Origin of the sequence: Chitinimonas sp. JJ19, from assembly GCF_036961565.1 — a bacterium.
In the GTDB taxonomy this organism is placed as follows: domain Bacteria; phylum Pseudomonadota; class Gammaproteobacteria; order Burkholderiales; family Chitinimonadaceae; genus Chitinimonas.
Genome location: NZ_JBAMDD010000007.1, coordinates 1 through 114,608 on the forward strand (window position 1 = coordinate 1; position 114,608 = coordinate 114,608).

Sequence of the window (114,608 nt, forward strand, 5' to 3'; positions counted from 1 at the left end):
AGGGCGTTCGGCCGTGTGACGATCGAAATTTGCTATATAAGTTTAGTGCCCGTCTTTTCACTCTGCCGTAGCAGCCATTGCGCATGCTTGAGTCGATATTCCTGCAGCTCCTCGCTGTAGAAATCGAAGATGCAAGGATCGCACCCACTGCCGCAACAGGCTTCCGGCTCCGGCGCGATGGGTGGCAGTGGCTCAGGATCATCATCCTGGCGTGGTGGTGAGGTCTCAGTCATGTAACTTCTGCACTCCTTCAATCAGCCTGCCGGTACGCATCTGCTAGAATCGCCGGCATGACCTATCAAGTTCTCGCCCGCAAATGGCGACCCAAATCCTTTGCCACGCTGGTCGGCCAGGAGCATGTGGTCAAGGCCCTGAGCAATGCGCTGGAAAACCAGCGCCTGCATCACGCCTACCTGCTCACTGGCACCCGCGGTGTGGGCAAGACCACCATTGCCCGCATACTGGCCAAATCGCTTAACTGCGAAACCGGCATTACCGCCACGCCCTGTGGCAGTTGTGACGCCTGTCGGCAAATCGATGCAGGACGCTTTGTTGACCTGCTGGAGATCGATGCCGCGTCCAATACCGGCATAGATAATATCCGGGAGGTTCTGGACAACGCCCAGTATGCCCCCACGCAGGGCCGCTTCAAGGTCTACATCATCGATGAAGTGCACATGCTATCCAAGAGTGCCTTCAATGCCATGCTGAAGACACTGGAGGAACCGCCGGGGCACGTCAAGTTCATCCTGGCCACGACCGATCCGCAGAAGGTGCCAGTTACCGTCCTGTCCCGCTGTTTGCAGTTCTCGCTACGGCAGATGCTGCCACAGCAGGTCAGCAGCCACCTGCAGCATGTATTGGAAGCGGAGCCCATAAGCTATGAGCCCGGTGCACTGACCCTGCTGGGCCATGCCGCTGCCGGCTCCATGCGCGATGCCCTGTCGCTGCTGGATCAAGCCATCGCCTATGGCGGTGGCAAGGTCGAGGAAGCCGGCGTACGCGCCATGTTGGGTGCCGTGGACCAATCCTATCTACACGAGTTGCTGCAGCATCTGGCCGCGCAGGATGGCCCCGGCCTGATGGCCGCAGCCGAGCAACTGGCCACCCGTGGTGTGGGCAGTGATGCCGCACTGCAGGAGCTCGCCTCGCTATTGCACCAGCTCGCTGTACTGCTGGCCGTACCGGCCGCTATTCCAGCCGACCACCCTCAGCATGCGGCCCTCCACACTTTAAGCAGCTTGTTCACCCCTGAGGACATCCAGCTTTACTACCAGATCGCCTTGCAAGGCCGACGCGACCTGGGTCTCGCCCCCGATGAATTCGCCGGGCTGAGTATGACACTGCTGCGTATGTTGGCCTTTGCGCCTAGTAATAAAACTGTCGGCACTCGCCCTGCAAAACCCCAAGCGGTGGATACGCCGCAGGCAAGTGTCGCGTCCACGCAGACCTCTCCAGCCATGCAGCAGCAACCTGCAGCGGCACCCACGCCGGCAAACCCGCCAGTCAAGGTCGAAGCGCAAGTAGCCGCCACACCCGAACCTGCGCCTGCAGCGCTCAAACCCACTGCTACGGTTACCGACACACCGCCTTGGCAAGATGCCGCACCGGCAGACGAGCCGCCGCCACCCGCTCCTTTTCCCGACGAAGCAGTGGCCGCCCAGCCCCCCCAGTCCGCGACAGCTCCCATCAGCTTCGATGGCGACTGGGCCAGCCTGGTAACGCGCCTAACATTGGGTGGCAAGGCAGGCATGCTGGCACAGCATGCTCAGTTGGCAGAGTATGATGGCCTACGCTTCAAACTGATCGTACCGGATGAGCATAAGGTGGTCGCCGGTCCCGATTATCGCGAACGGCTGGAGCACACCTTAAGTCAGTACTTTGGCCAGCCAGCCCATATCAGCATCAGCGTAGGTGGTGGCAGTGAAGCGACTCCTGCAGCCATGCAGCAGCGCGAAAAGCAGGCCAGACTGGCTGAGGCAACCAGCGCTATCAACAGCGATCCCTTCGTGCAAACCATGATTGCCGATTTCGGCGCCATCGTTCTGCCCGATTCCATACAGCCGCGCTCGGATCCCCTCTAAGCGCGCCCTTTCACCCATACGTATCAAGGAGTAGCCAATGTTCAACAAAGGCGGCCTGGGCAATCTGATGAAGCAAGCCCAGCAAATGCAGGACAACATGAAAAAGGCCCAGGAAGAGCTGGCCAACGTCGAAGTCGAAGGCCAGTCTGGCGCCGGCATGGTCAAGATCGTGATGAACTGCCACCACCTGGTTCGTCGCATCAGCATCGACCAGAGCGTGATTGATGACGACAAGGAAATGCTGGAAGACCTGATCGCTGCGGCCTTCAACGACGCCCTGCGCAAAGCCGAGCAAACCTCGCAGGAAAAGATGGCAGGCTTTACCGCAGGCCTGAATCTGCCACCAGGCATGAAGCTGCCCTTCTAAGCATGCAGCAAGGACGCTATCAGCTGGCGTTCCGCACCTACCTACCGGCCAGCGCCAGCACGGTGCTGGCCGGTGTGCTCACGCCAGCAGGCGTCAACGCCGAACTGCACCCCTGGCTCAGTATGCGCTTCCCTGCACCGTTGCCAGCGCAGCTGCAAGCGTTGCCTTTGCATACCCGCCTGGGCCGATGCTGGCTACTGCTGTTCGGCTTGATCCCGGTGGATTACGACGACCTCAGTTTCAACGCCATCCATCACGATGGCTTTGAGGAAAACTCTGTGCTGCTCAGCCAGCGGCTATGGACGCATACCCGCCGTGTTACGCCCCTGCCCCAGGGCTGCGAGTTATCCGACGAATTGCGCTTTACCCCTCGCCTGCCCGGTACGGGTTGGCTGAGCCTTCTGATCATCCGTCAGTTGTTCAATTGGCGCCATCGACAGCTACGCAGGCTATACCGCCAATGAAAACCCCCTCCTCCCTCAATCAGCTGATTGACGCCCTTCGGGTATTGCCAGGCGTTGGCCCGAAATCTGCCCAGCGCATGGCCTACCACTTGTTGCAGCGAAATCAGGCGGGCGCAGCCGAGCTTGCCCATGCGCTGGCCGATGCTCTGACCAAGCTCAAGCACTGCCAGCACTGCAATACCTTTACCGAGCTCGACATCTGCGAGCTCTGCAGCGACCCAGCGCGGAATGAAGCCCAGCTATGTGTCGTCGAGATGCCAGCCGATCTGTTGCGTATGGAGCAGACACAGGTATTCCAAGGTCGCTATTTTGTCCTGATGGGACGGCTTTCGCCGCTAGATGGCGTGGGGCCCGGTGATATCTATTTTGAAAAGCTGCTGGCCCGCGCCCAGGATGGCAAGGTGGAGGAAGTCATCCTCTCCACCAACTTTACCGTCGAAGGCGAAGCTACCGCCCACTACCTATCGGAGTTTCTGCGGGCCCAGGGACTACGGGTCAGCCGCATCGCCCGCGGCCTGCCCTCGGGGGGTGAACTGGAGCATGTTGATAGCAGCACCTTGGCCCAGGCCTTACTGGAAAGACGCACGCTCTGATCAGTACATGCGCCATCACTTATCCACTGGTCATACCTATCGGGTAAACGCGGCACAACACAAGCGCCGCACCCAAAACCATCACAAGCCATTGATACATATGGACGAATTTACGGAAAATTCGATAACTGGCGTTTTTCTCATGCAAGTTCGGCTTGACAGTGCATATCAGGTGTTTTTACCCACAAAGTTATCCACAGCACCATCTGTTGAACGCAGCACCGCGAAACGAGTAAACTCGGCATCAATTTTTCCACTGACCGCCGCCGCCGAGCGATTTCAATGACCGCCTCCGTCAAGCCGGCCCCCCAACGCAGTATTGCGCCCTTCGAGATCAAGAGCGCCGCGCTCAACCTGATCGCCTTTGCCCCTAAAACAGCCAATCTGGCCGAGCTTGATGCCGCGCTGGAGAAAAAGCTTGCCGGGCGCAGCGATTTTTTTGGGGGTGATGCCGCTATCCTTGATCTGACTGACTGGCCCAGCACGGCCACCGCGCTGGATCTATCCGGTTTGGTCGCTCTGCTCCGTCGGGCTGGTTTGCAGCCTATCGCCGTCCGTGGCGGCGCCGCTGCCACCCTGAGCGAAGCCAGCAACGCAGGCTTGGTAGTCATGCCCGAGACCGCTGCGCGCGATCTGCCAACCGAACCGCGTGAAGCGCCCGCCACCGCGCCTGCACAGCAATCGCTGATCATAGACAAGCCAGTCCGTAGCGGGCAGCAAGTCTACGCCCGTGGCGGCGACTTGATCGTACTGGCCCTGGTCAGCCATGGCGCCGAGGTCATCGCCGATGGCAATGTCCATGTCTATGCCCCCCTGCGTGGCCGAGCCCTGGCCGGCGCACGGGGCAATAGCGAGGCTCGCATCTTCACTCATTGCATGGAAGCCGAGTTGCTCTCGGTAGCTGGCGTGTATCGCTCCTTGGACGAGCCGCTGCCACAAAGTATCAAGGGTCGTGCCGCGCAAGTCAGGCTCGACGGCAACAAACTGGTCATCGAAGCCTTGAAGCTGGACTGAAAACCTTACTCAAATTCACGGGAAACCTAACGTGGCAAAAATCATCGTCGTCACCTCCGGCAAGGGGGGAGTAGGTAAAACCACTACCAGTGCGAGCTTCGCCTCCGGCCTGGCGCTACGCGGCAAGAAAGTCGCCGTAATCGACTTTGACGTCGGCCTGCGCAACCTCGACCTCATCATGGGTTGCGAGCGTCGCGTGGTCTATGACTTCATCAATGTCATCCAAGGCGAAGCCTCGCTCAAGCAGGCACTGATCAAGGACAAGCACTGCGATAACCTGTTCGTACTGCCTGCATCGCAAACGCGTGACAAGGAAGCACTTACCCGCGAAGGCGTGGAAAAAGTGCTGAAGGAGATGGCCGCAGACGGCTTCGACTACATCATCTGCGACTCGCCCGCTGGTATCGAGACAGGTGCCTTGCTGGCCCTCTACTTTGCCGATGAAGCCCTGGTCGTCACCAACCCCGAAGTATCCTCGGTACGTGATTCCGATCGCATCCTGGGCATACTCGATGCGAAGTCACGCAAGGCAGAGGAAGGCCAGACACTCAAGGCACACCTGCTGATCACCCGCTACGCCCCCAAGCGTGTGGATGCCGGCGAAATGTTGTCGCTGGACGACATACAGCACCTGTTGCGCATACCCCTGATCGGCGTCATCCCGGAATCCGAGTCGGTGTTGCAAGCATCCAACAGTGGCACCCCCGCCGTACACCTTGAGGGCTCCGAGGTCGCCGAGGCCTATAAAGATGTTGTGGCCCGCTTTCTGGGTGAGGATAAACCCCTGCGCTTTATCGAAGCGCCCAAGCAAGGCTGGCTCAAGCGCCTGTTCGGAGGTTAATCCATGTCTTTCCTCGATTACCTGCTCGGTACCAAGAAGAAATCGGCCTCTGTGGCCCGCGAGCGGCTGCAGATCATCCTGGCGCACGAGCGCGCCGGGCGGGGTGGTCCAGACTATCTGCCAGCCTTGCAGCAAGAGTTGATAGCCGTCATTTCCAAGTATGTTTCGGTTGGCCAGGATGACATCAAGGTATCCTTGGAGCGTCAAGACGACTACGACGTTCTGGAGGTCAACATCGTCTTGCCGGAAGGTGCAAAACGCTGATCATGGTAAAGCCGGGTTCCAACCCGGCTTTTTGCTGCCATAATCGCCGCCAAGCCCGCCAACAGAGCTGGGCCTCATGATCCACCGCCATGACCGACAAGATAGAAGACAACCTACCGCCAGAGCGGCCCATACAACTCGACAAGTTCCTGAGCCAGCGCGATACCGAGCGCTGGTGCAAGCGCCTGTCCGCCGATTATCCAGCGGCCGATTACTGGCTATGCCACGAAGCCCGCATACTGCAAGGCTTCCAGCGTGACCAACGCCATGCAGCCCGCTTTGTTGCCGTCGATCTGGACCGACAAGCCCTGATCAGCGAGGCAAGCGGCCACCCGCTTACCCATTGGCTGGCCACCCCGGTGGGGGAGCTGGAACACCCCTTCCAGCGCTCCAGCGACTTGGTGCGACTGGTACTGGCAAGCCTGCGTGCCCTCTCCCACCTGAGCCGTGCCGGCCTCGTCCACGGCGGCTTACGGCCGGACCTGATCGTCCTGCATCAGAACGACAAGCATGAGATCGACTATGACAGCCTGACACTGATCGACTTCGGTGTAGCCCGCAGCGCCCAGCATCGCATTGAAAAACCTCTGTTCATCGATCTCGCCAGCCCGGACGCCGCCTATCTTGCCCCCACCATGCGCGATGCCATCCTGCGTGACTGGCAGACCTACGCCAAACTGGTGGGTGAAAGCGGCAAGTCCAGTTGGTACGAGCTATCGGAGTCGGCACGGCATCAATACGCCAGCGTGCTGATACCGGACCTCGCCATCAACACCCTGGATTGGCGTGTCGACCTGTACGCCCTGGGTCATTGGTTCAAGCAGATCTCGCTGCACCGCATCGACTACTACAAGGATGCGCATCAGGAAACGCTGCCGGCGCTGATCAAAAAGATGCAAAAGCCGGTATTGCAAGGTGGCTTCACCAGCCTGGATGCCTGTATCAAGGCCTTCGAGGCGCTGGAGGTCGACAAGCGCGCCCTGGCCATTGCCGAAGCACCGCAAACAGCCGGCGTGTTCACCATGCAGCCTACACCCGTGCTGCACCCCAGCACGGCCCAGCGCCCTGTGGCCGTACCGCTGCAGGACGATGAATTCTCCCCCAGCCCCATAGGCATGACGCGCCGTGACAGCCGGCCAGAAGCCCCCAGCGGTCGCGGCAAACTGCTGGGTATCGGTGTTGGCCTGATCATCGTGGCCGCCCTGGGTGCCGCCCTGCTCAGCTCCAAAGAGCAGCACGCCAGCTCCAATGAACCAGCACCCGCGCCAGCCGACACAGCACAAACTGCCAGCGTCGACGTAGCCCCACCCGTGCTGACCGACAATAGCGCCAACCCGCCCCAACTGGCCGATACCACGGCACTGGCAGGGCTAGCCTTGCCAGAACTGCAGCGTGCCGCCGAAGCAGGCGACCCTGCTGCGCAAACACAGCTGGGCCTGCGCTATCGCAAAGGCCAGGGAGTGGCAGCAGACAATATCAAAGCAGTAGAGTGGTATCGCAAGGCTGCCGAGCAACAACATGCCGATGCACAGGCCTATTTGGGCTTCATGTACATGACAGGACGCGGTGTCCGGAAGGATGACCTGGAGGCAGTACGCTATTCGCGCCTGGCGGCCGAGCAAGGCAACGCCACGGGCCAGTACAACCTCGCCCTGATGCACCTGGCTGGTCGCGGCGTACCGCTGGACAAGGTCGCCGCCTACCGCCTGTTAAAACAAGCTGCCCAGCAGGATGACGCCGCAAGGGCAAGGCTGGCCGATGTCCGGCAGCAGCTGACTGCGACACAACTGGCCGAGGCCGAGGCCAGTCCCTGAGCTAGTGCAAGGCGCGTAGTGGTACGGCAGCCGCCAGTGGCTCGCCCGACCACCGCGCTCTGGTGCGCCAGCCCCCCCACGAACCGGTTTGGCGCCACTCACCGCTTTACTGCGCTGTGGAACCAGCCCGTACTGCCTCCCCGCCAGCCAGGCCCCGTAGCAAAGGCTGGCTGGGCATACCAAGGAAGCGAAGTCAGGGTCGCCCTCACTGCACGACTCAATGCGACATCAGCACCGGCACCGTCATGGCCTCCAGCATGGTACGGCTTGCACCGCCCATCACCATTTCACGCAGGCGCGAGTGACCATAGAGTCCCATCACCAGCAGGTCGACCTGCCTGTCGGCGGCTACAGACAGCAAGACTTCACCGATATCGCGGCTGAATGCAGTGTCCTTCACCACCTCAACCTCCACGCCGTGGCGGGCAAGGTATAAGCCCACATCCGCACCCGGTAGCTGGCCGTGTACGCCTGGGTCCATGCTGGCATTGACGATCAGCACAGTCACCTTCTTGGCACGGCGCAACAAGGGTAAGGCATCGGTCAGGGCTCGGGTAGCCTCGCGGCTGCCATTCCAGGCCACCATGGCATGCTGGTCCAGGGTAGGGAAACTGCCAGCATGCGGCACCGCCAGTACGGGGCGGCCGCAAGCCATCGCCACATCCTGCAGCAGCGTGGGTGGCAAACCATCAGCTGGCGAGGCTGGATCATACTGCCCCATCACCACCAGATCCTGATACCGCGCATGCAGGCAGATGGCTTCAGCCGGCACGCCGATCTGCTGATGCCAGCTCGATTGATTGGGATGCTGCTGGGTCAGGCGCTCGAACAACTCCCGCGCCTGTATCGCCGCGCGCTCAATATCCTCATGTATGGCGTAATAGACCGAGCCTGCGCCGCCGCCGGGTTCCATCACATTGATATAGGGCGAAGGCGCCACAAACAGCCCCGTCAAATGGGCTTCGTGAGCTTGCGCTAGTTGCAGGGCAAAGCGTATGCGTGCAGCAGCATGTGGGCCACTGTCTACCTGGACCAGGATATTGCGATAGCTCATGGTGTGTTCCTCCTGTGGCATTCGAGATAAAAACCTTGCTCAAGTTCGTTTTTAAGCCTGTTTTGACCTGCCGCATTTGATTGGGATCAAGTGCAGCCTCAGAAAACTTAGTTTCCCAAGCAGCAGGAAGCAATCCACGCCAACTGCAATCCATGCTTGATGCACATCAAGGCCCGCGCCGTGCAACGTCACATACTAGGATGTGATCGGACATGGGCGGACAAAAGGAGGGGAAGCATGAGCATGCAGCTGCAATTTCTCGGCGGTACCGGCACGGTTACCGGCTCCAAATACCTGCTGGAAGCCGAGGGGATGCGCCTGCTGGTGGACTGCGGCCTGTTTCAAGGCTGGAAGCAACTGCGGCTGCGGAACTGGACCCAACTACCGGTCGATCCCGCCAGCATCGATGCCGTCATACTGACCCATGCCCACCTCGACCACAGCGGCTACCTGCCGCTATTGGTACGCGAAGGCTATCGCGGCCCGGTGTACTGCACTTCGGCCACGCGGGAGCTCTGTGAAGTGCTATTGCCCGATAGCGGTCGCCTGCAGGAGGAAGAAGCAGGCTATGCCAATCGCCACCATTCTTCCCGACATGATCCTGCCCTGCCGCTCTATGACGAATCGGACGCCCAGCGCTGCCTCAAGCAACTCCACCCCTGCCCCTACGGCAAGGATATTGCGCTCAACCCTAAGCTAAAACTGCATTTCCGGCCGGCCGGGCATATCCTGGGCGCCGCGACCGTCGAACTGACATCCAGCACGGGTCGCATTGTGTTCTCGGGAGACCTGGGCCGCCCCGCCGATCTGGTGATGAAGCCCCCAGCGACCGTCGGCCAGGCCGACTGGCTGCTAGTGGAATCCACCTACGGCAACCGCAGCCACGAGCAGGAAGACCCTCGCGTACAGCTGGGCGAAATCATTCGCCGCACCGTCGCTCAGGCTGGCGTGGTGTTGATCCCCACCTTTGCCGTGGGCCGCGCCCAGAATCTGATGTACCTGCTGCACCTGCTGCGCGAATCGGGCGAGATACCCCAGGTGCCGGTATTCCTGAACAGCCCCATGGCGGTCGATGCGACCGAGATTTTCCTCCGCCACCAGGGTGAACACCGGCTCACCCAGGCACAGTGCGCAGCCATGTGCCGCAACGTCACCGTGGTCTCCTCCCCTGAAGAATCCAAGGCGCTTAACCGACGTCACGGCCCCATGATCATCCTAGCGGCCAGCGGTATGGCGACCGGTGGCCGGGTACTGCACCATATCAAGGCCTTCGCACCCGATGCGCGCAACACCATCGTGTTTTCCGGCTTCCAGGCTGGCGGAACACGCGGCGCCGCCATGCTGGGCGGCGCCAGCCATGTCCGCATCTTTGGCGAGGACATCCCGATCCGAGCCAGTGTCGAAAACGTGCCCAACTTCTCGGCCCACGCCGATGCCGATGAAATACTGGCTTGGCTGCGAGGCTTTCTGACGCCCCCCAAGCAAACCTTCATCGTCCATGGCGAGCCGGATGCCGCCGATGCCCTGCGCAAGCGCATCGCGACTGAGCTGAACTGGAATGTCTGCGTCCCCGACTACCTGCAAAGCATCAAGCTCGAAGCATGATCAACCCGCTACCCCTACTTCGCTTTCGGCCGCTGGGTATCGACACTGCGCACGAATACGTGGTCTACATGAATGCCGGCTGTCATATCTGCCGCTCCGAAGGGTTTGCTGCGCAGGCCAGGCTGGTGGTCAGCGCCAATGGCCGCAGCATCATCGCCACGCTCAATACGGTCAAAGGTAACCTGCTGGGTATAGACGAAGCCTCACTGAGCCTATCGGCCCAACGAGCACTCCATCTGCACGATCACGATAATCTTGCCTTCTCCCATGTCCCGGTGCTGCAGTCCGAGAGTTATCTGCGTGCCAAGATTTACGGCCAGCGGCTGTCAGCAGCCGAACTCAGCGCCATCATCAACGATACTGTTGCGGGCCGTTTATCCGATCTGCACCTGGCAGCCTTCGTATCTGCTTGCGCGGGTGAGCGGCTGGACATCGATGAGACCGTTGCGCTTACCCGCGCCATGGTCGCTGCCGGCGCCACCCTGGATTGGGGCACCCATCCCATCGTCGACAAACACTGCGTTGGCGGCCTGCCAGGCAACCGTACCACCCCCATCGTGGTCGCCATCGTCTCGGCCTGCGGCCTGACCATGCCCAAGACATCGTCGCGCGCCATCACCTCGCCCGCCGGCACGGCCGATACCATGGAAGTATTGGCGCCCGTCAATCTGGACCTTGCCGGCATACGGCGGGTGGTTGGCAAAACAGGGGGCTGTGTAGTCTGGGGTGGCGCCATGCAGTTAAGCCCTGCCGACGATATCCTGATACAGGTGGAAAGACCGCTGGACCTCGACAGCGACGGCCAGTTGGTGGCCTCCATCCTCTCCAAGAAGCTCGCCGCCGGATCGGATCAGGTGCTGATCGATATCCCGGTCGGCCCTACTGCCAAGGTCAGGACGCTGGAGACGGCCACCCGGCTGCAGGCGCGATTGCTTGCGGTAGGCACGCAGCTAGGTATCCATGTACAGGTGATGATCACCGACGGCCGGCAGCCCATAGGCCGTGGTGTCGGCCCAGCCCTGGAAGCACGCGATGTGCTGCAGGTGCTGCAGAATGCCCCCCAGGCCCCTGCCGACTTGCGCGAGCGTGCCCTGCTGCTGGCCGCCAGGCTGCTGGATATGGGCGCCGCCGCCCTGCCGGGGCAAGGCATGGCGCTAGCCACGGCCACCCTGGATAACGGCAACGCCTGGCGGCAATTCCAGGCTATCTGCGAGGCCCAAGGCGGCATGCGGCAAGTCCCCCAGGCCCCCCTGACCCAGCCTGTGCTGGCCGTACAAGCCGGTCAGGTGCAAGACATAGACAGCCGTACCCTGGCCCGCATTGCCAAGCTGGCGGGTGCACCACAATCGAAAGCCGCAGGGCTGGATCTGCATGTCAGGCTGGGCGATACCGTCATGGCCGGCCAGCCACTCTTCACCATCCATGCCGAGGCCCCGGGTGAACTACGCTACGCCCAGGCCTACGCGGCCGACCAAACCAGCGTCATCACCCTGGACACCCGCCATGGTCAAGCCCAATCAAACTGATATCGTCCTGCTGACCTTGCCTGGCAACGAAGCCCAAGGCGAGACACTGGCAGCGCTGTTGGCCTGCCCCACGGCCCCTGTACTGCTGCATAGCTTCCCCGATGGCGAAACGCTGGTCACCGTACCCGAGGGCTTGCAGGATCGCTGCGTGATACTGGTATGCACGCTGGATCACCCCGACAGCAAGCTGGCCCCGCTGCTGTTCGCCGCCGATGCCGCTCGTGACCTGGGCGCCCGCAAGGTGGGCCTGGTTGCGCCATATCTGGCTTACATGCGGCAGGACATCCGCTTTGCCCCCGGCCAGGCCATCAGCTCGCGTACCTTCGCCAGCGTGCTGTCGCGGCATATCGATTTCCTGGCCACGGTCGACCCCCATCTGCATCGCAACCACGCCCTCGACCCGTTGTTCCAGCTACCCTGTGCCGCCGTGGCGGCTGCACCTGCCATCGCAGACTGGATTGCCCAGGCCGTCACCAAGCCCTTGCTGATCGGCCCCGATAGCGAAAGTGAACAGTGGATCGCAGCAGTCGCCCAACGGCTGGGGGCACCTTATCTGGTATTGGAGAAAACCCGCCGAGGCGATCGTGACGTCAGCGTCTCGGAAATCGATGCCGGCGCCTGGGCACAGCACACGCCCGTCCTGCTGGACGATATCCTCTCCACTGCCCGCACCATGATTGCGGCCGTGCAGCGCCTGCGCGAAGCCGGACTGGCCGCCCCCATCTGCATCGCCGTCCACCCCATACTCAGCGGCGATGCACTGCCAGCCCTCATGGCGGCAGGCGCCGCCAGGGTAGTCAGCTGCAACACCATCAGCCACAGTAGCAACGCCATTGATGTCATGCCGCTGATTGCAGCAGCACTCCCGCAGTATTGCCTGCCACAGGCCTGAACCCTCCGGCCTGCATGGCATAGGCTGCCGACATCACCTCAGCCACATCACCTAGGTGCAAGACCGGCCATGACTGGCCATATCAGTGTCACCAGCCTCATCTTGGTGCAAGGGTGGGGCATGCACAGCACACACCCATCAAACGAGAAAATACAAACCATTGATTTTGTTTAAATAAACTCAAATCCACCAGTCGGCATAAGCCTTGCTTTATATTCTTCCCACCCTGGAAGAAAGCCCATGAACAAAGCACTGCGGCTGGTACTGGTAGACGATACGGAGCGCGAGCTGGGTGCGCTGCGCGACGCATTGCTGGCTGCGGGCTTCGAGGTCATTGCCGAAGTCGACAGCGCCTTTGCCCTGGCCGATGTGGTAGCCAGACTGGAACCCGATGCAGTCATCGTCGATACCGACTCCCCCAGTCGCGATGTGCTGGAACATATCGCCGTCATGCACCAGGATGCCCCCCGGCCTATCGTCATGTTCACCGACGATGGTTCGGAGGCCCGCATCAAGGAGGCCATACGTGCAGGCGTGACGGCCTATGTGGTGGACGGGCTGTCACCGGCCCGACTGAGGCCGGTGCTGGACGTGGCCATTGCCCGCTTCGATGAAGAACGCAAACTGCGCAATGAGCTGGCCGATACCCGACAGCAATTGCTAGATCGCAAGATCATAGACCGTGCCAAGGGCCTCTTGATGAAACGCCGCAACATCGATGAGGATGCCGCCTACCAGCTGCTGCGCAAGACCGCCATGACCCGTGGGCAGAAGCTTGCCGAGGTCGCCAGGCAGTTGGTGGAAGCGACCGAACTGCTGGGTTAGCCTGTCGGTCGGGCAGCCTGGGCTGCGCGGTAGCCACCCAGGCTTACGGCGCGTACAGTATCTTCACGCTCGCATCGGCCTCGGCCCGGTCCAGATACCCCACCATATGGGGATTCGCCGCCAACAGGCGCTTGAGCTCGGCAGTACTGGCAACCTGCTGGGGTGCTACGCCCTTACCGGTGAAGTTCAGTCGTGCCCAATGGCTTTTCAGTTGTGCTTCACTCTTGTTCAGCACCTTGTCCAGAAAATCCTGCCGCACCGGCCCAGCCCCCAGCATCAACGGCACGATGACACCACCACCGGGGAACTCCTTCAAACGCAGGTAATAGATATCCTGCACCTGCTGCCGGCTAAACGACACGGCAGGGCTCTTGCTGCCAGCCACCAGCACCGGCTCTGCCTGGGCCGCCAGCACCCCTATGGCGCATAAGACGATGGAACCGAGATGACGATGCATGCGGGTCATGGTCGGCTCTCGCTCAGAAGATAAAGTCGAGGTTGGCGGTGTAGGTATTCACCTTGCCATCGAACTGGGACTGCGGCCCCATGCGAAACTCGACCTTGTTGCTGCTGCCCCAGAAGCGGTTCTTGATCTTGTATTGATCCCATTGCAGCTTGAGCGCCATATTGCTGCTGAAATCCCAGCGCAACCCCAGTGCCAGTTGATCGCGGTGGTACTGACCTGTCACATTGGTGGCATTGGCTGCAGCCAGCGCACTCAGCAGCGCCATTTGGCCCGGCGTTGCCTGCGGCGGCGGGGTTAGCCTCAGGTCAACCGGTTCGGCTATCGGCTTGAGACTGCCCAAAACAATATAAGGGGTAAAGTCGCCTATGCGCCTAGCACCCAGCAGATACCATCCGCCCGATCCGCTCAAGATCGCAGAATCAGATTTGCGGCTTACCCATTCCCCTTGCACGACATGAGTGTCATCGTCCCAGCTGAAACCCACACTGACCATCTTGTTGACTACATCCGTCAACTTGAAGCGCTCGCGATACACCTGGTTGCAATTGCTGCACAGGCCCAATTGCTGGGCATCACGCACCAGGCCCAGAAACTGGTCCACGCTATTGCCGGCAAAAGGCTTCAGCCCGCCCTTGGGCCGGGAATAACCCAAGCGCAGCAACAAGGGGCCGGATGTCCACTTGGCGGAGAGCCCGGCCTGCTTCGGCACTTCAATCTCGCCTAGCGAGACATCCACCCGGGTTTTGCCGAAATAGCCCTCTATACCCAGCACGCCCTCACCAAAGTGGCGCTCCCACTGCCCGGTTACGCCATCGTTGAAGGTAATGGAGTTATTGGAATAGACCTGTCCCGGTGGCTGCGCACTGATCTGCGCGTAGTAGAGGTCGTTGTAGTCCGACATCAGGAAAACCGGTGCCAACGCCCTACCGAGCTTGATATTGATCTCGCTGCTGGGCTCCCAGCCCAGATAAGCCCACTGCACCCTGGGCCGGTGGCTGCTGTTGACCTCCTTCTTCGAGATCAACTGAAAACCCGCGTTGAATGGTCCCGCCGGCCGTAGCTTGAGCTGCACGGCAAACAGGCTGTCGGCATCGAAGCGGGTCTCGTTGCGCGCCCCGGTGCTGGAGCGTATGTCAGAGCGCACGGTGGCATAGGGATCATCCGCGTGATAGACGCCCACGGTGCCAAAGCCATCAAGCTTCACCCAGTCGGGCAAGGCCTCCGCCCTAACCTGCATTGCCATTGCGTTGCATAGCGCAAGCGCTACCAGACCCCAGCGTCCCATCATGCCCTCTCTACCTTGCACCCCACAGACCAGGGGTGAGATATATGCGTCATACCTCGACGCCATCTATGTGGGATAGGTAAGGAGCGCCGGATAGGCAAGCCACATATTGCAACGGCCAAGGGTTTTGAGGCGGAATCTGGCAGACCCTACCTGGCAAGGCAAGGAACCCAGCGGGCCGACCCAACCGCTCGCGACACGGTGCGAGGTTAGGGAGCTGGCGCCTACAGCAGCACACGCACACCTTCACCGCGCATGGCCAATGAGCGTACCTCGGCCAGCTTGGCCAGTTGCATAACCAGGCTGAACACCGAACGGCTGCTTTCCAGTTCGATGCATACGTCCATATAGCCACGGCCCTTGGGCATTTCGGCGGCCACGCGGCGCACCGAGTAGCCACGGTGGCGCACCACGCGCAACACGCGCTCCAGTGCATCGCTATTGTTATCCAGGTTCAAGGTCAGTTGCTGTGCCATCTCGATTACTCCTGCTGGGACTGGGGATAGGGTCTGAAATGACGAAGCCCCCGATCTTTCGATTCGGGGGCTTCGTCTGGATTCTTTGTCGTTCGGGTTCTGGCTCAGCTTCCCGATCGCGCAAACACCAGCGCGCCCCACGATGTAATCATCATGGTGCGTTTCATGGTAGTGGTCAGCGCGTTAAGCACAGGGAACATGGGCTGTTGCAATGCAAAATGGATTCGACACCCCCACTCTAACTGCAGCCGCAAGCAGTGGCAAGCATCTTGTTTCGCCATCAAGGTAGGTGCCTCAACCGGATTGGTGCACCGCGCCAATCTGCCTGCTGCGTCATGGTGCATGGCGCAATCGGCGACACTGTGCCTTTACGCCCAACAGCCGAGTGGCAACACTTGGACAGCAAGCCAAGACACAAAAAATTACTGTTTTATATCATGCACATACACATTGAAAGTCGGGCGGCAACTGGCGACCGATACCCGCTGGCACACTTGCTGCATAGCAATAGGCGTTACCCGGTTCAATGTCGAACCGGATCACTCCAGATTCGTTGGGGAGTCTGACTGGGAGCCCAAGCTTGCATGCAAGCGGATAGCTCCGGGCCGCGCAGCCTTGCTGCCGGCCCAAGGACAACGGCGTCCTTTGACCGGTTTTACCGGTCGAGGCACGCCGTTTTTTTTGCGCCCGCGTTTTGACCAAGGAAGCAGCATGGACCAACCCGCAAACAACAGCACACCGTCCGCCAGCCGCCGCGATTTCATGAAGACACTCAGCCTCGCCGGTGCCGGCTCTATCCTCTCTGTCGTGCCGCCCCAGGTGCGCGCCGCAGCCAATAGCCAGACCGGTAAACCGGAGAAAACCGAAGTCAGGATAGGCTTCATACCGCTCACCGACTGCGCCTCCGTGGTCATGGCCGCCGTGCTGGGCTTCGACAAGAAATATGGCATCAAGATAATACCCAGCAAGGAAGCCAGTTGGGCCGGTGTGCGCGACAAGCTGGTGAACGGCGAACTGGACGCCGCCCATGTGCTGTACGGCCTGATCTATGGCGTACAACTGGGCATAGGCGGCCCCAGGAAGGACATGAATGTCCTGATGACGCTGAACAACAATGGCCAGGCCATTACCTTGTCCAACCAGCTCAAGGACAAGGGTGTGAAAGACGGCGCCAGCCTGGCGCGTCTGGTCAAGGCCGAACCCCGTGAATACACCTTTGCCCAGACCTTCCCCACGGGCACCCACGCCATGTGGCTGTACTACTGGCTGGCCAGCCAGGGCATAGACCCGCTCAAGGACGTCAAGACCATCGTAGTGCCACCACCGCAGATGGTAGCCAATATGCGAGTAGGCAATATGGACGGTTTCTGCGTGGGCGAACCCTGGAACAACCGGGCTCTGGCCGATGGCATAGGCTACACCGCCGCCACCACCCAGGACATCTGGACCGACCACCCTGAGAAGGTACTGGGGACCACCGCCGACTTCGTCACCCAGTACCCCAATACCGCCCGGGCACTGGTCATGGCAGTGCTCGATGCCTCACGCTGGATAGACACCATGGCCAATCGCCAGCGGGTTGCCGAGACCATAGCCGACAAGAGCTATGTCAACTGCCCGGTCGACATCATCGACCAGCGGCTGGAAGGCAAGTACGACAACGGCCTGGGGCGCAAGTGGCAGGATCCGAACTACATGAAGTTCTTCAACGACGGCAAGGTCAACTTCCCCTACCTGTCGGACGGCATGTGGTTCCTGACCCAGCATCGCCGCTGGGGCCTACTTAAGACCGACCCCGACTATCTGGCCGTGGCCAAAGCAGTCAACCGCATCGATGTCTACAGCGATGCCGCCCGGGCACTGGGCATCGCCGTTCCCAAGGAAGCCCTGCGCAGCACCAAGCTGATAGACGGCACCGTTTGGGACGGCAAGCACCCAGCCGCCTACGCCGCCAGTTTCAAGATTCGCGCCTGAGGAGCCCAGCATGCCGACCCAAGCACTGACCACCCCCCTTGCCGAAGACCCACCCAGGCGCAAGCCACGCCGGCCAGCGGCGCCACGGCTGCAAACCCTGGACGGCCTCCCCCCCGGCCCCAGCCGTTTCAATCGCAGCCTGCACTGGCTGGCCTTCCATGGCCTGCCACCCCTGCTGGGGCTGGCGCTGTTCATGCTGGGATGGCAGCTGCTGTCACTGCACAACGCCAGCCTGCCTGGCCCAGCCACTACCTGGGCAGCCGCAGCAGAGCTGTTCGCCGACCCCTTCTACGACAACGGCCCCAACGATCAAGGCATAGGCTGGAACATCCTGCATTCGCTGGCCCGCGTCGGCATCGGCTTCGGCCTTGCCGCACTGGTGGGGATACCCGCCGGCTTCATCATTGGTCGCTTTGCCTTTATCGGCCGCATGGCAGCCCCCATCATCAGCCTGCTCAGGCCAGTCTCACCGCTGGCTTGGCTACCCATAGGCCTGCTGGTGTTCAAGGCCGCCGGGCCGGCCTCCATCTGGGTCATCTTTATCTCCAGCATCTGGCCCATGGTGCTCAACACAGCAGCAGGCGTAGCTCAGATACCGCAGGACTACCTCAATGTCGCCCGCGTGCTCAAGCTGCCTGAGTCAAAGGTATTCACCCGCATCCTTTTCCCGGCCGTACTGCCACACATGATTACCGGCATACGCCTGGCCATAGGCGTGGCCTGGCTGGTCATCGTCGCCGCCGAAATGCTGACAGGCGGCGTCGGCCTGGGCTTTTGGGTATGGGATGAATGGAACAACCTCAATGTCGCCCACATCCTGATTGCCATCTTCGTGGTCGGCATCGTCGGCTTGCTGCTGGAGCAGGCCCTGGTGCTGCTCGCACGGCGATTCGAGTACTAAGACAACAAGAAGCAGGCATGGAGCAAGACTGGGCGGGAGCGCTGGCCGCGTCACCGGGACGGCCGGTTGGCGCTCCCCAACCCTGTGGGCCTGTTTGGTGCGGCTAACCCGTGGGCGCTCACCTAGTTGTATCCCCCGCACTCGCTGGCGCGCCTCATCAACTGAATGGGCCGCAGTTTTTCAACGGCCTGTTAAGTGCCCGACAGACCTTCCACCCAGAATCAGGAGCCACACATGGACAAATTCGTACAACTGCAAGATGTCAGCATGGCTTTCGATACCCGCCAGGGGCGCTTTGTGGCCCTGCGCAATGTCAATCTGGATATACGCGAAGGAGAGTTCCTTGCGCTGATAGGCCATTCAGGCTGCGGCAAATCCACCGTCCTCAATCTGGTCGCTGGCCTGCTGCAGCCCTCGGCCGGGGTGCTACTGTGCCATAACCGCGAAATCGCCGGCCCAGGCCCTGATCGCGGCGTGGTGTTCCAGAACCATTCGCTGCTGCCCTGGCTGAGCTGCTACGGCAACGTCTACCTGGCGGTGGAGCGGGTATTTGGCGGCAGGGAGAACCGCAGCACACTCAAGCAGCGCACCCACGACGCGCTGGCCATGGTCGGCCTTACCCATGCCACCCACAAACGCCCACACGAGATATCCGGCGGCATGAAGCAGCGCGTAGGCATCGCTCGGGCATTGGCCATGCAGCCCAAAGTGTTGCTGTTGGACGAGCCCTTCGGCGCCCTCGATGCCCTCACCCGCGCCCACCTGCAGGACGAACTGTTGCGCATCGTCGCCCAGACCCGCACCACCACCCTGATGGTGACGCATGATGTGGACGAAGCCGTCCTGCTGTCCGACCGCATCGTGATGATGACCAATGGCCCCGCTGCCACCGTGGGCGAAATACTCGCCATAGACCTGCCCCGCCCGCGCGAACGCCTGGCGCTGGCCAGCGACCCGGCTTATCACGCTGCCCGCAATGTCGTGATGGATTTTCTGTACCGGCGAGAGATACGGCAGGCCGCATAGTCGCCTGCATTGCTGGGCAGGCCACGGGCCAAGCCGACAAGCACGGCCCAACGCCCCCGCGCACCTGCATAGTGCATACCGCTTGCCGCACCGCACAAAATTCATGCGCCGCTCCGGCCACTCCAATCAAAAAACAACCCAAGCCATTGATTAATATAAAAACAAGGCAATGGCACGGCATTTGCTGATAGCGATCTGCCTGTAATAAGCAGCACCCATCGTTGCAACGGCGCAGCGGTGGACGGAGCCCCCAAGGCCCCAGAGGCAGACAACGGTTCAAGGTCGAACCTACAGATTTCGGACAAAGGCGTCCCCGCACCCTATCGGTCATGCAAGACCGATACGGCAGCGAGGACGCCTTTTTTGCGTTCTAGGCCCGCGTAGCGTTCGGGCACAGGGGAGTAGCAAATGGACAAAGGTTTCTGGAAAGCAGGCCATACGCCCACACTGGTATCGGCCTTCCTGTATTTCGATCTCAGCTTCATGGTCTGGGTGCTGTTGGGGCCACTGGCGGTCTATATCGCCCGCGATCTGGGCCTCAGCCCCTCGCAGAAGGGCCTGATGGTGGCGACGCCATTGCTGGCGGGCGCCTTGCTGCGGCTGCTGATGGGCGTGCTGGTCGATCACCTCAAGCCTCGCCTGGCTGGCGCCTTGGGCCAGGTGATCGTGATGGCTGCCCTGCTGGTGGCCTGGCTGGCCGGCGTGCACAGCTTTTCACAGGTCATGGTGCTGGGGGTGTTCCTGGGCGTGGCAGGCGCTTCCTTCGCAGTGGCGCTACCGCTGGCATCGCGCTGGTATCCACCGCACTACCAGGGTACGGCCATGGGCATAGCCGGCGCCGGCAACTCGGGTACGGCCATCGCCGCCCTGTTTGCCCCCAGCCTGGCCAAGGCCTTTGGCTGGAATGCCGTGTTTGGGCTGGTGCTGATTCCCCTGCTGCTGGTATTCGTGCTGTATCTCGCCATGGCCAAGGACAGCCCCAACTGCCCACCCGCCAAGAAGCTGTCCGAATATCTGGGCGTACTACGCGACCGTGATGCCTGGTGGTTCATGTTCTTCTATTGCGTCACATTCGGCGGCTTCTCTGGCCTGGCCTCCTCGCTCACCGTCTACTTCAACGACCAATACGGGCTGGAGCCGGTGCAGGCGGGTTTCTATACCGCCATGTGCGTGTTCGCCGGCTCGCTGATGCGCCCCATAGGCGGTACGGTCGCAGACAAGGTGGGCGGTATCCGTTCGCTGCTGGTGATGTATACCCTGGCCGCAGCCTGCCTCTACCTGGTGTCTCGCGATCTGCCACATGCCTGGATGGCGTTGATGGCGCTGGTGGCCGGCATGCTGTGGCTGGGCATGGGCAACGGTGCCGTGTTCCAGCTGGTGCCGCAGCGCTTCCGCAAGGAGATAGGCGTGATGACCGGCCTGGTGGGCATGGCTGGCGGCATAGGTGGCTTTCTGCTGGCAACGGGCCTGGGGTACTCCAAGCAGTTGACTGGCAGCTATTCGCTGGGCCTGAGCCTGTTTGCTGCGCTGGCCCTGTTTGCCTGGGTGGGCCTGCTGTCGGTCAAACAGCGTTGGCGCACCACCTGGGGTGCCGCCCATATCGCTGGCGCCAAGGTCTGACCCCATGCACGCCTTGCTTGATCTTGCCATCGGCACTGCCAGCCTGGCCGGCAAAAAACCGCGCAACGAGGATGCCCTTGCAGCGGTGGAACCGCCAGCCGACATGGTTGCCACCAAGGGCTGGCTGCTGGCGATAGCCGACGGCATCAGCCATTCGGCCGATGGCAAGCTGGCTGCACAGGCCACCGTGCGCGGCCTGGCTGCCGACTACTACGCCACGCCCGACACCTGGGAACCTGCCCATGCCATGGACCGCATCATCACCGCACAAAACCTGTGGTTGAACGGCCAGGCCCAGCGCGACAAACTAAGCCAGCCGCTGGCCACCACCCTGACGGCGCTGGTACTGCGCGGTCGCCGCTATACCCTGGCCCATGTCGGTGATTGCCGTGCCTACCGCTTGAATGCCGATGGCTTGGTGCAACTGAGTGCAGACCATACCTGGCAGCAGCCTGGCTACCAGCATGTGCTCAAGCGCGCCGTGGGTCTCGATCAACATGTGATGGTGGATTTTTGCGAGGGCGAACTGCAGGCCGGCGACCTGTTTGCCCTGGTGTGCGACGGCGTATGGGAAGCCTTGGGCGATGTCGCCCTGCACCGCCTGCTGGAACTGCACCATGAACCCCAGCGCGCCGCCGACGCGCTGCTGGCTGCCGCCCTGGCGGCCGGTAGCCAGGACAATGTAACGGCCGTCGTGGTGCGGGTCCAGGCCCTGCCGCAAGGCCAACTGCTGGACGAACTGGCCCAGGCCGCCACGCTGCCCATCCCGCCACGCCTGCGGCCGGACCAGTTCATCGCCGGCTTCCAGATAGAGCAATTGCTGGCCGAGAGCCGCGCCAGCCTGGTGTACCGCGCCCGAGATGAACGCGGGCAAAGGGTGGTCATCAAGACCCTGACCGAGCTGGCCGGCAAGGATAACGAACTGGCCCAGGGCCTGCTGACGGAGGGCTGGTTGCTCAGGCGTGCCGCCAGCCAACACCTGCCCGAAGTCATCGACACCACCGACAGCCCCTGGCTGATCCTGGCCATGCGCTGGTATCCCGGCGAAACCCTGGCGGCCCGGTTGGCCCGCAACGAACCCCTCAGCCCACAGGATGCCGTGCGGCTGGGCCTGGCCCTGAGCCGTGCCTTGGGGGCATTGCACCGGCTGGATATCGTCCATCGCGATATCAAGCCCGACAACCTGCACCTGGATCAAGAAGGCCGCTTGCGCCTGCTGGACCTGGGCGTGGCGCAATGCCCCGGCATCACCCCGACCGACAGTGCCACACCGGGCACACCCAGCTATATCGCCCCCGAGCAGTACAGCGGCCACACCGCCAGCCCGGCCAGCGATCTCTACGCCGCAGGCGTCACCTTGTACTACGCCCTCACACGCCGCTACCCCTATGGCGAGATCGAGCCGTTCCAGACACCCAGCTTTGGTGACCCTGTCCCGCCTAGCCGCTACCGGCCTGATCTGCCGCTATGGCTGGAGAGCGTGCTGCTCAAGCTGGTGGCGCGCGAACCGGCACACCGCTTCGAGACGGCAGAAGAGCTGAGGCTGGCACTGGAACTGGGCGAAGCCCGCCCCTTGCGCGTGGCACGGCGTAGCCCGCTGGCCAGCCGCTCACCCGGCCGGCTCTGGATGGCACTGGCGCTGTGCTCGCTGGGCTTCAATCTGCTGCTGTTGTTTGTCCTGCTGGTCGGCACGCCCGACTCCGCCCCCGGCATGCGCCAACAGGCCGCCGGTGCAACTGCCGCCCCTATCCCCTCATCCCCTATGGCAACACCACGGAGCTAAACCATGCAAAAGCTAAAACTCGTCATGATCGGCAATGGCATGGCCGGTGTACGGACCCTGGAAGAGCTGCTGGCACTCACCCCCAGCCGTTACGACATCACGGTCTTTGGCGAAGAGCCGCACCCCAACTACAACCGCATCCTGCTATCGCCCGTGCTGGCCGGCGAGCAGACCGTGCAGGACATCATACTCAACCCACTAGAATGGTATGCCGAACAAGGCATAACCCTGCATCTGGGCAAGAAGGTGGTGAAGATAGACCGCAAGAAACGGGTGGTCTATGCCGCCGACGGCACCGAGGCCGAGTACGACCGGCTACTGATGGCCACCGGCTCCAAGCCCTTTATCCTGCCCGTGCCGGGCAAGGATTTACCCGGCGTGATCAGCTACCGTGACATCCACGACACCGAGCAGATGCTGGCGGCCGCCCGGCAATACCGCCATGCCGTCGTGATAGGCGGTGGCCTGCTGGGGCTGGAAGCGGCCAATGGCCTGATGCTGCAAGGCATGAGCGTCACCGTGGTGCACCTGGGCGAATGGCTGCTGGAGCGCCAGCTCGACAAGGTGGCCGGACAGCTGCTGCAGCAATCGCTGGAGCAGCGCGGCCTGCGCTTTGCGCTGCAAGCCCAGACGGCTGCATTGCTGGCAGGCGAATCGGGCCGGGTAAGCGCCGTGCAGCTCAAGGATGGCACCGAACTGGCAGCCGATTTGGTGGTCATGGCCGTCGGCATACGCCCCAATACCGAACTGGCCGAATCCTGCGGCCTGTACTGCAACCGGGGCATCGTGGTGAACGACACCCTGCAGACCTTCGACCCACGCATCTACGCCGTCGGCGAATGCGTCAACCACCGTGGCATCGCCTATGGCCTGGTGGCGCCGCTATACGAGCAGGCGCGCGTCTGCGCCAACCATCTGGCGGGCTGGGGCTATGGCCGCTATGTAGGTTCGGTGCTGTCGACCAAGCTCAAGGTCACCGGTATCGACCTGTTCTCGGCCGGTGACTTCATGGGTGGCGACGGGCACGAGGAAATCACGCTGTCCGACCCGGTAGGCGGCGTCTACAAAAAGCTGGTACTCAAGGGCGACAAGCTGGTCGGCGCTTGCCTGTATGGCGACACCGCCGATGGCGCCTGGTACTTCCGGCTACTGAAGGATGAACAGCCCATAGGCGAGATACGCGACCACCTGATGTGGGGCGAGAACAATCTCGGCGACACCGGCCATGCCGGCGAGAACAAGGCGGCCGCCATGGCCGACGAAGCCGAAGTCTGTGGCTGCAATGGGGTCAGGAAGATCACCATCGTCAAAGCCATACGCGAGAAAGGCCTCACCACCCTGGACGAGGTCAAGAAGCACACCAAGGCCAGTGGCTCGTGCGGATCCTGCGCCGGCCTGTGCGAGCAGATACTGATGAACGTACTGGGTTCCAGCTTCGATGCCACCCCCAAGACCAAGACGGTATGCGGCTGTACCGACCGCAACCACCAGGAAGTGCGCGATGCCATCCGCGAGCACCATCTGGTCAGCATCCCACAGACTATGCAGTTCCTGGAGTGGCGTACACCCAATGGCTGCGCCACCTGCCGGCCAGCACTCAACTACTACCTGATCGCCACCTGGCCCGGCGAAGCCCGCGACGATCCGCAAAGCCGTTTCATCAACGAGCGGGCGCACGCCAATATCCAGAAGGACGGCACCTATTCGGTCGTGCCCCGGATGTGGGGCGGGGTCACCAATGCCAGCGAGCTGCGCCGCATTGCCGACGTCACCGACAAGTACCGCATCCCGCTGGTCAAGGTTACCGGCGGCCAGCGTATCGATCTGCTGGGGGTGAAGAAAGAAGACCTGGTCAATGTCTGGCGCGACCTGGACATGCCCTCGGGCCATGCCTACGGCAAGAGCCTGCGCACCGTCAAAACCTGCGTGGGCAGCGAGTTCTGCCGCTTCGGCACGCAGGATTCCACCCAGATGGGCATAGACCTGGAGCACGACCTGTTCGGTATGTGGAGCCCCCACAAGGTCAAGCTGGCCGTCAGCGGCTGCCCCCGCAACTGTGCTGAATCCGGCATCAAGGATGTCGGCGTGATAGGCGTGGATTCGGGTTGGGAGCTGTATGTGGGCGGCAACGGCGGCATCAAGACCGAGGTGGCTCAATTCTTCGCCAAGGTCGCCAGCCATGCCGAGGTACTGGAATACAGCGGCGCCTTCCTGCAGTTGTACCGCGAGGAGGCCTTCTACCTGGAACGCACGGTGCACTACCTGCACCGCGTGGGCCTGGAGCACACCAGGCAGCGCGTGGTGGCAGATGCCGACAACCGCAAGGCCTTGTATGCCCGGCTCAAGTACGCCCTGAGCTTTGAGCAGGATCCCTGGGCCGAGCGCATCCAGGGCGAGCAGAAGCACGAGTTCGAAGCCCTGCCGGCCTGAACCCCACCGGTTTGCCGTGGCAGCGGGCTCTGCCGCACCACGGCAAACCCAGCCAACCTCACAAGGAACAATCCCATGTCCCACTGGAAAATAGTCTGCCTGCTGACCGAAATCCCGCCACTGGGCGCCCGCGTGATTCAGCACCCGCAGGGCGATATCGCAGTATTCCGGAATGCCGATGACGAAGTCTTTGCCCTGGAAGACCGCTGCCCGCACAAGGGTGGCCCGCTGTCGCAGGGCATCGTCTATGGCAAGACCGTGGCCTGCCCGCTGCATGGCTGGCAGATAGGCCTCGACTGCGGCACCGCCGCAGCGCCTGACGAGGGTTGCGCCCGCCGCTATGCGGTCAGGCTGGAAGGCAATGCCGTGCTGCTGAACACCGAGGCCGCAGCATGAGCACAGGGCTGCGACTGGCACCTGCCTCGCCCAGCCTGCCCGAGGCACGCCGCTTGATCAGCGCGCTGGACGACTATCTGGCCAGCCTCTACCCCGGCCCGTCCAACCATCTGCTGGATGTGGCCGCTCTGGAGCAGCCAGGCGTGAGCTTCTACCTGGGCTGGTTGGGCGACAAGGCCGTGGCTTGCGGCGCCATCGTGGCCCACGCCGGCTATGTCGAACTCAAGCGCATGTATGTCGACCCGCAGCATCGTGGCCAGGGCATCGCCCGCGCCCTGCTGGCCGCGCTGGAAGCGACAGCCCGTGAGACCGGCAAGGTGCTGGCACGGCTGGAGACTGGCATCCACCAGGCCGAGGCCATCGCGCTGTATCGCACCTGCGGCTTTGCCGAGCGCACACCCTTTGGCAGCTACGCCGCCGACCCGCTCAGCCTGTTCATGGAAAAACCCCTGGAGTAAGGCCATGGTCCAGCCCCATATCGTCAAATCCACCTGCTGCTACTGCGGAACCGGTTGCGGCGTACTGATACATACCGACGGCCAGCAGGTACTGCGGGTGGAAGGCGACCCCGAGCACCCAGCCAACCTGGGCCGGCTTTGCACCAAGGGCGCCACCCTGCACCTGACCGATATGCGCACCGGCCGGGTGCTCTACCCCGAGCTGCGGCAGCAGCGTAGCACCAGCAGGCAAAGGGTGGATTGGGATACGGCACTGGACCACGCAGCCCAGCGCTTTGCCGCCATCATTGCCGAGCACGGCCCCGATGCCGTGGCATTCTATATCTCCGGCCAGTTGCTGACCGAGGACTACTACGTCTTCAACAAGCTGGCCAAGGGCCTGATCGGTACCAACAATATCGATACCAATTCACGCCTGTGCATGTCCAGCACCGTCGCCGGCTACAAGGCCACCCTGGGGGCCGACGCCCCGCCTTGCAGTTACGAAGACCTGGCCTTGGCAGACTGCCTGTTCATCGCCGGCGCCAACCCGGCCTATGCCCACCCCGTGCTGTTCCGCCGCATCGAGGACGCCAAGGCCGCCCGGCCTGACATGAAGCTCATCGTCACCGACCCCAGGCGTACCGACAGCGCCGAACTGGCCGATCTGCACCTGCCCATCCTCCCCGGCACCGATGTCGCGCTGTTCCACGCCATGCTCAATGTGCTGGTCTGGGAGGGATTGATAGACGAAGCCTATATCGCCGCCCACACCGAAGGCTTTACCGAACTCAAGCGCCATATCCGCGAATACACCCCACGCTTCGCTGCCGATATCTGCGGTATCAAGCCCGAGCAGATCCTGCAGGCCGCCGAATGGTTTGGCCGCGCGCCCAGGGCCTTGTCGCTCTGGTGCATGGGGCTCAATCAATCGGCACGGGGCACCGACAAGAATGCCGCCCTGATCCATCTGCACCTGGCCACCGGCAAGCTGGGCAAGCCCGGCTGCGGCCCCTTCAGCCTGACCGGCCAGCCCAATGCCATGGGCGGGCGTGAAGTAGGCGGCATGGCCAACCTGCTCAGCGGCCATCGCGATCTGGCCAATCCCGCACACCGCGCCGAAGTCGCCGCGCTGTGGCAAGTGCCCGACGTACCCAGCCAACCCGGCAAAACGGCAGTCGACATGTTTGAGGCCCTGGAAGCGGGCCAGATCAAAGCCGTATGGATAGCCTGCACCAATCCGGCGCACTCCCTGCCCGACACCGCCCAGGTAGCCCGCGCCCTGCAGCAGGCCGAGTTCGTGGTGGTGCAGGAAGCCTACGCCCATACCGACACCACAGCCTACGCCGACCTGCTGCTGCCGGCCTCAAGCTGGGCCGAGAAAGCCGGCACGGTCACCAACTCCGAGCGCCGCATCACCCGGCTGCACGCTGCCGTACCCGCGCCGGGCGAGGCCAGGCATGATTGGCAGATGGCAGCAGACTTTGCCCGCCGGCTGGAAGCGCTGTTGCCGCCCCGCTCCGCAGCATCGCTCTTCCCCTATGCCACGCCAGAAGCCGTGTTCGACGAGCACAAGCGCAGCACGGCCGGCCGCGATCTCGACATCAGTGGCCTGAGTTATGCCCTGCTCGATAGCCAAGGCCCGCAGCAATGGCCCTACCCCACCGGCGCACGTGCTGGCCAGGCCCGGCTCTATGCCGATGGGCGCTTCCCCACCACGAACGGCCGGGCGCGCTTTGTGGCGGTGGATTACCACCCGGTGGCCGAAAAGACCGATGCCCGCTACCCCTTGCACCTGAACACCGGGCGGCTGCGCGACCAGTGGCATGGCATGAGCCGCACCGGCACGGTCGCCCAGCTATACAACCAGGTGGAAGAACCCCTGCTGACGGCCCACCCTGACGACCTAGCACAGGCCAAACTGGCCAGCGGCGACCTGGCCCGTGTAAGCAGCCGGCGGGGAGCGCTGCTGATAAGGGTAGAGGCCAGCACTCGCCAGCGCCGGGGCGAGGTCTTCCTGCCCATGCACTGGTCCGGCCGCTTTATGGCCGGCCAAGGCAGCAACACCCTTACCCTGCCCAAGCTGGACCCACTATCGCGCCAGCCCGAGCTGAAACACGCCGCCATCAAGCTGGAACGGGTTGAGCTGCCTTGGCAGATGGTCGCCATGAAGCAAAGCCACGATGCGGTGCAGCTGATGCACCGCGCGGCCGACCTGCTGGCGGGCTTCGACTACGGCAGCCTGGGCCTGTTCGGCCACGAGCAGCCAGCCGTGATACTGAAGCTGGCCCACCGCAACGCCCCCTCTGCCGATTTTATCGCCCGGCTTGATGCCGTATTCGGCTTCGACGACCCCATGGCCACACTCAGCTACCGCGACCCCCGCCGTGGCGTGGAAAAGCACGCCGAAATCCGACTAGGCAGGTTGACCGGCATACGGCTCACCGGCGAGACCGCCGCACGCGACTGGCTCAAGCAGCTGATCGCGGCAGGCGCCGACGCCGCCAGTCTACGCCCCTGGCTGCTGGCCCCGCTGGCGGCCCCACCCCAGGGCCAACACAGCCGTGGCAAGGTCATTTGCAACTGCCTCAATGTATCGGCCGATGAAATCGATGCCGCACTGAACCAAGGCTGCGATCTGAAAGGACTGCAAGCCAAGCTGGCCTGCGGCACCCGTTGCGGTTCCTGCCTGCCCGAACTCAAGCGCATGGTCGCCACCGCGACGATGGCGGCAACCGTTTGACCCTCTCCAGGAGTTACACCATGCAAGGCAAGGTCTACCTGATCGGCGCCGGCCCCGGCGATCCCGAACTGCTTACCCTCAAGGCCGCCCGTGTACTGGGCGAGTGCGACATTCTGCTGGTTGATGACCTGGTCAACCGCGCAGTGCTGGCCCACGCCCGTCCCGATGCCAGGCTGATTGAAGTCGGCAAGCGGGGGGGCTGCGTCTCCACGCCGCAGGCCTTCATCACCCGGCTGATGCTGCGCCATGCCCGCCAGGGCAAGATCGTGGGCAGACTCAAGGGCGGCGACCCCTTTATCTTCGGCCGGGGTGGCGAAGAGATCGAAGCCCTGCGCCAGGCAGGCGTGAGCCACGAGGTCATCAACGGCATCACCGCCGGGCTGGCTGCTGCGACGGCCGCCGGCATCCCGCTCACCCATCGCGATTGCTGCCGTGGCGTCACCCTGCTGACCGGCCACACGCAGGACGGTGGCGAACCCGATTGGGCCGGCTACGCCAGGCTGGATACCACCTTGGTGATCTATATGGGCATGCGCCACCTCGACAGCATGGTGCAAGGCCTGCTGCAGGCCGGCAAGGCCGGCCATACCCCTGCCGCCGTCATCGCCCACGCCACCCTGCCGCAGGAGCAGCGCCTCAGCACTACGCTGGCGCGGCTGGCTGACGATGCCCACCGCCATGGCATGGCCAGCCCGGCCATCGTGGTGATCGGCGAGGTGGCTGGCCTGGCCTTGCCGCAAACTGTTGTAAGCATGCTGGCGGCCTGATTTGTCCTACCGGGCACGGTCATTGCGATCTATGATCGTGCGGTGCACCAAAATATAAATAGCAGCTGATTTCTGCACCATAACCTACCCCGTCGGCCTCGCCGACGCACCACCGTAGTGCAACAGAGGCTTCATCATGACCATATCGGTACCCTGGCAGCCCGAACTCGATGCGCTTATCCTCTGCGCCAGCCCACAGCGCCCCCACGGCGACAAAGGCCTGAAACTGCATGGTGGCAAACCCCTGGTGGTGCACGCCCGCGAGCGGCTGGCACGGCAAAGCTGCCCGCCCGATACCCTCTATGCCAGCACCAATGGTCAGCACGAGGTCTACCAGGGCCTGGGCTTCGAGCCACTGGCCGACAACTACGAAGGCTGGCCCGGCCCCCTCGCCGCCCTTGAGGCTGCCCTCGCCGCCAGCGATGCCGATTGCCTGCTGGTCATCCCCTGCGACCTGCCCGAGTTGCCAGCCGATGCCGCCGCCAAATTATGGCGCCCCCTGGCCCTCAGCGATGCCCCCTATGCCTATGCTGTCTGCGATGGCGCCGAACCCTCGGGCGTGTGCCTGCTGACTCACCGCGTGCTACCGCAACTGCGCCGCCGGCTGGATGGCCCACGCTTGGAACTGGTGGCATGGCTGCGCGAACCCGGTGGTGTTGCCGTCGCTTTTGCCGATGGCGCCGCATTCTGCCCGGTGCCAGCCTGAGCGCCGGTTCACGATTTTTTCGCCGGGGTGGAAAAATCGTGAACCAGCTCGAAGCAACGCTCGCACAGCGGTGCCAAGCCGGCCTACACTAACGTCATAGACGGCACTCCTGCCCGACCAAGCCAGCATGAACCCATCGGACACCCCCACCGCCACGGCACACAAGGTACTGATCGACAGCTACGGCCGCCGCATCGATTACCTGCGCCTGAGCGTGACCGACCGCTGCGACCTGCGTTGCAACTACTGCCTGCCCAAGGGCTTCAAGGGCTTTGAAGAGCCGGATCACTGGCTGACCTTTGACGAAATCGAGCGGGTGGTGGGCGCCTTCACCCGACTCGGCGTGCGGCGGGTCAGGCTGACCGGCGGCGAGCCCTTGCTGCGGCGCGATCTCCCCACGCTGGCAGGCAAGCTGAGCGCCCTGCCCGGCCTGCAAGACCTCTCGCTCTCCACCAATGCCACCCAGATGGCCAGGCAGGCCCTGGCACTCAAGGCTGCGGGCATCAAGCGCCTCAATGTCAGCCTCGACAGCCTGCAGGGCGCGCGGCTGGCCAGCATCGCCGGCCGCGATGTACTGGCCGATGTATTGTCCGGGCTGGACGCAGCTGCCGCTGCCGGCTTCGCCCCGGTCAAGATCAATATGGTGGTGCAGGCCGGCGTCAACGACGACGAAATCGACGCCATCGTCGCCTACTGCATGGAACGCGGCTTTATCCTGCGCCTGATCGAACTGATGCCGGTGGGCGATACCGGCCGTACCGCCCAGTATCTCGATCTGCAAGACGTGGTGGCCAACCAGGCCCAACGGCTGGGCCTGACTGCCAGTGCCACCGAGCTGGGCGGCGGCCCCGCACGCTACTGGCGCAGCCAGGATGGCCGCTTCACCCTGGGTGCCATCACCCCCATCTCGCAGCACTTCTGCGCCAGCTGCAACCGCGTGCGGCTGAGTGTGGATGGCACGCTCTACCTCTGCCTGGGCCAGGACGACAAACTGGCCCTGCGCCCCCTGCTGCGCGCCGGCATAGACGACGCCGGGCTGGAGGCCGCCATCCTGGGCGCCATCGGCCGCAAGCCCGAGCGCCACGAGTTCCGCGAGCAACCCGACAAGATCATCCGCTTCATGTCCGCCACCGGTGGCTGAAACATAAGGCGCAGCAGCACGAAATCCCCACGAAGCACCGGCCAAAAGCAGCCCTTTCTGGAACAAGCACTTAGCATTGCACCGCACCAAACAGGGCAAAAATGCACCCAAAACGCTTGACATGGTTACGGCACCCCCTATAATTGCGGCCTTCGCAACACACAACGCGAAAAACAAAGCGGGAGTAGCTCAGTTGGTAGAGCGCAACCTTGCCAAGGTTGAGGTCGAGAGTTCGAGACTCTTCTCCCGCTCCAAACTGTTTAAGCGTGTGTGGTAAGTGCAAAGCGGGAGTAGCTCAGTTGGTAGAGCGCAACCTTGCCAAGGTTGAGGTCGAGAGTTCGAGACTCTTCTCCCGCTCCAGTGCACTTATGCTTGCGATACAATGCGGGAGTAGCTCAGTTGGTAGAGCGCAACCTTGCCAAGGTTGAGGTCGAGAGTTCGAGACTCTTCTCCCGCTCCAGATACCGCAAGAAGGGAAAGCAGCGACTTTCCCTTTTTTTGCCTGCAAGTCACGGCGGGTTAGCAAAGGGGTTATGCAGCGGATTGCAAATCCGTCTACATCGGTTCGAGTCCGGTACCCGCCTCCAAAGAAATCAAAGAGATAGCCCGCACAAGCGGGCTTTTTCTTTTGTATTTCACCCCGCCAAGCCACGCTATGCAGCGCCCCCCTTCCCAGGTGGCGCGCATATCAGCTCGACGCCTCACCAGCGTAGGCCCAGCCAGAAAGCTTGGCGCAGACTTTGGCCCGCTCGCCCTTTTGCACACACCGCACTGCCGTAGATCCAAGAAACCGTTGGCTGTCGACATTGAAGGTGAACAAAGTCGGCCCAGCCAGCACGCCTAAGCCAGCCAGTTTCAAGCTTTGATGCTTGCTGGGCAGCACCGCCATCAGCGCCTGATCCAGCGTACCCACGCCCATATCCGCGAAGAAGGTTTTTTTGCGGCTATCGGCTATCCATGCGTTACACCAGGTGGCCGCACTGCCTTCACCGCCATAGTCGTCATCGACCTGCAGATCAGGAAAACTAGCGGTATGGCATGACTGCATGAAGGCGGCAGACAGCTGCCGAGCGCTGTGCGCCAATACCAGGGATGGCTGATGCCCAGCGTCGTAAAAGCGCCGATAGTCTCGCCCCAGGCGCTCGTACATGGCATTGGTAGTAGCCATGGTAGGCAGGCCAATGAACAGCCCATCCGCCCGCCCTGCCTGCATCAAGCGCTGGGCCAAGCTCAATGCGGCCTCTGTCTTGCCAGCACCAGTCACATCCTCAATCACATAGAGCGCCGGCCCCGCAGATAAAGGCAGCGATACCACCTGCGCCTGCAAGGGGCTAGGCACGGCAATATGGGGAAAAATATCGGTGAACCCGGCGCTACCATCCACCGAAGCGGGCAACACACCGAAATCCAGCACGGCCTGTTCCGCAACCACACGGGCATTCGCCCAGTAAGCCAGCAGTGCCCGGTCGTCCTGACAGGGCCGATCACAGTACTCAAAACGTCCCACAGAGGCGTTCGAGCCTATCCAGTCACACAGTATGTAGACGCCCGCCAAAAGCCAGGACGCATGCCTCACCCTTGAACCAGCCTCTCCCACCGGCCGCTCGGGTAGCGGCAATGGCGCAATATGGCTCAGCACCCAATCTGTCCACGCCTGCGCGGCCTCGCGGTCTGCCTTGCTGAAGTGGCGCCCCAGGTTGCTATCCCACTCCGCCGGAATAGGACGTGGCTGACCATGGTGGCATGTCGCAGAGGCAGCCCAGTGATTGCCCACCACTTGCCAATCCGCATCTGCAGACAGGGCCCCCGCGTTCAAGGACTGCCAGAGCCAGACCCCAAGCCGATCATGCCGATAGTCCCGTTGATAACGATACCGCCCGCATTCCAGACCCAACTGGGCTGCCACATCGGGACGTAGCGATTGAAACGCACTGGAGAACTTCCCAAGGTCATGCAGAGCGGCATAGGCCACAAGCCAAGCACCGACCGTCTCTTCAGGCCAATCCAGAAGCGAGCACAACTGAGCCCGCAGCCGATGATGACGCGACCATAGCGCCGCCGCCACCGCTGCGACATCGAGACTGTGATAGGGGAGAAAATGAAACGCCGCGCCATGCTGCGCAGCCTGGGCTTTACCCCAGTAGCGAAAAAACGGGCCGACAATGCCGTCCGCAGACATGCTCCTCCTCTCGACTCTGGTTGCCTCATCTATGGAGACATACCCGCCCGCGTCTTGAGCGCAAAGACTGACCAATTAGCCTAGCAGCTCACAGGGCATTTCTCCATCCAAACTATGGTGGGTGACAAAAATGCGATAGTCGCGCTAAGTCAGCAACTAACTAGAAGGTGCGAGAGACTATCTGGAGCCAGATTAAGGCAGGCCAGGAAAACGGCAAAGCTGCCACAGCCTGTGGAACGGGTGATGACGCAGGGTTCGATTTCGGCACGCTACGCCGCAATCGACGCATCCCGATTGTGCTTGTCGGCGCTAGACTGGCTTACTTCTCCCTGCTGATACAGCTCGCGCCGACGCTCTTTAACAACGAATAAGCGACCCTTAGAATTCCCCACTCTACACTTGGTAGCTTGGAAGGGCCTGATTTTATCCAGTGCAATCAATAATCTATGATTGGTGTATTCCCCGCGCATGCGGGGATGAACCGTCCAGCACCTGAACCGACTTGCCGTGTTGCGGGTATTCCCCGCGCATGCGGGGATGAACCGGCGGCGACCAGCCTGGGTACGTGCTGATACCTGTATTCCCCGCGCATGCGGGGATGAACCGTCGCTGTGCGTTAGCGTGACCAACAACAGATGGTATTCCCCGCGCATGCGGGGATGAACCGCGGAGCCATGCGGCGCAGGGTATCGATGTGGAGTATTCCCCGCGCATGCGGGGATGAACCGAACAGATCCCGGATTGCTTCGCCGTACTGGCAGGTATTCCCCGCGCATGCGGGGATGAACCGAACAGATCCCGGATTGCTTCGCCGTACTGGCAGGTATTCCCCGCGCATGCGGGGATGAACCGTCGCCAAAGTCGTTGCGCTCTTTCCGGCTGTAGTGTTCCCCGCGCATGCGGGGATGAACCGCCTCTATGATTGCGGCACGCCTGGGAATACTGGGTGTTCCCCGCGCATGCGGGGATGAACCGCTAGGGACAGACCAGGACACCAAGCTGGCGAAGTGTTCCCCGCGCATGCGGGGATGAACCGGCGCGCGGCGATCGCGTGAACTCTCGCACGGTGTGTTCCCCGCGCATGCGGGGATGAACCGGAACCGACATGGCTAACAGCCTGTTGACCATCGGTGTTCCCCGCGCATGCGGGGATGAACCTACCTGCCGCCCTGGGCTGGGCGACTAAGCGGCGTGTTCCCCGCGCATGCGGGGATGAACCGCACCGCCACGACCGCTGGCAGTCTGTTAGGCAGTGTTCCCCGCGCATGCGGGGATGAACCGAGCACATAACCGCGCGGTGTGCCTGCCACATCGTGTTCCCCGCGCATGCGGGGATGAACCGCGCGCCTGTTCTGATGATTGCGAAGTAACTTTGTGTTCCCCGCGCATGCGGGGATGAACCGACCACGCTGTAGTTCCGCTTGGCGTTGCTCGTGTGTTCCCCGCGCATGCGGGGATGAACCGTTCCGTGGCCCCATACACCTCCACGCGCTGGGGTGTTCCCCGCGCATGCGGGGATGAACCGCGAGTTGGGCGTCCTGGCCCATTCCAGTTGGCGTGTTCCCCGCGCATGCGGGGAACACGCCATCTGGATGGTGTTCCTCGCGCATGCGGGGATGAACCGCAACTCGAGGCCACACGCAAGCTGCAAGACCTGTGTTCCCCGCGCATGCGGGGATGAAGCCATTGCTTACGAGACGCCAGTTGATCAGGGAACGTGCTCCCCGCGCATGCGGGGATGAACCGTAGCAGTCCTTGCCCTCGCTGGGCATCAGCTCGTGTTCCCCGCGCATGCGGAGATGAACCGCGCGTTTACCTGTTGGATCCCGGCCTCAAGGTGTGTTCCCCGCGCATGCGGGGATGAACCGTGGGTGTTTGCGCACGGGTACACGGAGTATCAGATATTCCCCGCGTACGCGGGCATGAACCGCCCCGGCATGTCGATTCCATTGCTTGAGGAATGAGATTCCCAAGGAAGTCGAACCTGATCAACTCCGGGTTGAGCCCATACGAAAAAACCCCGCCACAAACGACGGGGTTTTCATCAGATCAAATAACGGCGGCGTTGTCAGCTGTCTTCAGACTGCTTGCTGGCCTCGGCCAGCAAATCGGCCAGATCCATGCCATAGCGCGCTGCCACTTTTTCTGCAGCCTCCATCAATTCACGCTTTTCCCGCAATCGGTCCAGCTTCGAATGGGTTTCCGCCTCGCGTTCACGCTGCAATGAGCGCCAGCCATCGCCGCTGTCAAACAAGGCCTCGGCCGCTGCACGTGCCTGGGTGACGGTGGTTTCCGCCTCACGCTCACGGTTGCTGCTGCGTGCACCTTCCAGCGGCGCGAACAATGCCTCGGCCGCAGCGCGGAGATCCTCTACGGGGGCGGAATTACGAGGGTTATTGGGACGGTTAGACATCCTGCTATGACCAATCAAGTCCGATTAAACGAATAAAGATGAGGGTAATCGGCCCCAGGCCAAAGCCTGGAGCGCCGTATTACGATTGTTTCTTGGGCCAGACACGCTGGATCAGGGTTACACCTGCCAAAACCACGGCGCCCGCAATAACACCTACCAGGCCATCCAGCAGCGTGGGCAATATAAAAGCCAGGGGGCCGGCGCTTAATGCCAGATTCTGGATAGCCACATGCAGCGCATGCACGCCGTGCGTCAGAATACCGCCACCCACCAGGAACATGGCCGCTGTACCCACGATGGCCAACGTCTTCATCAAGTACGGGGCGGCGATCAGTATCCATTCGCCAAACTTGCGCTGTGCGCTGGCGAAACCACCGGTGCCTTCCTTGCGGCTCAGGTAGAGGCCACCATCGTCCAGTTTCACGATGCCGGCTACCAAGCCATATACCCCTATAGTCATGATGATAGCGATACCTGTCAAGACCGCCGCTTGCGTAACAAAGGGTTTGTCTGCAACTGTACCCAGTGTGATGGCGATAATTTCTGCCGACAGCACGAAATCGGTACGCACCGCGCCCTTGATCTTTTCCTGCTCCAGCGCCACCAGATCGACATTCTCGTCGGCGACGGCCTTGATCAGTTCGGCATGGTGAGCCTCATCTTCTTCCTTGCTGTGCAGGAACTTGTGCGCCAGCTTCTCAAAGCCCTCAAAGCAGAGAAAGGCGCCGCCTATCATCAGCAAGGGGGTAACCAACCACGGCACGAAGGCGCTGATGGCCAAGGCAGCCGGCACCAGTATCACCTTGTTGAGCGTGGAGCCCTTGGCAACCGCCCAGACCACCGGCAGTTCGCGGTCTGCCGCCACCCCAGCCACCTGCTGTGCGTTCAGGGCAAGGTCGTCACCCAGCACCCCCGAGGTTTTCTTGGCAGCGACTTTGGTCAATATCGCCACATCGTCCAGTATGGTGGCGACATCATCGATCAGGGCAAGCAGGCTGGAACCGGCCATAGCGTACAACTCCTTGTTTTATCTTGAATCTCTATTGCGAAAATCGTTCGCACCCGCTGGTCCGCCAAGCTATCCGGGCGGCCCGCAAGCACATCCAGGGTGCGTATCGCCGCGCATCGTAGCAAGGAGTGGCACACTGTTGTTGTACTTGTCGTATATGAAATATCCGGAACCGATACGAGGCGCAGGTTTCGGGCATAATCCTCGCGCGTTTCACCCTAGCAGGTGAGACCAAAAACCCCGCTCATGCAAAGCAAGGTGCAATGGCAAGTATTGACGAAGCATATACATAATATGTGAGGAAATATTTTCCACCCGCAACGACACAGCAGTTGGCGAGGTTTCCTTGCGTGCCCGTCTACATACGGGCTTGCTCCTTGCCTAGCCATGGCCAAGCAGCGCCCTGTCGATTTGGCAGCGATCCGAGGTAAGCCGCTTTGAAACGACTGTTCCACTGGCTCAAGCCCCGCACGGCCAGAACCAAGATACTGTGGTTGTTCATGGTCATCAATCTGGTGACCACGGCGGCCTACACCTTCTACATCTGGGATCTTCAAGTCTCCAACATCCGTGCCGCGATTGATGCCCGGCTGGTTGCCGGCGTCAGCGCCGCACCCAAGATGATAGGCCAGGACTACCTGCGCCGTGCCACCCATCCCGAGGCCATAGACCCACGTACTTACCTGGATCTGGTACGCCTGCTGCATGACTACTGTCAGAAAACCGGCCTGCGTTACCTCTATGTATTCACCGAGCACAAGGGCCAGCTGGTGTACGTGGCCGATGCCGCTAACGAAGCCGAGATACGCGCCAACAACTATGGCCGCTACTTCCAGCTCTACGAGATCACCCCGCACCCCGCCATACTCGATACCTTGCGTACCGGGCGCAGCAATATCGCCGAATACAAGGATCGCTTCGGGTACTTCCGCTCGGTCTTCCAGCCCATAGAGCGGGCCGACGGCACCCGCCTGGTGGTCGGCGCCGATGTCGATATCTCCTATGTGCAGGCAGAGCTGAACAAGGCCATGTGGCAATCGCTGGCCATAGGCCTGACGATCTTTGTGATCGGCATGCTGGCTTGCTTCTGGCTGGCACGGGTACTGTCGCGCCCTGTCGTGCGCCTTGCCAGCGCGGTGGATCAGGTCGCCCAGGGCGACTATCAGGCCAGGGTCAAGGTAACCGGGCAGGATGAGTTTGCCCATCTGGCAGAGGCATTCAACGCCATGGCCAATGCGGTAGCCGAGCGGGCTGCCGACAAGGCCCGCCTGCTGGCCGAGCTGGAGCATAACGAGGCCGTGCTGGAAGCCAGGGTGAAGGAACGCACCCGTGAGCTGGCCGATGCCAATGCAAACCTGCTGGCCCACGAACAAGAGCTGGAGTGCGCCCGGACGCAGGCCGAGCAGGCATCGGAGATGAAGTCACTGTTCCTGGCCAATATGAGCCATGAGATACGCACGCCCATGAACGCCATCATCGGCATGTCCCACCTGGCCTTGATCAGCGATCTCAACCCCAAGCAGCGTGACTATGTAGAAAAGATCCAGCGTTCCGCCCACCATCTGCTGGGCATCATCAACGACATACTTGATTTCTCCAAGGTAGAAGCCGGCAAGCTGAGCCTAGAGCGCACGGACTTCGAACTGCAGGCCGTGCTCGACAACGTCCGCAACCTGGTTGGCGAAGCCTGTACCCGCAAAGGGCTGGCCTTGCACTTCGAGATCGACCCCGCCCTGCCCAGACAGATGCAGGGTGATGCCTTGCGGCTGGGCCAGGTGCTGATCAACTTCGCCAACAATGCAGTCAAATTCACCGACCAAGGCAGCGTTACCCTGCGCGCCCGCTTGCAGGCGCGCGCGCAGGATCAAGCCACGGTCTACTTCGAGGTGGAGGATAGCGGCATAGGCATGACACCGGAGCAGCAGGCCTTGCTGTTCCAGTCGTTCCAGCAGGCTGACGCCACCACCACCCGCAAGTATGGCGGCACCGGCCTGGGGCTGGCCATTGCCAAGGAACTGGCCACGCTGATGGGCGGCGAAGTTGGTGTGCGCAGCCAGCCCGGCCAGGGTAGTACGTTCTGGTTTACTGCGGTACTGGGCGTGGCAGCCCCCAAGGCCGCGAAGCCAGGCACACCGATTGCCCTCGATTTCTCCCCCATCAAGGGGCGCCGCGTGCTGCTGGTGGAAGACAACGAGATCAACCAGGAAATCACCGTCCACCTGCTGGAGCGCACCGGCGTGATCGTGACCGTGGTCGAGCACGGCGAGGCGGCCATCGAGCAACTGGGCAAGGCCGAGTACGACCTGGTGCTGATGGACATGCAGATGCCCGTCATGGATGGCTACACTGCCACCCGCCTGGTACGCCGCTTGCCCGGTATGGATCGCCTGCCCATCGTGGCGCTGACCGCCAATGCCACGCACGATGACCGCAGCGCCTGCCTGGCGGCCGGGGTAAACGACCACCTGACCAAGCCCATAGAGCCGCAGGAACTGTTCGAGATGCTGTTGCGCTGGATACCGGCTCACGCCTGACCGTACGTCGCACAAAACTGCCATACCATCGGTAGAGGATGAATTTCCCGCGTCTATACGTGTTCCAATCACAGGACGGCGTAAAGACCGGGGAAGGTCATGGACTATGCAGCGTCACAGCGGCGGCCAGGCAAGCGACTCCTGAACTTCGGGGTGGCCGTGCTGCTGCATGTCGTGCTGCTGTATGGCCTGATGCATGGCTTGGCAAGGGATGTCGTCAGATTCATCCAGCCCCCTGTCGAGGCCGAGATCATCGAGGCGCCCAAGCCGCCGCCGCCCGAGGTTGATCCGGTACCCCTGCCTGACATCCAGGCGCCACCACCGCCTAGCGCCTTTATTCCACCACCAGAGGTGCGCCTGCCAGCCCCCGTAGACCCACCGGCGGCCGTCACCGCCTTCACCACCACGCCTCCACCTGAGCAGGCGGCACCTATCCGCCCCACCCCACCTGTTATTGTCCCGCCTGCGCCGCCGCCCCCCGTAGCACGCGAAGCCACGGTCAGCGCCCAAGTGGCCTGCAGCAATTTTGCAGCGGTCAAGGAGGGGTTGGGAGACAAGTTTGCCGTTATCGCCGATGCAGAAGGCATACAGCAGGCAGAGGTCATGCTGAAGGTGACGGCCCACGGCAACGGCCAGATTGGTGAGGTCGTCGTACAGTCGTCCAGCAACCAATCGGTCGCCAAACTGGCCCGCAGCGCGGTACGCAGACTGCAGTGCAATACGGGCGGGCAGACCGTACAGGTGCTGGTGCCGTTTTCTTTCAGGCTGGAAGACTAACGGGCGCGGGGCACAAGCAACCGGCGGCGCCGCACCCATCAATCACGCATAGCGATCAGGATTAATCCGGTACAAATCGCGCCAGCAGAGGCGCAAAGCGCTCCGGCCAGCTTTGCAACTGGCTGGCATCGCCGTTGATCAGGCGCCGCAGAAAAGCCAGCGACAGCGCTTGGGTGGCTTCCTTGATCTTGGGGTTGAGGAAAATGCCACCGGCTTCCTTGCGATCAGTAAAGATGTTGTGCGATCCCCCTTCGAACACCGCCAGCAGCTTATGACCACCGCCCGTGGCATCAAACAGGGCGACCCGGTCTTCGGCGTCGGAGTAATAGCCGGGTATGCGTATCACGTCTTCGGTATTGGTGATGTGCAAAGTCGGTATCTCTATCCCGCCCACGATACCGGCGGCATCCTTCTCGCCATGGAACGGCGGGGCCGACAGCAGAATGGCCGCCTTGATGCGCGGCTCGCGCAGGTTCAGTGGCTTGCCACCACGCTCCACCTTTGCGCCGGCCAGCAGCAGCGAGGTATTGGCGCCATAGGAATGCCCCGCCGCCACAATATGCTGCGGGTTGATCAACGGCCCCAACTCACCATCGGCCAGTACACTATCCAGCGCAAAGCGCACATCGGCTACCCTGGCCAGGGCTTCGTTTTCATTGGCCGCATCATGCAGGCGTGACAGCAGGGTAAAGGTGTTGCCAAACCAGATTTCCCTGTCGCTGCCCACATGCTGTACATGCAGGCTGGCATAGCCCTGGCTTGCCCAGTAACGCCCTAGGTAGCTATAACCACGGCGCGAGCCCCCCATGCCGTGCGAGAACAACACCAGCGGCACCGGTTGCTCGGCACTGGCCTGCCGGGGCAGATAGAGTCGCACGGGCACAGCACGCTGGCGGGCATCATCCTGCCAGTCCATGTCCAGCACCTGATAGGGCAGCTCCTCAGCCTGTACGGCAGGCGGCGCCGATACGGGCGCAGGTTCGCCCGCCTGCACGGGTGCCACCCCTACCAGCAACAAGGCCGCCAGGGCCAGGCTCCGGGCTTGGATCAGACAGGTATCAATCAACATGGTGTGTTTCCATCAACAAGGCCAGCGCCCTCACGGACACGGCAGCGCCCTGGGCCGTCTCCGCCCGCCTGGCAGGCTGCAATAGACGACCAAGGAGGCACAGGGTTCAACTTGCCACACCCAATAGCACGGCGCACAGTCCATACCCCTCGCGCAAAGTGGCCATGCGCAGGTTCTCGGTCAGGGCAAGCATATCGGTCGCCAAGCTGCCCAGCGCATCGGCATCCGGCGCCAAAACCAGGTTGGCACCGGCATCCAGGCATTGCTCCAGCGCCAGTGATGTCTCGTCGCGCAATACGGCAACCGCCTCATCAGCGTCCAGCTCCCCCATACTATGCCGCTCCAGCACCTGCCCGGCAGCCTGCACAATCGGTTCCAGCTGGTGGAACCAGCTATCAAACTCGGCCAGGCAGGCCACCCCCAGTACCAGCGGTCGATAATGCCCCAGCGTGGTCTCGAATCTTCGCAAGGCCGTCAGGTGGCCTTGCAAGGCCGTCGGCAGGGTAGCGATATCGAAGCCATCCAGGATGGAGCCCCCGTCCTCGTCCTCGCCTTCCTGTTCTGCCTCCCGCGTTATCTGCACACCGGCCTTCATGGCGACCGGGCTGAGGCGGAAGTCCTGCGCTACGCCGCTTTCCTCCCAAACACCGGTAAAATAATGGCTGCCATCCTTGCGCGACTTGATCTGGCCGGTCAGGGTGAAGATCACCACCTGGGTAAACTTCTCGCCGCTACCCTTGGGCGAAAACACGGTGTATTCGCCCCCCACCGATTGCACCCCCTCGCGCAGGGCGATCTCGAATGATCCGGCATAGCGGCCACCCTCCTCCGTCTCGCCAGAGTAGTTGACCACCATGGTGTCGCCCTTATAGCTGACCTTGTCAGCCACGCTGCGGACGTCGTCCCATTCTGGGCTGTTCGCCACCCACAATAATTCATGCTGCTTCATGGTTCTCTCTCATGGCGGCGCCTACGCCCCGCCGGTTGCAATTGGCAGGCCCTATCACCAGTTTAATCAAGCGCCTGTGCCTGTCGCTGCCCGATTGGTGACAAAACCCTGTTTTGCCGCCCAAAGGCCGACATCCTGTTTTTGTATGGCCGCCGCCATCAAGGCCGGAAACTGATCCGGCGTGCAGGCAAAGCTGGGGATATCCAGCGCAGCAAAGCGCGCGGCATTCTGGTGGTCGTAACCCGGTGCACCATCATCGCTCAGTGCCAGCAGGCAGATGACATTCACGCCTGCCGCCTTGAGCGCCGCGGCACGCTGCAGCATCTGCGCCTCGTTGCCACCCTCGTACAGATCGGTAATCAGCACCAGTATGGTTTTCTCCGGCCGGTCTATCACCTGCTGGCAGTAGCCCAGCGCCAGATTGATATCGGTACCACCACCCAGTTGCACGCCAAACAGCAGCTCCACCGGGTCTTCCGCCGTATCGGTCAGGTCCACTACCTGGGTGTCGAACACCACCATGCGGGTACGCACAGACTTGAGCGAAGCCATCACTGCAGCAAAAATACCGGCGTAGACCAGCGATGCGGCCATGGAACCACTCTGATCCACGCACAGCACCACATCTCGCAAGGCACTGCGCTTGCGGCCGTAGCCTATCAACTTCTCGGCCACCACCGTGCGCTGCGCTGGCAGGTAGCGGCTGAGGTTGGCCTGTATGGTGCGATGCCAGTCGATTTCGCTGAGCCGTGGCCGGGTATTGCGCTCCGCCTTATTGAGGCTGCCGGCGATAGCCTGCCTCATGGGTTCCTTCAAACGCTTTTCCAGTTCCTCCACCACCCGGCGCACCACCTGGCGGGCGGTATCCCGCGTTCTGGCCGGCAGCACCCGCGACAGCGAAACCAGGCTGGCCACCAGGTGCACATCGGGCTCCACGGCTTCCAGCAGCTCCGGCTCCAGCAGCATCTTCTGCAGGTTCAGCCGGGTCAGGGCGTCCTGCTGCATCACCTGCACCACCGCAGTGGGGAAGAAATCGCGGATATCCCCCAACCAGCGGGCCACATTCGGGCAGGATGCCCCCAAACCACCAGCACGCGGCGCATCGTACAGCGCCTCCAGCGCGGCATCGGCACGCAGCAGCTCGGCCGAGAGTGCCGTGCCACAGCTATCCTGAGCCGCATCGCCCAGCACCAGGCGCCAGCGCTGCATGCGGTCGGTGGCCAGCAAGCTATTCTGTGTCATTGTGTCGTCTCCTTGGCCGTACCCAGCACGGCAGCCAGCACGGGCAACACCATGGCCGCCCGCTCTCCGTCCAGTTCGGCGCTTGCCGCCACCCTGGCCTGCGGCCCGCCCAGATGCTTCAGCTTTTCGCCCATGTGCCGGCGTTCGGCCGGGGTAAAGCCCGAGAAGGCCCGCCTGAGCAAGGGCAGGCGTTCAATGAATACCTCGTCGCCCAGCCCCATCAGCCAACTGTCCATGGCCTGCCATAGCGCATCATGCTGCAGCAACAACAGGCCACTGCCGCGCAACACCCCCGCCAGCCAGCCGGTAGACTGCGCCGGCGGCATGCTGGGTGCCAGCGCCAGCCTGGCCTGCTGGGCTAGTTGTGCGGCATCAATACGCTGCCGGTCAAACGCCAGCCGCAAGGCATAGCCCTGTACCGCAGGTGCCGCGTTATCTTGCCCGGCCAGTACCTGCAGGCAATCCAGCCAGTCATCGCGCAGCAGGGGTTCGTCCAGTGTGTCGATGGCCGCCTGCATCGTCCCCATGCGCTCCACCAACACCTCGGCCGCTGCCTCATCCAGCTGGGTCGCCGCGGCGCCCAGGCCTACCGTTACCCGTTCCACCAGCGTGGTAATGATGGGCAGCACACTGGCAGCCTCGGTTTTGCGCACATCGCCATAGCGCGCCACCCGCACCAGGGGCGGCAAGGCATCCATCAGGTGCCCCAGGTCGGCAGCTACGGCCGCCTGGTTCTGTACTGCTGCCAGCAGTACCGATGCCGCTACGGGCAGCTTTGCCAACATCGCCACGTCCAGCATGTCGGTCAGCTCGGGCAGGTGCCGGCTCTGCCCTGCCCGCTCAGACAACTGACGGCTGGCAGCCAGCGCCAGCGTGTTGCCATAACGGCTCGCCGCGATCAACGCCACCACCATATCGGGCGACCAGCGCAAATCCCAGGACTCCCGGAAGGTACCCGTGCGGTTGCTGTCGGCCAGCTGCTTGCCCCAGCCCACATCCAGCACATTCAATCGGTGCAGCAGGCAACTGCGGTGCCGGCCGCTTTCCTCACGCAGGTCCAGCTCCAGCCGCTTGCTTTCGGTGCTGGGTTTCAGGCGCAAACGCTTCTGTTCTGTCTCCAGATCGCGCAGCAGCGGCGCGTCGATGCAGCCCTCCGGTACGGTGCCCAGGTGGTCGCCCACTTCCAGTTGCTGCCGTATCAGCGCCATGGGCAACGGGTCGCCATGGCACAGTACCGTCAGCATGGCCTCCTGTTGTTCGGCCAGGCCCGGCAAAGGCAGGTCGCGCAGGGCGGCCAGCGCCTCGCTCAGCCGTACCGCCTCTATCACGCTGGCCGACGAGGCATCGAGCCCCGCCTCGCGCAGCAGGCGTGCAGCCCGTGTCACCCAACGCTCGCTCGTGCCATCAGTACACTGCCACAGATGGCGATACCAACCCGGCGAGCTCACGCCGGCACCATAGCCGCTGGCATAGGCCAGCCTGTCGTCGCTCCAGGGCACCCAGGTCGCTGCCGTACGGGTCTTGGGCAAACCCTTCAACAAAGCCATATCGGCCTTGGCGGTGGCTGCCTGGCACAGCGCCGGTACATGCCAGGCCCCGCAGACCACGGCGATCCGCTGGTAGCCGGCCTTTTGCGCCTCACGCACCCGGCCACGCATATGGGCCTCGCGGCGCGCCTCGCGCATGTCGGGCGGCGGTGCATGTTCGCGTAACGCAATCATGGCCTCGGCAATGGCGGCAAACAGTTCGCTGGCATCACGACGTTGCTCGATCTCCACCTCCCACCACAGCTCGTGATCCTCATAGCCGGCCGCGCGCGACAGCTCGCCTATCGGGTCCATGCGCCACGCGGCCAGGGTCTCATCCGGCGCATCCCCCTCCTCGTCGGCATCGGAGTCGGCGTCTGCAGCCTGCTCTGCCGCCATGGCTTGGGCAAAGCCATGGGTTGCCGGCAAATCCATGAACCACAGCGGCACGCCTGCCCGTTGGGCATGCTGTATGGCCTGCCACTCGGGCGAGAACAGCGCAAATGGGTAAAACACCCCATGCTGGGGTGCATCGGTGGGGTAGATCAGCAATGCCACTGGCGGTTGCATGGCAGGGTCAGCCGCCAGGCCGACTATGCCATCGGCCTCGGGCGGTCCTTCCAGCAGGATGATGTCAGGCGCCAGCGCCACCAGCGCCTGCTGCAAGGCGCGGGCACAACCCGGGCCATGGTGGCGTATGCCGAAATAGCTGACGCTCATCAGTCCCACTCCGGCAAGGGCGCCAGCGGCAACACGGCCAGGTCGATATGCACCCCTGTCAACGCACCGCTTGCGTCAAAGGTGCCCACCACGGCATAGGTGCCATCGCCCCAGCCCGAATGGGCCAGTATCAGGTTTTCGCCATCCGTGGCACCGGGCAGGGCGATATTGGCCAGGCCGGCCTGCAGGTGGCTAGTGTCATCCATGCGGGCAAACCAGGCATCGGGCTGGCCGCTATCGAACAGCTCATCCTGCCAATCCATTTCGTCCGGGTCTGGCATCAGCCTGGCCACTGCATCGGCATCGACAAAGGCCACCGTGCCTGAATCCACCGGAACACCAACAAACTCATGCCCGCCCAACAAGGGCGCCGTCACACCGGGCGCCACCGGCGTAAGAAAACGCCAGCCCACCGCAGGCTGCGCGCTGAGCAGCAGGGACAGATAGCATTCACGCAGATGGGAGCCATCCTGCGCCTCGCTGATATCGGCAACGGTAGCCACCACCGGGTAGCAGCCCGGCGGCAGTTGCAGCTCCGGGTTACCCTGCCATTGCAGGGTCACGAAGGGATCGCACGGCACCAGCCTGCCCTGTTTGAGCCATAGCTCACCGCAGGGCACGGTATGCAGGCGATAACGTATGGGCTTGTCGTCCACGGTCCAGGCAAAGTCGCCCTCGGCCAGGGCCATCCAGCGATCCGGGTAGATGGGGTGCAGATAGCTCATCCAACCGCCCCTACACCACGTCCATACAGGCGCGGTAGAGATCCTTCCAGCCATCGCGCTCACGCGCCACCGTCTTGAGGTACTCCAACCAGACCAGCTTGTCCTGCACGGGGTCCTTGACGATGGCCCCCGTCAGGCTGGCGGCCAGATCAGCGGCCCGCAACACGCCATCGCTGTAGTAGCCCGCCACCGCCATGCCATGGCCCAGTACCGAGATGGCTTCAGCGGTCGAGAGGCTGCCGCTGGGCGACTTCAGCTTGGTCTTGCCGTCCTCGGTCAAGCCACTGCGCAGCTCGCGGAACACCGCCACCACCCGGCGCACCTCCTCCAGCGCCGGCTTCTCTGCAGGCAGCTCCAGTGCACGTCCCAGCTCGGCCACTCGGCGGCTGACGATGGCCACTTCCTCGTCAAAGGTCTCCGGCGTCGGCAAGATCACGGTATTGAAGCGCCGCATCAAGGCCGAGGACATTTCGTTCACGCCCTTGTCGCGGTTGTTGGCGGTAGCGATCACATTGAAGCCACGGCGTGCCTGCACCTCTATACCCAGCTCTGGCACGGGCAAGGTTTTTTCCGACAACAGGGTAATCAAGGTGTCCTGCACCTCGCTGGGCACGCGGGTCATTTCCTCCAGCCGCGCCAGTTTGCCGTCGCGCATGGCCTTGAGCATGGGGCTGGCCACCATGGCACCTTCCGATGGGCCTTCGGCCAGCAGGCGGGCGTAGTTCCAGCCATAGCGCAGGGCAGATTCATCAGTGCCTGCCGTACCCTGTATCAGCAGGCTGGAATCGCCGCTGATGGCCGCCGCCAGATGCTCGGATACCCAGCTCTTGGCGGTGCCTGGTACGCCATACAGCAAGAGTGCACGGTCTGTTGCCAGGGTGGCCACGGTAATCTCGATCAGCCTTGGACTGCCGATGTACTTAGGGCTGACCTGGAAGCCATTTTCCAGTGTGCCACCCAGCAGGTAGGTCTTGACCGCCCAGGGCGACAGCAGCCAGTTGCCTGGACGCGGCTTCTTGTCCTGGCTGGCCAGCTCGGCCAGCTCCTCGGCAAACTGTTGCTCGGCGTGCTGGCGCAGCACGGCATTCAGGCTATTGGACGCAGGTGCGTTCATAGCGGCATCTCCTCAATAAAGGTCTGTTTGGCTTGCAGCAGCAGGACAATTCGGTCCAGCTGTTCAGCATGGCGTTGCTGCTCAGCATGGTATGGGTGGTGAACGCTTAGCGGTTTAACGCCTTTTTGCTTTATGCGCTGGCAATATGCCAGCAGCGCAGGTATAGAGGCATCCTCGGCGGTGAGCGCCATCCAGTCGAGCATGGGCAAGTTCCGCTCCAGGCCGTAATTCGCCTCCCTCTCGACGAAGACATCAAGCACGTGGGTCAGGCGAGCCGGTGTCATGGGCACGGCCCGTTGCTGCCACACTGCCACGACATAGTGCAGCCTCTGATGGCGCTGGAACTCATTCAGCAGCTCTTCCAGGCGTTCGGTCGGAATAACTGCCGCCAAACGTTCATGCCAGTGCATGAACAAGGGGCGCACTTTGCGCAGTTCCTGGAGCAGCAGGAGCTCGGCCCATTCGGCATCCCTGAATCGCAGTGCCGCCTCCATCAGGCCGTGAAGCAGTTCACCTCCCCATTCATGCGCCTCTATCTGCGGCAGCAAGTCGGCTGCCGGTACGCCGGCCTGCCGGCACCAGCGTGACGGCGGCACCCGCATCAGCAATTGCATCAGCCACCAGCTACGATTCGCACGGAGGGGTTCCGTCTCCTTCAGGCCATCACGCTCCCATGCCTTGTCAAACTCGGGCGGCAACGAGACCTGCAACACCGCTTCGCCTTGCCCGCCATTCGCAGGCACCCACTGCATATAGGGCGCAATACGCTGCCATTGCCGCTCACAGTAGGCGCTGTCCGGCAGCTGCGACAGCAGCTCACCTATACCCTGGCGCACCGTACTGCTCTTGTCCAGCAGCAGGCTCTCCAGCATATCGGCGTCATCCAGGCTCAAACCCTGCGCCATTGCCTGTATCAACGCCAGCCTGGCGTCGGCTTTTTCCTTGGGCAGGGCTGCCAGCAGCAAGCTGCGGGCAGCAACGGGGTCCCGCCGCCGTTGCTCCGCCAACACCCGACAGCGCAGCTTGAGATCGCCCTCCTCCCACAAGCGGAGCAATGCCGCATCGTCCAGCGTGTCCAGCGCCAGCAGCTCCGGCACAGCCCAATCCGGGTTGTGCGCCGCCAGCCAGCGGCCTCGCTCGCCTATGACCGGCCACCACAGCTGGCGCTGTTTTGCCTGCGACAGCGCAACCGGCAACAGGGCTTCCGGCAGGCGGTAGCCTGTCTGCTGCATACGCTGCACCACCCACGGGGCCAGCTCGGGCTGTGTCTTGTCCAGCAGACTGCCGAGCGACGACCACAGGGCAGCCGGTGACACTGGCAGCGCGTCCAGCGGCGCCTGCCGTGGCAAGGCAGCCTGCGTCGGCTGGTAGCCCGCCGTGGCCATCACCGCCTCGCCACCAGCCTGCCAGAGCAGCCTTTGCTCGCGGCTGCCAGCAGGTAGCAGCGCTGTGACCGCATCATTGCAGGCTACTTCCATCGGCAGGTTGGCCGTGCCCACCAGGGCAAGCCGGGTCAGTTCATTCATCGCAAGGCTCCCGTCAGCGCGTGGTAGCGCCCCTCCATCAGCAGGCCCAACGGTCGTGCTGCTTCGCCATCCCACTCCACGGCAAGGTCAAATGGCTGGCCACCAGCCAGCGCCAACCACAGCCAAGGGGCAGGCGGATGCAGTGGCAGCGCCTGACCCTGCTGGTCCACCAGGCACCAATGCTCGCCCTGCTGTAGGGGTATGACGCCGGTCAGTACGGCAGGCAGGCGCTCATGCCAAGGGTTGGCGGCCAGGGCCTGTGCTGCTCGCAACAGTAGTTGGGGGATGGATTCAGCCTGCCACAAGGCAGTGGGCACGGCGGCTGGCTGCGCCACCCCTTTGAGCATGGCGCGCAAGCCTTGGCCAGGCCAGAAAGCCAGTTCGGCCACAAAGGCCGTGCCCGGCAACCAGGTGGCCGCGAATGCTTGGTTGCCCACACCAAACTGCAGCAGCAAACCACGCCGGCCACTGTGCCGCCCCTGCACCCAGGTACGCTGCACCCGTACCCGCTCACCATCCTTGGCCACCTGGCCCATGATCTGCCACTCGTCTTGCTGCGTATCCCCATGCGCCAGCACCTCCTCCTCGCGCACCGAATAACCCAGGTACTGCAGCAGGGCTTGCTGCAGCGCCGGTGTCAGTGTCGCCAGTCCCTCATAGGCACGTAGGGCCAGCGCCATGCGCCCCAGTTCGGCCAGCAGCTTCTCGGGCCAATCCGGCCGGCTGCCGGGCAGGTCCGCCAGGGCCTGCAAGCGGTTGGCCAGGCCGGGTAGCTGGGCATCTACCATGCGGGCAGCCTGCTGCTCCCACAGTGCGGCACCCTCGGACGGCAAGCGGGCCAGACCATTGCGTACCAGGTCTTCCAGCCATACCTGCAAGGCCGCCATCCCATCGCGAGCACGGCCATCGCGTTTTTCCGCACGCTTTTGCTGGGCGGCTTCATCGACCGGTGCCTCTGCCTTGGCCGCTGCCTTGGCTTCCTTCCTGGCAGCCGTATCAGATCGCTTGTCCAGCCACTCGGCCACCCAGGCAGGCTCGCTACCGTCTGCCACCAGTTGCGGCTGGTTGGCAGTCAGCACCAGCAAGCCCAGGGCGTGCTTGCACGGAAACTTGAAACTGGGGCAGGAGCATTTGCTGGCGAAGTCGGCCATGTCCAGCCGCACCTGGTAAGGCTTGGCGCCACTACCCTGGCACTCACCCCAGAGGGCGCGCTGGCTACGGCCCAGCAGGGGCCAGTTCTTGGCTTGCGCAAGCTTCTTGCCATTACTGGCAGAGCCCGCATCAGGCGCCAATGCCAGCACCTGTTGTTCGGTCAATTGCATGAGGGGGAGGATGGCGAGGAAAAACGCGGAAATTAGCACAATCGCGCTAGCGCATGGGCAAAGCCCTGCGGCAAGTTATCACTCGTAGCGCGCCTGAAGCGTAATCAACATAATGGCGAGCGAGTGCAAGGGGTGCTCAGTGACGCAGATCGTCCCATACCGGTACGGCCGCCAGCAGCAAGAGCAAACCCGCCAACGGCACCGACGCGATAAAACCAAGGGTATTGAAGCCCCATGCCCCCAACAGCCCGCCCAGGAAGAACATCCCCAGCAGGGCCGACAGCAATTGCAGACGCTCGCGGTTGGCCGCCACCGGCGGCAAATGGCCGGCCTGGTTCCAGTAACACAATCGGCCCAGCTCTATGCCTATGTCGGTCACCAGGCCGGTGACATGGGTGGTGCGTATCTCGGCCCGCGATATTTTGGTGATCATGGCATTCTGCAAACCCATGATGTAGCAGAGCAAGGCCACGGTGGCCGGTACCAGCACCACATCATGGCGCGACATGGCCGCGCCCACCAGGCCGAACCCCAGCAACAGGACTGCTTCCAGCACCAGGGGCAAGGCAAACTCGCTATGCGCCTGCCGCCGACGCCCCCAGTTGATCAGGATGGCCGAGGTCGCCGCGCCGGACAGGAACGCCAGCAAGGCCCCAAGCCCGGCACCCACCAGCGTCCAGCGGCTCAGCACGATATCGTCGGCCATGGCCGAGACGATGCCCGACATATGCGAGGTGTACTGCCCCACCGCCAGAAACCCGCCCGCATTGGCGGCCCCTGCCACCAGGGCGAGCGACAGGCCCAGTTGCCGGTTGGCCGCATCGGTGCGATCACGGCTGGTCAGTTTGCGCAAATAGTGTATGGGCATGGCGGTCATTGCAGGGTCAGGTCACCAGTTTAGCGGACCCTCAGCTTCGAGGAGCCTCAGATTCGCATCCGCTCAACCCTAGCTGACAGATACCTGCACACCCCCATCAGCCAGGGCAGTTTGTTCAAATGCCACCGGCAGGAACTTCTCGATCACGGCCATATTGGTCAGCAGGTGCGAAGACGCCGTGACGGCAGTAAAGCTCCCCCCGCCCGCCAGTGCCATCGGTAGCAGCAACTGGTCCGCCAGGTACTCACCAACCGCTGCCGTGCTCTGCAGGTAGTGGCGCGCCTCGCGCGCCGCCTGGTCTGCCACTGCCTCTGCCGATACGCCTTTTTCACCAAAGCCGCTGAACAGCTCGGTCAGATTGTCATGACGCACGGTCAGCAGCAGCACGTTGCCAGGGCCCTCCTTGGCCGACAACTCACGCACCCGCCCGTCCACATAGGCAATCTGGCCACTCACCCGTTCCACCTCGCGGCGCGCCACCTGGCCCGGCACGCCCGCCACCCTGGCCTCGGCCAGCATGCCTTGCAAGGCGCCGCGCTCGATCAGGCTGATGGGCTGCAGCATGGCGATGGGTGTCACGCTGGCCGTCATCTCGCCGCCGCCTGCCGGGTAAAAGCCATGGCGCTGCAAGGCCAGCGCCTGCTGCACCCCCATGCGCGCCATCAAGGGCTGCCAGACTTCAGTCAGGAAATCAGCAGGCGGCGCAGCCCGGTTATGGGTACCACCGCTCACTGCCACCGTACTGGCGCCATCGGCAAACCAGAGCGCCGGCAGCACCGTCTGCAGCACCAGGGTACAGCTCCCCGCTGTGCCTATGGCAAAGCGGTAGTCGCCACCGCGTATGGCGCCTGGCGCAAAGCTCAGGTCGGCCGAGCCCACCACATCCCCCACCACGCTGGCGCCCGAAATCGCCTTGGCCGCCTGCACGGCTGTCAGATGCTGGCGCAACAGACCCGTCTTGCTGCGCTTGGCGCGTATCCGCTCCATGCGGAACGGTATCCCGGTAATCATGGACAAGGTCAAGGCAGTACGCAGCACCTGCCCACCACCTTCACCTTCGGCGCCGTCCAGTTCTATCCAATCATCTTGGTGCATATTCTGTATTGCTTTGTTTCGCATTGTTTAATCTATGGATTCATATCTGCATGAATAACCCCCGCCCCAGTACCTCAAGGCGGGGGAAGCTTACCGAAAAACGACAGGCACTTCCCTGCTCAAACGCCAACCGGTCAACAGCCCGGTCATGGCTGCCGGCAAGCCAGCCCCCCAACTCGCGGCTGGGGGGCAGTAGTTCAATCAACGCAGCAGCGCTGATCTTACTTGCTGGCGGTGCCTGGGCATTCAGGCACGGACTAGCCCGAGACCGCCTTAGTAGATTTCGATGACAAAAGTCTTGGCTGCCGAGGTATCCACGCCGCCGTTGGCAGTACCGCCATTATCGCGCCCCAGTACCGTGACGGTCGCCTTGCCACGTTTGCCGTAAGCCGATGCAAAGGTCAGCACGCCCTGTGGCGAGATGCTTGGCTGAAGCGAGAACAAGGCCGTATTGCTATTGCTCAGCACAAAGCCGATCTGCTGCGCCGCCTCATCTGCCGGGCCAGCCACCACGCCCTGCACCATGCCGCGCAACTGGCGCTTGCCGCCATTGCGGGGCGCCGTCACGCGGTTGGTCTTCAGGCTGAAGCTGGGTGCATCGTTCACCGGCATGACCTGTACGCTGATCGTCGCTGCCTCTGCACTAGCCGTACCGTCACTCACCGTATAGCTGAAGCTGGTGCTGCCGTTGAAATCGGCGACTGGCGAAGCCGTCAGGCGTGGTGCATCACCCGTCAGCGTCAGGTTAGCCGGTGTGCTCAGCAAGGTGTAGCGCAGTACATCGCCATCACCGTCACTACCGGCCAGCGTCAGGCTGGCGGGCTGGTCTTCATGCATCACATAGCTGGCGGAAGCTGCCTTGGGGGCTTCGTTACCCACCCGCAGTGCGCGCACACCGCCCTCGACCGTGGCAAACAGCCAGCTACCATTGGGCGAGAGCTTCAGGCGACCTTCGACAAAGGCGTGGTTGCCGGGGTGGTCGAAGGTGTTCTCCAGATCATGCTCAGCGACCACAGTCATGCTGGCACTGTCGTACTCCATCACCTTACGGGTGGTAGCCCAGGTGTAGAACACCCTGTCCGCCTTGGGATGGTAGGCCAGGCCAACTGGCTGGGCACCGGCATAGGCACCCAGCGTGCGCTTGCTGCCGGCCAACAGCTCATGCACGGTGGCACCCATATAGGACGGCACCGTTACCTGTTTGCCATCGCGGCTCACCCCGATCTCGTACAGGTAGGAGCCGGTACTGCCCAGCTTTTCCAGCACGGCGCCGGGGCTGGTCAGCAACCGGCCGTAGTCGCCGGCCGAGCTGTTGTTCTCGGCGTAAACCACGACGCTACGGTCAGCCGAGGCCGCCAGCATGGTGTTCTGCCTTACCGAACCCAGCTTGGTGGTGACCTTGCTGTTGCGGTCGTAGGCACGCAGCGGCACCCAACCCGACCCCGCAAACTGCGAGCTAATCAGCAAACGGTTGTTGTCGGCAAACGCCACGGTAAAGCTGCCTGCCTCGTAGAAATCCAGCGGAAAGCTGACCTTCTCTACCGCATTGGTCTGCAGATCGACCAGGTGGACCCACAGCGTGGCCGCATCGTAGCTGCCATCAGCCACCGCCAGGGTGGTGCCATCGGGCGATATGTCCATGCCCATCAGCTTGCCGCCCAGCACCAAAGGTGGCAGATAGGATTGGCTGGCCAGGGCATAGCGCACCAGCTGATCGCCGTTGCTGATGATCAGCGTACCGCGCTGGGCATCGTAGGCCATATCCTTGCGCAGGGGGGCCGACACCAGGGTGCCGGCTGCCTGGGCCGCAAAGGGGGCGGACAGGGCCAGCGCCAGCGATACGGCGGCAGTGATACGGGTGGCAGGGCTCAATTTATTGAACTTGGACAACTTGTTTTCTCCTATTCAGTTTATTTTTCTACATCAGCGCACAGACGAGGTACGAGACGCCACGGCGGGTGAACTCGTACCCCTGCCATGCGGCGCAAATGATAGTCTTTGACTATTAAGTTGGCGTGTAACTATTAGGTATTGCCTAAGTACTCAAGCTCTGCCGCAACAGGGCATCCAGTGCCGCATCGGTCCCAGTTGGCCGCTTGTAGTCGGCAGGCGGCACCTCTACCGCCAGGCCACGCTCGATAAAATCGTGTATCAGCGGGAAGCGCGCGCCGTACTCGGCCTCCCCCGATGCCATCTTGATCCGCAGCAGCGCATTGATCTCGGCACGTAGCGCCGGGTCGGTCACCATCACGTCGGCCATATCTGCAAAGCGCATAGGCGGTACGCCACGGCCCGATGCTATCCACTGGGCTGCCAGCAGCGGCCGCAGCACATAGAGATACTTCTTCAGGCGTACCTGCTCGCCCTGCAGATAGCCACGGAAGTTCTTCCTGGCCATGGCCAGGTAGTGATAGCGGCCTTTGAGCCCTGAGAAAAACCCTGGTGCCAACGCACGCAGTTGCGCCGCCAACACCGCGTCTTCCCGGTAGATCACGGGCGAATCCAGCCACTCAAACAGCGTCGGATTGGAGCGGCGCAGCAACTGCAATGCCTTGCGCAACTCCCAGCCACACACATCGAGTTCGTCGCTGATGGGCACTTCGATCACATCGCGCTGGGGCTCGACCTGCAGATACCAGTCCAGCTTATGCACATAGACAAAACGCACGTCGTAATCGCTGTCCGGCGAGGCAAAACCCCAGCCACGGCTGCCCGACTCGCAGGCGAACAGTACGCGCACGTCGTGGCGTTGCTCTATGGCCTGCAGTTCAGCCATCACGCGGGCATGGATGGCCGGCGCTATCGGATGTTCGTAAAGCAGTTTCATCACAATTCCATCTTTCGCTTATGCCTTGCCATGCAGTCAGCGATGACCAAGGCACGCCGTGGCTTATCCCTTCACGCACACCACCTGGCGCAGGGTATGCACCACTTCCACCAGCTCGGACTGCGCTGCCATCACGGCATCGATGTCCTTATAGGCCATCGGAATTTCATCAATCACGTCCGAATCCTTACGGCATTCGACGTGGGCAGTAGCGCGCACCTGGTCATCCACGGTAAAGCGCTTCTTGGCCTGGGTACGGCTCATGGTTCGACCGGCACCGTGGCTGCAAGAACAGAACGATTCTTCGTTACCCAGCCCGCGTACGATAAAGCTCTTGGCCCCCATAGACCCCGGGATGATCCCCAGCTGCCCCTTCTGTGCCGATACCGCGCCCTTACGGGTTACCAGCACTTCCTGGCCGAAGTGCGTTTCCTTCTGCACATAGTTATGGTGGCAGTTCACGGCTTCCACATCGGCAGCAAACGGTTTGCTGATCACCTTGCGGGCAGCGGCAATCACGTTCTGCATCATCACGGCGCGGTTACGGCGGGCAAAATCCTGCGCCCAACCCACGGCTTCCACATAGTCATCAAAGTGCTGGCTACCTTCCTCGAAGTACGCCAGGTCACGGTGTGGCAGGTTGGCGATATGCTGGCGCATATCGGCCTGGGCCAGTTCGATGAACAGGTTACCAATGGCATTACCTACACCACGCGACCCCGAGTGCAGCATGAACCAGACGCGGTTGGCCTCATCCAGGCAAACCTCGATGAAGTGGTTACCGGTACCTAGCGTTCCCAGGTGCTTATGGTTGTTGGTGCGCTCCAGCGTCGGGTATTTCTCGGCGATGCGCTTGAACCCACCGTGCAGTTCCGACCACATGCTATCCACAGTTTCAGGCGGGGTATCCCAAGCACCCTTATCGCGCTTACCCATGGTCTTACCGTGCGGTACGGCAGCCTCAATGGCGCTACGCAGTCCGGCCAGGTTATCGGGCAGGTCTGCGGCCGTCAGCGTGGTACGGGCGGCCATCATGCCGCAGCCGATATCCACCCCCACCGCGGCGGGGATAATGGCACCCAGGGTAGGAATCACGCTACCAATGGTGGAACCCTTACCCAGGTGTACATCAGGCATCACCGCCAGATGCTTGTAAATAAAAGGCATCTTGGCCGTGTTCTTCAGCTGCTCGCAGGCTTCGGCCTCCACGGGTACCCCCTCGGTCCACAGCTTGATGGGCTTACCGTTGGCCACTTCCAGTAGTTGGTGCTTCATATTGCTTGCTTTCATCCTGGCTTGATCTCGATCGGGCCTGCGCCTGGCGCAAACCCATCCTGCTTGTGCGGGCCGCCCCACTGGGCCACCCACTAAATACCTATACGCATCTGGCCGCTATGGGCCAGGCGTCGCTCCCGCCTGCAGGTCAGGCAGCGCACGGCGGTGGAGTAAACATAGCCCTTGGCTGTCTCGTACCACCATTGCTGCTGCTCCGCTGTCCATACCTGGCGCGCACCACAGTCGCGGCAAATAAAGCGCCGGTCCTGGTAATAACCGTCATGCACAAACTGGGGTTCGCCATAGCTATTGCAGGGCGCCAGTCTGGCGCGGTTTACCTGCACCCGGTGTACCGCCTCCAGGGCCTGCGCTGCCACCCTGGCTTTCCTTGCATCGCGCCTGGCCATGATGGCGGCGCGTTTCTGTTTTCCGCTTTGCATCCCATGTCACCTCATGCTGCCTGATGCCTGTTTTCCCACAAGGCCACACCGCCCTCATGGTTACAGAGCAGGGCCAACTTTCCCGGCACGATGCAGATAAACCCTTCCATCAATGCCAACCGTACGTCGTACTGCCCAGCCTTGCCCGGGATGGCGACAAGCTGCAGCACCGCATCAAGCCTGGCGCGATAGCACTCGCCAAAATAGCTGTTCAGTACCACCACATCCCGCGCCGCCATGGGCGAGGCCAGCAGCGCCTGTAAGCGATGCACCAGGTCATCGGGGAACATCCGCTCCACATCGCGGCTAGGCCATACCATCATGGGGCTGACCTTCTGCCAGCGCCTGGCATCATGGGCCAGCAGGTATAACCAGCGGCGGGCGTGTTCCGGTGCCAGGTGCCGCAGCGTGAGGCGCCATGCTTCGTACAACGTTGCTTCCATATTCCCGTCCTGTTTCTGGTACCAGACAACCCGCCTGACGGGATATCTGGAAGCGCGGTTAAAAGGGCGGCGACAATATTGATGAAACATCCTGCTCTACCAACTGAGCTACAGTGCCGATACGCTGGCACTGGCGAGTATCGAAGTCGCGACACGGTCATTAAATGTAGTTCCATCGGCATTCGCCGCATAAAGGGTGCATGTCTCATGGGCAACAAGATAGGCCAGAGCGACAAACCGGCATGGCCGGCGCGGGGTATCAAGCCCGCAGTCAGGTGGATGTACTCCAGACCTGCATTTGCCCTGAGACAGGCAATAAAACTGGCGACAATATTGGCGAAACGTCTTTCGTGCTCTAACCACTGAGCTACCGTGCCCTGTTACTGGCACGGGTGGGAATCGAACCCACGACCTCGACCGTGATAGGGTGTAGTTCCGCCGGCATTCGCCATAAAAAATCAGGTACGACAAAATCGGTGAGTGGTCACACGCTTGCGCGTGGGCCGGATTTGAACCGGCTGATATCCAGATGTACACCCACCCGCATTCGTACCTTCGGTCTATCAGGACAAGTTTGGCGAGACTCAGCGGTTACCCGCCTCCGGGATTCGAACCCGTACCCCCGAAGGGATATCAACCAAAAGATGTAGTCCCAACCGGCATTCCTGACTGACCGAAATCCTTACCATTACCTATGCAGCAAACTATTCCTCAGTTATTTCAATGCATACCCAAATTGGCCGGCCCCGCAGGGCAAGGAACCGAGAGGAGGCACCGCCTCCCAAGGCACCCTGCGTGGCCGATTGAACCTGCCGGCAGCACTCAGCTTGCCCGGCACGCCTGAATCAGCTTGTTACAAGGCGGTGGCCTCAATCGCCTCAACCCAGTGTCCCGCACCAAAACTGCCGGCCGCGAACTGGGCCATCACATCAAACACGGCATCGCCAAAGCCCCCCACATTCAGGATGTCGGCGCGCTCCACAGCCTGGGTGGTGCCATAGGGCTGCAGATCAATACACACCAGCCTGGCCTGCGGGTTGCGCTGCTTCAGCAGTGTCCATTGCTTCATGGTCTCGGTAGCACCACGGCGCGATGCATCGACCCAGGATTCGTTATCGGACACCAGTATCACCACATCGACCTTGGCACCCTCTGCCACCAGCTTGGCCAGCGGCGCCGAGCACGCCGTCCCGCCACCACCAATTGCCGCCAGCTTCTGCGCATTGGTCATGACCGAATCGCGGGGATTCAGCGCCAGATCCACCACCTTCACTTCAAACGGCAGGACACGGGCATCCGGGTGAGTACGCAGGATGGCGGCGGACACCAACGCAGCGACATCGATGCAGCGCACCTTGGTACTTGCCCCCTGGCGCACACCGGTTACCGGGCTGGACATGGAGCCGGATACATCCGGACAGATCACCACCTGCCCCTCCAGCTTGGGCACATTCACCAGCGAGATATCCAGCGCATCCTGCAAGGCATTGCGTACCACGGCCGGTACATCGTCACCCGCCATACGGTATGCGGCCAGCAACTGGTAGGGATATACCCGTGCCTTGGCCACAGCGGCCGGGTCTGCCAGCCGCGCTGCCACTTGCTCGGGCACACCGGGCAGGGCAAACGCCCCCTGGCGGGCCAGGGTGTTCAAGTTCATGCGCAGTGCTTGCCAACCCATGTGCTGCGCCAGCACCGCCCATTCCGCCGCAGTCAATGCCTCGTTGCTCAAGAGCTGAAATGGCACGGTGGGCAACTCAGCCAATTCGCCTGCACGGTAGGCCAGCAGGCTACGGGTAGCCGGGGGGAGCTTGTCTGCCTGGTAAGGCTTGCCTATCAACCAGGCAAAGAAGGCCTCGCGCCATGCTTCTGCAGGCTTGGGGTGCACCATCTTCACCACATCGGCCAGCGACGGCGCATTACCCACGGCAGCCTGCAACAGTTGCTGCTCGCTGGCCGTATTCAACCAGGCCTGCACCAGCTTCTTGGGCCGGCTACCCAACGACTTGCGACCTGTCACACCGCTACGCAGTATCTGCACAAAGTTCCGCAGCATCTTGCCGTTGTTGATTACCCGAGCGAATACGGCTGGCAGTTGGGGAGCGCGCTGGGCAGCCAACAGGGCAGTCAGCAGCGCCGGCATATCCTTCATCAGGCCGCGCTCGCGGCAGTACACCGCCGTCTTGGCGACATAATCCGCATCCAGCTCCTGCACCAGTGCCAGCACATCGGCCAGTTGCGCTTGCGCATCGGCGTAGTAGGTCTGGTTCAGGCAGCCCGTCATCGCCAGCTGGGCCAGCTTGTGCTTGGGGGTATAGGCATATGCCGGTGTTTGCTCCTGGTTCACTGCGTTGCTGGTGGGCAATGGGGCGAGCAAGGTATTGAACAGTTGCTGGTTGGCCATTTGGCATCTCGCTTTCGTCGTTGTATGCCTAAGTTATCGCAAGCAGCATGCCAGCCTTGTTCAGCGACACAGAAGAAAACATCAAGCCATTGTTTTAAATAGCAATTAAAGTAAACCCCTTGCACCGAACCACTATACCAAGCCAACCATAAATCAGAAAAATTGATAGTATTAGATACTGATTTATCTACTGGTATAAAACATGCGCAAGACTGTGGTAATGGGCTTTATCGGCACCGTGCTGGACTACGCCGGGCGAGGCAGTCAACGCTGGGAGAAATGGCGGCCCACCGTAGGCCTGTGCCAACAACCCGATCTCTTGGTGCACAGGCTGGAGCTACTGCACGATAGTCGCAGCCGTGGACTGTTCGAGCGCATACGCAACGATGTCGCCGCCATCTCACCCGGTACCGAGGTCGTCAGCGTCGAAGTCAACCTGCAAAACCCCTGGGATTTCGAGGAGGTCTATGGCGCACTGCATGACTTTGCCCATGGCTACCCTGTCGATACCGAGAACGAGGACTATCTGGTCCATATCACCACTGGCACCCACGTCGCCCAGATATGCTGGTTCCTGCTGGCTGAATCGCGCTACCTGCCCGCCCGCCTGCTGCAAACCTCGCCCCCCAAGAAGCGCGAAGGCGAGGATGTAGCGGGCAGCTACACCCTGATAGACCTCGACCTCTCGCGTTACGACAAGATCGCCACCCGCTTCGCCCAGGAGCGCGACGAATCCGTCTCCTTCCTCAAATCAGGCATTGCCACCCGCAATGCCCGCTTCAATCGCATGATCGAGCAGATAGAACGGGTCGCCGTCCGCTCCAAGGCGCCCATGCTGTTCTGCGGCCCCACCGGCGCTGGCAAATCCTTTCTGGCCCGGCGGGTGTACGAGATGCGCCGCAGCCGCCATCAACTGGCTGGCCGGTTTGTGGAAGTCAATTGCGCCACCTTGCGCGGCGATAGCGCCATGTCGGCACTGTTTGGCCACGTCAAGGGCGCCTTCACCGGTGCACAGACCGAGCGGGCCGGCCTGCTGCGCAGTGCCGACGGCGGCTTGCTGTTTCTGGACGAAATCGGCGAACTGGGCCTCGATGAGCAGGCCATGCTGCTCAAGGCCATCGAGGAGAAGCGTTTCTTCCCCCTGGGTGGCGACCGCGAAGTGGAAAGCGACTTCCAGCTGATTGCCGGCACGGTGCGCGACCTGCGCCTATGGGTGGCAGAAGGCCGCTTTCGCGAAGACCTGTATGCCCGTATCAATCTGTGGACCTACACCCTGCCCGGCCTGGCTGAACGACCGGAAGATATCGAACCCAACCTTGAGTTCGAACTGGCCCGCTACGCTCGCGAACAGGGCGAGCAGGTACGCTTCAATGTCGAAGCACGGCGCGCCTACCTGAAGTTCGCCACGTCGGCCGACGCCCGCTGGAGCGGCAATTTCCGCGAGTTGTCGGCCTCCATCACCCGCCTGGCCACCCTGGCCGAAGCCGGCCGCATCAGCGTGGCCGAGGTGGATGAGGAAACCACCCGACTGCGGCAAGGCTGGCAGGACACCAGCACCTCTGAACTCGATACACTGCTGGGCGAAGCGGCAAACCAGCTGGATCTGTTCGACAAGCTGCAACTGGAGAGCGTGTTGCGCGTCTGCCGTCAGGCCAGCTCGCTATCGGATGCAGGCCGTCGCCTGTTTGGTGCATCGCGGCTGGAGAAGGCCAGCAGCAACGACGCCGACCGCCTGCGCAAATACCTGGCCCGATTTGGGTTGGATTGGCGACAGATACAATCTGCTCATACTTGATTGAACGGCGGTGTGCGAAACTAAGTGGATCAACGCCACTCACACAGCCGGCCCTGCCAGCACCACAAATCCGGTTTCAGATAGCCACCCACCCGTCAGCCCATGAGCAGCACACCCGCAATCGCCCTGCCCACCCTGAGCCGGCAATGGCCACATTGGCAGAGCACGGACGTCGAGCTTTCAATCAAGCGGCGCACGGTCCTGGCCATAGGCGTGACCGCGCTGGTCCACATCCTGGTGCTGTATGCGCTGACACGCGCCAATATGCAGGTGCTGGTCAGCCCCGAGGGGCAGATGAGTACCCTGCCCTTGGTGTTGCGCCTGCTGCCAGACCGCAGCACCAACAGCAGCACCGCATCGCCGTCCCCAGCCAAAGCAGAGGATGAGCCCCGGCCGCGCCAGGAAAAACCGGCCGAGCCACCACCACCCATGACACCGCCACCGTCACCCAAGCGATTGGCCATGCCCCAGCCCGAAGCCGCCCCTCCGCCCGTGCAACCTGCACCGCAGGCGGTGGACATGGAAGACTATGTCAGGGCACAACGCGAAAAACGCCGCGCCATTGATGAGGCCCTGGGCATCGCCCCCGAGCCCGAAGCAGAGGCCCCACCACCGTCCGCCGACGCCTTGCGTGACGCCACCATACGCCGCAACCTGCAAATGCCGGGCACCAATGGCATCTTCACCATCGTCAACAAGGGCAGCCGCACCGCCCAGTTCGCCTTCCGTGGCTGGCAAGGCAGCTATAGCAGTGGCCGACGCGAACTGATAGAAGTCGAAGTCGAGCGCGGCGGCGATCTGGAACTGGCCATCATACGGCGGATGATCGAGGTGATACGCCGGCACTACCAGGGCAATTTCAACTGGGAATCCCATCGACTGGGACGCACCGTGGTGCTGTCGGCTAGGCCGCAACATAGCGCCGAGCTGGAGGCCTTTATGCTGCGCGAGTTCTTTGGCAGCGACTATGTCGGCCAAACCCCCTGATCGCTGGTCGACCCGTGCAGTTTCAACAACCAGGCGTTGAAATACTGCTTTTCACCACCCGGGGGCGCTAATGCGCCCCTTTTGCTTTTTATGGAGCATTGCATGCAGACAGCCAGGCTGGTACCCAACACCCCCTCAATCTAGTACGGTGATGCCCCTGCTGTTATTTCCCAAAGCGGTCTGACAGCAGCCTGGTCGTGCAGGCCACCCGCTCGGCCACGCTGCCTTGCACCAGGCTGTAGGCGATGCCTCGTGCCGCCAGCTCGGCCTGGTACCAGGCATGCTGCATGGCCTGGAACGCCACGCCCTGGCGCGTGCCATCCTGCACAAAGGGGAAATCCGGTGCGCACAGCAGGGTCAGGTCATAGGGCCGGCCGGCCAGCGCCTGCAGCTCAGGCTCGGCGCGGCCAAACAGGTGCCGGCAGTAAAACAGCGTGGTGAGCGGCGAGGTATCGCAGATCAGGTAGACCCGCGCCGACTCCGCCGCCAGCCCCTCACGCCGCACCTGCTCGCGGCCTATGTCCAGCAAATCAGGGTAGGCCAGTTGGCCCTGCCGGCACTCCCACAACTCACGGCCGTACTCGGCCACGCTGATGGTATCGAGGGCAGCTGCCAGCGCTACCGCCAGCGTGCTCTTGCCGGTGGATTCCCCACCCAGCAGGCAGATCCGCCGGGCAAAATCAGCATAAACACCAGGAGCCAGGTAGCTGCGCAGGCCATGGATGTCGGCACGCAGGCGGGTGGCCGATATCGGTACGGTCAAGCGCGCCCTGTCCACCTGCACATGCTGCACCAGCCCTGCACCCACGGCGGCGAAATCCTGGCTCAGCACGGCGGCAAAGCCATCACCATAATCCTCGCTGGTAAACACCGCGTCCACCGTGGTTTCCAGCACGGTCAGGCAAAGCTGTCCCACAAAATGCCGATGCGCCGCATCGGGTGCGGCATTGTCGGGCAAGTCTGCCAGGGCGCGGCCCTCGGCCTGCCAGGCCGCTACCCGGGCCGGTGTCACCACCAGTCTATGCGCCTGCGGAAAAGCATCGGCCAGCCAGCGTTCGCGCAACTCGGCACCGCATCCGGGCAGCTCAGGCAGGGAGTAGCTGATCAGGTAGACCTGCTGGCATTGCTCCAGTGCGGTCTTGATCAGGAACACATGCCCCTGGTGCAGCGGCGAGAACTTGCCGACCACCAGGCCGGCCCGGAAACGCTTTTCCATCAGGCACCTGCGCCATGCACCAGCAAGGTCGCCGCTGGCTTGGACTGGGCGGCAAACTCCCGCCGCCAGCGGTACATGCCATACCAGGCATTGAACCAGCAGATCAGATACAGGCCCCCGGTCAGGTACAGCTCGCGCGAGAAGTACAGCGGCACCGACAGGGTGTTGACGATCAGCCAGGCATACCAGCACTCCAGCCGCCGCGACATCAGCAGGAACTGCCCCAGCACACTGAAAGTCAGCACCAGCGAATCCACAAAAGGCGCATAGGCATCGGTGTAGTAATGCAGTATGGCGCCATAGCCCACCGCCACTACGATGGCCCCTACGACATACAGCACCAGGCTTAGGCCCGGTGTGCGGCTGATGGGCAGCACGGCGCCCGATTTACCGTGCAGCCATTGCCACCAGCCCACCAGGCTGGTGATGACAAAGAACACCTGCAGGGTCACGTCGGCATACAGCTTGGCCTGGAAGAACACCACGCCATACAGCACACAGGCCACGATGCCGGTAGACCAGGTGTGCGGGTTGTTGCGCGCAGCCAGCCAGATGGCCAGCGCCGTCGTCAGCGCCGCAGCAATCTCAAGATAGGAGGGCATCATGGCTGGACTCCCAAGGGTGCGACCGGCTCACGCTCGGCCAGTAAACGGTCAGCCAGTTGTACGATATCGTCGTGCATCACCAGCTTGGCCAGCCAGCGCGGCGGTATGCCTGCCACACCGTAGTAGGCACCGGCCAGTTGGCCGCAGATGGCCGCCGTGGTATCGGCATCATCGCCCAGATTGGCCGCCTTCAAGACCGCCGCTTCGTAGCTGTCGGTCTGCCAGAAGCACCACAGCGCCGCCTCCAACGATTCGACCACGTAGCCACTGCCACGGATATCGCGCTCGCTCTTGCGTTGCCAGCCCCCCGCCGCCAGCGCGGCCACCATGGGCACGCCGGTATGAAAACCATGCTCCAGCACAATCTGCTGCTTGCCGGCCCCCATAAGGGCCAGATGCAGCTGGGTGGCAAACAGCCTGGTACAGGCAATGGCCTCTTCGGCGCCATGGGTGGTGCGGGCACTCTCGCCCGCATAGTGCACGGTACGCGCCAGGCTGTTGCCATAAAACATCGGCACCGGTGCCAGCCGCATCAGCGAGCCATTGCCAGCGGTGTGTGGATCGGTATCGCCGGCATAGGGGTCGCCCGTCTTGCGATAACGCTCCAGCGCCCGCGCCACCGTCATGCCGATATCAAAGCAGCTACCCGTGCTGCTCATATAGCCATGGTCAGCCCAGTTGGTGTAGCGGTTCATCTGGTCGACCGCATTGAAGCCCTGGCAGTACAGCAGACTTTGCGCCAGGCACAGCGCCATGGCGCAATCATCGGTCCAGGCGCCGGCCGGCAGCTTGAAAGGCCCGCCCCCGACCATGTCGGTAATCGGCGCAAAACTGCCGCGCACGCTGAATTCCTCGGTCGTACCCACCGCATCGCCACAGGCCAGGCCCAGCAGGCAGCCACGGTAACGCTCTTGTTCTGTCATCACACCACCTCGTTGGGGAGTCTTGTTCATAACAGGCCCTCAAACCGTCTTGTCGAATATGGTCAACCGCCGGTCGGGGCGCAGCCGGTATAGCTGCGCCGGCCTGTGCTTGCCCTGGCGGATGGCATCGGGCACCGCTTCCAGAAAATCCAGCTCAGGCAGCTTGCGCCTGAACACACTCTTGTCCAGCGCCACCCCCAGGATGTGCTCATAGGTCTGCTGCAGCTCAGTCAGGGTAAACAGCTCGGGCAGCAGATGGCAGGGCAAGGATGTATAGGTGGACTTGTCCCGCAAGCGCTTGGCCGCATGGTCGACTATGCGGTTATGGTCGAAAGGCAGATCCGGCACCGCCGCCACCGGCCATAGCTCGAAACGCAGCTCGGCATCGGGCACCAGCAGGCTTTCATGCACCAGTGCATAGTAGGCCACGCTCAACGACCAGCCACGGGGATCGCGTACCCCGCCGCTGAAGGTATACAACTGCTCCAGATAGGGCGATACCAGCCCAGTCTTGTTCAATAGCACCCGCTCTGCCGACGCCAGGCTGTCGCGATCCTTGTCCGCATGGATATAGCCCCCAGGCAGGGCCAGCTGCCCGGCATAGGGGTCGCGCTCGCGCCGCAGCAATACGATCTTGAGTTGTCCTTCGCTCAATGTGAACAGCACCACATCCACACTGACGATAATATTCTGCTCCATGACCACCTCGCTTGTTAGTTTCATAATACCACTAACAAAACAGAGTGCAAGCCGACACCGACATGGCAAATGAATCGCAGTGAAATAGCCACATAGACAGCAATCCTTAGCCACCCAAGCTGCTTGGTAATTTTGTTAGTTGCAATATGCGAATATGTTTGCCAGAATAGTCTCAACCCAACCGCCAACAGCGAAGGATGGCAGCATGAATACCCTGGGCAAGACACAACTCCTGATCATTGATCCGCAGAACGACTTCTGCGACATCCCCGGCGCCGCCCTGCCGGTCCCGGGCGCCCAGGCCGACATGCAAAGGCTGGCGGGCCTGGTCGCCCGCATCGGCCAGCAGCTTGATGCCATTCATGTCACCCTGGATACCCACAATCCATTGGATATCGCTCACCCCGGCTGGTGGCAGGATGCAGCGGGCGTATCGCCAGCCCCGTTTACCGTCATCAGTCTCGACGAGGTGCGCCAGGGCCGCTGGCAGGCACGCGATTCCAGCCAGGCCGCACGCAGCCTGGCCTATGTCCAGACCCTGGCCGAGCGCGGTCGCTATCAGCTCATCATCTGGCCCGAGCATTGCCTGCTGGGCAGTTGGGGCCACAACGTGGAAGCCACCCTGTTCGAGGCCCTCCTTCAGTGGGGACGCACGCAGCTGCGCACAGTGAACTACGTGACCAAGGGCATCAACCCGACCACCGAGCACTATTCCGCCATCCAGGCCGAGGTGCCCGACGACGCCGATCCCCACACCCTGGTCAACCAGGCGCTGCTGGCCCAGCTACGCCGGGCCGACACCATTCTGATCGCCGGCGAGGCTCTCTCGCATTGCGTCGCCAGCACGGTGCGAGACCTGGCCGAGCAACTGGGCCCCGACCACATCGGCAAGCTGATGCTGCTGACCGACTGCGCCAGCCCGGTAAGCGGGTTTGAGTCTTTGGGTGTCGCCTTTGTCGAAGAGATGACTCGCAGGGGAATGCGGCAGGCGCAGAGCTGTGACTTTGCTGCCTAGCATCTGCAAATCACCTCTTGGTCAATACCGACGACACTGCGCCATTCCAGGCTTGACCCTATAACTATCGAGCGGGGCATCCCAAGCACCCCGCAAGGACACCACCATGGCCCGTATGCCAACCGAGCCCGTCATCCAGAGCCTGCTGGATACCGATCTCTACAAGTTCACCATGATGCAGGAGATACTGCATCACCAGCCTGAGACCCAGGCCGAGTACGCTTTCAAGTGCCGCAACCTGCCCACCCTGCCGCTGGCGGGCCTGCTGGACGAAGTCAACGCCCAGCTGGACCACCTGTGCAGTCTGCGCTTCAGCGAAGACGAGCTGGCGTATCTGGCCGGCCTGCGCTTCATCAAGTCGGACTTTGTCGATTTCCTGCGTCTGTTCCAGCTGCAGCGTCGGTTTATCGAGGTCAGCGTTCCTGCCGCGCACCCCCACGAGCTGGCCATACGGGTCAAAGGCCCCATGCTGCATTGCATGCTGTATGAGATATATGTCCTGGCCATCGTCAACGAAGTGTATTTCCGCCAGTTCCCATGGGAGCCCGCCTGGGCCGAGGGCGAGCAAAGGCTGGCGACCAAGCTGGCCCAGCTGCGCGCATTTGCCGGCGAGCCGGCGCGGCGCACACCCTTTGTGTTTTTCGATTTCGGCACCCGTCGCCGCTACTCGCGCGAGTGGCATGAGCGGGTGGTCGCCACCCTGGCCCGCGAAGGCGAGCCCTTTATGCGCGGCACCAGCAATGTCTTGCTGGCCAAGCGCTACGGCCTTACCCCCATAGGCACCATGGCGCACGAGTACCTGCAGGCCTTCCAGTCTTTCGGCTCGCGCCTGCGCGATTTCCAGAAGAACGCGCTGGAACACTGGGTGCGGGAATACCGTGGCGACCTGGGCATCGCCCTGACCGATGTGGTGGGCATGGATGCCTTCCTGCGCGATTTCGATCTGTATTTCTGCAAGCTGTTCGACGGCCTGCGCCACGACTCGGGCGACCCCTTCGAGTGGGGCGAGAAAGCCTTGGCCCACTACAACGACATGCGCATCGATCCCAGCAACAAGATGCTGGTATTCAGCGACGGGCTCAACCTGGAGAGATCCTTCGCCCTGTACCGCCGCTTTGCCGACCGCGCCCGCACTGGCTTTGGCATAGGCACCGATCTGTCCAACGACTGCGGCCAGGTGCCGCTGCAGATTGTGATGAAGCTGGTGCAATGCAATGGCCAGCCCGTCGCCAAGGTCAGCGACAGTCCGGGCAAGGGCATGTGCGAGGACCTGAATTTCCTCAACTATCTGCGTGATGTCTTTCAGATCACCAAGGAGTAAACCCATGCGTATTCAGATCGCCATGGCCCAGCTCGATTACAAGCTGTGCGACTTCGACGGCAACCTGGCCCGCATGCGCGCCGCCATTGCCCAGGCCCAGGGGGCCGACCTGATCGTTTTTTCCGAGCTCTGCCTGTCGGGCTACTACCCGCAGGACATGGTGGAGGAACCGGACTTCCTGGCCCGCCAACAGCAGGCGCTGGATGCCATGCTGGCCGAATCGCGCCACACCAGCGCCACCCTGGTCATTGGCGCCGCCACCGCCAACACCGGCGTGGGCAAGCCCCTGCACAACAGCCTGCTGGTGCTGCAGCAAGGCCAGATCGTGCTGCAGTATCACAAGCAACTGCTGCCTACCTACAATATCTTCGACGAACGTCGGCATTTTGAGCCCGGCCCGAACCGGGCCGCCATCCTCACCGTGGCAGGCCAGCGGCTGGGCTTTGTCATCTGCGAGGATGCCTGGAACCAGCAGGGCACCGACTACGCCATCGACCCGGTGCAGACTCTGGCGCAAGCCGGGGTGGACCTGATCGTCAGCATCAATGCCAGCCCCAGCAATGTGGGCAAGCCCGAGCAGCGGCACGCCCTGTTTACCGGTGTGGCACAGCACTGGAAGCTGCCCCTGGTCTACATCAACCAGGTGGGTGGCAATGACCAGATTGTGTTCGATGGTGGCTCGTTTGCCGTCCACCCCCGCCACGGTGTGGTGCACCAGTTGCCACTGTTTGAGGAAGCCGTACAGACCCTGGGCTTTGACGGCGACTTCCACCACGATGGCCGCATGCTGGATCAAGCCGTCAGCGCCGCCATGGCAGACAGCGAGTTCTACTACCGGCAGATCGTCCTGGGCCTGCAGGACTACGCCCGCAAGATAGGCTTCAAGCAGGTCGTCATCGGCAGCTCCGGCGGCATAGACAGCGCCCTCACCCTGGCACTGGCTGCCGACGCCCTGGGGCCGGACAACGTCACCGCCATTACCATGCCCTCGCAATACTCCAGCAGCGGCAGTGTCAGCGACTCGGCCCTGCTGTGCCAGAACCTGGGGGTCAAGCTGCTCACCCATCCGATAGCCGAGCTGGTAGGCGGCTATCGTGGCCAGTTCGAGGCGGCCTTCGGCCCAGCACCATCACGCCTGACGGTAGAGAACCTGCAAGCACGCATACGCGGCACCATTCTGATGGAATACTCCAACCATTTCGGCCACCTGCTGTTGACCACCGGCAACAAGTCCGAGATATCGGTGGGCTACTGCACCCTGTATGGCGATACCAATGGCGGCCTCAATATCATAGGCGACCTCTACAAGACCGAGGTGTTCGCCCTGGCACGCCACTACAACGCCCGCCATGGCCGCGAGCTGATACCGCAGGCCATCATCGACAAGGAACCCTCGGCCGAATTGTCCGAAGGCCAGAAGGACAGCGACTCCCTGCCCCCCTACCCGGTGCTGGACGAGATCCTCAAGCTACATATCGAAGGCCATCGCCTGCGTCCCGAGGAATACACCTCTGCCCGCAACTTTGTGGCCGGCATGCAAGCCCTTGGCGGCGGCAACACCATAGCCAAGGTGCTGGGGCTGATCGCCAAATCCGAATTCAAGCGTCGCCAGGCCCCACCTATCATCCGGGTGCGCAACCGCGCCTTTGGCAATGGGCGGCAGATGCCAATTGCGGCGCAATATTGAACACACATCATGACTGAACTCACGCCAACTGAGTCCGCCCTGCTGGCGGAACTGATCGCCCAAGCCGGGTCAAGAAAACTCAAGTACTTGCCATTCTGGGGGCACACGCCCAGTGCGCCGGGCGTTATCGACAAGAGCTGCCTGAGCCAGTGGTATCCCCTTGCATTTGAGCTGGACGGCATACGCTATGCCACTGCAGAGCACTACATGATGATGCGCAAGGCCCTGCTGTTTGGGGACACCGCCATCGCCGCCCAAATCATCCAGGCAGGCAACCCTGCCGAAGCAAAGAAACTAGGTCGGCAGATCGTCAACTATGACGAAGCGCGCTGGCGTGACGCCCGTTTTGACGTCGTCACGCAAGGCAATTTGGCAAAGTTTGCTCAGAACCCGGCCCATCTGGCTTATCTGCTCGATACTGGCGAACGGGTGCTGGTCGAGGCCAGCCCCGTGGATGCCATCTGGGGCATTGGCCTTGCGGCCGACCATCCACATATTGAGCAACCGGCCCGCTGGAAAGGCCCCAACCTGCTCGGCTTTGCGTTGATGCAGGCACGTGAACAACTCAGGAATGGATAGCTTGCTATGTCGTTCGACACCCTGGTCTACATAGGCCGCTTCCAACCCCTGCATAACAGCCATCTGGCGCTGATACGGCAGGCATTGGCACTGGCACCCTCGCTGATACTGGTGCTGGGCTCGGCCTTCCGGCCCCGCAGCGTGCGCAATCCCTTCAATGTGGCCGAGCGCGAAGCCATGATACGTGCCAGCCTGGGCGCCGATGCCGACAGGGTGCGCTTTGTGCCCATGCGCGACTACTACAACGGTGCGCGCTGGGCCGAGGCCGTGCGCCAGGGCGTGGCGGCAGTGACACAGCCTGGTGAAACGCTCGGACTGTTCGGCCATGTCAAGGATCATAGCTCGCGCTACCTGCACGACTTCCCCGACTGGCCGCTGGTACACACCGACAATGTGGCAGGCCTCAACGCCACCGATCTGCGGCGCCAGTGGTTTGAGGCAGAAGGTGATACTCAGGCTATTGCCGCTCAACTGCCAGCGCCGGTCAGCCATACCTTGCAAGCCTTTGCCGACAGCCCGGCCTTTGCCAGCCTGCTGGCCGAATACCGCTACCTGCAGGACTACCAGCAAGCCTGGGCCAAGGCCCCCTTCCCGCCGGTGTTTGTCACCGTGGATACCGTGGTGCGCTGCTGCGACAAGGTGCTGCTGATACAGCGAGGCGGCCAACCGGGCAAAGGCAGCTGGGCGCTGCCCGGGGGGTTTCTGGATCAGCACGAGCGGGTGGCTGCGGCAGCCCTACGCGAACTACGCGAAGAAACCGGCCTGACACTAGCCGACACCGAGCTGCAAGCCAGCCTGCAAGGCCAGGCCCTGTTCGATCACCCCGAGCGCAGTCTGCGCGGCCGTACCCTCACCCACGCCTACTACTATGCCCTGCCCCTGGCCGACCTACCCCCCATGCAGGCGGCAGACGACGCCTCGGCCGCCCGCTGGGTAGCAATAGACCAGTTGGCCAGCATGGAAGAGCAACTGTTCGAGGACCATTTCATCATCCTCGACCATTTTCTGAAGCTGATAGACCCCAACCGACCATCAACAGGCTAGGCATGCCCACAAACAAGCTCTCGCTCCAGCCTGTTTGACCCCCTAACAAAGAACAATAAAACCATGAAGAACGATCTGAAACACACAAGCAAATTCCTGAGCCTGGTGCTCCGCCATCAACCCGATGCCATCGGCCTGACGCTGGACGCGAACGGCTGGGCCGATCTGGACGAACTGATTAGCTGCGCAGCCCGGAAGGGCAGAAAACTGGACCTCCCGCTGCTGCGCGAAGTGGTCGCCAATAACGACAAGCAGCGCTTTGCCCTGGATGAGGCACAAGGCCGGATACGCGCCAACCAGGGCCATTCGGTCGATATCGATCTGGGCCTGCAGCCTGTCACGCCGCCCGAAGTGCTGTACCACGGCACCGCCACCCGCTTTGTCGAGCAGATACGACGGGATGGCCTCAAGCCGGGTTCTCGCCAGCATGTGCATCTGTCCACCCAGCCGGAAACCGCCATCAATGTCGGCGAACGGCACGGAAAACCCACCATACTGCGCATCAAGGCCCTGGCGCTGCACAACACCGGCCATGCCTTCTACTGCTCGGCCAACGGCGTCTGGCTCACCGGCCATGTGCCGGTAGCCTATATCGAGTTCGCCGCATGAACGCCCCGGCACGCCCCAACGCCAACAGCTACTGGGTACTACCCGGCAGCTTGCTGGCTGGCGAGTACCCCAGGGATAAAGACGACGGCAGCTCCACGGCCAAGCTGGCTGCCTACCTGGCGGCAGGCATCAATCACTTCATCGACCTGACCGAAGACGGCGAACTGGCCCCTTACCAGCCCTTGCTGCCCGCTGGGGCCGATATCATCCACCAACGCTTTGCCATTGCCGATAAATCGGTCCCCGCCTCTGCCAGCCAAATGCGCGCCATACTCGATGCCATCACCACCGCCCTGGAGCAGGGCCGGCGGGTTTACGTGCATTGCTGGGGTGGCGTAGGCCGTACCGGCACCGTCATTGGCTGTTACCTGATTGAACAAGGCATGAGCCCGGCCACCGCCCTGCATACCCTGCAGGCGCACTGGGCTACCGTGGCCAAGTCCGCGCGGCTGCCGCACTCCCCCGAGACAGCCGCACAGCAGGCCTGGGTAGCCGAGTGGCCTGGCAAGGTCACTCAAGCATCCCGGCGGATGGATCGGTAGATCACCGCTTCATAGTCGGCCAGACTATCCGGTGCCGCTGCCGGTGCCGCACCGTGTTTCAGCAGGTAGTAATCCTGCAGCAGACGCCCTTGTTGTTCGTAACGGTAGTCGCACAAGGCTTTGCCCGGCGCCAGCCTGTAGTCGTAAACCCCTTGCCGGCCGTATCGAAGATGCTCCCAGGCCGCCTTCAGTGGCGTGGTATAGCCTGTCTGCCTGCGTTGCTGGTACTGCCACACATGGGTGGCCTCGTGTACCAGGAGCGCCTGCAAGGCCAGTTCCGCCAGGGCAAAATCCGGCCTGTACCAGGCGGCCGCATAGCTGATATGGCAACCCAGCACGGTGGCAGCGGCACCCGGCATGGCACCCAGTGAGCAGATGCGTATCCGGTCGTAGTCCAGCGCGCGGCCAAACACACTCCCCAGCAACTGGCGCTCTCCGGCAGTCAGGCTACGACGCAAGGTGCAGGGCATGGTTAGGCTCCCCGTAAATGGCTTGCGCCAAACAGGCCCACACCACGCCCGCTAGCCTGAAGCCCCCAGGGATTGCTCCGCCTCATCTCACACACCCCTTGCGCACCACGCCGGTTTAGGCCACGATAAAAAACATGTACTCCCACTTCGCCCTCCTTGCTGCCAATAATAATCGCAACGACAACGGTCCTCAGGCCCTTGTCGCGATGGCGTTTGGTGTAGCGAAGTACCGACCCGGCTAACATACAGCCGACACCAAATTCCAGCGAGGGGGCCGAAAGGCCCCCTCGCTTTTTTTCGTCCTTTATCAGGAGCCCTACCATGCAAAGCCATACCGACTACCCAAGCTATCGTAGCCATGCCGCTGGCAGCCTGCGTCTTGCCAACCTGGATCAACAGGTGCGGCTGGCCGGCTTTCTCAACGGCAAGCGCTCGCATGGCGGCGTACTGTTTCTCGATCTGCGCGACAGCAGTGGCCGGGTGCAACTGGTGGTCGATGCCCAGCACCCGCAGTTTGAGGAGCTGGAGCACCTGCCAGTGGAGAGCACGCTATACATCGTCGGCACCCTGGTTGCGCGCAGCCCCGCCACCCGCAACGCCGGTCTGCCTACGGGCGAGGTGGAGGTCGTCCTGCAAAGCGCCCATATCGTCAGCCGTGCCGCGCCGCTGCCTACACCGCTCAGCGACTTCGCCCGTGCCGACGAGCGGCTGCGCCTCAGCTACCGCTATCTGGACCTGCGCCGGCCCGACATGCTGGAACGCCTACGGGTACGTACCGCCGTTATCGATGCTTGCCGCAGCGCCATGAAGGCCGAGGGCTTTCTGGAAATCCAGACACCCTTGCTCACCGCGTCCAGCCCCGAGGGTGCCCGCGACTTCCTGGTGCCGTCGCGCGTGCATCCCGGCAAGTTCTACGCCCTGCCCCAGGCCCCCCAGCAATTCAAGCAGTTGTTGATGGCTGCCGGGCTGGATCGCTACTTCCAGGTTGCGCCCTGCTTTCGCGATGAAGCCTCCCGCGCCGACCGATCGCCAGGCGAGTTCTACCAGCTAGACTTCGAAATGGCCTGGACCCACCAGGAAGAAGTTTTCAGCGTCATGGAGCGGGTACTGCCCCAGGTCTTCCTGGCTGGCGACACAGCGGCCCGCATCACACCTGGCCCCTGGCCGCGCATCCCCTACCGCGAGGCCATGGCCCGCTATGGCTGCGACAAGCCCGACCTGCGCTATCCATGGACAGCCGAAGGCGCCGAGAACTGGCTGCAGCAGCACGCCCCGCAGCTACTACCGGCCGGCACCACCGCCCGCGTCATTGCCGTTGCAGAGAGCGCCAGCCAGACGCGTGGCTGGGGCCAGCGCATCGCCAGCGAGGCCGCTTGCGAGGGTGTGACCGTGATACATGGCGTGCGTAAGGATGATGGTTGGGGCGGCGGGTTATGGAAACAACTGCCCGCCACCGCCCCCTTGCAACTGGCGGGCGCAGCCGCACTGCCAGATGGTGCCCAGCTGTGGTTGCTGATAGGCCAGGAGACCGCCGTCGCACAAACAGTCAGAGCCCTGCGCCAGGCCTTGATGCCGCTGCTGCCTGTTGACCCACACGACTACCGCTTCGCCTGGGTGGTGGACTTCCCCATGTACGAGCTGGATGAACACGGCAAGGTGGGTTTTTGCCACAACCCCTTTTCCATGCCCCACGGCGGCATGGCGGCCCTTCGCGAGCAAGACCCGCTCAGCATCACGGCCCAGCAATACGATATCGTGGTCAACGGGATAGAACTCTGCTCAGGCGCCATCCGCAACCATGAGCCCGAGACCCTGATTGAGGCCTTCAGGCTGGCCGGCTATCAGCCTGCACAGGTAGAACAGGAATTCGGCGGCATGCTGGCTGCCTTCCGCCACGGCGTGCCGCCGCACGGTGGTGCCGCACCCGGCATAGACCGCATGGTGATGCTGCTGACCCAGAGCAGCAACCTGCGCGAAGTCGTGGCCTTCCCGCTGGCAGCCAACGGCGAAGACCTGCTGATGCATGCGCCGGCTGCCATACCCGCAACCCGATGGCGGGAACTGGGCCTGCGCCCTGGCTAAGAGCCTGTTCAAAGCCACCCGGTAGCCTGCTACCGCAGGCTACCGGTCAGAAACCTGCCGCCTCGGCTTGGCCCAGGTAGTAATCGGCTGGCGCCAGATCCAGCGGCTCGCCAGGGACATTGCCATCCAGGAAATACAGCCGGCCATTCTTGATGCCGATGTAGACGTTGGTGGTCGAGTAATAGCGGTAGTAATAGCCGTCATATACGGCCGACTTGGCCTTGGCGGGTGCCAGCAGTTCCGGGTAGGCCGTTTCGCCCCAATCAAAGGTGCGGTCGGCATCGGTGGTCAGCGGTTTGCCCAGGAAAGTGGCGATATTGGCCAGGTCGGTATCGGTCAACGGTGCCAGATGGCGCATCTGCACCTGGGTGTTGATGGCATGGCGGATATTGGCCGGCGCATCGGTGCCGGCCAATACCGAGGGATTGCTCAACTGATCGGGTGGCATGCCGTGGCAGACCAGGCAGTTCTCCAGATAGCGCGTGCGGCCTATATCCACGCTGCCGGCGCCGGCAGGCAGCGCCAAGCCAGCCAGCCCACAGGCCAGCAAGGCGGTACGCAGTACTGGGGTCGTCATACGCTGCTGTTTCACAGAAAGCCCATATGGGTTTGGTTGAAGCGCGACAGATAAGGCAATACCGTGGTCAACTCACTATCGGCCACACCAAACCATCTGGCAAAGGTGGCGGCGTACTGGTCTATCGAGGTGGTGGGCAGCCAGCGACCGGCACCGTCGATATCATCCGGCCCCTTGAGTGCCAGGGTGGGGAAGGCACCATAGAAGTCGCCGCCCTTGACCGCGCCACCGAGCACCATGTGATGGTTGCCCCAGGCGTGATCGCTGCCCGCGCCAGAAGCTGGCCGTAGCGTGCGAGAGAAATCCGAGCTGGTGAAGGCAGTCACCTGGTTGGCCAGGCCCAAACCCTCCATGGCCTTGTAAAAGGCCGCCAGGCTGTTGCCCAACTGCGCAAACAAGCCGTCCTGCGCGCTGATCTGGTTGCTATGGGTATCAAAGCCACCCAATTGCACAAAGAATATCTGCCGCGATAGCCCTATGGTTGCCCGCGCCTCGATCAGCTTGGCCACCGCCAGCAACTGCGCATTGAAGTTGCCGGTGAGGCCGGTGAAATGGGTGGCCACACCAGCCGCACCATTGTTGATGATGGGACTGATGATGGCGGCGCTATTGAGCGCCGTACCCAGGGCATTGTTGGCAGCGGCGGCCAGGATATTGTTGCGGTCCATGCCCAGCAGTGCAGCAATGCCCTCGGTACGGGCCTTGGCCGAAGCCGACGTGCCGGTGCCGCTCAGGCCAAAGTTGCCGCTGGCGGGCGAGACCAGCGGCGACGTGCGCCTGCCCACACCAAACAGGGTGGAACCCGACAGCGATATCAGCGAAGGAATGGTCACGCCGCCATTCAGGCCCAAGGCGGCATCGGCCAGCCGGCCGCCCCAGCCGGTGCGCCCGACTTCTTCTGATTCGGCCGTCTGCCACTGCGCCTGCTGATCAGAATGGGAGAACAGGCTGTAGGGGCGATTGCGGTTGGCCTTGTATTCGGCCATGGTCAGCGGCGCCACCAGCGAACCCACATTGCACTGCATCGCCAGCTTGCCCTGCTGCCACATCGGCAGCAAGGCCGAGAGTGCCGGGTGCAGGCCAAACTCGCGGCCGGGCTGGGACTTGGGCGCCCCCAGTGACAGCAGGGCAGTATTCGGCGTGTCGCTGCTCTTGGGCAAGGCCAGGCCGCCGCGTACAGTGGCATAGGCAGCGTATTCATCGGTATTCAGTGGCACGATCAGGTTGTTACCGTCGTTGCCACCATTGAGAAAGACGCAAACCAGGGCTTTGTAATCGCTGGCCGGGGCAGCCAGGGCCTTCATCCAGCCAAATCCACTGGCCGAGGCCGCCAGCATGGCAGCGCGCATCAGGTCACGGCGGGTCATATTCATGTCAGCGCTCCACTTGGAAAGCAGTTGAGGCGGCCGTCAGATAGATAGCCGTGCGAGTGCGTACCAGCGGGTCGGTACCGGCAGCCGTCACCTGCTTGACCAGCAGGTCCCGCATGGTGGGCTGCATGGTGCCGTGCAACAGCAGCACATTGAGCCTGTCCACCAGCTTGGCAGGGTCGCCCGCCAGCGCAACCAATGGGCTCAGATCGAACGAGGTGCCGGTGGCACCCACCACCGTCGTGTCGGGCTTGCCGGGGGTGATCACATTGCCGGTGGCAGTGGCCGAGACCATCATGCTGTACAGATGGTTTACCCGGGCGATGGCGGTGTTGGTGTTGTAGATACCGAACTGGGGGGCTTCGGTCCCATCCACCAGCGCATAATCAGCCGGGTAGTAGTTGAATACCGAGGGGGAGTTGAACACGTTCTGTTCCAGGCTGCGGTTCTGGCCTATCAACCATACGCCATCACTCTGCCCGCCCAGTGCCCGCAACAGCTGGGTACCCACCAGTACCGGCTCCCGCAGATGGCCGTAATTGACCTCGCCACGCATGCCGCCACGGGCTTCCGGGTCCAGCAGGATGGCACGCACAACGGCCTTCAGATCGCCGCGCACCCCCTGGCCATTATTGGCAAAGGCGTCCGACACGCGGGCGACATAGGCCGGGCTGGGGTTGCTGGTCACCAGGTGCTGTATCAGCTGCTTACCGATAAAGGGGCCAACATTGGGATGCAGGAACAGATTGTCCAAGGCATCGGCCAGGTCTTTCTCCGGCGTTTGCCCGGCCGGCAATACATAGCCATTGAATAGGGCCTTGCTGCTGTTCTCGTGGTTGGTGGCCACAGCCACCATGGGGCCCAGGTAATAGCTGGGGTTGTACTTGGCCGGCGCCGCGCCGGGTTTTACCGGGTAGGTCCAGCCAGTCAGGATCAGGGCAAACTTGCGTACCATCTCCTCGTCGTAGCTGGGTACGGGCAGGCCGTTGCCGTCCCGCACCACCGTGCCATCCTGGTTCAGCTGGTACAGGCCGATGGTGAACAGCTGCAGCAGCTCCCGTGCGTAATTCTCATTGGCCTGCTGTGATGCTGACGATGGCTTGCCGTTGTTGACCATGTCCAGGTAACGCCCCATGGCCGGGCTCAGCGTCACCTGGGTCATGATGTCCCGGAAATTGCCAAAAGCGTTGTCCACCAGGATGTTCTGATAGGGCGCATAGCTGTAGGCCATATTGATCTCGTTACCCGAGACCACCATGATCTGCGACAGCGCAAACGCTACCCGCTGGCGCAGTTGATCCGGCGCAGTCAGGGCATTCTTGAAGAACGTGGTCTGCAGCGGGAACAGGCTGTATTTATCGCGGCCGCAGATATTGTCGCAGTCTGCCGGGCGCGAGGACGGGGTTTCCGGCAGATTGGGATAGCGGCTTGCCGGCAATGCAAACTGGGCATTGATCCAGGCCGCCAGGCCCAGTTGCTTCAGGTTGGCAATTTCTGCCTCGGTCGCGCCGAATGTAGCCTGCTTGAGAAAGCGTGCAGCATCTGCGTCCGCCATGCTGCTGCAGGGCAACGGTGTGGTACGGGGCCATAGTGCCGGCACCTGGTAGATGGACCGGTAGGTCATCTCACCCACCATGGCGTCCAGGGTGCGGCCATAGCCTGCAAACACCTGGGCGCACTCGATGGCGGCCACATCCAGATTGCTGAGCACCGGGACAGCGGTATTCGCCAACGGGCCAGTGCGATAAGCCGGGAAGCCCATGGTGGAAGGCACCCAACCGGTAGGCCCCAGCACCAGCCAGTCGTTCTGCACCAGGGCAGCAACATAGATGCCCCCTGCAGCACCTTTGTCCTGCGGCGCCGGCTCGACCGTTGCCGACAGCGTCAGGTTGGCCGGCGTGCCGGTATAGCTACCCTTGGCTTCAAACTGGCCCAGCTTGCCTGCAGCATGGCAGGTGCCCAACAGTATCAATGCCACACCGCATCGTATCCATCCTGTATTCATTGCTGCCTCCACTGCGCCTTACGCAAGGTCCAATCCGAAACCACAGCCAATTTATGCCCAGGCGGGGCGATGGCGACAGCGGAGATTGGTAAAAGTTTATGACAATGTGTTGATAATGCCTTCCGAGGCGCACTTATGACAAATGATTCTGTCGTACCCAGACCACCGTCTGTCACCTGCCAGGCAGGCGCGGTTTGGGCAGCCTTTATAGCGATGCATTAAATAAACTTGCTAAGTGTTTGATTTCTACAGATAACTAAAGGCCCAGTCAGCCAAACGGGATCAAACCATGGCTTGCCTTGCGGTTTTCAATCAGAAAGGTGGTGTGGCAAAGACCACCACAGCCCTCAATCTGGCAGCGGCCCTGGCGCGTGCTGGCCACGCCCCGCTGGCCATTGATCTGGATCCACAAGGCCATCTGACCGCCCTGTCGGGCATCACGCCTAGCGATTCCGCCAGCAGTATTTACGCCTTCTATCGCGACCACAGGCAGTTGGCTGATCTGCAGTTTGCCGTCGCAGGCAGGGGCAGCATCATTGCGGCGCACCTGGAACTGGCCAAGGTCGATACCCAGTTCGGCAAAGGCCCCAATATCCTCAACCGCCTGCGGCTGGGCTTGCAACGCGAGCACCTGCTCCATGGTAGCCAGCCGGTAGTGATCGATTGCTCGCCCATGCTGGGGGTGCTGTCGCTATCAGCGATATTTGCGGCGGACCGGGTGCTGGTTCCAGTCTCTGCCGACTACCTGGCCATGAAGAGCGCCATGCAGGTCGAGAAAACCCTGAATGCCCTGGCGCCCGTACTGAAGCAGCGAATTGCCCGCTGCTATGTGATTACCCGGTTTGATGGCCGTCGCCGCATGTCCTGGGATATAGACCGCGCCATGCGTGAACACTTTGGCGCAGAAGTGTGTACCACCCGCATACACGAGAATGTGGCGCTGGCCGAGAGCCCCTATGCCAACCGCGATGTGTTTGCCCATGCACCGAATAGCCGGGGTGCGCAGGATTACCAGGGCCTGTACGAGGAGTTGCAGCAACTGGGTTTTCTACCAGCCCAGACCACGCCCAGCCTGGCGGTGCAGGACCCGCAGGCCCAGGCGCTGCTGAGCCGGCTGCTGACCAAACCGGCCAAGGCGGCGAAGATAGCCGGGACATGAGCAGCAGGCTGCTGCCAGCTAGCGCGTGTCGTCGCGCCCGATGATCAGCGAGATGGCGCTTTCCAGGTCCACCCCTTCACCGCGCGGGGTGTCATCCAAGGGCTTGGCTTCCAGCACGGTAGCATGGTGGTACATCTGCAGCAGCTTGGCCTCGGCATGAGCCAGGTCATGGGCCTGTATCACTAGGTTATCCACCACGGCCCCGGTTTTGGTTCTGATGCGGAATCCAAATTTGAGCATGCCCACCCCTGGCAGATTGAAAAGCCGACGCCAGACACCTACACCTTGGCGCTGCGCTAGCGCCGCTGGGCCTTTTCGCGCAAGGCCTGGTAAACCCGCAAGGCCACATAGGCATCATTGGCGGCATAGCGCTGCTGGCTGTCGTTCAGCTGGGGCGCCGCCCAGTTGGACATCTTGGCACTCTTGGACTTGCGATAGTGCTGCCCGAACAGGATGGCCACTGCCTGCACCGCACCGATGGTATTGCGATAACCCTGCTTGCGGAACACGCTGACCAGATCATCTATCCCCTGGCAGTGTAGCTTGAGATTCGCCGCCATCTGGGCCTTGTCGGAACGCAGGTCAAAGCCCACCTTGATGACCTTGGGCGACATCAGCAGCTCACGCAGGGCGGCCGGCACCTGGTTGTTGCGCACCGGAAAAAGATACGCACACCCTGCCGTAGATAGCTGTATCAGGTGTGGGCCCTGCGATTGCTCGCCCTTGTTGAAGGTAGGCTTGGACTCGGTATCAAACCCCACCACACCGGCAGCCTGCAGCACAGCGCAAGCGCTCGCGGCGCCGGCTTCATCTTCCACCACCACGATAGCCTCCCGCTGCAGGCCGGGAAACTCCGGCATGGCCTGTATGGCAGCCTTGTCATAGGTGCGCAAGGGTGCCTGCGGCTTGTGCCTGGGTGGCTTGGCCACGGCGGCCGGTGCGGCCGTGGTATGGGTTGTCGCCGGCGTCGGCAAACCCAGCCAACGTCGCAGGGTCTTGATCAGGGTACGGGGAGATCGCATATTCAGTTTCAAGGATAAATCAGGGTAACAAGGTCGCGCTATGCAGGCTGAAGCGTAGATTGGAGACGTTCGGCACCAGCTTCATCATCACGCTATAGCGCTGTGGGCTATCGTTGATGGTCAGATTGTTCATGGTCAAGGTGCCGCTAGTGCTGTCGAAGCTGGCCTCGCTCTCGGCGCGGTTGCTCAGGCTGGTACCGATCAGGTCAAATTCATAACCCTGCGTATCCACCCGCTGCAGGCGCGCACCATACATCACGCCATCCAGCCTCACCGCCGTGCTCAGAATACCGCTATCGGCAAAAAACACCGAGCGCACCGGGTAGCCCATATCGGCAATCAGCCCCAGGTCATACGGCGTCAGCTTGAGGCGGCTGCCATCAACCGGCACGCTACAGCCATTCATCAGAGTAGTCCGGTATGGCAAGGCATCGCTGCAATCGCCTATGTGCGAAAAATTCTGGCTGAACTCCCGGCTGCCTGGCGGCAGGTAGGTCAGCTTCAGCGGGCCACCATTGGTCAGCACTGTTTCAGGGCCAAAGAACTCCAGCTGGTTATAGATGCCATTCTCCGAGGGCTGTCCATTGCCAGCAAAGCGCGTCAGCAAGTCATAGGGGATGCGTACATTGTCGTAATACTGTCCCAGCGTCGCTGTATCGAAGCTGCGTCGGGCCGACACACCCAGGCCATGCACCAGTTCATGCATGACGATGGAGATCAGATCCGTCTTGCCCTGCGGCACCACGCCGCTGCGTGTCTCCGGCTGGGTATCCGGCCAGTACCATTGATCCGAGAACGCCGCATTGACGGTGACAACAATATCCGGTGTATTGGTGCGCACGCCCCCCAGCACGCGGGTCAATGCGCCCGGCTCCAGCACATGCAGCCCCTGTTGCAGGCCACGGTCCAGGCCAAAGTTCAGGCCACCACCAAAGCGTGCCGTATTGGCGTCCGCCCGCACCTCAACCTTGATGGTCTGGTCAGACGCAATAGCTGCCCCCAGCAGGACGCCCGCCGCCCGGAAATTACGTTGAAACAAGGAGCTGCTGTCCATCCAGCCACGCTGGGCGAAGGTGTTCTCCGCATCCACAAACTGAAAATCAAAGTTAGCGGCAGCGACAGAAGCTGAGCAAAGCGATCCCAGCAGAATAAGAGCAAGACGGCGCATGTGCATCCTTTCAGGAGCGTCAAGCAACCCGTAAGGCCACGAAACGAGGTGGCTGGGGACGCGTGTTAATGAGGAGTGGACCGATAAGCGGCCACAGGATGTATGCCCAGCATAAAGGGCAGTGCCAGAACCGCCAACAAACAAAAAGCCAGTTACGGGGCTAGCCGCAACTGGCTTGGATAGAGGCTGCCTGCTTACTGCTTGGCAGGGCGCTGCAGCGCCTCGATCTTGTCCGGGTTCACGCTAACCACCGCCTGCTTGAGCAGGGCGATATCCACCTGGTTGCCTTCGGCCTCCAGCATCACGCCATTGGCCAGCACCACGCTGAACTGGCCACGGCTGCCATCCTTCTGGTAATCCTCACGCAGGGTGCGCTGGCCATCCTTGTAGATCTTCTCGATGGCCGTATCGGTCTCCTTGTCGGACGTGACATTGGCCCAAGCGGCCAGGCTCATCAGGCCACCAGCGCCGCCCAGGTCGGTAATCGACAGACGCAGGCTACGGGTGTCATCACCATAGGCCGCCTTGGCGGTCGACACCGAAAAACCCATGGCCGAATTGCTCTCGGCTTCCACCGAATTACGCTTGAGACCCGCGATGTTCTCGGGCAGGAAGGCCTTCAGTTCCTGGCTGGCAATTGGCGTACCGCCACCGCTGACCATGGCACCCAGGGCAGCACCCGCTGCCGCCGTATCACCCGAAGCCTGCGCGTCTTCCAGCTTCTTGCCGGCCTCTTCCATCTGCTTGGCCATGGCTTCCAGCTTGGAGGTATCGATGGCCAGCTTGCCATCCGGCGTATCCACCGAAATGGCACTGGACGCGCCCATCAGCACGAAGGGCGCAGTCACTGCACTGGCGATGACGCCAATGATGATGGAAGCCACAAAGCCGATGACGGCCACCACAGCGGTGTACCCTATGGCCTTGTCTTCCGGGCTCTTCATCAGCACTGGCAGGCCCAGGTAGAGCAGATAGAAGCCATAGAGAGCGCCCAGGATACCCAGCATGCCCAGCATGGGAACAATGCTGAGTATGCCGACCACATAGCTGGCGGTCATGCTGAAAGCCACCACCTTGAAGGCATTGAGCGGGTTCTTGGTACCGCCAAAGCTGGGGGCCAGTGCATCGACGATCAAGCTCAGCACATACACCATCAGCAGCGACAGGCCATAGGTCAGCGCAGCCTGCACCAGGCCTGCCACAATGGGCGTGCGTATGCTGATACCAAAGCCCCCTACCCCGATCAAGGACATGCCGATGAAGCTGGCAATCACCGGTATGGCGGCCAGAATCAGCAGGTATTCCTTGTAGATGGACGCGACGGTGGCCGATTCGGCATCGATGACCGGCCAAGTCTCCTTGGGTTTGAGCAAGATGCCCTGTACACGTTGAACCAAGTTCATCAGCGAATTCCTATGGAATGAAAGTTAAGCGAACCCGTGAGTGTTAGCCCATCTGCCCGCAAGATACAAACTGCATTATTCCCTACACCGCTTGAGTGTCATGGTGCTAGCACCACCCTACCACCTGCTACTACCCAGCCGTGCCTTGCATGCCCTAAATACGCTAGGCACTTGCGCGCAGCACCGCACCAAACAGCACCAGACCACCCATAAACCCCGCCATGCCGGCCATGCTCATCTCGGCCAGCATGCGCCAGCTACGCCAGGCTGGCGGCTGCGATAAGGCAGGTATGGCCGCAGCCTGTACTGGCAGGGGCGCCTCCTCCCGTCGCATCAGCGTCGGGTGCAAGGGCGCAATCGGTGTGCGGCTCGGCTTGACCAGCGGCCGCTCCGGCCAGCGCCGGGTAAATTCCGCCACCAGGGCAGCACGCGCCTGGGTGCGGGTGTAATGGTGCGAAAAGCGCTCGGCGTCGGCCTGGCGCGCACCGCCAGCAGGCAAGCTAGCCTGCTGTTGCAAAGGGTCGTTCATTGCTACGGTTCCTCCTCAGGAACAAGGAACCCAGGCCATGCCTGCCGCAGTGGATACCGGCAACAAGGTGGGCTGGATATTAATTTGACCCGCATTGTGCCAAGGTCTATGACATTCGCAAATGCCTGCCACAAATATTGCCCAAACCGGCCCCAGGTGTGTCGAAAGCGCTGCAAGCCAGCACTGATGCGCTTTTACGCATGAAGTGATAGGCACAAACGCAAATCTTCCACTAGACTGTCCCTGGGCCGTGGCAGGCACGGCCGGCATTTACCCACAGCAGACAGAGGCATAAGCATGAACAAGCAAGCACTGATTGATGTCATCGCAGACAAGGCCAACCTGAGCAAGGCAGCCGCCGGTAACAGCCTGGATGCGTTCATTGAAGCCGTTAGCCAAGCGGTCGCCGAAGGTGACACCGTGACGCTGGTAGGCTTCGGTACCTTCAAATCCCTGCCCCGCGCCGCACGCGAAGGCAAGAACCCACGTACTGGCGAGAAGCTTAAGATCGCCGCCACTGTTGTGCCCAAGTTCACCCCAGGTGCCACCTTCAAGGCTGCTGTTGCCGCCCAGGCCACCAAGAAGCCCGCCAAGAAGAAGTAATAGCCGGTTAGCGTGTGTACCAACTTCCGCCCTGTTGCGCCCAAGCGGCTTACCGACGCGTTCGAGGTAATACCGCCCGACGAGGACTGGGTGGAAGAGGTCTACCCCAGCTATGCTGCACCCATCATCCGGCTCAGCCAGGCCAGCGCGCACTCGCGTGAATGCCTGGCTGCCAGTTTTGGATTGATACCAGCGTGGGCCAGCGACCGCCATATCGGTCGCCATACCTACAATGCCAGAACCGAAACCGTGGGCGAAAAGCCCAGTTTCCGCCATGCCTGGCATAAGCGGCAATTCTGCCTGGTGCCCATGCAGTGCTTCTATGAACCGGGCTACCACAGCGGCCGGGCACAGCGCTGGCGCCTGCAGCAGCGCGATGGCAACAGCTTCGCCGCCGCCGGTATCTGGGACAGATGGCGCCGCGATGGCCAGGATCTGCTCTCCTTTTCGCTGCTCACCATTAACGCTGATGGCCATCCATTGATGGGCCAGTTCCATCGTCCCAACGACGAAAAACGCGCCCTGGTGGTGGTTCCCCCCGCTCAATACGATGCTTGGCTGCAAGCCGACAGCGAAACCGCCCGCAGTTTCCTCAGCCTGATGCCCCTGGCCAGCTTCGAGGCCGAGGCAGCACCGCTGCAACCGCAGACCCTCAGCCTGTTCTAGCCGCCCAGGCCGTCCTGCCCGCAAGCCGCCGCCGCGCGCTGTTGCCTGGAGTACACAAGCAGCCCAAGCGGGCCCCGCTGTCTCAAGCTAGCCCTCAGCTCCACCAGCGCTTGCTGCCGCAGGGCTCTTGCACCGTGCGGGCATGCCGCAAGGCCCCACACCAGGGCTAAGAGCCGCCCTACCCGCCTACGGCCATTGCGCGCGGCCCCACAAGCGCTTACCGTCCTGTCAGCCTGCCCGCGCTGGGTAGGCGGCATACCCGAGCCGCACATTATCCACTTCCATCCTTGTTCCCATCTCATGCAAACTACCTATTCCATGACCTATATGGCCCGCGCCATGGCCACCCTGGTGCTAGGCACCGTCTTCATGTTCTGCTTCGGCGAACTCTATGTCAGTCTCAATCTTGGCCAACCCTGGTCAGAACAGGGCATCAGCATCACACTAGGCAGTCTCAGCCTGGCCTTGCTGGTATTCATCTGGGTGTTTCACCACAGCAAACGCGTCACCTACCATGGTGATCGCATCAGCGTTTCCTCCTTGCTGGGCGAAAAATCCATCAAGCTCGACGAGCACACCAAGATACGCCACCAGTTGATCCATATGGCGGGCAACGACAGCAGCGTCGCACTCGATCGCCTGCTGGAAATCGCGCCGCAGGATAAGGTCGATGCAAATTCGATGCATATCAGCATCCACCTGAGTGATGGCCAGAACCAGGGCCAGCTCAAACTCAACAGCAATATCCGCGGCATCATTGAGCTGCACCAACGTCTGGTCGCATTTGAGCGCAACACCATTACCCCTACAGCCCTGAAACACCTGAGTGAAGGCCGGGCGGTGCATTTCGGCCTCCTTACCCTGCAGCGTGACACCCTGGTGTACCAAGGCCTGACCTTACCCCGCAATCAGATAGAGAAAATCACGGTTGCACGGGGCAAGCTGCTGATCAAGCAGAAAGGTAAGCTCCTCAACGCCATACGCCTGCCGGTGCATAAGATACCCAATGCCTTTACCCTGCTTGCCGCTTTGGCATAGCCTGCACGGCAGGCCACTGTCCATCGTGGCCTGCCCCGCCAACTGAATTGAATCAACGTACCTTGCCTACCCAGCCGATGACAGCAGTGCACACCGTAACGCTAGGCCCACTGACGTATGCCAACTTTGATGCCGTGCTGGCACTCAAGGTCAAGCCCGAGCAAACCGCCTTCGTTGCCAGCAACGAAAACACCCTCGCCAAGGCCTACCTGGAGCCGGACAAGGTACAACTCAGGGTGATCTATGCCGGCGAGAGCCCTGTAGGCTTTATGGCCTACTGGTGCGACCCGGCAGCAGCGGCGTTTCACCTGCTGCGCTTTATGCTGGGCAGCCAGCATCAGGGCCAGGGCTACGGCCAGCGCGCCGTCTCAATCTGGCTGGATGAGCTGAGCGCCACCCACGGCGACATCCGGGTCACGCTCTATTACGCCGCCGGCCTAGGCAGCCCGCAGCCCTTCTATGCCAAGGCCGGCTTTTGCGATACCGGCGAGAAAGATGGCGAGGAGTACATCATGGCGCTGCAGTTGTCCGCCACGGGCGCCCAAGGCAACTGACTATAAGCCAGTGTCTCGGCGCCTGGGCCCCTACCTGCACAATACCGCAAGCGCCTGGTTGCCCAAGCCGACACGCAATGCGCCAGCAAGGGCAAGCACCGGGTCTTGCTAGCTGCCCAGCTTGCTCAGCAAACTGGCGATTTCGCCCTGCCGGCCTCGATCGGCGCTTTCGCGTCCAGGCCGGGGGGCCGCCTGGCGCGCCTTGGCCAGATACTGCTTGGCACCCGCTTTGTCTCCCTGCTCCAGCAGGTACTCGGCATAGAAGTAGTTGCTGTCTATCCCGTCGGGGTTGGCAGCCAGACCCCGCTTCAGCAGCGCTAACGCTTTATTGTCATCGCCGAAGCCTATGGGCCAGCCGGGCACCTTGTAGTACAGCACGCCCAACGAGGTCAGTGCCGAGCCATTGAGCGTGGCAGGATCACGGGCAATCACGGCTTCAAAAGCCGCCTTGGCTTCCTTGGCGTACTTCAATGCACCCAGCCCCCCCTTGGCACCGGCATAGCTGGAGTTGATGATGCCTTTCCAGGTCAGCATGGGGAGGTCCTGAACGCTTATGTTCTCGGTCTCCTGCACCAGCTTGGCAAAAGCCTGCTCCTGCGCATCGCCGCTCAGGCTGTACTGCGCTTCCGCCCAGCGGGTCTGCAGGGTGGCGAGATCGATAGCATAGGTGTTGGCAGACAGCAGCATGCTGGCAAACACGACAAACAGCGTCTTCATGAATAATCTCCTTGGGCAAACTTGCGAATTAGCGGTAGTTGCTTGGCAATGGCGCTGTCGACCGCGCCGGGCAGCAACTGATTGAGGCGGAAGAACAGCTTCTCTGGCCAGCCGATGACAGCCTCGCGCACACGCTTGCGCCGCAATAACGCCATCAGCGCAGCCGCGACGACCTCGGGCTCATCCACCTGGGTATGCAGGGCGGCATTGAGTGCCTGTACCCTGGGACTATTGAGGGGCGTATTCACCGCCCGCGGCGCCAGGTGCACAAGCCGGGGGCCAGTGCCACCGCTTTCGCGCGCCAGCGCTTCGGTAAACACCCGCAGGCCGCCCTTGCTGGCGCAGTAGCCGGCATAGCCAGGAAACCCGATGCTGCCGAATACCGAGCCGACATTGACCACCATGGCGTCGGGGCAAAAACTGGCCCACAAGGCTCGGATCAGCTTGATGGGCGCAGCCAGATTGAGCGCCAGCATGGCGTCCAGCTGCGCCGACGGTTGGTCTGCGAACAAGCCGAAGTGCTGTGCACCCGCCGCATTCACCAGCAACCCCAAGGGCAAGGGCTGGGCGCGCAGGGCATCGGCCAGCAAGGCGGGGCTGTCTGCATCGGTCAGGTCCAGCGGCAAGCTGCGGGCCTGGGGTCCCAGCTTGCGTGCCAGCGCTTCCAGCCGGGCGGCATCCCTGGCCACCAGCCACACCACCCAGCCCGCCTCAACCAGCGCGGTGGCAATCGCGGCGCCGATACCACCGCTGGCGCCAGTCACCACGGCGATCTTCATGCCAGTACCCCGGCTGATGGCTGCACCTGTGCGGTCTGCTGTTCGGTCAGCGAACGGAACACATCGCCATACAGCACAAACATGCGCCGCGCCATATGCAGCACGGCGGCCTGATCTTCCGGCGCTTCCAGCTGGAGCATGAGCTTCTCGAAGAAACCGATATGCGATTGATCCAGCGCACCATGCGAGGTCAGGTAGGTCATGGCCTGGGGTGGTAATCCCAGGGTCTGCTGGATGATGCCCGCCATGGGCGTGGCCAGGTTCACGCTGGTGCCCTCCAGCACATAGACCATGCCGAAGAAGCTGACCGGATTGAGCCGGCATACGCTATCCCAAGCATAGCTCACCATCAGCTCGGTACTCCGGTGCGGCAATCCATGCCTGACCGCCTCGGCGTCGGCGCCGCAGGCGGCGATATCGCTCAATATCCACTCATCGTGGCCCTTCTCCTCATCGATGTATTCCACCACAGCATCGAACAGCCAGCGCTGATCGGCACGCAAGCGGCTGCCCACGGCCATCAGCAAGGGCACGGTATGCTTGACGTGGTGATAGGCCTCGGTCAGGAAGGCAATATAGCGCTGGCGCGGGACTACCGCCCGCTGGCAGTCCAGTATGGCCGGCGCAGCCAGCAGATAGCTGCGCTCAGCCGTCGTTTCAGTTTGCAGTCGTTGAAAGAATGTCATGGTGCATCTCCATACAAAGCAGGCAGCCGATTGGCCAGAATGCGTTCACGGCAAAGCCGTCCATTGGGGGTGATCTCGCCCTGCGCGGGGCTTAGGGGGGTAGCCAGCAATGTCCAGCCCTCCAGCCGGGCATAGCTGGGCAATTGCGCATTGCATTGCGCCAGCGCCTGGTTGGCAGCCATGGGCTCGGCGCTGTAAAACAATCCATGTAGCCCCTGTGCCTCATCGCCATAAACCAAGGCCTGTCGTATGCCAGGGACGGCGCCGAACTCGGCCTCCAGCCACTCCGGTGAGACATTGCGGCCCATGCCCGTCACGATGGTGTTTTTCTTGCGGCCCAGCAGGGTCAAAAAGCCATCGGCATCGAACTCACCCAGGTCGCCCGTGGCAATCAATGTCGGTGCGGGGCCCTGGCCCAGGTAGCCCAGCATGGTGTTACCGCCCACCAGCACTTCGCCATCCGCAGCGAGCTGCACCACTACATGGGGCAATGGCCGGCCTACCGTCCCAGGCCGATGGGCGCCTGTCCGGTTGAGCGCCACCACCGACCCAGCCTCGGACAGCCCATACCCCTCGAACACCGGTAAAGACAGTGCTGCTGCCTGTGCCAAGGTGCGACTACCGCTACGGCCGCCGCCCACCGCCAGGAATCGCCAGGGTTTGCTCAACTGCCCGGCCTGCGTCGCTGCCACCAGCCATTGCAGCGTACTGGGCAAGAGGATGGCGCTATCGGCCAGTGAAGCCTGCAGGGCGGCGATAAAGCGTGGCACATCGGGCGGAAACACCGCCATGCCGAGATCGGCCAGCGGCACCAGCTCCACAGGCACACCCCGCAACAAGGGCAGGTACAGTCCGGCCAGGTTCTCCAGGAGTACCGCCAAGGGCATCAGGCACAGATGCTGGGTCACGGCCAACGGCCCGATGGCCTCATGCAGGGCGCCTACCGTCGCGTCCAGCTGCGCACCAGACAGGCAGACGCCCTTGGGCGCCCCCGTTGTGCCCGAGGTGTAAGTGAGCTTGACCGTACCGCTGGGCAAGGCTGCTGCCCTGCTGTTGGCAGGCAGGTGTTGCAGGCTCAGCCCAGTGCCCGGCAGCAGCATGCCGCCTGCAGCCGGAGTGACAAGACAGGCAGCACCACTATCGGCCAGCACATGCTGGCGCTGGGCTTCGCTAAAGAAAGGGGGCAAGGGCACGCCGGCCACACCGGCGCTAGCCAAGGCGAGGTCCAGCACCACCCAGTCCGCATCGTTATCAGCCAACCACGCCACAGGCCCCGGTATGCCCTCCGCTTGCAGATGGGTAGCCAAGCTGCTCACTCTGTGTTCAAGCTCCGCATAGCTGATGCGCGCGGCCGGGGTCAGCAGCGCCGTGGCGTCCGGCTGCAAGCGGGCATGCTGAGCCAGGGCATTCAGGACAAGCTGCATGGCATGCCCTCCAGCGTCGGTTGGGCCGCCAATGCCTGAGCCAATGCCGGGTTGGCATCCAGCGCTGCCAATCCAGCAGCAATATCACCCACCATCACCAAGGGCTGCTTGTCGTAATACGCGCCCCAGGTCTCGGGCTGGGGCACCCGGTCTGGGCTGGCCTCAGTCAGCGCAATCAAGGGCAGGCCCATGCGGCGGAAGGTGGCGCGCACCTGGGCCGTGAGCGTAAACACCACATAGCGGCAGGAGCTGGCCGCCAGGTAGCGCATCATCGCCAATATCAAGGTAGGGGTATGGCCACCGACTGCTGCAAGATTACCGAGCTCGACAATGTCGGCACGCGATACAGGCCGTTGCAACTGCCTGGCCACGGCCTTGTGTACCGGCTCATCCAGGTAATGCTCGAGAAACAGGGCATGGCCATGGGCGGTTTGAAAGCCGGCCACTGCCAGCAGCAGGCCCTCGGCATCGCGCAAGGTGAATTGATTGGGCAGCAGTCGTATGACCCGCGCATCGTGCACCGCGCGGAAACGGGCATAGACAAAGGGCAGGATGTCTTCTGTATCAGCCGTCTCAAGACCGCAGGTAAGCGCTCTCTGGCTGGAGTAGGCAAGTTTCTTCAAGGGCTGCATCACACTCTCTCCGTTAGGATGAGTGATATGCTGCCGGGTAAAACTTAACGCTAACTTAAGCGCCGCCAACAAAACCTAGCGTAGCGGTTCTGCCCGGAACGCCGAGGCGAAAAGACTTTGAACAGGCTCTAAGGCTTCCCCGGCCACTTGCCGCGTACCACCACCGTGTTGGCAATCTTGTCATGCCAGCCTTGCTTGCGGGCATCGAACGCCACCCAGAGCAGCCCCAGGAACAAGGGTATGGTGGAAACAAAATAGCCCAGGTAGCGCAGGATGGCCTGGCCAGGCTTCAGCGGCAAACCAGTGGTGGCATCCACCACCTTGGCGCCTATCGCCATCTTGCCCGGCGTGGCCTGCCGGGCCAGCCAGAAGGCGATCACCGCCGCAGCGGGCAGCAGCCACTCGACCAGAAAGCCCACGCTGCCATTGATATAACGCTGGTCATCCCAATAGGCATCGCCCATATACAGCAGCATGATGGGCACGGTGACGCACATGGTCAGCAGGGTATCAATTATCGAGGCCAGCACGCGGGCACCAAAGCCCACGTACTCCAGCCCTGTTTCAACTGGCTCGGGAATCACACTGGATGGCTGATAGGGATTGCTCATGTTTCTACCTTGTTGGCGGGTGCGCGGCCGACAGCACGCCGCAAGCGGCTGGTGTCCACCAGCTGTGTTGCACGGGCGCGCAACTGGCCACAACCACCGTCGATATCCTGACCCGCCGAATTACGTACCTTGGTCAGCACACCACGGTCATGCAGATAGCGGGTCATGTACTGTATATGGGCAGCGTCAGGCCGCTGGAAGGCATCGCCCTCCAGGCTGTTGTAGGGGATCAGGTTAAGCACGGCGAACTTGCCCTTGAACAGGCGCAAGATGGCATCCATTTCTTCCTGGCTGTCGTTAACGCCTTTCAGCAGCGTCCATTGGTACTGGATGGGGTAGCCCACACGGCGCGCATAAGCCTCGCCCAACTCCATCAGTTCCTCCGGGTCTATCCGGGGTGCGCGGGGCAGCAACTGCTGGCGCAGGTCAGCCCGGCTGGTATGCAGAGATAGTGCCAGCGCGGGCTTGACCCGCTGCTGCGGCAGCCGCTCGAACACCCGCATATCGCCCACGGTGGAGAACACCAGGTTCTTGTGGCCGATATTGCCCTCCAGCCCCAGCAGCTCTATGGCCTCGAGCACATTGTCGAGATTATGGGCGGGCTCGCCCATGCCCATGAACACCACCTTCTTGACCGGCCGGTAGCGGCGCGCCAGCGCCACCTGGGCCACGATCTCTGCACTGCCGACCTGGCGCAGCAAGCCGCTCTTTCCGGTCATGCAGAACACGCAGCCAACAGCACAGCCGACCTGGGTTGAAACGCACAGGCCATCGCGGGGCAGCAGCACGCTTTCCACCATCTGGCCATCGGCCAGGGCCACCAGCAAGCGCGCCGAGCCATCGGCCGCCGGGTGTTCCGAGGTCAGGCTGACCAGTCCAGCTATCTGCTCAGCCAGCGCCGGCAAGCCTTCGCGTACCGCCAGTGGCAGGTAATCTTCGGTCTTGCGGTACTTGGTACCGGTATCCAGGGGTTTGCCGGCCAGCCAGGCGCGGCTGATCCGGCCTATATGGCAGGGCTTGGCGCCAAGATCGGCAAGCGATTGGTGAAAGTCTTGAATACGCATGGGGTGCGCATCCTACCACCGGCCGTACACCTTGGCTGAACCGGCCGCCATGCGGCAAGGCTGTGCCGCCCCGCACCCAGCCTGCAGCGGCGCGAAGGCGACAGTATCACCACAGCGATGGACGGCAGCGCCGTGGCATCGCATAGTTGAGGTTGAGCCTAGGATCTGCAGCTGAGTCACCATGGTTGCCGCCGGCCTGCTATCGCCTTTCCAGAAATCACCCATGGCAGACACCCCTCACCGCCGCAAATTCGTAGAACCGATAGATTGGGCCGTGCTGGCGAGCGTGCTGGTGCACTGCCTGATACTGGCGCTGCGCTTTGGCCTGCCAGGCGAGACCAGCCAGCCAGGGCCGCTCCCGCTGGCGCCACTGAGCATCACGCTCGATGACCCTGTCGTTGCACCAGAACCCCAGCCCCTTCCGCTGCCGCCGACGCCCATGGCCAACACCGGTATGGCGACAGAGACACCCGACGCGCTGAACGCAGCCGCTGGTTTCAGCATCACCGTACTGCGCGCACCCGATGAAGCCACGCGGCCCGACCAAGCCCCATCTGACGCCACGGTAGAGCGCAAGGCCGGCAGCAACCGGGTGCGCAAACCCGTGATGACAGCAGACCAGGGCAGCTGGCGCACCGCTGCCGGAGCCGAGACACCGGAGGCCGTGCCCGATACCTTGGCCGAGGCCGCCCCAGGCAAATCCACCATCATGGTGCCGGAAGATGAACTGACGCCTGCTGCGCCACAACCTGAACTGGGTGCGCCGGAGCTGATGAACAACACGCCGGTGACCGAAACGCCCCCCGAGCCAGCCCCCACGGCCAGCCCCGACGCGGCGGCTCTGGCACAGGCCGAAATCGCACGACAGGCAGCGGAGAACGCGGCCGCAGAGGCCGCCAAGCAAGCCGAGCAGATCCGCCTGGCCGCCGAGGTCGCCGCAACGCGTGCGGCAGAACAGGCCAAGGCCGAGCAAGCACGCAAAATTGCCGAACAGCAGGCTGCCGAGCGACAAAAGGCCGATGCCCAAGCCAGGCAGCAGGCCGAAGCTGCCGCACAGCAGCAGGCAGAGGCGGCCGAGCAGGCCAGACAGGCACAACAGGCGGTGACCGAGAAGCTGCGCGCAGAAGAGCTGGCCCGCCAGGCACAGGCCCGGCTCGCCGCGGAGCAGCTCGCCCGCAAGCAGGCAGAAGAGGCCGCCAGAGCCGAACAGGCCAGGCAGGCACTGCAAGCAGCAGCAGAACAACAGAAAGCCGAGGCCTTGGCGCGGCAGAAGGCCGAAGCCCTGGCCAGGGCAGAGCAGCAGCGGCGACTGGCCGAACAGCAGGCGGCCGCCGAGCAACGCCGGGCAGAAGCGGCAGCAGCGCAGCGCAGGCAGGAAGAAGCCGCCAGGGCTGCTCAGGCGGCAGCGGCGCAGCGTCAAGCCGAGGCCGCCGCCGAACAGGCACGCCGACAGGCCAGCGCCGCCAGCCGTAGCTCGACAGGGAATGGCACCGGCACCGGCACCGGTACCGGGACTGGCCGGCAGGCCGACCAAGGCGGCGATGGCAGCGGCACCCCATCTGGCCTGGGCATTACCCTGCCCATCGATCCGCCGGTCGGCCTATCGCTGACCGAACGCGCCCTGCAGCAAGCCCGCCAGGGCAATCTGCGCGCCGAGAAACCGCCGTCCTCCGGGCGTAGCCGCATCGCCAATTACTCGCAAGCGGCAGCGGCGGCCGAGCCGGAACTACGCTTTTACGCCGAGAGCCTGAATATCAAGCTGAACCGTATAGGCGCACTCAATGCCCCCAGGCTGTCGCCCGACCGTTTCTACCGCCCCGTGCAGCTCACCATCATCGTCAACAGCGACGGTAGCCTGGCAGATATCCTGGTCAGGCACAGCAGCGGCGACGCCAAGCTGGATGAGGCCGCCCGGCGCATCGTGCAAATGAGCCTGCCATTCGCGCCCTTCCCTGCCGGCATGCAGGAGCGCTATGACCGGATAGAAATAGGCCGAAACTGGGATTTTGGCGCTGGCACCGCAGGCTTGCTCAATTGAACGGTAGTCGGTGATGGGAAGTAACCGGCCGCACCAGGACCAACTCGATGCCGAATGTCCGCGTGGCCTGCATCAGCAGGCGCCGTGAACTAGCGCAACAGGCCTGCAGGATCTACCACACTGCCAACCACCCGCACGCGCTTGTGGCGTGAAAGCTCACCGCTTTCCAGCACCACGCCCTGCTTGGGCACATCAAACCAATCGGCCAGCCAGGCGATCAGTGCCTTGTTGGCCTTGCCCTCCACCGGGGGTGCATTCAACCGTAGCTTGAGCGCACCATCATGCAACCCGGCCACCTCGGTCTTCCTGGCACCGGGCTGCAGGTACAGCGACAACACCCAGTCGCCGCCGTCCTGACGCAACCAGCTCATTGCCCGGTCAGCATGAACTGCCATAACCGTTGCTCTACCGGTGTCACGGCAAAGATAAAGATCATCTGCAGCAAGAGCAGCAGTACCAGCGGGCTCAGGTCTATGCCACCCACCGTGGGGATCAACCGTCGTATGGGGTTGAGCAGGGGCCGGGTGACCGCTTCCAGTACCGGTGCCAGGGGGTTGTACGGGCTGACCCAGCTCAAGATGGCCTGTACCAGCACCGCACCGAAAACCAGGTACAGGGTCAACCTTATCAGCTCCAGCATGGCCAGCATGACCAAGCCCAAGCCCACGGCAGGCGAGAACAGGCTGAACGGATACGGTGACAGGGCCAGCAACAGCAGGTGCATCAACAAGGCCCCGACGCCGGCCAGCAGCATGCTGGCCGTGTCATAGCCACCCACGCTGGGCAAAAGCCTGCGCGCTGGCAGTACCATGAAATTGGTCAGCTTGACCGTGAACTGCGCCAGCGGATGACCAAACGGCGCCCGTGCCACCTGCAGGTAGAAGCGCAGCAGCAGATTCAGTATGAAAAAGCTGGCGATATTGCGTATGAGGAAGCTCAATGCATCGTTCAACATGGTCTATTCCGCAGCTTGGCTGCTTGTTTGCACCAGCCCAAGCTGGTGAATAATGGTCAAGGCACTCTCAGCCACACTCAGTTGCTGGGTATCCAGCATCAGACTGTGCCTATGGGGCAAGGGTTCACGCCAGCGCCGCTGCGCCAGGCATTCCGCCAGCGTGGCAGCCGACGTCAGTTTATGGAACCGGCTACGTTCCGGTGCTGCCACCCGTTGCAGCAGCTCGGCATCGGGGCAATCCAGTTTTACCAGATCCACCCTGCCACCCCCATCCTCCACCTGAGCGATCAGGCGCGCGATGAAATCCTCGTCAGCGCCATGATCGTAGACAAAGGTCATGACCACCCCGGCAATGCCTGCTGCAGCCGCCGTACGCAAGGCGTCGAGCCGTATCTGACCGTTGTAGTTCAGATACGCGGGCGACATGAACTCGAACAGCGCCCGCGCCAGATCAGCGCTCAAGTGATTGTGCAGCAGCTTGTAGCCGGTAAGGCGACATAGCGCGGTCGCCACCGTCAGCTTGCCCGATGCCGGTGGCCCATACAGGAACACCAGCCGCATCAGCCTTGGCCCAGCTCGTCCGCCAGTTCCACCGCCCTGGCCTGGGCCGCCACCGCCCCCGCCTGTATGGCAGCCTGCACGCCCAGCTCGGCCATGCGATTCAGCGCTGCGGCCGTGGTCCCGCCCTTGGACGTCACCTTCGCACGCAGGGTAGCAGCATCATCCGTGCTGCCCAGCGCCAGCTTGATGGCGCCATCAAATGTCGCATAGGCCAGTTGCCTGGCAGTGGTCGCATCTAGGCCCAGTTGCTCACCAGCCTGGGTCAACGACTCCATGAAATAGAACACATAGGCCGGACCGGACCCGGAGATTGCCGTGACGGCATCGATCTGGCCTTCTTCTGCCACCCACACCACCTGGCCAGTACTCTGCAGAATGCGATCAGCCATCGCCCTGTCGGCTTCGCTGGCCTTGGGCCCTAGCCAAGCACCGCTGATACCGGCGCGCACCAGCGCAGGCGTATTGGGCATCACCCTCACCAGCCGCGCCGCGCCACCCAGCCAACGATCCAGATCGGCCATGCGTATACCAGCGGCGATGCTGATCACCAGCCGGCCAGCCAGCTCGGTGGCCCGCGCACGGGCCACCTCGGCCAGTTGTTGCGGCTTCACCGCCAGCACCACTACATCGGTCTCGGGCAGGGCATCCTCCAGCGTGACCGTCTGTACGCCAAACTCGGCTTGCAACTGCGCCCGCTTGTCCGCAGCAGGCTCCACCACATAGACCGCCTGGGCAGAAAACCCTTGTTGCACCAGGCCACCTATCATGGCTGTGGCCATATTGCCGCCGCCGATAAAGGCTATTTTCATTGCTTGTCACTCCCCATGCCAAAGCCGATACCCGGCTGGCGTTTCTGCAGCAGATGCTTGAGCAGATTACAGTACAGCCGGTCCAGCTCACGCTGGCCACTGAATGGCACGGCCAGTTGCCCGCCCTGGTGCACCAGGGTCAACGCAACCAGGCGGCCTTCATCCATGCGGTAGAGCAGCTCGCTGATCTGATCCAGCAGCAGGCTGACCTGCCTGGGCGTGCCCCAGCCACGGTAGGCCAGCAGCACCCGCTCGGCATCCACCTCCACCACCGTACGCCAGAACAAGGCTCGCAACACCCAGGCCATCCAGCCCGCCAGCGCCAGGCCTACCAAGGCGATGCCCAGCACGATGGCAGAGCCCGTCAAAGCAGCCTGCACCAACAACAGGCCGATGATCAGCGCGGCCAGCCCGCCACCGAGCTTGACCACCATTCTGTCGGTAGCGCCTTCAGGCAAACGTTGCCAGGCCGACGCCAACTCCAGGCGATCGCGGGCATCACCCTCGTCCACCCTGAGCCAGCGTGAGAGATCGGCCAAGCTGACCTGGGGAGTGGTGGTAGCAGTCACGTTATTCCTTCACAAGGGGCCGTGCGGCCACGGTATGGCGGGCGCCAAACAAGGCTGTCCCGACCCTGACCAGGGTGGACCCCTGGGCAATGGCGGTTTCCAGGTCAGCAGACATGCCCATGGACAAGGTATCCAGCACCAGCCCAGTGCTCCGCAATGTGTCAGACAGGCTACGCAATAATGCAAACTGTGCCGCCAGATCTACGGCTCCCGGTTCGGGCAGGCACATCAGGCCACGCAGGCGCAGCCCGGGCAGGCCCGCTACCGCCTGCGCCAGGGCCACTGCCTCGGCAGGAGTACAGCCCGACTTACTGGCCTCGCCAGAGACATTCACCTGCACGCAGACATTGAGCAAGGGCAGGTGCGCCGGTCGCTGGGCCGACAGGCGTTCGGCAATCTTGAGCCGGTCTATGCCATGCACCCAGTGCGCCAGTTCGGCCACGGTTCGGCTTTTATTGCTCTGCAGGGGGCCGATGAAATGCCACTCGATGTCAGCCAGGTCGGCCAATGCGACCACCTTCTCCTGCAGTTCCTGCACATAGTTCTCGCCAAAGGCACGCTGGCCGGTGGCATAGCATTGCCGCACTGCCTCTGCCGGAAAGGTCTTGCTGACGGCCAGCAGCTGGCAATCATCGGGCTGCCGCCCGGCGGCAGAAAGGGCCACAGCAATGCGCGCCAGTACGGCCTGTCTGGATTTATCTAGGTCAGCCATCCATAATGCTTTCGGAATAATGTCGCAAACCCAATCGCTTTGCGGCTTTGAACGAGGAATTATAAATGGAAATCTCTGAACTCCTGGCCTTCTCGGTCAAGAACAAGGCATCGGACTTGCACCTGTCGGCAGGCCTGCCGCCTTGTATACGCGTTCATGGCGATGTGCGCCGCATCAACCTGCCGCCCATGGAACACAAGGACGTCCATGACATGGTGTACGACATCATGAACGACGGCCAACGCAAGACCTACGAAGAAACGCTGGAGTGCGACTTCTCCTTCGAGATTCCCGGCCTTGCCCGCTTCCGTGTCAACGCCTTTGTGCAGAACCGCGGCGCCGGCGCCGTGTTCCGTACCATTCCGTCCAAGGTACTGTCGCTGGAAGACCTGAACGCCCCCAAGGTATTCAAGGAAATCGCCGAAACACCTCGCGGCATCGTGCTGGTCACCGGGCCGACCGGTTCGGGTAAGTCCACCACCCTGGCCGCCATGATCAACTACATCAACGAAAACGAGTACGGTCATATCCTGACCGTGGAAGACCCGATCGAATTCGTGCATGAATCCAAGAAGTGCCTGATCAACCAGCGGGAAATTGGCCCGCACACCATGAGTTTCGCCAACTCACTGCGCGCCGCGCTGCGGGAAGACCCGGACGTCATCCTGGTGGGTGAAATGCGTGACCTCGAGACCATACGGCTGGCTCTCTCCGCCGCCGAGACCGGTCACTTGGTATTCGGCACCCTGCACACCTCCTCCGCCGCCAAGACCATCGACCGTATCGTCGACGTATTCCCGGCGGCCGAAAAGGAAATGGTCCGTTCCATGCTGTCCGAATCCTTGCGCGCGGTGATTTCGCAGACTCTGCTCAAGACCAAGGACGGCAACGGCCGGGTGGCTGCGCACGAGATCATGATAGGCATACCCGCCATCCGTAACCTGATACGCGAGAACAAGATCGCGCAGATGTACTCCACCATCCAGACCGGCCAGCAGCACGGCATGCAGACACTGGATCAATGCCTGACCGAATTGGTAAGGCGCAATTTGATTACCAATGTCGAGGCACGTGGCAAAGCCATGAACCCCGACAATTTCAGATAAACAAGGTCAGTGGCGGGGGCCTTGCTGCCAGCCGCCACCCTGGAGCAAGACATGGAAAAGGAACAAGCCACCAAGTTCATGCACGATCTGCTGCGATTGATGCGGCAGAAAAATGCATCGGACTTGTTTATCACCGCCGATTTCCCGCCGGCAATGAAGATAGACGGCAAGCTGACGCCGGTCTCCAGCCAGGCGCTCACCAGCCAGCACACCAAGGAGTTGTGCCGCGCCGTGATGAACGACAGGCAGGCCGAAGAGTTCGAAGCCACCAAGGAATGTAACTTTGCCATCAGCCCCGGCGGCATAGGCCGCTTCCGCTGCAACGCCTTTCAGCAGCAGGGCCGCATCGGCCTGGTACTGCGGACCATTACCACCGAGATTCCCAAGTTCGACGAACTGGGCCTGCCGCCCGTACTCAAGGACGTCGCCCTGGCCAAGCGCGGCCTGGTGATCTTTGTGGGCGGTACCGGTTCGGGTAAGTCCACCTCGCTGGCCGCCATGATCGGCTTCCGTAACGAGAACAGCTACGGCCATATCATCACCATCGAAGACCCGGTGGAATATGTGCACGAACACCGCAACTGCATCGTGACCCAGCGCGAGATCGGCGTCGATACCGACAACTGGCAGAACGCCCTGAAGAACACCCTGCGGCAGGCGCCCGATGTCATCCTGATCGGTGAAATCCGCGACCGCGAAACCATGGACTATGCCGTGGCCTTCGCCGAAACCGGTCACCTGTGCATGGCCACCCTGCACGCCAACTCGGCCAACCAGGCGCTGGACCGTATCATCAACTTCTTCCCGGAAGAGCGTCGCGCCCAGTTGCTGATGGACTTGAGCCTCAACCTCAAGGCCTTTATCTCGCAACGGCTGATACCGCTGCGCGTGGGCAAGGGTCGTGCAGCGGCGGTCGAAGTCATGCTCAATTCGCCGCTGATCTCCGACCTGATCTTCAAGGGCGATGTGCACGAGATCAAGGAAATCATGGCCAAGAGCCGCGAGCTTGGCATGCAGACCTTTGACCAAGCCCTGTTCGACCTGTACGAGGACGGCAAGATCAGCTACGAAGACGCCCTGCGCAACGCCGACTCGGTCAACGACCTGCGCCTGCGTATCAAGCTGCAGTCCAAGGAATCCAAGAACCGCGATGCACTGGCGGGCCTGGACCACCTCGACATCGTTTGATCTTACTGCCTGCGTCTTACCCACAACGGCCGCCCTGTGCGGCCGTTGTCCGTTTCCAGCCCCTGCCAGGCTACTGACAGCACGCTGTCAGTAGCACCCCTGCACACTGGTCTCCATCGGGCACCCGCCCGTACTAACTGAGGAGACCCAACATGAATGCACTGAACTGGTTCGAGATTCCCGCCAACGACCTCCAACGCGCCATCGGCTTCTATCAGAGCGTGCTGGGCCTGACCTTCACCCCGGATACCTGTTTCGACGATATCGAGATGGCAGTCTTCCCCCACAGCGAAACCGGTGTAGGCGGCGCCCTGGTCAAAGCTGCCCATCTGCAGCCCAATGCCCAAGGCACCATCGCCTATCTGGGTACCAGCGAGCTGGATGCCGTGCTCGCCAGGGTGCCGACTGCAGGCGGTGCAGTACTCAAGCCCAAGACTTTCCTGCATGAGGACATCGGTCATATCGCCGTCATCCGCGATAGCGAAGGTAATACGGTAGGCCTGCACATGCCCATGCAGTAAGGGCCTACTCAAGGCATGTTTGCTGCCTTGCCGGGGCAAGGCAGCAAACCTAAGAGCCTGTTCAAAGCGGCCGGCTATCGCCACCAGCAGGGATGGACACTACCCAGGCCTTACGCTATACGAGACAAAGCGCCTGGTCAGACCGCCCTAACCATCCAGAAACCAGGCCGCCCTGGAGGAAAACCATGCGCCGTGCCGACCGCCTGTTCCAGATCGTGCAGTTGCTCCGTGGCCGCAGATTGACCACGGCACGCTGGCTGGCCGAGCAACTGGAAATCTCCGAGCGTACCGTCTACCGCGATATCCGCGACCTGATGCTCAGCGGCGTGCCCATAGAGGGCGAAGCCGGGGTGGGATACACCCTGCGGCACAAGCTCGACCTGCCACCGCTGATGTTTGACCGGGAGGAGTTGACCGCCCTGCGCCTGGGCGCCGAGATGGCCGGCGCCTGGAGCGACCCACAGCTGGCCCGTGCCGCGCAGACAGCACTGGCCAAGATCAACAGCGCTCTGCCCAGCGACCTGCGCCGCCCGACCGCAGCCATGTATGCGCCCTGCTACAACAATCACGATGCCGCATTTGGCCCCTTGCGCAACGCCATCGACCATCAGCTCGAAGTCGAGCTGCAGTATCGCAAACCCGATGGCCCGATAGAATCCCGCAAGGTCTTGCCCCTTGCCCTGTTTTTCTGGGGCAAGCACTGGACCCTGGCCGCCTGGTGCGAGCTACGCCAGGATCATCGGCATTTCAGGCTGGAACGCATCCTCTCGCTCAAGGTACTGGAACAGCGCTTTGCCTCTACCCCAGAGCGTAGCCTCAGAGCCTGGATGAAGGCTGCTGGCGCACCAGCCGATGCACTGGACTGAGTCGCAGACACGTTGCCGCCTTTGATCGGCAAGCAATCGAACACAGCAAACCCGTCCCAAGTGCCGTTCACTGCCTGGCGGACTCGCACCAGGATTGCCCTGGCAACGGCGCTGGCCGTCGCACCTGGCCATGATTTGTATGCATGCACGCACTTGGCTTCACCGCCGCCACCGCCAATAATGGTTGCAGCCTAGGAGCCCGTCATGCGTCTCATCCTTATCACTTGCTTGCTTGCCGCCTTGCCCACAGTTGCAAGCCCCACCATACAGCCCGGTGAATACCTCACCGAGGGTGGCTGGGGCACACTCAAGATCAAGCCAGGCAAGAACAAGCAGCTGACCTTTGTGCTGGATGCCATCGGTGCCAATGCCCATACCTGCAACCTGGAGGGCGAAATCATCAATGGCCGCGCAACCCTGGAGGCGGAAGAAGAAGGCAAGGCCTGCGTGGTCGGATTCAAGCCCAAGGGCGACGACCTGGAAGTCGCCGACAGGAGCGAAGGCTACTGCCGCTACTATTGCGGCATGCGCGCCAGCTTCGAAGGGCTCTATATCATGCCCTCAGCCGGCTGCACGCTGGCGGGCGTACGCAAGGCGCGCAAGGCATTCAAGCAGGCTTACGACAAGAAGGCCTACGCCGATGCCGAGGCCCATCTCTCGCCCCTGCTCAACAACTGCAACAAGACCCTGAACTGGCTGGAAGAAGGCTGGATACGCAACGATCTGGCACTGGCCCAATACAAGTCCAGAAACCTGCTCGCCTGCCGCGAGACCCTGCAAGCACTGGCTGACGACGCAGCCAAGACCGACGCCGAACTGCGCGAGGACTACCCGCCCACCGACGCCGAGAGCTACCTGCCCATCATGCGCGCCACCCGTACCAATCTGAAGCTGTGCCAGGGCAGTCGGTAACGGTGGCCTCATGCACCAGATGCACATGGCGTCCATTCAGACCACGCGGTAACACCGCTCAGCGTCTAGCCCCATCCCGCCATACCGATCGTTGCCAATCAGGCGTATGCTGACGGCATTATCCTGGATCAGGCCCCCATGCCATGGCCACAGCTGACCTCCCCTCTGTCTACACTGCCCTGCGTGGGCTGTTGGCGCCCTATGCGGATCAGCTGGTGGTGAAGCATGACGTCGATGGGCACTACTATCTGGATACCCCCCACACCCGGCCCAATGGTGAGCCGCTGTTCTTCGCCGCAACGCAGATCAAGCGCGCTTATGTGTCTTTCTACCTGATGCCGGTCTATGTTTTCCCTGAGCTGCTAGACACGCTATCCGCCGACTTGCGCAAGCGCATGCAGGGCAAATCCTGCTTTAATTTCAAGCAGCTGGAATCAAACTTGCTTGAGGAATTGGCACATCTGGTGGCACGTGGCTACGCACGCTACCAGGAAGCTGGTTACCTATAGAGGTGGGAAAGATGGGTGCAAGTTACTTCCTGTGGGGCGACCCGCTGCCCCTGGGCAAGCTGCTACGCTGGCTGTGCGGCCTGCTGGCCTGCTGGCTGCTCGCCTACGCCGGCCTGTTCGTGTTTTTTGCCCTGAGCGAGCAAAAAGCTGCTGCCTACAGCAGCCTGTATCGAGCACGTACCGAGCTGGGCGTGCTGTCTGATGCCGTGCTGCAGTTCCGCCAGCAGCATGGTCGGCTACCACTACAACTGGCCGAACTGAATGCGCAATTCCAGGACAGGCTGCCCATCGACCCCTGGGGCCGCAGCTATGTCTACGAACCCCAGCCCAGCGGCCATTTCAGGCTCTATACCCTGGGGGCCGACGCCAGCAAGGGTGGCACCGGCAGTTGTACCGATTTTTACCTGCATACCGACATCAATAGGGTGATACGCCAGGTAGATCAGGACGATTGCCTGTCCCTGCTAGGCTAGGCGCCTGCGCCGAGCCTGCTCTGTGCGCAGGCAGTCGGACCGAACAAGCACCAGAGCGGCTGCACCAACAGGCTCTAGCGCGCGAGACCGGTAAAGGTGGTGCGTAGCAACAAGGCAATAATCTCCTCGTCGCTGTGCGCCCCCGTTGCCTTGAGGAAGTGCAGCACCGGATCACAGGCTCGGGCAAACAGGTTGTACAGTATCAATTGCGGCGGCAGATCAGCCGCCAGCAGGCCTAGCTCCTGTGCCTGCACTATCCACTCACCCATGCGATCACTGAGCCGGAAAACCCGCTCCAGATAGACCTGATGCCGCGACAACGCCCCCACCAAGGCTGAATTGGCATGGGGCAAGGCCGGCATCTGCCCGGCCAGCTGAGTCTGCATGGCCCAGCGGGCCAGTGCCTGCAATTTCTCCACGGGCCCCACCTGCTCCGGCAGGCTATCGGCCAGCGCCAGCGCCTGATCCAGCATGCGCACCATGGCCGCTGCAGCCAGTTCCTCCTTGGAAGCAAAGTGGCGATACAGGCTGGCCTTGGCAATACCTGCCTCGGCAGCCACCTCGTCCACTGTCATCAGCTCGAAGCCCTTGCTGGCCAGCAGGTGGTTGACGGCCTCGAGTATCACGTCCTCGCGGGCCAGCTGCATTTTCTGTTTAAAGCTCACCACTTCCATCACGCCCACCCTTGTTCCCATGGCCAGCCCGTCGGGGCATGACTAACCGCATTCTATCTGCATACCGGCAAATTTGTAACTTGACAGTCCATTATGGACTAATTAGTCTCACATTAATACTGATCAGTATCAAAACGTACCGAACGGTCCAACCTCAGCACGCATGCCACTCAACTCGCTATCAGAGCGAGCCGACTGGCAGCCTGCCGAGGCATACCCACCCGCTAGGCAAAGGAGCAGGAAAATGACTTGGGCACTCTTGGTAGTCGATGGACAGCACGCCGCAATCAGCCAGCCGGTACTGGGCCGCATACAGCAGCTGGAAAGGGCTTTTCGCCAAACCGGCGAACGGGTTTATCAGGTAGAAAGCGTGGCCGTAGACCAGCTGGCCCCACTCAGCCCGGCGAGTGGCACCCTGTACCGTTGCGGTACCGATGCGTTCTCCGGCAGTGGGCTGCAGCGCCATCTGCAGGATGCCGGTATCAGTTGCCTGGTAATCTGTGGCAGCGGCAGCGACAGCGCCATCGATGCCAGTGTACGCAGTGCGCTATATCGGGGTTTTGATGTCATCGTGGCCGGCGATGCCCACCAGGCCTACCCGCGCGGCAGCCTGTCGGCCCAGGCCATTGCCGAGCATCACAATCAGCTTTTGGCTGAACTGGTCATCCCTGGCAGGGTGCTGGAAGTGCTGCCCAGCGACGAGATCATCGATATCGTCCGCGATGAACCCGCCCTGGCCCAGGCCGTAGGCTGGTAAGCCACCATCGCAGCGATGGCAATGGTGGCCCCGTGGCGTGTCAATGCCCGGCGAAATCACATACCGTGAACAACGGTATGCCTTGCTCCTGCACCAGGCGCGAGCCGCCCAGCTCGGGCAGATCCACGATGGCGGCCGCCTCTATCACCTCGCCGCCCAGGCGGCGTATCAATCGTGCTGCCGCAATCATGGTGCCGCCGGTGGCGACCAGATCGTCTATCAGCAGCACCCGTTGGCCCGGTGTAATCGCATCAGAATGCAGCTCTACCGTGGCCGAGCCGTATTCCAGCTCATATTCCTCGGCCACCGTGGTGAAGGGCAGCTTGCCTTTCTTGCGCACCGGCACAAAGCCCCGGTTCAACTCATAGGCAATCACCGCCCCCAGGATAAAGCCACGGGCATCCACGCCGGCCACCACGTCGATATCGTGGTCCATATAGCGATGCACAAAGCAGTCCACCAGGACACGGAAGGTCTTGGGGTCTTGCAGCAAGGGGGTGATATCGCGGAACTGCACACCCGCCTGGGGCCAATCCGGCACAGTGCGGATACGGTCACGGATATAGCTAGGGTCGATCAACATGAAAACTCCAATCAGAACAGGGCGAACTTCACCACCCACAGGATGGCAATGATCACCACGGCCGGCGACAGATCACGTACCCGGCCCGACAGCAATTTGAGGCCGGTGTAGCTGATAAAGCCAAAGGCGATGCCGTCGGCAATCGAAAAGGTAAAGGGCATGGCCAAGGCCGTAATCACCGCAGGCGCGCATTCGGTCAGGTCGTCCCAGTTGATCTCGGCCAGGCCGCGGGCCATCAGCACCGCCACATAGCATAGTGCCGGCGCGGTCGCATAGGGTGGCACCACGCTCGCCAGCGGCGAGAGGAACAGCGCCGCCAGGAACAACAGCGCCACCACCACGGCGGTCAGGCCGGTACGGCCACCCACGGCAGTGCCGGCAGCCGATTCGATATAGGCAGTACAACTGGAAGTGCCCAGGGCAGCGCCCGCCACAATGGCCGTGGAGTCCGCCATCAGCGCCCGTTTCAGGCGGGGCAGCTTGCCCTGGCTATCGAGCAGGCCAGCCCGGTGCGACACCCCCACCAGGGTGCCGGTGGTATCAAACAGATCGACAAAGAAAAAGACAAACACCACGCCCAGCAAGCCGGCCGTCAAAGCGCCTTCCAGGTCCATCTGCATAAAGGTGGGGGCAATGCTGGGCGGTGCCGAGAACACACCATCGAACTGCTGGTAACCCAAGCCTATGGCCAACAGCGTCACTACCATGATGCCGATGATCACCCCACCGGTGACCTTGCGGTACTCCAGCGCCAGTATCAGCAAGAAGCCCAATATGGCCAGCAAGGCCTTGGGATCATGCATATTGCCCAGCGTGACCAGCGTGGCCGGATGCCCCACCACAATGCCGGCATTCTTCAGCGCAATAATGGCCAGGAACAAACCCACCCCGGCCGAGATGGAGAGCTTGAGCGAATGCGGTATGGCATTGACGATGGCCTCACGCACCTTGAACAGGCTGACAAACATGAAAATCACGCCCGACAAGAACACCGCCCCCAGCGCCACCTGCCAACTGACCCCCATGCCCTTCACCACGCTGAAGGTGAAATAGGCGTTCAGGCCCATGCCCGGCGCCAGGGCAATCGGGTAGTTGGCGACCAGCCCCATCACGGCCGACCCCAATGCTGCCGCAATACAGGTGGCCACAAACACCGCCTTGAAGTCCATGCCGGTCTCGGACAGGATGGCCGGGTTGACGAAGATGATGTAAGCCATCGTCAGGAAAGTGGTAAAGCCGGCGATAACCTCAGTTTTCACGTTGGTGCCGTGCTCACGCAGCTTGAACAGCGTTTCGAGCATTGAAATCCCCTGGGAAAGTATGGGAGTTGGAGTAAAACCAGGCGCCCCTACCAACCAGGCAGGCCACCATCAATCTGCATCATGCCGCACGGCTTCCAACCGTCCGTGCCGGCGTAGGTATCCGCTAGTGTTGCCGCGCTATCACCGCAATCAAGCCCTCGCTGGCATCCTCTATCAGGTCCAGCACCCGCTCGAAACCGGCATCACCACCACAGTAGGGATCAGGCACTTCGCCATCGCGATCCAGCGTGCCATACGACAGGAACAACCGGACCTTATGCCGTAGTGGCGCAGGGCAAAGGGCGTGCAGATTGGCCAGATTGTCGGCATCCATGGCCAGCACCAGATCAAAGCGCTCAAAATCTGCCACTACCACCTGCCGCGCACGCTGGCCGGACAAGTCATAGCCACGCCGCATAGCATGCTGCTGGGAGCGGCGGTCGGGCTGCTCGCCCACATGGTAGGCATGGGTACCGGCCGAATCGATCAACAAGCCAAGACCAGCCGTCTCGCTGCGGTGACGGAACACCCCTTCGGCGGTGGGCGAGCGGCAGATGTTGCCCATGCAGACCATCAAGACAGACTCTATCTTGCTGTTTTTATTCATCAATTAGCCGAATAACGAATGCCGGAAGGCGCGATTTTACGGCGAAACGGGTATGACTGTGTATAAATAAAACAGAGACTTAGTGGCTCATCTCTAGCCTACATTGTGCACAACCACCAAGATTTGCCACCGAGATTGCTCCAAACAAATTCAAGCCCAAAGTCCCATTGTGGTCACACGGCCGAACTCGTTTGTGCTGTTGCATCACTGCCATCACCATTCCCATGATGGCAATTCATCACCTTCTGCTAGCTCACAGCCGTAGAAGGTTGCGCCCTTAACCTTGATGCCCTCCAACTTGGCATCAGTTGCCTTAATTGATTCGATTGCTGCGAGTTCAAAAACGGCACCAGTGAGATCCGCGTTTGAAAAGTCCACACACTTGACGTTGCACTCCTTAAAGCATGTGCCTCGCAAACTCGCACCCTTGAAATTTGCATCGAAGAACCACGACCACCTCCCAAAATCTGCACCGTCCAGAACTATCCAGGACAAATCGGCACCACTCAGATCAGTTTCTGGAAAATGACGTTCTCCGGCGCTATAGCGCTTCTCAAGTTCTTCACGGCTCTCTGGCGGCCGATATGCTTTCCGTTGATCACTCACGAGAATCAATCCTTGCTGCATGCGCGCATCTAGACCGGGGCTCTTGTCCGTCCAGCAAAGAAACAACTAACGCGTGGTCATTCACCTTCAGTGCCATCCTGACTCCAGAATCTCCATCCCTCAACTGCCGCCCCACCGTCGTAGAGACCTTCCGAGGCGATTTGCCCATTCGGATGGAAGTCACGCCAAATCCCTTCTTCTTGACCATGCTCAAAATTACCTTCGGACGCTACCACGCCGTTTTCGTAGAATGCGGTGAAGCGACCATGACGAACCCACTTGGAACCGTCTTCAGACAGGTAGCGCGCGTATCGAAAATGCACCGTCCCGCTTGGGTACGGAACCTCGGCAATGTGAAGATCAAGCATAGCGATCCGGACATGAAAAAATAGTCAGCACTGATACGCAAAGGCAGTCGAAATGCCTAACCTAGCGCTTCAGTGTGAGGCCAAAACGCTCGATAGTACCAAAGCCACCATCACTTCGGCTCCGCTTCCACCGGCTTGCCCCCGCCCCCCATCAGTGCCGCCAAACTCTCACTATCCGCGGTCAGGCCCGCCAGCGCGCATTGCCTGACCATGTCGATGGAAAGCTCGACGCGCATATTGCTGCTGGTTCCCGCCTGCGCTGACATCGCCAGATAAGTCGCCGAAGCCGCGTTGGCCACCTTGGCGACCTGTGCCTGCCGGCGCACCTGCACGGCGGCCGAGAAGGCCGAGTTGATGTCTGAGCGCAGGGTATTGGCGGCGCCGGAAAGGCCGGACCAGCTGTCCTTGTATTTGCTGACCGAAGGGGCGATCACCGCACCGGCAATGGCGCCGACCCAGCCTATGGCGATGCTGGCATAGCCGGCCTCATTGCCGGTTTTCTCGTAGAAATTGGCCACTTCGCGGCAGAACTTGTTGGCCGCAACATTGGCCTTGCGCGCTTCCACCGCGGTGCACTCCTCGCCCACACAGGGAGAGTCCGCCGTGGTCTCGCCGCCGTTCCATGGGTAGACGGCGGTAGATGCGCAGCCGGCCAGGGACACACCCAGGCAGGCGATGATGGCTTTCTGGAACATGGGGCTTCCTCCTTGTCGTTATGAGCGGGGCCTTAACCAGCTAGCCCCCAGCCAGTTAGGCATAGCACCCGCCCAGCACAAACCAAAGGAAACACCCCCACGCGCCTGTAGCGGCGCTTAATCCTGCCGAGTCAGCACCACCCCATCCACCGTCATCTGCCACTTGCCCGCCACCTCGCGCGGTGGCACGGAAACGACAAAGGTGGTCGACATAGGCCCGACGCCCACCTCGAAGTTGTCGCCCTCAAAGCCCTGGAGCGGACCATTGACGGATTTGGAGGTACTGCCATCCACCCGCTTATAGGCCACGCTGCCCTCCTGGCTGATGGACAGGTACATATTAGCGGCCTGCCACTCTCCCACATAAGCGGCCTTGGCCGCCGGGACGGGCTCGCCACAGGCGGTCAGCAGAGCCACCAGGCCCAGCAGCAGTATGGATTTGCGTATCGACATGCGGGTACTCCCGGACGTTGAAAAGTGATCAAGTCCAGTATCGCCAACAGCCTGCCATGAACTCAAGTCTTTGATGGCTGATGACGGGCAGAGCCGGTGCCCGCCATCAGCGCAGGCTGAGCCAGCAGACACTGCAGCATCTTGCTGGGACGCCTACTGGCAATGGCGCTCAGTACACATCCCGCCGGTATCGGCCGGCCTGCGCCAATGAAGCCAGCGCCGCCTCGCCCAGCAGCTCGGTAAGTACCGCATGCACCGTGGGTGCCATGCCGGCAGCGCTGCCACAGATATAGAGGGCTGCCCCGCGCTCCACCCAGGCGATCACCTCATCGCCCGCCTCGCGCAGCAGGTCTTGCACATAGATACGTGCCGCCTGGTCGCGCGAGAAGGCGGTATCCAAGCGGGCCAGCGTACCGTCTGCCTGCCAGGCGGCCAGTTCGTCGCGGTAGTAGTAATCGTGTACGGCCTGCCGTTCGCCAAAGATCAGCCAGTGCCCGCCCCCCGTGGCCGCCTTGAGGTGTGCCCGCAGGCTGGCCAGGCCGGTGCCGTTGCCGATGAGGATCATGGGTACAGGCTGGGCCGGCAGGTGAAAGCCAGGATTGCTGCGTATATGCAGCCGCACCTGCCCTTCCAGTGGGGCGTGCTCGGTCAGCCAGCCAGAGCCCAGGCTCAGGCCGTCTCTCACTTTGATCTGACGCACCAGCAGTTCCAGCCGGCCATCGTCCGGCACCGAAGCGATGGAGTACTCACGCGGCCGCAGGGGTTTGAGCTGTGCCAGCAAGGAAGGGACATCCGCCACTGCGGCCTCGGGCCATACGCTGTTGGCCAAGGCCGCTTGCAGGCTGCAGGTGCTACCTTGGTAGGCCACGGCCTGCTCGCCGTCCCAGCCTTGCTGGGCCAGCCATGCCTGCACCCTGGCTGGCGGATGCTGCGGCAGTATCTCCACGATATCGCCCGATTGCCAGATCAGGAGGCTTTCAGCCGGCGGCGCCAGCGCAATATGAAAGGCGCCTGCGCCCTGGCTGCCAGGATTGAGGCGCCTGCGGTCCACCAGCCGCCATTCATCGAACCGTGGCCCTTGCCATGCAGGCGCCATCTGGCCGGTCAGCTCGGTCAGCCGGGTTTGCCAGGCGGCGACAGCGGACGGGTCGCCCTGGTCTACCTCGATACGCTCAAACAAGGCCGCTGCCCCCTGCCCTGCCAGCCAGGCATCCAGTTGGCGGCCAAAGCCGCAAAAATGCGGGTAGTGGCTATCCCCCAGGGCCAGCAGGCCATAGTGGAGGCCGGCCAGCTTAGCGCTGCGACCCAATTGTCGGGCAAAGGCCTGGGCGCCATCGGGTGCTTCGCCCTCGCCGAAGGTACTGACCACCAGCAAGGCGCGCTGGTAGCCCATCAAGTCGGCCACGGTCAGCGTACCCAGCGGTTTGATGACCACACTCAACCCTGCGGCCTGCAGCACCGCAGCGGTTTTTTCGGCCAGTTCCTCGGCATGGCCTGTCTGGCTGGCGTGGGTGATCAATACGGCCTGGCTGGTCTTCGCATCGCGACGCGGCGCACGCTGCAAGGCATAGCAGGCCAGCGCGGCGAATACCGCACCCAGCAGACTCATCCCATACCCGCCCCATGCCTGATGCTGGCGCGCCAGTGTGGCAAAGGCATGCCGGCCACGTGGCCGTGGCAAGGCTTTGCCGTTGTAGGGATTGAGATAGCGCAGCTCTGGCCCTAGCTCACCAACAAGCACCACCACGGCAGCATGGCCAGCCATACTGGGCGGCTGCACAGACACGACCTGCCCCGGCCCGAAAGCCTCGTCGGCACGGGCGCGCAGTTGCAAGGCACTCAAGGGCTGCCCCGCTGCCTCAACCTGGGTCGCGGCCGGGTCCAGCAGGCGCTGCAGGCTGGGCTGCCACCAGCGTGCCGCACTGCTCAGCAGGGCCAGCAGCAGCGCCGCTGCCGCCAAAGTTGCCAGGCCGTAGCGCAATCCTGCCGGCAACTTTGCGATGCCTGCCCCGCTCCGCCGTAATACCGCAACGCCAGCTTTCACAGTTCGGCCCACATGCGCAGCAGGTTGTGATAATGGCCTGTCAACGCCAACGTTTCTTCGTTGTCACCCACACGGCTGCGCAAACGCTGCAAGGCCTGGTCCAGGTCAAACAGCATGCTGCGACGGGCATCGTCGCGCACCATGCTCTGCGTCCAGAAGAACGAGCAGATCCGGGCGCCACGTGTCACCGGCTCTACCTTGTGCAGGCTGGTAGAGGGGTAAAGAATCAGGTCGCCCGCCGGCAGCTTGACCTCATGGCTGCCATAGGTGTCCACCACTACCAGCTCGCCGCCTTCGTACTCGTCCGGATCGCACAGGAACAAGGTAGAAGACAAGTCAGTACGCAAGCTGAGGTGGCTACCATGTATCCCCCGTATGGCGCCATCCACATGCAGGCCATAGTGCTCTCCGCCTTCGTAGCAGTTGAACAGGGGGGGAACCGTACGCAGGGGCAAGGCGGCCGAGACAAACAGGGGATGGGCATACAGTGCTCGCAGCACCGCTTCGCCCAATTGCTTGGCCAATGGGCCGTCAACGGGCAGTTGCCGGTTGCGCTTTACCTGGGCACCCTGCTCGCCCACGGTGGCACGGCCATCTGCCCAATCCGCCTCATCCAGCAAGCGGCGGAATTCAGCCACTTGTTCGCGGCTCAATACTTCGGGGATATGCAGCATCATGGCGGTGGCTCCTCAACAAGATCACCTGAGTGGGTTGGGTCACATCGGCGCATGGCATGACTCAACCGGTAATGCGGGAAGTAGAACAGCCCCTCCCTTGCGGGAGGGGCTGCCAGTGCGCTTGCTGTCCTGCGATCAGAACAGGAAGTTGGCGGTCAGGCGAGCCGAGCGCGGCGTGCCAGGGCGATAGCGGGCACCGCTATTGTTCACCGTGGACACATATTCCTTGTCAGCCAGGTTGTACACGTTCAGCTGCAGATTCATGTTCTTGCTGACGTCGTACACCGCCATGGCGTCAAACACCCAGTAATCCGGCACCTGCACCAGCGGGTTGGTGGCCGTATTGATGGTGGTGCTGCTCGAACGTGCCACCGAATCCATATAGCGTGCGCCACCACCGATGGTCAGGCCGAAAGGCAGCTTGTAGGTGGTCCAGCTGGTGAAGGTCAGCTTGGGCGACCACTGGATCACGCCACCATCGGTCGGGTTGGTGCCCGAACGGCTGCCACGGGTGATCTTGGGGTCCATATAGGCCAGGCCAGCGCTGATCTGCCAGTTCTGGGTCAGGATACCAGCCGCACCCAACTCCACGCCCTGCACCCGGCGCTTGCCCACCGGTAGGGTGCTGCCGTCGGTGTTGGTCACGAACTCGTTGTCGTTTTGGCTGCGGTAGATCGCGGCGGTCAACGCCAGCTTGTCACCCAGCACGTCCCACTTGGTGCCCAGCTCGATATTGCTACCCTTCTGCGGATCGGCATTGGGGTTGTTGGCGCCATTGGTGGTCACCAGCGAGAAGTTGGCGCTACCGGGTGGCAGTTGCGAAGTCGCGTAGGAGAAGTAGACGCTGCCCTTCTCGGCCGGTTTGTACAGTGCGCCTACCTTCAGGCTAACCAGATTGTCTGAACCACTGACCGAGCCCGCGACCGGCGTACCCACCGGCAGGGTCGGGTGGCTGGTTGCCGTCGACAGGCTGATGGTGTTGGTTTCGGTCTTGTAATGCTCTACGCGCACGCCGCCATTGATCTGGAAGGCGTCGGACAGCTTGATGGTGTCGAAGGCATACAGCGCAGCCGTGGTGGTCTC

General features: G+C 62.1%; 110 protein-coding genes, 4 tRNA genes, 1 pseudogene and 1 CRISPR repeat array (1 of these 116 running past the window's edge). Of the genes and pseudogenes, 54 read left to right on the plus strand and 61 right to left on the minus strand.

Annotated elements, in window-relative coordinates; genetic code table 11:
• Positions 1-32 precede the first annotated feature (32 nt).
• Entirely contained in the window at positions 33-233 is a 201-nt protein-coding gene (locus tag V7714_RS20625) for an oxidoreductase-like domain-containing protein (RefSeq protein ID WP_442890901.1), read from the minus strand.
• A 57-nt stretch (positions 234-290) separates the two neighbouring features.
• On the opposite strand from V7714_RS20625, the gene dnaX reads away from it, so the two are divergent.
• The 8 genes from dnaX (at position 291) to V7714_RS10180 (ending at position 7,441) form a co-directional block, all read left to right on the plus strand.
• Positions 291-2,084: a DNA polymerase III subunit gamma/tau gene (dnaX, locus tag V7714_RS10145; protein ID WP_335709616.1), complete on the plus strand. Its 1,794-nt coding sequence runs from the start codon at positions 291-293 to the stop codon at positions 2,082-2,084.
• 37 nt (positions 2,085-2,121) lie between these two features.
• A complete protein-coding gene (locus V7714_RS10150) occupies positions 2,122-2,451 on the plus strand; it encodes a YbaB/EbfC family nucleoid-associated protein (protein ID WP_284194378.1) in 330 nt (109 codons plus the stop codon).
• A 2-nt stretch (positions 2,452-2,453) separates the two neighbouring features.
• Positions 2,454-2,915, plus strand: a complete 462-nt coding sequence (locus V7714_RS10155) for a hypothetical protein (RefSeq protein ID WP_335709617.1) — start codon at positions 2,454-2,456, stop codon at positions 2,913-2,915.
• Positions 2,912-3,508 (plus strand): recombination mediator RecR, encoded by a 597-nt coding sequence (gene recR, locus V7714_RS10160; protein ID WP_335709618.1) that lies wholly within the window; start codon positions 2,912-2,914, stop codon positions 3,506-3,508. Before V7714_RS10155 ends, recR begins: the two co-directional genes overlap by 4 nt.
• A 282-nt stretch (positions 3,509-3,790) precedes the next feature.
• The gene (gene minC / locus V7714_RS10165; protein WP_335709619.1) at positions 3,791-4,522 is read left to right on the plus strand and encodes a septum site-determining protein MinC; all 732 of its coding nucleotides are present in this window, start codon (positions 3,791-3,793) and stop codon (positions 4,520-4,522) included.
• Between the two features lie 31 nt (positions 4,523-4,553).
• Positions 4,554-5,363, plus strand: coding sequence for a septum site-determining protein MinD (minD, locus tag V7714_RS10170; RefSeq protein ID WP_284194382.1), 810 nt, complete (start codon positions 4,554-4,556; stop codon positions 5,361-5,363).
• A 3-nt stretch (positions 5,364-5,366) separates the two neighbouring features.
• Positions 5,367-5,627 carry a cell division topological specificity factor MinE gene (gene minE / locus V7714_RS10175; protein ID WP_284194383.1) on the plus strand — a complete coding sequence of 87 codons (261 nt, stop codon included), beginning with the start codon at positions 5,367-5,369 and terminating at the stop codon, positions 5,625-5,627.
• A gap of 89 nt (positions 5,628-5,716) precedes the next feature.
• Complete coding sequence (locus V7714_RS10180) at positions 5,717-7,441, plus strand: Sel1-like repeat-containing protein kinase family protein (protein WP_335709620.1); 1,725 nt, start codon at positions 5,717-5,719, stop codon at positions 7,439-7,441.
• Positions 7,442-7,658: 217 nt separating this feature from the next.
• Here V7714_RS10180 and V7714_RS10185 read toward each other — a convergent pair whose 3' ends face one another.
• On the minus strand, positions 7,659-8,495 hold the full coding sequence (locus tag V7714_RS10185) for a universal stress protein (protein ID WP_335709621.1): 837 nt from the start codon (positions 8,493-8,495) through the stop codon (positions 7,659-7,661).
• 237 nt (positions 8,496-8,732) lie between these two features.
• Here V7714_RS10185 and V7714_RS10190 point away from each other — a divergent pair, with 237 nt between their 5' ends.
• From V7714_RS10190 to V7714_RS10205, 4 genes are all read left to right on the plus strand, one after another.
• Positions 8,733-10,100, plus strand: coding sequence for an MBL fold metallo-hydrolase (locus tag V7714_RS10190; RefSeq protein ID WP_335709622.1), 1,368 nt, complete (start codon positions 8,733-8,735; stop codon positions 10,098-10,100).
• Positions 10,097-11,626, plus strand: a complete 1,530-nt coding sequence (locus V7714_RS10195) for a thymidine phosphorylase family protein (protein ID WP_335709623.1) — start codon at positions 10,097-10,099, stop codon at positions 11,624-11,626. Before V7714_RS10190 ends, V7714_RS10195 begins: the two co-directional genes overlap by 4 nt.
• The gene (locus tag V7714_RS10200; protein ID WP_335709624.1) at positions 11,604-12,518 is read left to right on the plus strand and encodes a ribose-phosphate pyrophosphokinase; all 915 of its coding nucleotides are present in this window, start codon (positions 11,604-11,606) and stop codon (positions 12,516-12,518) included. Before V7714_RS10195 ends, V7714_RS10200 begins: the two co-directional genes overlap by 23 nt.
• Positions 12,519-12,758: 240 nt before the next feature.
• On the plus strand, positions 12,759-13,343 hold the full coding sequence (locus V7714_RS10205) for an ANTAR domain-containing response regulator (protein WP_335709625.1): 585 nt from the start codon (positions 12,759-12,761) through the stop codon (positions 13,341-13,343).
• A gap of 43 nt (positions 13,344-13,386) precedes the next feature.
• Here V7714_RS10205 and V7714_RS10210 read toward each other — a convergent pair whose 3' ends face one another.
• From V7714_RS10210 to V7714_RS10220, 3 genes are all read right to left on the minus strand, one after another.
• Complete coding sequence (locus V7714_RS10210; RefSeq protein ID WP_335709626.1) at positions 13,387-13,809, minus strand: hypothetical protein; 423 nt, start codon at positions 13,807-13,809, stop codon at positions 13,387-13,389.
• A gap of 13 nt (positions 13,810-13,822) precedes the next feature.
• Positions 13,823-15,052 (minus strand): hypothetical protein, encoded by a 1,230-nt coding sequence (locus V7714_RS10215; RefSeq protein ID WP_335709627.1) that lies wholly within the window; start codon positions 15,050-15,052, stop codon positions 13,823-13,825.
• A 266-nt stretch (positions 15,053-15,318) separates the two neighbouring features.
• Positions 15,319-15,570, minus strand: coding sequence for an ACT domain-containing protein (locus tag V7714_RS10220; protein ID WP_284194402.1), 252 nt, complete (start codon positions 15,568-15,570; stop codon positions 15,319-15,321).
• 711 nt (positions 15,571-16,281) lie between these two features.
• Here V7714_RS10220 and V7714_RS10225 point away from each other — a divergent pair.
• The 16 genes from V7714_RS10225 (at position 16,282) to V7714_RS10300 (ending at position 32,081) form a co-directional block, all read left to right on the plus strand.
• Positions 16,282-17,544, plus strand: a complete 1,263-nt coding sequence (locus V7714_RS10225; protein ID WP_335709628.1) for a CmpA/NrtA family ABC transporter substrate-binding protein — start codon at positions 16,282-16,284, stop codon at positions 17,542-17,544.
• A gap of 10 nt (positions 17,545-17,554) precedes the next feature.
• Positions 17,555-18,445, plus strand: coding sequence for a nitrate ABC transporter permease (ntrB, locus tag V7714_RS10230; RefSeq protein ID WP_335709629.1), 891 nt, complete (start codon positions 17,555-17,557; stop codon positions 18,443-18,445).
• Positions 18,446-18,679: 234 nt separating this feature from the next.
• Entirely contained in the window at positions 18,680-19,471 is a 792-nt protein-coding gene (locus V7714_RS10235) for an ABC transporter ATP-binding protein (RefSeq protein ID WP_335709630.1), read from the plus strand.
• A gap of 408 nt (positions 19,472-19,879) precedes the next feature.
• Positions 19,880-21,091 (plus strand): nitrate/nitrite transporter, encoded by a 1,212-nt coding sequence (locus tag V7714_RS10240; protein WP_335709631.1) that lies wholly within the window; start codon positions 19,880-19,882, stop codon positions 21,089-21,091.
• A gap of 4 nt (positions 21,092-21,095) precedes the next feature.
• Positions 21,096-22,874 carry a bifunctional protein-serine/threonine kinase/phosphatase gene (locus V7714_RS10245; RefSeq protein ID WP_335709632.1) on the plus strand — a complete coding sequence of 593 codons (1,779 nt, stop codon included), beginning with the start codon at positions 21,096-21,098 and terminating at the stop codon, positions 22,872-22,874.
• 3 nt (positions 22,875-22,877) lie between these two features.
• Positions 22,878-25,304 (plus strand): nitrite reductase large subunit NirB, encoded by a 2,427-nt coding sequence (gene nirB / locus V7714_RS10250; protein ID WP_335709633.1) that lies wholly within the window; start codon positions 22,878-22,880, stop codon positions 25,302-25,304.
• A 75-nt stretch (positions 25,305-25,379) separates the two neighbouring features.
• A complete protein-coding gene (gene nirD / locus V7714_RS10255; RefSeq protein ID WP_335709634.1) occupies positions 25,380-25,700 on the plus strand; it encodes a nitrite reductase small subunit NirD in 321 nt (106 codons plus the stop codon).
• Positions 25,697-26,158 (plus strand): GNAT family N-acetyltransferase, encoded by a 462-nt coding sequence (locus V7714_RS10260; protein ID WP_335709635.1) that lies wholly within the window; start codon positions 25,697-25,699, stop codon positions 26,156-26,158. The genes nirD and V7714_RS10260 overlap by 4 nt, the downstream gene beginning before the upstream one ends.
• A 4-nt stretch (positions 26,159-26,162) precedes the next feature.
• The gene (locus tag V7714_RS10265) at positions 26,163-28,880 is read left to right on the plus strand and encodes a nitrate reductase (RefSeq protein WP_335709636.1); all 2,718 of its coding nucleotides are present in this window, start codon (positions 26,163-26,165) and stop codon (positions 28,878-28,880) included.
• Positions 28,881-28,900: 20 nt separating this feature from the next.
• Positions 28,901-29,647 carry a uroporphyrinogen-III C-methyltransferase gene (cobA, locus tag V7714_RS10270; RefSeq protein WP_335709637.1) on the plus strand — a complete coding sequence of 249 codons (747 nt, stop codon included), beginning with the start codon at positions 28,901-28,903 and terminating at the stop codon, positions 29,645-29,647.
• A 136-nt stretch (positions 29,648-29,783) separates the two neighbouring features.
• On the plus strand, positions 29,784-30,353 hold the full coding sequence (locus V7714_RS10275; RefSeq protein ID WP_335709638.1) for an NTP transferase domain-containing protein: 570 nt from the start codon (positions 29,784-29,786) through the stop codon (positions 30,351-30,353).
• A gap of 127 nt (positions 30,354-30,480) precedes the next feature.
• The gene (gene moaA / locus V7714_RS10280; RefSeq protein ID WP_335709639.1) at positions 30,481-31,494 is read left to right on the plus strand and encodes a GTP 3',8-cyclase MoaA; all 1,014 of its coding nucleotides are present in this window, start codon (positions 30,481-30,483) and stop codon (positions 31,492-31,494) included.
• 178 nt (positions 31,495-31,672) lie between these two features.
• Positions 31,673-31,748: transfer RNA gene (locus tag V7714_RS10285), tRNA-Gly, on the plus strand.
• Between the two features lie 30 nt (positions 31,749-31,778).
• A tRNA-Gly gene (locus tag V7714_RS10290) sits at positions 31,779-31,854 on the plus strand.
• A 24-nt stretch (positions 31,855-31,878) separates the two neighbouring features.
• Positions 31,879-31,954, plus strand: a tRNA-Gly gene (locus V7714_RS10295).
• Between the two features lie 53 nt (positions 31,955-32,007).
• Positions 32,008-32,081 (plus strand) — tRNA-Cys (locus V7714_RS10300).
• Positions 32,082-32,182: 101 nt separating this feature from the next.
• Here V7714_RS10300 and V7714_RS10305 read toward each other — a convergent pair.
• The 3 genes from V7714_RS10305 to V7714_RS10315 form a co-directional block, all read right to left on the minus strand.
• A complete protein-coding gene (locus tag V7714_RS10305; protein ID WP_335709640.1) occupies positions 32,183-33,673 on the minus strand; it encodes a CRISPR-associated endonuclease Cas3'' in 1,491 nt (496 codons plus the stop codon).
• Between the two features lie 455 nt (positions 33,674-34,128).
• A CRISPR array of direct repeats spans positions 34,129-35,603; the repeat unit is 29 nt; unit sequence GTGTTCCCCGCGCATGCGGGGATGAACCG.
• A gap of 138 nt (positions 35,604-35,741) precedes the next feature.
• On the minus strand, positions 35,742-36,086 hold the full coding sequence (locus V7714_RS10310) for a hypothetical protein (RefSeq protein WP_335709641.1): 345 nt from the start codon (positions 36,084-36,086) through the stop codon (positions 35,742-35,744).
• A gap of 79 nt (positions 36,087-36,165) precedes the next feature.
• Entirely contained in the window at positions 36,166-37,095 is a 930-nt protein-coding gene (locus V7714_RS10315) for a DUF808 domain-containing protein (protein WP_335709642.1), read from the minus strand.
• Positions 37,096-37,532: 437 nt separating this feature from the next.
• Here V7714_RS10315 and V7714_RS10320 point away from each other — a divergent pair, with 437 nt between their 5' ends.
• Together V7714_RS10320 and V7714_RS10325 are read left to right on the plus strand one after the other, a co-directional pair.
• On the plus strand, positions 37,533-39,629 hold the full coding sequence (locus V7714_RS10320; protein ID WP_335709643.1) for an ATP-binding protein: 2,097 nt from the start codon (positions 37,533-37,535) through the stop codon (positions 39,627-39,629).
• 99 nt (positions 39,630-39,728) lie between these two features.
• Positions 39,729-40,406: a hypothetical protein gene (locus tag V7714_RS10325; RefSeq protein ID WP_335709644.1), complete on the plus strand. Its 678-nt coding sequence runs from the start codon at positions 39,729-39,731 to the stop codon at positions 40,404-40,406.
• Between the two features lie 61 nt (positions 40,407-40,467).
• On the opposite strand, the gene V7714_RS10330 is transcribed toward V7714_RS10325, so the two are convergent.
• The 16 genes and pseudogenes from V7714_RS10330 to V7714_RS10405 all read right to left on the minus strand — a co-directional run bounded on the left by V7714_RS10330 (position 40,468) and on the right by V7714_RS10405 (position 59,960).
• The gene (locus V7714_RS10330) at positions 40,468-41,475 is read right to left on the minus strand and encodes an alpha/beta hydrolase family protein (protein WP_335709645.1); all 1,008 of its coding nucleotides are present in this window, start codon (positions 41,473-41,475) and stop codon (positions 40,468-40,470) included.
• A 106-nt stretch (positions 41,476-41,581) separates the two neighbouring features.
• The gene (locus V7714_RS10335; RefSeq protein WP_335709646.1) at positions 41,582-42,424 is read right to left on the minus strand and encodes a hypothetical protein; all 843 of its coding nucleotides are present in this window, start codon (positions 42,422-42,424) and stop codon (positions 41,582-41,584) included.
• Positions 42,425-42,490: 66 nt separating this feature from the next.
• The gene (locus V7714_RS10340; protein WP_335709647.1) at positions 42,491-43,666 is read right to left on the minus strand and encodes a VWA domain-containing protein; all 1,176 of its coding nucleotides are present in this window, start codon (positions 43,664-43,666) and stop codon (positions 42,491-42,493) included.
• Positions 43,663-45,912 carry a DUF5682 family protein gene (locus V7714_RS10345; RefSeq protein ID WP_335709648.1) on the minus strand — a complete coding sequence of 750 codons (2,250 nt, stop codon included), beginning with the start codon at positions 45,910-45,912 and terminating at the stop codon, positions 43,663-43,665. The genes V7714_RS10340 and V7714_RS10345 overlap by 4 nt, the downstream gene beginning before the upstream one ends.
• On the minus strand, positions 45,912-46,637 hold the full coding sequence (locus V7714_RS10350; protein ID WP_335709649.1) for a DUF4241 domain-containing protein: 726 nt from the start codon (positions 46,635-46,637) through the stop codon (positions 45,912-45,914). Before V7714_RS10350 ends, V7714_RS10345 begins: the two co-directional genes overlap by 1 nt.
• A 10-nt stretch (positions 46,638-46,647) precedes the next feature.
• The gene (locus V7714_RS10355; protein ID WP_335709650.1) at positions 46,648-47,751 is read right to left on the minus strand and encodes an ATP-binding protein; all 1,104 of its coding nucleotides are present in this window, start codon (positions 47,749-47,751) and stop codon (positions 46,648-46,650) included.
• Entirely contained in the window at positions 47,748-49,277 is a 1,530-nt protein-coding gene (locus V7714_RS10360) for a DUF5691 domain-containing protein (RefSeq protein WP_335709651.1), read from the minus strand. Before V7714_RS10360 ends, V7714_RS10355 begins: the two co-directional genes overlap by 4 nt.
• Entirely contained in the window at positions 49,274-50,599 is a 1,326-nt protein-coding gene (locus V7714_RS10365; RefSeq protein ID WP_335709652.1) for an SWIM zinc finger family protein, read from the minus strand. The genes V7714_RS10360 and V7714_RS10365 overlap by 4 nt, the downstream gene beginning before the upstream one ends.
• 142 nt (positions 50,600-50,741) lie before the next feature.
• Positions 50,742-51,467, minus strand: a pseudogene (locus V7714_RS10370) (YoaK family protein); the annotation flags it as partial.
• Between the two features lie 78 nt (positions 51,468-51,545).
• Positions 51,546-52,571 (minus strand): RNA 3'-terminal phosphate cyclase, encoded by a 1,026-nt coding sequence (gene rtcA, locus V7714_RS10375; protein WP_335709653.1) that lies wholly within the window; start codon positions 52,569-52,571, stop codon positions 51,546-51,548.
• Positions 52,572-52,844: 273 nt separating this feature from the next.
• Entirely contained in the window at positions 52,845-54,461 is a 1,617-nt protein-coding gene (locus V7714_RS10380) for a cadherin-like domain-containing protein (protein WP_335709654.1), read from the minus strand.
• A gap of 145 nt (positions 54,462-54,606) precedes the next feature.
• Positions 54,607-55,398 carry a nucleotidyltransferase domain-containing protein gene (locus tag V7714_RS10385; RefSeq protein WP_335709655.1) on the minus strand — a complete coding sequence of 264 codons (792 nt, stop codon included), beginning with the start codon at positions 55,396-55,398 and terminating at the stop codon, positions 54,607-54,609.
• 63 nt (positions 55,399-55,461) lie between these two features.
• Positions 55,462-56,673, minus strand: coding sequence for an RtcB family protein (locus V7714_RS10390; protein WP_335709656.1), 1,212 nt, complete (start codon positions 56,671-56,673; stop codon positions 55,462-55,464).
• 92 nt (positions 56,674-56,765) lie between these two features.
• Entirely contained in the window at positions 56,766-57,113 is a 348-nt protein-coding gene (locus V7714_RS10395; protein WP_335709657.1) for a zinc-ribbon domain containing protein, read from the minus strand.
• Between the two features lie 11 nt (positions 57,114-57,124).
• Entirely contained in the window at positions 57,125-57,556 is a 432-nt protein-coding gene (locus V7714_RS10400; RefSeq protein WP_335709658.1) for a hypothetical protein, read from the minus strand.
• 853 nt (positions 57,557-58,409) lie between these two features.
• Positions 58,410-59,960 carry a vWA domain-containing protein gene (locus V7714_RS10405; protein WP_335709659.1) on the minus strand — a complete coding sequence of 517 codons (1,551 nt, stop codon included), beginning with the start codon at positions 59,958-59,960 and terminating at the stop codon, positions 58,410-58,412.
• A 202-nt stretch (positions 59,961-60,162) separates the two neighbouring features.
• Here V7714_RS10405 and rtcR point away from each other — a divergent pair, with 202 nt between their 5' ends.
• Complete coding sequence (gene rtcR / locus V7714_RS10410; protein ID WP_335709660.1) at positions 60,163-61,755, plus strand: RNA repair transcriptional activator RtcR; 1,593 nt, start codon at positions 60,163-60,165, stop codon at positions 61,753-61,755.
• Positions 61,756-61,857: 102 nt separating this feature from the next.
• Positions 61,858-62,742: a hypothetical protein gene (locus V7714_RS10415; protein ID WP_335709661.1), complete on the plus strand. Its 885-nt coding sequence runs from the start codon at positions 61,858-61,860 to the stop codon at positions 62,740-62,742.
• A gap of 163 nt (positions 62,743-62,905) precedes the next feature.
• Here the strand turns inward: V7714_RS10415 and V7714_RS10420 are convergent, their stop codons facing one another.
• The 4 genes from V7714_RS10420 to V7714_RS10435 are packed head-to-tail and all read right to left on the minus strand — an operon-like array spanning position 62,906 to position 66,185.
• Entirely contained in the window at positions 62,906-63,958 is a 1,053-nt protein-coding gene (locus V7714_RS10420) for an AAA family ATPase (RefSeq protein WP_335709662.1), read from the minus strand.
• Complete coding sequence (gene pnuC, locus V7714_RS10425) at positions 63,958-64,563, minus strand: nicotinamide riboside transporter PnuC (protein WP_335709663.1); 606 nt, start codon at positions 64,561-64,563, stop codon at positions 63,958-63,960. The genes V7714_RS10420 and pnuC overlap by 1 nt, the downstream gene beginning before the upstream one ends.
• Complete coding sequence (locus V7714_RS10430) at positions 64,560-65,516, minus strand: ADP-ribosylglycohydrolase family protein (RefSeq protein WP_335709664.1); 957 nt, start codon at positions 65,514-65,516, stop codon at positions 64,560-64,562. The genes pnuC and V7714_RS10430 overlap by 4 nt, the downstream gene beginning before the upstream one ends.
• 9 nt (positions 65,517-65,525) lie before the next feature.
• Positions 65,526-66,185, minus strand: a complete 660-nt coding sequence (locus V7714_RS10435; RefSeq protein ID WP_284197701.1) for an NUDIX hydrolase — start codon at positions 66,183-66,185, stop codon at positions 65,526-65,528.
• Between the two features lie 205 nt (positions 66,186-66,390).
• Between V7714_RS10435 and V7714_RS10440 the strand changes: the two genes are divergently transcribed.
• The 7 genes from V7714_RS10440 (at position 66,391) to V7714_RS10470 (ending at position 72,982) form a co-directional block, all read left to right on the plus strand.
• The gene (locus V7714_RS10440; protein ID WP_335709665.1) at positions 66,391-67,200 is read left to right on the plus strand and encodes a hypothetical protein; all 810 of its coding nucleotides are present in this window, start codon (positions 66,391-66,393) and stop codon (positions 67,198-67,200) included.
• 115 nt (positions 67,201-67,315) lie between these two features.
• Positions 67,316-68,521, plus strand: coding sequence for a nicotinate phosphoribosyltransferase (pncB, locus tag V7714_RS10445; protein WP_335709815.1), 1,206 nt, complete (start codon positions 67,316-67,318; stop codon positions 68,519-68,521).
• A 4-nt stretch (positions 68,522-68,525) separates the two neighbouring features.
• Positions 68,526-70,208 carry an NAD+ synthase gene (locus V7714_RS10450; protein WP_335709666.1) on the plus strand — a complete coding sequence of 561 codons (1,683 nt, stop codon included), beginning with the start codon at positions 68,526-68,528 and terminating at the stop codon, positions 70,206-70,208.
• 9 nt (positions 70,209-70,217) lie between these two features.
• Positions 70,218-70,787, plus strand: coding sequence for an NADAR family protein (locus tag V7714_RS10455; RefSeq protein WP_335709667.1), 570 nt, complete (start codon positions 70,218-70,220; stop codon positions 70,785-70,787).
• 6 nt (positions 70,788-70,793) lie between these two features.
• Positions 70,794-71,831 (plus strand): bifunctional nicotinamide-nucleotide adenylyltransferase/Nudix hydroxylase, encoded by a 1,038-nt coding sequence (locus V7714_RS10460; RefSeq protein ID WP_335709668.1) that lies wholly within the window; start codon positions 70,794-70,796, stop codon positions 71,829-71,831.
• A 63-nt stretch (positions 71,832-71,894) separates the two neighbouring features.
• The gene (locus tag V7714_RS10465) at positions 71,895-72,440 is read left to right on the plus strand and encodes an RNA 2'-phosphotransferase (protein WP_335709669.1); all 546 of its coding nucleotides are present in this window, start codon (positions 71,895-71,897) and stop codon (positions 72,438-72,440) included.
• Positions 72,437-72,982 (plus strand): protein-tyrosine phosphatase family protein, encoded by a 546-nt coding sequence (locus V7714_RS10470; protein ID WP_335709670.1) that lies wholly within the window; start codon positions 72,437-72,439, stop codon positions 72,980-72,982. The genes V7714_RS10465 and V7714_RS10470 overlap by 4 nt, the downstream gene beginning before the upstream one ends.
• Here the strand turns inward: V7714_RS10470 and V7714_RS10475 are convergent.
• The gene (locus V7714_RS10475; protein WP_335709671.1) at positions 72,955-73,452 is read right to left on the minus strand and encodes a hypothetical protein; all 498 of its coding nucleotides are present in this window, start codon (positions 73,450-73,452) and stop codon (positions 72,955-72,957) included. The two genes, V7714_RS10470 and V7714_RS10475, sit on opposite strands and share 28 nt — an antisense overlap.
• A gap of 321 nt (positions 73,453-73,773) precedes the next feature.
• Between V7714_RS10475 and aspS the strand changes: the two genes are divergently transcribed.
• Complete coding sequence (aspS, locus tag V7714_RS10480) at positions 73,774-75,534, plus strand: aspartate--tRNA ligase (RefSeq protein ID WP_335709672.1); 1,761 nt, start codon at positions 73,774-73,776, stop codon at positions 75,532-75,534.
• Positions 75,535-75,580: 46 nt separating this feature from the next.
• Here the strand turns inward: aspS and V7714_RS10485 are convergent, their stop codons facing one another.
• The 3 genes from V7714_RS10485 to V7714_RS10495 are packed head-to-tail and all read right to left on the minus strand — an operon-like array spanning position 75,581 to position 79,486.
• Entirely contained in the window at positions 75,581-76,111 is a 531-nt protein-coding gene (locus V7714_RS10485) for a c-type cytochrome (protein WP_335709673.1), read from the minus strand.
• 11 nt (positions 76,112-76,122) lie between these two features.
• Positions 76,123-77,484, minus strand: a complete 1,362-nt coding sequence (locus tag V7714_RS10490; RefSeq protein ID WP_335709674.1) for a DUF1501 domain-containing protein — start codon at positions 77,482-77,484, stop codon at positions 76,123-76,125.
• Position 77,485: 1 nt separating this feature from the next.
• A complete protein-coding gene (locus V7714_RS10495) occupies positions 77,486-79,486 on the minus strand; it encodes a DUF1800 domain-containing protein (protein WP_335709675.1) in 2,001 nt (666 codons plus the stop codon).
• A gap of 289 nt (positions 79,487-79,775) precedes the next feature.
• Between V7714_RS10495 and V7714_RS10500 the strand changes: the two genes are divergently transcribed.
• Complete coding sequence (locus V7714_RS10500) at positions 79,776-80,645, plus strand: ParA family protein (protein WP_335709676.1); 870 nt, start codon at positions 79,776-79,778, stop codon at positions 80,643-80,645.
• Between the two features lie 18 nt (positions 80,646-80,663).
• On the opposite strand, the gene V7714_RS10505 is transcribed toward V7714_RS10500, so the two are convergent.
• From V7714_RS10505 to V7714_RS10525, 5 genes are all read right to left on the minus strand, one after another.
• On the minus strand, positions 80,664-80,885 hold the full coding sequence (locus V7714_RS10505) for a hypothetical protein (protein ID WP_335709677.1): 222 nt from the start codon (positions 80,883-80,885) through the stop codon (positions 80,664-80,666).
• A 56-nt stretch (positions 80,886-80,941) separates the two neighbouring features.
• The gene (locus tag V7714_RS10510; RefSeq protein ID WP_335709678.1) at positions 80,942-81,667 is read right to left on the minus strand and encodes a 3'-5' exonuclease; all 726 of its coding nucleotides are present in this window, start codon (positions 81,665-81,667) and stop codon (positions 80,942-80,944) included.
• 19 nt (positions 81,668-81,686) lie between these two features.
• Positions 81,687-82,835 (minus strand): hypothetical protein, encoded by a 1,149-nt coding sequence (locus V7714_RS10515; protein ID WP_335709679.1) that lies wholly within the window; start codon positions 82,833-82,835, stop codon positions 81,687-81,689.
• Between the two features lie 194 nt (positions 82,836-83,029).
• Positions 83,030-84,238 (minus strand): Yip1 family protein, encoded by a 1,209-nt coding sequence (locus V7714_RS10520; RefSeq protein ID WP_335709680.1) that lies wholly within the window; start codon positions 84,236-84,238, stop codon positions 83,030-83,032.
• A gap of 163 nt (positions 84,239-84,401) precedes the next feature.
• Positions 84,402-84,767 carry a hypothetical protein gene (locus V7714_RS10525; protein ID WP_335709681.1) on the minus strand — a complete coding sequence of 122 codons (366 nt, stop codon included), beginning with the start codon at positions 84,765-84,767 and terminating at the stop codon, positions 84,402-84,404.
• 243 nt (positions 84,768-85,010) lie between these two features.
• On the opposite strand from V7714_RS10525, the gene V7714_RS10530 reads away from it, so the two are divergent.
• The 4 genes from V7714_RS10530 to V7714_RS10545 all read left to right on the plus strand — a co-directional run bounded on the left by V7714_RS10530 (position 85,011) and on the right by V7714_RS10545 (position 87,628).
• The gene (locus V7714_RS10530; protein ID WP_284197916.1) at positions 85,011-85,370 is read left to right on the plus strand and encodes an HU family DNA-binding protein; all 360 of its coding nucleotides are present in this window, start codon (positions 85,011-85,013) and stop codon (positions 85,368-85,370) included.
• Between the two features lie 12 nt (positions 85,371-85,382).
• Positions 85,383-86,036, plus strand: coding sequence for an SOS response-associated peptidase (locus V7714_RS10535; protein WP_335709682.1), 654 nt, complete (start codon positions 85,383-85,385; stop codon positions 86,034-86,036).
• 300 nt (positions 86,037-86,336) lie between these two features.
• The gene (locus V7714_RS10540; protein WP_335709683.1) at positions 86,337-87,074 is read left to right on the plus strand and encodes a DUF6585 family protein; all 738 of its coding nucleotides are present in this window, start codon (positions 86,337-86,339) and stop codon (positions 87,072-87,074) included.
• A gap of 47 nt (positions 87,075-87,121) precedes the next feature.
• Positions 87,122-87,628, plus strand: a complete 507-nt coding sequence (locus V7714_RS10545; RefSeq protein WP_335709684.1) for a GNAT family N-acetyltransferase — start codon at positions 87,122-87,124, stop codon at positions 87,626-87,628.
• Positions 87,629-87,736: 108 nt separating this feature from the next.
• On the opposite strand, the gene V7714_RS10550 is transcribed toward V7714_RS10545, so the two are convergent.
• From V7714_RS10550 to V7714_RS10580, 7 genes are all read right to left on the minus strand, one after another.
• Positions 87,737-88,345, minus strand: a complete 609-nt coding sequence (locus V7714_RS10550) for a tetratricopeptide repeat protein (protein ID WP_335709685.1) — start codon at positions 88,343-88,345, stop codon at positions 87,737-87,739.
• Positions 88,342-89,124 (minus strand): SDR family oxidoreductase, encoded by a 783-nt coding sequence (locus tag V7714_RS10555; protein WP_335709686.1) that lies wholly within the window; start codon positions 89,122-89,124, stop codon positions 88,342-88,344. Before V7714_RS10555 ends, V7714_RS10550 begins: the two co-directional genes overlap by 4 nt.
• Positions 89,121-89,810 carry a TenA family transcriptional regulator gene (locus V7714_RS10560; RefSeq protein WP_335709687.1) on the minus strand — a complete coding sequence of 230 codons (690 nt, stop codon included), beginning with the start codon at positions 89,808-89,810 and terminating at the stop codon, positions 89,121-89,123. The genes V7714_RS10555 and V7714_RS10560 overlap by 4 nt, the downstream gene beginning before the upstream one ends.
• Entirely contained in the window at positions 89,807-91,234 is a 1,428-nt protein-coding gene (locus V7714_RS10565; RefSeq protein ID WP_335709688.1) for an AMP-binding protein, read from the minus strand. The genes V7714_RS10560 and V7714_RS10565 overlap by 4 nt, the downstream gene beginning before the upstream one ends.
• Complete coding sequence (locus tag V7714_RS10570) at positions 91,219-91,866, minus strand: thermostable hemolysin (protein WP_335709689.1); 648 nt, start codon at positions 91,864-91,866, stop codon at positions 91,219-91,221. Before V7714_RS10570 ends, V7714_RS10565 begins: the two co-directional genes overlap by 16 nt.
• Before the next feature lie 128 nt (positions 91,867-91,994).
• Entirely contained in the window at positions 91,995-92,477 is a 483-nt protein-coding gene (locus V7714_RS10575) for an RDD family protein (RefSeq protein ID WP_335709690.1), read from the minus strand.
• Positions 92,474-93,541 carry an RNA methyltransferase gene (locus tag V7714_RS10580; protein ID WP_335709691.1) on the minus strand — a complete coding sequence of 356 codons (1,068 nt, stop codon included), beginning with the start codon at positions 93,539-93,541 and terminating at the stop codon, positions 92,474-92,476. The genes V7714_RS10575 and V7714_RS10580 overlap by 4 nt, the downstream gene beginning before the upstream one ends.
• 223 nt (positions 93,542-93,764) lie before the next feature.
• Between V7714_RS10580 and V7714_RS10585 the strand changes: the two genes are divergently transcribed.
• Positions 93,765-95,579: an energy transducer TonB gene (locus tag V7714_RS10585; protein ID WP_335709692.1), complete on the plus strand. Its 1,815-nt coding sequence runs from the start codon at positions 93,765-93,767 to the stop codon at positions 95,577-95,579.
• Between the two features lie 89 nt (positions 95,580-95,668).
• Here the strand turns inward: V7714_RS10585 and V7714_RS10590 are convergent, their stop codons facing one another.
• The 6 genes from V7714_RS10590 to V7714_RS10615 are packed head-to-tail and all read right to left on the minus strand — an operon-like array spanning position 95,669 to position 99,185.
• Entirely contained in the window at positions 95,669-95,950 is a 282-nt protein-coding gene (locus tag V7714_RS10590) for a DUF167 domain-containing protein (protein WP_335709693.1), read from the minus strand.
• On the minus strand, positions 95,947-96,534 hold the full coding sequence (locus tag V7714_RS10595; RefSeq protein ID WP_284197733.1) for a YggT family protein: 588 nt from the start codon (positions 96,532-96,534) through the stop codon (positions 95,947-95,949). Before V7714_RS10595 ends, V7714_RS10590 begins: the two co-directional genes overlap by 4 nt.
• 3 nt (positions 96,535-96,537) lie before the next feature.
• On the minus strand, positions 96,538-97,095 hold the full coding sequence (locus V7714_RS10600; RefSeq protein WP_335709694.1) for an AAA family ATPase: 558 nt from the start codon (positions 97,093-97,095) through the stop codon (positions 96,538-96,540).
• Positions 97,095-97,904: a pyrroline-5-carboxylate reductase gene (gene proC / locus V7714_RS10605; RefSeq protein WP_335709695.1), complete on the minus strand. Its 810-nt coding sequence runs from the start codon at positions 97,902-97,904 to the stop codon at positions 97,095-97,097. The genes V7714_RS10600 and proC overlap by 1 nt, the downstream gene beginning before the upstream one ends.
• Entirely contained in the window at positions 97,901-98,473 is a 573-nt protein-coding gene (locus V7714_RS10610) for a hypothetical protein (protein ID WP_335709696.1), read from the minus strand. The genes proC and V7714_RS10610 overlap by 4 nt, the downstream gene beginning before the upstream one ends.
• A gap of 1 nt (position 98,474) precedes the next feature.
• Complete coding sequence (locus V7714_RS10615) at positions 98,475-99,185, minus strand: YggS family pyridoxal phosphate-dependent enzyme (RefSeq protein ID WP_335709697.1); 711 nt, start codon at positions 99,183-99,185, stop codon at positions 98,475-98,477.
• Between the two features lie 65 nt (positions 99,186-99,250).
• On the opposite strand from V7714_RS10615, the gene V7714_RS10620 reads away from it, so the two are divergent.
• The 7 genes from V7714_RS10620 to V7714_RS10650 all read left to right on the plus strand — a co-directional run bounded on the left by V7714_RS10620 (position 99,251) and on the right by V7714_RS10650 (position 104,760).
• On the plus strand, positions 99,251-100,291 hold the full coding sequence (locus V7714_RS10620) for a type IV pilus twitching motility protein PilT (protein ID WP_290330930.1): 1,041 nt from the start codon (positions 99,251-99,253) through the stop codon (positions 100,289-100,291).
• 51 nt (positions 100,292-100,342) lie between these two features.
• Positions 100,343-101,479, plus strand: coding sequence for a PilT/PilU family type 4a pilus ATPase (locus tag V7714_RS10625; RefSeq protein ID WP_284197739.1), 1,137 nt, complete (start codon positions 100,343-100,345; stop codon positions 101,477-101,479).
• A 152-nt stretch (positions 101,480-101,631) separates the two neighbouring features.
• Positions 101,632-102,000 carry a VOC family protein gene (locus V7714_RS10630; RefSeq protein ID WP_335709698.1) on the plus strand — a complete coding sequence of 123 codons (369 nt, stop codon included), beginning with the start codon at positions 101,632-101,634 and terminating at the stop codon, positions 101,998-102,000.
• A 185-nt stretch (positions 102,001-102,185) separates the two neighbouring features.
• The gene (locus V7714_RS10635; protein ID WP_335709699.1) at positions 102,186-102,866 is read left to right on the plus strand and encodes a helix-turn-helix transcriptional regulator; all 681 of its coding nucleotides are present in this window, start codon (positions 102,186-102,188) and stop codon (positions 102,864-102,866) included.
• A 204-nt stretch (positions 102,867-103,070) separates the two neighbouring features.
• Positions 103,071-103,778, plus strand: coding sequence for a hypothetical protein (locus V7714_RS10640; protein ID WP_335709700.1), 708 nt, complete (start codon positions 103,071-103,073; stop codon positions 103,776-103,778).
• A gap of 143 nt (positions 103,779-103,921) precedes the next feature.
• Positions 103,922-104,287 (plus strand): hypothetical protein, encoded by a 366-nt coding sequence (locus V7714_RS10645; protein WP_335709701.1) that lies wholly within the window; start codon positions 103,922-103,924, stop codon positions 104,285-104,287.
• A gap of 11 nt (positions 104,288-104,298) precedes the next feature.
• Complete coding sequence (locus tag V7714_RS10650; protein ID WP_335709702.1) at positions 104,299-104,760, plus strand: type II secretion system protein GspG; 462 nt, start codon at positions 104,299-104,301, stop codon at positions 104,758-104,760.
• Positions 104,761-104,834: 74 nt separating this feature from the next.
• Here the strand turns inward: V7714_RS10650 and V7714_RS10655 are convergent, their stop codons facing one another.
• Positions 104,835-105,455 (minus strand): TetR/AcrR family transcriptional regulator, encoded by a 621-nt coding sequence (locus V7714_RS10655; RefSeq protein ID WP_335709703.1) that lies wholly within the window; start codon positions 105,453-105,455, stop codon positions 104,835-104,837.
• Between the two features lie 223 nt (positions 105,456-105,678).
• Here V7714_RS10655 and V7714_RS10660 point away from each other — a divergent pair, with 223 nt between their 5' ends.
• Complete coding sequence (locus tag V7714_RS10660; RefSeq protein WP_335709704.1) at positions 105,679-106,191, plus strand: isochorismatase family protein; 513 nt, start codon at positions 105,679-105,681, stop codon at positions 106,189-106,191.
• Between the two features lie 40 nt (positions 106,192-106,231).
• Here the strand turns inward: V7714_RS10660 and V7714_RS10665 are convergent, their stop codons facing one another.
• The 10 genes from V7714_RS10665 to V7714_RS10710 all read right to left on the minus strand — a co-directional run.
• A complete protein-coding gene (locus tag V7714_RS10665) occupies positions 106,232-106,774 on the minus strand; it encodes an adenine phosphoribosyltransferase (RefSeq protein WP_284197747.1) in 543 nt (180 codons plus the stop codon).
• 11 nt (positions 106,775-106,785) lie between these two features.
• Positions 106,786-108,075, minus strand: a complete 1,290-nt coding sequence (locus tag V7714_RS10670) for an NCS2 family permease (RefSeq protein ID WP_335709705.1) — start codon at positions 108,073-108,075, stop codon at positions 106,786-106,788.
• Between the two features lie 124 nt (positions 108,076-108,199).
• Complete coding sequence (locus V7714_RS10675) at positions 108,200-108,682, minus strand: low molecular weight protein-tyrosine-phosphatase (protein ID WP_335709706.1); 483 nt, start codon at positions 108,680-108,682, stop codon at positions 108,200-108,202.
• 213 nt (positions 108,683-108,895) lie between these two features.
• A complete protein-coding gene (locus V7714_RS10680; RefSeq protein WP_335709707.1) occupies positions 108,896-109,309 on the minus strand; it encodes a pentapeptide repeat-containing protein in 414 nt (137 codons plus the stop codon).
• A gap of 56 nt (positions 109,310-109,365) precedes the next feature.
• Positions 109,366-109,656, minus strand: a complete 291-nt coding sequence (locus tag V7714_RS10685) for a toxin-antitoxin system YwqK family antitoxin (RefSeq protein WP_335709708.1) — start codon at positions 109,654-109,656, stop codon at positions 109,366-109,368.
• A gap of 110 nt (positions 109,657-109,766) precedes the next feature.
• Positions 109,767-110,351 (minus strand): hypothetical protein, encoded by a 585-nt coding sequence (locus V7714_RS10690; RefSeq protein ID WP_335709709.1) that lies wholly within the window; start codon positions 110,349-110,351, stop codon positions 109,767-109,769.
• A gap of 117 nt (positions 110,352-110,468) precedes the next feature.
• On the minus strand, positions 110,469-110,804 hold the full coding sequence (locus V7714_RS10695) for a hypothetical protein (protein WP_335709710.1): 336 nt from the start codon (positions 110,802-110,804) through the stop codon (positions 110,469-110,471).
• 169 nt (positions 110,805-110,973) lie between these two features.
• The gene (locus V7714_RS10700; RefSeq protein ID WP_335709711.1) at positions 110,974-112,797 is read right to left on the minus strand and encodes a sulfite reductase flavoprotein subunit alpha; all 1,824 of its coding nucleotides are present in this window, start codon (positions 112,795-112,797) and stop codon (positions 110,974-110,976) included.
• A 47-nt stretch (positions 112,798-112,844) separates the two neighbouring features.
• On the minus strand, positions 112,845-113,525 hold the full coding sequence (locus tag V7714_RS10705; RefSeq protein ID WP_335709712.1) for a Fe2+-dependent dioxygenase: 681 nt from the start codon (positions 113,523-113,525) through the stop codon (positions 112,845-112,847).
• A gap of 135 nt (positions 113,526-113,660) precedes the next feature.
• Positions 113,661-114,608: the 3' end of a catecholate siderophore receptor Fiu gene (locus tag V7714_RS10710; RefSeq protein WP_335709713.1), read on the minus strand. It continues 1,341 nt past the right edge of the window; the window shows 948 of its 2,289 coding nt (coding positions 1,342-2,289); its start codon lies beyond the right edge, outside the window — the gene reads right to left on this strand; its stop codon occupies positions 113,661-113,663.

Coding starts and splice junctions, on each gene's coding strand:
- V7714_RS20625 (WP_442890901.1), bottom strand. CDS start 233: ATGACTGAGACCTCACCACCACGCCAGGATGATGATCCTGAGCCACTG.
- dnaX (WP_335709616.1), top strand. CDS start 291: ATGACCTATCAAGTTCTCGCCCGCAAATGGCGACCCAAATCCTTTGCC.
- V7714_RS10150 (WP_284194378.1), top strand. CDS start 2,122: ATGTTCAACAAAGGCGGCCTGGGCAATCTGATGAAGCAAGCCCAGCAA.
- V7714_RS10155 (WP_335709617.1), top strand. CDS start 2,454: ATGCAGCAAGGACGCTATCAGCTGGCGTTCCGCACCTACCTACCGGCC.
- recR (WP_335709618.1), top strand. CDS start 2,912: ATGAAAACCCCCTCCTCCCTCAATCAGCTGATTGACGCCCTTCGGGTA.
- minC (WP_335709619.1), top strand. CDS start 3,791: ATGACCGCCTCCGTCAAGCCGGCCCCCCAACGCAGTATTGCGCCCTTC.
- minE (WP_284194383.1), top strand. CDS start 5,367: ATGTCTTTCCTCGATTACCTGCTCGGTACCAAGAAGAAATCGGCCTCT.
- V7714_RS10180 (WP_335709620.1), top strand. CDS start 5,717: ATGACCGACAAGATAGAAGACAACCTACCGCCAGAGCGGCCCATACAA.
- V7714_RS10185 (WP_335709621.1), bottom strand. CDS start 8,495: ATGAGCTATCGCAATATCCTGGTCCAGGTAGACAGTGGCCCACATGCT.
- V7714_RS10190 (WP_335709622.1), top strand. CDS start 8,733: ATGAGCATGCAGCTGCAATTTCTCGGCGGTACCGGCACGGTTACCGGC.
- V7714_RS10195 (WP_335709623.1), top strand. CDS start 10,097: ATGATCAACCCGCTACCCCTACTTCGCTTTCGGCCGCTGGGTATCGAC.
- V7714_RS10200 (WP_335709624.1), top strand. CDS start 11,604: ATGGTCAAGCCCAATCAAACTGATATCGTCCTGCTGACCTTGCCTGGC.
- V7714_RS10205 (WP_335709625.1), top strand. CDS start 12,759: ATGAACAAAGCACTGCGGCTGGTACTGGTAGACGATACGGAGCGCGAG.
- V7714_RS10210 (WP_335709626.1), bottom strand. CDS start 13,809: ATGACCCGCATGCATCGTCATCTCGGTTCCATCGTCTTATGCGCCATA.
- V7714_RS10215 (WP_335709627.1), bottom strand. CDS start 15,052: ATGGCAATGCAGGTTAGGGCGGAGGCCTTGCCCGACTGGGTGAAGCTT.
- V7714_RS10220 (WP_284194402.1), bottom strand. CDS start 15,570: ATGGCACAGCAACTGACCTTGAACCTGGATAACAATAGCGATGCACTG.
- V7714_RS10225 (WP_335709628.1), top strand. CDS start 16,282: ATGGACCAACCCGCAAACAACAGCACACCGTCCGCCAGCCGCCGCGAT.
- ntrB (WP_335709629.1), top strand. CDS start 17,555: ATGCCGACCCAAGCACTGACCACCCCCCTTGCCGAAGACCCACCCAGG.
- V7714_RS10235 (WP_335709630.1), top strand. CDS start 18,680: ATGGACAAATTCGTACAACTGCAAGATGTCAGCATGGCTTTCGATACC.
- V7714_RS10240 (WP_335709631.1), top strand. CDS start 19,880: ATGGACAAAGGTTTCTGGAAAGCAGGCCATACGCCCACACTGGTATCG.
- V7714_RS10245 (WP_335709632.1), top strand. CDS start 21,096: ATGCACGCCTTGCTTGATCTTGCCATCGGCACTGCCAGCCTGGCCGGC.
- nirB (WP_335709633.1), top strand. CDS start 22,878: ATGCAAAAGCTAAAACTCGTCATGATCGGCAATGGCATGGCCGGTGTA.
- nirD (WP_335709634.1), top strand. CDS start 25,380: ATGTCCCACTGGAAAATAGTCTGCCTGCTGACCGAAATCCCGCCACTG.
- V7714_RS10260 (WP_335709635.1), top strand. CDS start 25,697: ATGAGCACAGGGCTGCGACTGGCACCTGCCTCGCCCAGCCTGCCCGAG.
- V7714_RS10265 (WP_335709636.1), top strand. CDS start 26,163: ATGGTCCAGCCCCATATCGTCAAATCCACCTGCTGCTACTGCGGAACC.
- cobA (WP_335709637.1), top strand. CDS start 28,901: ATGCAAGGCAAGGTCTACCTGATCGGCGCCGGCCCCGGCGATCCCGAA.
- V7714_RS10275 (WP_335709638.1), top strand. CDS start 29,784: ATGACCATATCGGTACCCTGGCAGCCCGAACTCGATGCGCTTATCCTC.
- moaA (WP_335709639.1), top strand. CDS start 30,481: ATGAACCCATCGGACACCCCCACCGCCACGGCACACAAGGTACTGATC.
- V7714_RS10305 (WP_335709640.1), bottom strand. CDS start 33,673: ATGTCTGCGGACGGCATTGTCGGCCCGTTTTTTCGCTACTGGGGTAAA.
- V7714_RS10310 (WP_335709641.1), bottom strand. CDS start 36,086: ATGTCTAACCGTCCCAATAACCCTCGTAATTCCGCCCCCGTAGAGGAT.
- V7714_RS10315 (WP_335709642.1), bottom strand. CDS start 37,095: ATGGCCGGTTCCAGCCTGCTTGCCCTGATCGATGATGTCGCCACCATA.
- V7714_RS10325 (WP_335709644.1), top strand. CDS start 39,729: ATGGACTATGCAGCGTCACAGCGGCGGCCAGGCAAGCGACTCCTGAAC.
- V7714_RS10330 (WP_335709645.1), bottom strand. CDS start 41,475: ATGTTGATTGATACCTGTCTGATCCAAGCCCGGAGCCTGGCCCTGGCG.
- V7714_RS10335 (WP_335709646.1), bottom strand. CDS start 42,424: ATGAAGCAGCATGAATTATTGTGGGTGGCGAACAGCCCAGAATGGGAC.
- V7714_RS10340 (WP_335709647.1), bottom strand. CDS start 43,666: ATGACACAGAATAGCTTGCTGGCCACCGACCGCATGCAGCGCTGGCGC.
- V7714_RS10345 (WP_335709648.1), bottom strand. CDS start 45,912: ATGAGCGTCAGCTATTTCGGCATACGCCACCATGGCCCGGGTTGTGCC.
- V7714_RS10350 (WP_335709649.1), bottom strand. CDS start 46,637: ATGAGCTATCTGCACCCCATCTACCCGGATCGCTGGATGGCCCTGGCC.
- V7714_RS10355 (WP_335709650.1), bottom strand. CDS start 47,751: ATGAACGCACCTGCGTCCAATAGCCTGAATGCCGTGCTGCGCCAGCAC.
- V7714_RS10360 (WP_335709651.1), bottom strand. CDS start 49,277: ATGAATGAACTGACCCGGCTTGCCCTGGTGGGCACGGCCAACCTGCCG.
- V7714_RS10365 (WP_335709652.1), bottom strand. CDS start 50,599: ATGCAATTGACCGAACAACAGGTGCTGGCATTGGCGCCTGATGCGGGC.
- rtcA (WP_335709653.1), bottom strand. CDS start 52,571: ATGCACCAAGATGATTGGATAGAACTGGACGGCGCCGAAGGTGAAGGT.
- V7714_RS10385 (WP_335709655.1), bottom strand. CDS start 55,398: ATGAAACTGCTTTACGAACATCCGATAGCGCCGGCCATCCATGCCCGC.
- V7714_RS10390 (WP_335709656.1), bottom strand. CDS start 56,673: ATGAAGCACCAACTACTGGAAGTGGCCAACGGTAAGCCCATCAAGCTG.
- V7714_RS10395 (WP_335709657.1), bottom strand. CDS start 57,113: ATGCAAAGCGGAAAACAGAAACGCGCCGCCATCATGGCCAGGCGCGAT.
- V7714_RS10400 (WP_335709658.1), bottom strand. CDS start 57,556: ATGGAAGCAACGTTGTACGAAGCATGGCGCCTCACGCTGCGGCACCTG.
- V7714_RS10405 (WP_335709659.1), bottom strand. CDS start 59,960: ATGGCCAACCAGCAACTGTTCAATACCTTGCTCGCCCCATTGCCCACC.
- rtcR (WP_335709660.1), top strand. CDS start 60,163: ATGCGCAAGACTGTGGTAATGGGCTTTATCGGCACCGTGCTGGACTAC.
- V7714_RS10415 (WP_335709661.1), top strand. CDS start 61,858: ATGAGCAGCACACCCGCAATCGCCCTGCCCACCCTGAGCCGGCAATGG.
- V7714_RS10420 (WP_335709662.1), bottom strand. CDS start 63,958: ATGGAAAAGCGTTTCCGGGCCGGCCTGGTGGTCGGCAAGTTCTCGCCG.
- pnuC (WP_335709663.1), bottom strand. CDS start 64,563: ATGATGCCCTCCTATCTTGAGATTGCTGCGGCGCTGACGACGGCGCTG.
- V7714_RS10430 (WP_335709664.1), bottom strand. CDS start 65,516: ATGAACAAGACTCCCCAACGAGGTGGTGTGATGACAGAACAAGAGCGT.
- V7714_RS10435 (WP_284197701.1), bottom strand. CDS start 66,185: ATGGAGCAGAATATTATCGTCAGTGTGGATGTGGTGCTGTTCACATTG.
- V7714_RS10440 (WP_335709665.1), top strand. CDS start 66,391: ATGAATACCCTGGGCAAGACACAACTCCTGATCATTGATCCGCAGAAC.
- pncB (WP_335709815.1), top strand. CDS start 67,316: ATGCCAACCGAGCCCGTCATCCAGAGCCTGCTGGATACCGATCTCTAC.
- V7714_RS10450 (WP_335709666.1), top strand. CDS start 68,526: ATGCGTATTCAGATCGCCATGGCCCAGCTCGATTACAAGCTGTGCGAC.
- V7714_RS10455 (WP_335709667.1), top strand. CDS start 70,218: ATGACTGAACTCACGCCAACTGAGTCCGCCCTGCTGGCGGAACTGATC.
- V7714_RS10460 (WP_335709668.1), top strand. CDS start 70,794: ATGTCGTTCGACACCCTGGTCTACATAGGCCGCTTCCAACCCCTGCAT.
- V7714_RS10465 (WP_335709669.1), top strand. CDS start 71,895: ATGAAGAACGATCTGAAACACACAAGCAAATTCCTGAGCCTGGTGCTC.
- V7714_RS10470 (WP_335709670.1), top strand. CDS start 72,437: ATGAACGCCCCGGCACGCCCCAACGCCAACAGCTACTGGGTACTACCC.
- V7714_RS10475 (WP_335709671.1), bottom strand. CDS start 73,452: ATGCCCTGCACCTTGCGTCGTAGCCTGACTGCCGGAGAGCGCCAGTTG.
- aspS (WP_335709672.1), top strand. CDS start 73,774: ATGCAAAGCCATACCGACTACCCAAGCTATCGTAGCCATGCCGCTGGC.
- V7714_RS10485 (WP_335709673.1), bottom strand. CDS start 76,111: ATGACGACCCCAGTACTGCGTACCGCCTTGCTGGCCTGTGGGCTGGCT.
- V7714_RS10490 (WP_335709674.1), bottom strand. CDS start 77,484: ATGAATATGACCCGCCGTGACCTGATGCGCGCTGCCATGCTGGCGGCC.
- V7714_RS10495 (WP_335709675.1), bottom strand. CDS start 79,486: ATGAATACAGGATGGATACGATGCGGTGTGGCATTGATACTGTTGGGC.
- V7714_RS10500 (WP_335709676.1), top strand. CDS start 79,776: ATGGCTTGCCTTGCGGTTTTCAATCAGAAAGGTGGTGTGGCAAAGACC.
- V7714_RS10505 (WP_335709677.1), bottom strand. CDS start 80,885: ATGCTCAAATTTGGATTCCGCATCAGAACCAAAACCGGGGCCGTGGTG.
- V7714_RS10510 (WP_335709678.1), bottom strand. CDS start 81,667: ATGCGATCTCCCCGTACCCTGATCAAGACCCTGCGACGTTGGCTGGGT.
- V7714_RS10515 (WP_335709679.1), bottom strand. CDS start 82,835: ATGCGCCGTCTTGCTCTTATTCTGCTGGGATCGCTTTGCTCAGCTTCT.
- V7714_RS10520 (WP_335709680.1), bottom strand. CDS start 84,238: ATGAACTTGGTTCAACGTGTACAGGGCATCTTGCTCAAACCCAAGGAG.
- V7714_RS10525 (WP_335709681.1), bottom strand. CDS start 84,767: ATGAACGACCCTTTGCAACAGCAGGCTAGCTTGCCTGCTGGCGGTGCG.
- V7714_RS10540 (WP_335709683.1), top strand. CDS start 86,337: ATGCAAACTACCTATTCCATGACCTATATGGCCCGCGCCATGGCCACC.
- V7714_RS10550 (WP_335709685.1), bottom strand. CDS start 88,345: ATGAAGACGCTGTTTGTCGTGTTTGCCAGCATGCTGCTGTCTGCCAAC.
- V7714_RS10555 (WP_335709686.1), bottom strand. CDS start 89,124: ATGAAGATCGCCGTGGTGACTGGCGCCAGCGGTGGTATCGGCGCCGCG.
- V7714_RS10560 (WP_335709687.1), bottom strand. CDS start 89,810: ATGACATTCTTTCAACGACTGCAAACTGAAACGACGGCTGAGCGCAGC.
- V7714_RS10565 (WP_335709688.1), bottom strand. CDS start 91,234: ATGCAGCTTGTCCTGAATGCCCTGGCTCAGCATGCCCGCTTGCAGCCG.
- V7714_RS10570 (WP_335709689.1), bottom strand. CDS start 91,866: ATGCAGCCCTTGAAGAAACTTGCCTACTCCAGCCAGAGAGCGCTTACC.
- V7714_RS10575 (WP_335709690.1), bottom strand. CDS start 92,477: ATGAGCAATCCCTATCAGCCATCCAGTGTGATTCCCGAGCCAGTTGAA.
- V7714_RS10580 (WP_335709691.1), bottom strand. CDS start 93,541: ATGCGTATTCAAGACTTTCACCAATCGCTTGCCGATCTTGGCGCCAAG.
- V7714_RS10585 (WP_335709692.1), top strand. CDS start 93,765: ATGGCAGACACCCCTCACCGCCGCAAATTCGTAGAACCGATAGATTGG.
- V7714_RS10590 (WP_335709693.1), bottom strand. CDS start 95,950: ATGAGCTGGTTGCGTCAGGACGGCGGCGACTGGGTGTTGTCGCTGTAC.
- V7714_RS10595 (WP_284197733.1), bottom strand. CDS start 96,534: ATGTTGAACGATGCATTGAGCTTCCTCATACGCAATATCGCCAGCTTT.
- V7714_RS10600 (WP_335709694.1), bottom strand. CDS start 97,095: ATGCGGCTGGTGTTCCTGTATGGGCCACCGGCATCGGGCAAGCTGACG.
- proC (WP_335709695.1), bottom strand. CDS start 97,904: ATGAAAATAGCCTTTATCGGCGGCGGCAATATGGCCACAGCCATGATA.
- V7714_RS10615 (WP_335709697.1), bottom strand. CDS start 99,185: ATGGCTGACCTAGATAAATCCAGACAGGCCGTACTGGCGCGCATTGCT.
- V7714_RS10620 (WP_290330930.1), top strand. CDS start 99,251: ATGGAAATCTCTGAACTCCTGGCCTTCTCGGTCAAGAACAAGGCATCG.
- V7714_RS10625 (WP_284197739.1), top strand. CDS start 100,343: ATGGAAAAGGAACAAGCCACCAAGTTCATGCACGATCTGCTGCGATTG.
- V7714_RS10630 (WP_335709698.1), top strand. CDS start 101,632: ATGAATGCACTGAACTGGTTCGAGATTCCCGCCAACGACCTCCAACGC.
- V7714_RS10635 (WP_335709699.1), top strand. CDS start 102,186: ATGCGCCGTGCCGACCGCCTGTTCCAGATCGTGCAGTTGCTCCGTGGC.
- V7714_RS10640 (WP_335709700.1), top strand. CDS start 103,071: ATGCGTCTCATCCTTATCACTTGCTTGCTTGCCGCCTTGCCCACAGTT.
- V7714_RS10645 (WP_335709701.1), top strand. CDS start 103,922: ATGGCCACAGCTGACCTCCCCTCTGTCTACACTGCCCTGCGTGGGCTG.
- V7714_RS10650 (WP_335709702.1), top strand. CDS start 104,299: ATGGGTGCAAGTTACTTCCTGTGGGGCGACCCGCTGCCCCTGGGCAAG.
- V7714_RS10655 (WP_335709703.1), bottom strand. CDS start 105,455: ATGGGAACAAGGGTGGGCGTGATGGAAGTGGTGAGCTTTAAACAGAAA.
- V7714_RS10660 (WP_335709704.1), top strand. CDS start 105,679: ATGACTTGGGCACTCTTGGTAGTCGATGGACAGCACGCCGCAATCAGC.
- V7714_RS10665 (WP_284197747.1), bottom strand. CDS start 106,774: ATGTTGATCGACCCTAGCTATATCCGTGACCGTATCCGCACTGTGCCG.
- V7714_RS10670 (WP_335709705.1), bottom strand. CDS start 108,075: ATGCTCGAAACGCTGTTCAAGCTGCGTGAGCACGGCACCAACGTGAAA.
- V7714_RS10675 (WP_335709706.1), bottom strand. CDS start 108,682: ATGAATAAAAACAGCAAGATAGAGTCTGTCTTGATGGTCTGCATGGGC.
- V7714_RS10680 (WP_335709707.1), bottom strand. CDS start 109,309: ATGCAGCAAGGATTGATTCTCGTGAGTGATCAACGGAAAGCATATCGG.
- V7714_RS10685 (WP_335709708.1), bottom strand. CDS start 109,656: ATGCTTGATCTTCACATTGCCGAGGTTCCGTACCCAAGCGGGACGGTG.
- V7714_RS10690 (WP_335709709.1), bottom strand. CDS start 110,351: ATGTTCCAGAAAGCCATCATCGCCTGCCTGGGTGTGTCCCTGGCCGGC.
- V7714_RS10695 (WP_335709710.1), bottom strand. CDS start 110,804: ATGTCGATACGCAAATCCATACTGCTGCTGGGCCTGGTGGCTCTGCTG.
- V7714_RS10705 (WP_335709712.1), bottom strand. CDS start 113,525: ATGATGCTGCATATCCCCGAAGTATTGAGCCGCGAACAAGTGGCTGAA.